The 115343-nt window shown below is 67.0% G+C and carries 113 protein-coding genes and 1 pseudogene (2 of these 114 running past the window's edge); 45 read left to right on the top strand and 69 right to left on the bottom strand.

The features are described from left to right. On the top strand, window positions 1–899 hold the 3' portion of the coding sequence (gene mshC, locus ACYVDN_RS03470) for a cysteine--1-D-myo-inosityl 2-amino-2-deoxy-alpha-D-glucopyranoside ligase (protein WP_460568479.1). It extends 346 nt beyond the left edge of the window; 899 of the gene's 1245 nt are visible here — the last part of the coding sequence; the start codon falls outside the window, past its left edge; the stop codon is at window positions 897–899. Between the two features lie 120 nt (window positions 900–1019). On the opposite strand, the gene ACYVDN_RS03465 is transcribed toward mshC, so the two are convergent. Then, window positions 1020–1961 carry a PAC2 family protein gene (locus ACYVDN_RS03465; RefSeq protein WP_460568477.1) on the bottom strand — a complete coding sequence of 314 codons (942 nt, stop codon included), beginning with the start codon at window positions 1959–1961 and terminating at the stop codon, window positions 1020–1022. A gap of 134 nt (window positions 1962–2095) precedes the next feature. On the opposite strand from ACYVDN_RS03465, the gene ACYVDN_RS03460 reads away from it, so the two are divergent. The 10 genes from ACYVDN_RS03460 (at window position 2096) to lnt (ending at window position 12394) form a co-directional block, all read left to right on the top strand. Beyond that, window positions 2096–2767, top strand: a complete 672-nt coding sequence (locus ACYVDN_RS03460) for an HAD family hydrolase (protein WP_460568475.1) — start codon at window positions 2096–2098, stop codon at window positions 2765–2767. After that, a complete protein-coding gene (locus ACYVDN_RS03455; protein ID WP_460568473.1) occupies window positions 2764–3801 on the top strand; it encodes a tRNA (adenine-N1)-methyltransferase in 1038 nt (345 codons plus the stop codon). The genes ACYVDN_RS03460 and ACYVDN_RS03455 overlap by 4 nt, the downstream gene beginning before the upstream one ends. Before the next feature lie 90 nt (window positions 3802–3891). Further along, window positions 3892–4809 carry an FKBP-type peptidyl-prolyl cis-trans isomerase gene (locus ACYVDN_RS03450; RefSeq protein WP_460568471.1) on the top strand — a complete coding sequence of 306 codons (918 nt, stop codon included), beginning with the start codon at window positions 3892–3894 and terminating at the stop codon, window positions 4807–4809. A gap of 37 nt (window positions 4810–4846) precedes the next feature. Beyond that, on the top strand, window positions 4847–5884 hold the full coding sequence (locus ACYVDN_RS03445) for a helix-turn-helix transcriptional regulator (protein ID WP_460568469.1): 1038 nt from the start codon (window positions 4847–4849) through the stop codon (window positions 5882–5884). After that, on the top strand, window positions 5877–6857 hold the full coding sequence (locus ACYVDN_RS03440; protein WP_460568467.1) for a helix-turn-helix transcriptional regulator: 981 nt from the start codon (window positions 5877–5879) through the stop codon (window positions 6855–6857). Before ACYVDN_RS03445 ends, ACYVDN_RS03440 begins: the two co-directional genes overlap by 8 nt. Then, window positions 6857–7210, top strand: coding sequence for a hypothetical protein (locus ACYVDN_RS03435; protein WP_460568465.1), 354 nt, complete (start codon window positions 6857–6859; stop codon window positions 7208–7210). Before ACYVDN_RS03440 ends, ACYVDN_RS03435 begins: the two co-directional genes overlap by 1 nt. Before the next feature lies 1 nt (window position 7211). Next, window positions 7212–7457 carry a Sec-independent protein translocase family protein gene (tatA, locus tag ACYVDN_RS03430; RefSeq protein WP_460568463.1) on the top strand — a complete coding sequence of 82 codons (246 nt, stop codon included), beginning with the start codon at window positions 7212–7214 and terminating at the stop codon, window positions 7455–7457. Between the two features lie 6 nt (window positions 7458–7463). Continuing rightward, the gene (gene tatC, locus ACYVDN_RS03425) at window positions 7464–8261 is read left to right on the top strand and encodes a twin-arginine translocase subunit TatC (protein ID WP_460568461.1); all 798 of its coding nucleotides are present in this window, start codon (window positions 7464–7466) and stop codon (window positions 8259–8261) included. 34 nt (window positions 8262–8295) lie between these two features. Then, on the top strand, window positions 8296–10755 hold the full coding sequence (locus tag ACYVDN_RS03420) for a DEAD/DEAH box helicase (protein WP_460568458.1): 2460 nt from the start codon (window positions 8296–8298) through the stop codon (window positions 10753–10755). Between the two features lie 64 nt (window positions 10756–10819). Then, window positions 10820–12394 carry an apolipoprotein N-acyltransferase gene (gene lnt / locus ACYVDN_RS03415; protein WP_460568456.1) on the top strand — a complete coding sequence of 525 codons (1575 nt, stop codon included), beginning with the start codon at window positions 10820–10822 and terminating at the stop codon, window positions 12392–12394. A gap of 128 nt (window positions 12395–12522) precedes the next feature. Here the strand turns inward: lnt and ACYVDN_RS03410 are convergent, their stop codons facing one another. From ACYVDN_RS03410 to ACYVDN_RS03395, 4 genes are all read right to left on the bottom strand, one after another. Next, the gene (locus ACYVDN_RS03410; RefSeq protein WP_460568454.1) at window positions 12523–12888 is read right to left on the bottom strand and encodes an RNA polymerase-binding protein RbpA; all 366 of its coding nucleotides are present in this window, start codon (window positions 12886–12888) and stop codon (window positions 12523–12525) included. Window positions 12889–12978: 90 nt separating this feature from the next. Next, window positions 12979–13767, bottom strand: coding sequence for a glycerophosphodiester phosphodiesterase (locus ACYVDN_RS03405; RefSeq protein WP_460568452.1), 789 nt, complete (start codon window positions 13765–13767; stop codon window positions 12979–12981). Continuing rightward, window positions 13760–14917: an SPFH domain-containing protein gene (locus ACYVDN_RS03400; RefSeq protein WP_460568450.1), complete on the bottom strand. Its 1158-nt coding sequence runs from the start codon at window positions 14915–14917 to the stop codon at window positions 13760–13762. Before ACYVDN_RS03400 ends, ACYVDN_RS03405 begins: the two co-directional genes overlap by 8 nt. Further along, window positions 14914–15381 (bottom strand): NfeD family protein, encoded by a 468-nt coding sequence (locus tag ACYVDN_RS03395; RefSeq protein WP_460568448.1) that lies wholly within the window; start codon window positions 15379–15381, stop codon window positions 14914–14916. The genes ACYVDN_RS03400 and ACYVDN_RS03395 overlap by 4 nt, the downstream gene beginning before the upstream one ends. Window positions 15382–15543: 162 nt before the next feature. On the opposite strand from ACYVDN_RS03395, the gene ACYVDN_RS03390 reads away from it, so the two are divergent. Continuing rightward, window positions 15544–16311, top strand: a complete 768-nt coding sequence (locus ACYVDN_RS03390; protein WP_460568446.1) for an SDR family oxidoreductase — start codon at window positions 15544–15546, stop codon at window positions 16309–16311. A 1-nt stretch (window position 16312) separates the two neighbouring features. Then, window positions 16313–18316: a S9 family peptidase gene (locus ACYVDN_RS03385; protein ID WP_460568444.1), complete on the top strand. Its 2004-nt coding sequence runs from the start codon at window positions 16313–16315 to the stop codon at window positions 18314–18316. A 93-nt stretch (window positions 18317–18409) separates the two neighbouring features. Here the strand turns inward: ACYVDN_RS03385 and ACYVDN_RS03380 are convergent, their stop codons facing one another. From ACYVDN_RS03380 to ACYVDN_RS03370, 3 genes are all read right to left on the bottom strand, one after another. After that, entirely contained in the window at window positions 18410–18973 is a 564-nt protein-coding gene (locus ACYVDN_RS03380) for an HdeD family acid-resistance protein (protein WP_460568442.1), read from the bottom strand. Between the two features lie 306 nt (window positions 18974–19279). Continuing rightward, window positions 19280–19915, bottom strand: coding sequence for an alpha/beta fold hydrolase (locus tag ACYVDN_RS03375; protein WP_460568440.1), 636 nt, complete (start codon window positions 19913–19915; stop codon window positions 19280–19282). Window positions 19916–19968: 53 nt separating this feature from the next. Beyond that, window positions 19969–20517, bottom strand: coding sequence for a P-loop NTPase family protein (locus ACYVDN_RS03370; RefSeq protein ID WP_460568438.1), 549 nt, complete (start codon window positions 20515–20517; stop codon window positions 19969–19971). Between the two features lie 73 nt (window positions 20518–20590). On the opposite strand from ACYVDN_RS03370, the gene ACYVDN_RS03365 reads away from it, so the two are divergent. From ACYVDN_RS03365 to ACYVDN_RS03350, 4 genes are all read left to right on the top strand, one after another. Continuing rightward, window positions 20591–21121, top strand: a complete 531-nt coding sequence (locus ACYVDN_RS03365; protein ID WP_460568436.1) for a DinB family protein — start codon at window positions 20591–20593, stop codon at window positions 21119–21121. A 120-nt stretch (window positions 21122–21241) separates the two neighbouring features. Next, a complete protein-coding gene (locus ACYVDN_RS03360) occupies window positions 21242–22432 on the top strand; it encodes a DUF4192 family protein (RefSeq protein WP_460568434.1) in 1191 nt (396 codons plus the stop codon). 75 nt (window positions 22433–22507) lie between these two features. Then, a complete protein-coding gene (gene arr / locus ACYVDN_RS03355) occupies window positions 22508–22918 on the top strand; it encodes an NAD(+)--rifampin ADP-ribosyltransferase (protein ID WP_460568432.1) in 411 nt (136 codons plus the stop codon). A gap of 48 nt (window positions 22919–22966) precedes the next feature. Further along, entirely contained in the window at window positions 22967–23947 is a 981-nt protein-coding gene (locus tag ACYVDN_RS03350; RefSeq protein WP_460572224.1) for a phosphotransferase, read from the top strand. 19 nt (window positions 23948–23966) lie between these two features. Here ACYVDN_RS03350 and ACYVDN_RS03345 read toward each other — a convergent pair whose 3' ends face one another. Further along, a complete protein-coding gene (locus ACYVDN_RS03345) occupies window positions 23967–24482 on the bottom strand; it encodes a GNAT family N-acetyltransferase (protein ID WP_460568430.1) in 516 nt (171 codons plus the stop codon). A gap of 90 nt (window positions 24483–24572) precedes the next feature. On the opposite strand from ACYVDN_RS03345, the gene ACYVDN_RS03340 reads away from it, so the two are divergent. Then, a complete protein-coding gene (locus ACYVDN_RS03340; protein ID WP_460568428.1) occupies window positions 24573–25106 on the top strand; it encodes a GNAT family N-acetyltransferase in 534 nt (177 codons plus the stop codon). Here the strand turns inward: ACYVDN_RS03340 and ACYVDN_RS03335 are convergent. After that, window positions 25066–25899, bottom strand: coding sequence for a thioesterase family protein (locus ACYVDN_RS03335; protein WP_460568426.1), 834 nt, complete (start codon window positions 25897–25899; stop codon window positions 25066–25068). The two genes, ACYVDN_RS03340 and ACYVDN_RS03335, sit on opposite strands and share 41 nt — an antisense overlap. 228 nt (window positions 25900–26127) lie before the next feature. On the opposite strand from ACYVDN_RS03335, the gene ACYVDN_RS03330 reads away from it, so the two are divergent. Beyond that, window positions 26128–26625 (top strand): FBP domain-containing protein, encoded by a 498-nt coding sequence (locus ACYVDN_RS03330; RefSeq protein WP_460568424.1) that lies wholly within the window; start codon window positions 26128–26130, stop codon window positions 26623–26625. A gap of 18 nt (window positions 26626–26643) precedes the next feature. On the opposite strand, the gene dhaM is transcribed toward ACYVDN_RS03330, so the two are convergent. From dhaM to trpD, 4 genes are read right to left on the bottom strand one after another with little or no spacing between them, the layout of a single operon-like run. Further along, a complete protein-coding gene (dhaM, locus tag ACYVDN_RS03325; protein ID WP_460568422.1) occupies window positions 26644–27357 on the bottom strand; it encodes a dihydroxyacetone kinase phosphoryl donor subunit DhaM in 714 nt (237 codons plus the stop codon). Continuing rightward, the gene (dhaL, locus tag ACYVDN_RS03320) at window positions 27354–27986 is read right to left on the bottom strand and encodes a dihydroxyacetone kinase family protein (RefSeq protein ID WP_460568420.1); all 633 of its coding nucleotides are present in this window, start codon (window positions 27984–27986) and stop codon (window positions 27354–27356) included. Before dhaL ends, dhaM begins: the two co-directional genes overlap by 4 nt. A 7-nt stretch (window positions 27987–27993) precedes the next feature. Beyond that, entirely contained in the window at window positions 27994–28992 is a 999-nt protein-coding gene (dhaK, locus tag ACYVDN_RS03315; protein WP_460568418.1) for a dihydroxyacetone kinase subunit DhaK, read from the bottom strand. Between the two features lie 31 nt (window positions 28993–29023). Beyond that, the gene (gene trpD, locus ACYVDN_RS03310) at window positions 29024–30073 is read right to left on the bottom strand and encodes an anthranilate phosphoribosyltransferase (RefSeq protein WP_460568416.1); all 1050 of its coding nucleotides are present in this window, start codon (window positions 30071–30073) and stop codon (window positions 29024–29026) included. A 301-nt stretch (window positions 30074–30374) separates the two neighbouring features. Here trpD and ctaE point away from each other — a divergent pair, with 301 nt between their 5' ends. From ctaE to ACYVDN_RS03285, 5 genes are read left to right on the top strand one after another with little or no spacing between them, the layout of a single operon-like run. Beyond that, window positions 30375–31013 (top strand): cytochrome c oxidase subunit 3, encoded by a 639-nt coding sequence (ctaE, locus tag ACYVDN_RS03305; protein ID WP_460568414.1) that lies wholly within the window; start codon window positions 30375–30377, stop codon window positions 31011–31013. 22 nt (window positions 31014–31035) lie between these two features. After that, window positions 31036–31845, top strand: coding sequence for a cytochrome bc1 complex diheme cytochrome c subunit (qcrC, locus tag ACYVDN_RS03300; protein ID WP_460568412.1), 810 nt, complete (start codon window positions 31036–31038; stop codon window positions 31843–31845). A 42-nt stretch (window positions 31846–31887) separates the two neighbouring features. Further along, window positions 31888–32958 (top strand): ubiquinol-cytochrome c reductase iron-sulfur subunit, encoded by a 1071-nt coding sequence (qcrA, locus tag ACYVDN_RS03295; RefSeq protein ID WP_460568410.1) that lies wholly within the window; start codon window positions 31888–31890, stop codon window positions 32956–32958. Next, entirely contained in the window at window positions 32955–34562 is a 1608-nt protein-coding gene (qcrB, locus tag ACYVDN_RS03290) for a cytochrome b (protein WP_460568408.1), read from the top strand. Before qcrA ends, qcrB begins: the two co-directional genes overlap by 4 nt. 25 nt (window positions 34563–34587) lie before the next feature. Then, window positions 34588–35415: a class I SAM-dependent methyltransferase gene (locus tag ACYVDN_RS03285; protein ID WP_460568406.1), complete on the top strand. Its 828-nt coding sequence runs from the start codon at window positions 34588–34590 to the stop codon at window positions 35413–35415. Between the two features lie 70 nt (window positions 35416–35485). On the opposite strand, the gene ACYVDN_RS03280 is transcribed toward ACYVDN_RS03285, so the two are convergent. From ACYVDN_RS03280 to ACYVDN_RS03260, 5 genes are all read right to left on the bottom strand, one after another. Beyond that, window positions 35486–35911: a cytochrome c oxidase subunit 4 gene (locus ACYVDN_RS03280; RefSeq protein ID WP_460568404.1), complete on the bottom strand. Its 426-nt coding sequence runs from the start codon at window positions 35909–35911 to the stop codon at window positions 35486–35488. Window position 35912: 1 nt separating this feature from the next. After that, entirely contained in the window at window positions 35913–37661 is a 1749-nt protein-coding gene (ctaD, locus tag ACYVDN_RS03275; RefSeq protein WP_460568402.1) for a cytochrome c oxidase subunit I, read from the bottom strand. Between the two features lie 12 nt (window positions 37662–37673). Further along, window positions 37674–38564 carry an aa3-type cytochrome oxidase subunit II gene (gene ctaC, locus ACYVDN_RS03270; RefSeq protein ID WP_460568400.1) on the bottom strand — a complete coding sequence of 297 codons (891 nt, stop codon included), beginning with the start codon at window positions 38562–38564 and terminating at the stop codon, window positions 37674–37676. Window positions 38565–38756: 192 nt separating this feature from the next. After that, window positions 38757–39131, bottom strand: a complete 375-nt coding sequence (gene erpA / locus ACYVDN_RS03265; protein WP_460568398.1) for a HesB/IscA family protein — start codon at window positions 39129–39131, stop codon at window positions 38757–38759. A 78-nt stretch (window positions 39132–39209) separates the two neighbouring features. Then, complete coding sequence (locus ACYVDN_RS03260; RefSeq protein WP_460568396.1) at window positions 39210–40619, bottom strand: dipeptidase; 1410 nt, start codon at window positions 40617–40619, stop codon at window positions 39210–39212. A gap of 37 nt (window positions 40620–40656) precedes the next feature. Here ACYVDN_RS03260 and ACYVDN_RS03255 point away from each other — a divergent pair, with 37 nt between their 5' ends. Further along, entirely contained in the window at window positions 40657–41223 is a 567-nt protein-coding gene (locus ACYVDN_RS03255; protein WP_460568394.1) for a DUF3043 domain-containing protein, read from the top strand. A 16-nt stretch (window positions 41224–41239) separates the two neighbouring features. Next, a complete protein-coding gene (locus ACYVDN_RS03250; protein WP_460568392.1) occupies window positions 41240–42166 on the top strand; it encodes an RNase H family protein in 927 nt (308 codons plus the stop codon). Window positions 42167–42275: 109 nt separating this feature from the next. Here the strand turns inward: ACYVDN_RS03250 and ACYVDN_RS03245 are convergent, their stop codons facing one another. The 24 genes from ACYVDN_RS03245 to ACYVDN_RS03130 all read right to left on the bottom strand — a co-directional run bounded on the left by ACYVDN_RS03245 (window position 42276) and on the right by ACYVDN_RS03130 (window position 69529). Continuing rightward, entirely contained in the window at window positions 42276–43298 is a 1023-nt protein-coding gene (locus tag ACYVDN_RS03245) for a dihydroorotate dehydrogenase (protein ID WP_460568390.1), read from the bottom strand. Window positions 43299–43311: 13 nt separating this feature from the next. Further along, window positions 43312–43782 (bottom strand): transcriptional regulator NrdR, encoded by a 471-nt coding sequence (nrdR, locus tag ACYVDN_RS03240; protein WP_460568388.1) that lies wholly within the window; start codon window positions 43780–43782, stop codon window positions 43312–43314. Between the two features lie 16 nt (window positions 43783–43798). Continuing rightward, a complete protein-coding gene (gene hisD / locus ACYVDN_RS03235; protein ID WP_460568386.1) occupies window positions 43799–45109 on the bottom strand; it encodes a histidinol dehydrogenase in 1311 nt (436 codons plus the stop codon). Between the two features lie 141 nt (window positions 45110–45250). Further along, complete coding sequence (gene dnaE, locus ACYVDN_RS03230; RefSeq protein ID WP_460572222.1) at window positions 45251–48733, bottom strand: DNA polymerase III subunit alpha; 3483 nt, start codon at window positions 48731–48733, stop codon at window positions 45251–45253. Between the two features lie 79 nt (window positions 48734–48812). After that, on the bottom strand, window positions 48813–49736 hold the full coding sequence (locus tag ACYVDN_RS03225; protein WP_460568384.1) for an RluA family pseudouridine synthase: 924 nt from the start codon (window positions 49734–49736) through the stop codon (window positions 48813–48815). Between the two features lies 1 nt (window position 49737). Further along, a complete protein-coding gene (gene lspA / locus ACYVDN_RS03220; protein ID WP_460568382.1) occupies window positions 49738–50385 on the bottom strand; it encodes a signal peptidase II in 648 nt (215 codons plus the stop codon). Beyond that, window positions 50375–51073, bottom strand: coding sequence for a DivIVA domain-containing protein (locus tag ACYVDN_RS03215; RefSeq protein WP_460568380.1), 699 nt, complete (start codon window positions 51071–51073; stop codon window positions 50375–50377). Before ACYVDN_RS03215 ends, lspA begins: the two co-directional genes overlap by 11 nt. Before the next feature lie 98 nt (window positions 51074–51171). Next, window positions 51172–51474, bottom strand: coding sequence for a YggT family protein (locus ACYVDN_RS03210; protein WP_460568378.1), 303 nt, complete (start codon window positions 51472–51474; stop codon window positions 51172–51174). 29 nt (window positions 51475–51503) lie between these two features. Then, window positions 51504–51980, bottom strand: a complete 477-nt coding sequence (locus tag ACYVDN_RS03205) for a cell division protein SepF (protein ID WP_460568376.1) — start codon at window positions 51978–51980, stop codon at window positions 51504–51506. 66 nt (window positions 51981–52046) lie between these two features. Then, a complete protein-coding gene (locus ACYVDN_RS03200) occupies window positions 52047–52736 on the bottom strand; it encodes a YggS family pyridoxal phosphate enzyme (protein WP_460568374.1) in 690 nt (229 codons plus the stop codon). Continuing rightward, window positions 52733–53908, bottom strand: a complete 1176-nt coding sequence (gene ftsZ, locus ACYVDN_RS03195; protein WP_460568372.1) for a cell division protein FtsZ — start codon at window positions 53906–53908, stop codon at window positions 52733–52735. The genes ACYVDN_RS03200 and ftsZ overlap by 4 nt, the downstream gene beginning before the upstream one ends. A 197-nt stretch (window positions 53909–54105) precedes the next feature. Continuing rightward, a complete protein-coding gene (locus tag ACYVDN_RS03190) occupies window positions 54106–55353 on the bottom strand; it encodes a cell division protein FtsQ/DivIB (protein ID WP_460568370.1) in 1248 nt (415 codons plus the stop codon). 3 nt (window positions 55354–55356) lie between these two features. Beyond that, window positions 55357–56769 carry a UDP-N-acetylmuramate--L-alanine ligase gene (gene murC, locus ACYVDN_RS03185; protein ID WP_460572220.1) on the bottom strand — a complete coding sequence of 471 codons (1413 nt, stop codon included), beginning with the start codon at window positions 56767–56769 and terminating at the stop codon, window positions 55357–55359. 184 nt (window positions 56770–56953) lie between these two features. Continuing rightward, complete coding sequence (locus ACYVDN_RS03180) at window positions 56954–58024, bottom strand: UDP-N-acetylglucosamine--N-acetylmuramyl-(pentapeptide) pyrophosphoryl-undecaprenol N-acetylglucosamine transferase (RefSeq protein ID WP_460568368.1); 1071 nt, start codon at window positions 58022–58024, stop codon at window positions 56954–56956. Beyond that, a complete protein-coding gene (gene ftsW / locus ACYVDN_RS03175) occupies window positions 58021–59220 on the bottom strand; it encodes a peptidoglycan glycosyltransferase FtsW (RefSeq protein WP_460568366.1) in 1200 nt (399 codons plus the stop codon). The genes ACYVDN_RS03180 and ftsW overlap by 4 nt, the downstream gene beginning before the upstream one ends. Before the next feature lie 63 nt (window positions 59221–59283). Then, complete coding sequence (murD, locus tag ACYVDN_RS03170; RefSeq protein ID WP_460568364.1) at window positions 59284–60798, bottom strand: Mur ligase family protein; 1515 nt, start codon at window positions 60796–60798, stop codon at window positions 59284–59286. Then, window positions 60798–61907 (bottom strand): phospho-N-acetylmuramoyl-pentapeptide-transferase, encoded by a 1110-nt coding sequence (gene mraY, locus ACYVDN_RS03165; protein ID WP_460568362.1) that lies wholly within the window; start codon window positions 61905–61907, stop codon window positions 60798–60800. The genes murD and mraY overlap by 1 nt, the downstream gene beginning before the upstream one ends. Continuing rightward, entirely contained in the window at window positions 61904–63319 is a 1416-nt protein-coding gene (locus tag ACYVDN_RS03160; RefSeq protein ID WP_460568360.1) for a UDP-N-acetylmuramoyl-tripeptide--D-alanyl-D-alanine ligase, read from the bottom strand. The genes mraY and ACYVDN_RS03160 overlap by 4 nt, the downstream gene beginning before the upstream one ends. After that, on the bottom strand, window positions 63316–64863 hold the full coding sequence (locus ACYVDN_RS03155) for a Mur ligase family protein (RefSeq protein WP_460568358.1): 1548 nt from the start codon (window positions 64861–64863) through the stop codon (window positions 63316–63318). Before ACYVDN_RS03155 ends, ACYVDN_RS03160 begins: the two co-directional genes overlap by 4 nt. An 11-nt stretch (window positions 64864–64874) precedes the next feature. Next, complete coding sequence (locus ACYVDN_RS03150; RefSeq protein ID WP_460568356.1) at window positions 64875–66656, bottom strand: peptidoglycan D,D-transpeptidase FtsI family protein; 1782 nt, start codon at window positions 66654–66656, stop codon at window positions 64875–64877. A 24-nt stretch (window positions 66657–66680) separates the two neighbouring features. Next, window positions 66681–67307: a hypothetical protein gene (locus tag ACYVDN_RS03145; RefSeq protein WP_460568354.1), complete on the bottom strand. Its 627-nt coding sequence runs from the start codon at window positions 67305–67307 to the stop codon at window positions 66681–66683. Further along, complete coding sequence (gene rsmH, locus ACYVDN_RS03140; RefSeq protein ID WP_460568352.1) at window positions 67304–68305, bottom strand: 16S rRNA (cytosine(1402)-N(4))-methyltransferase; 1002 nt, start codon at window positions 68303–68305, stop codon at window positions 67304–67306. The genes ACYVDN_RS03145 and rsmH overlap by 4 nt, the downstream gene beginning before the upstream one ends. Window positions 68306–68415: 110 nt before the next feature. Further along, window positions 68416–68847 carry a division/cell wall cluster transcriptional repressor MraZ gene (gene mraZ / locus ACYVDN_RS03135; protein ID WP_460568350.1) on the bottom strand — a complete coding sequence of 144 codons (432 nt, stop codon included), beginning with the start codon at window positions 68845–68847 and terminating at the stop codon, window positions 68416–68418. 304 nt (window positions 68848–69151) lie between these two features. Beyond that, window positions 69152–69529: a DUF3040 domain-containing protein gene (locus ACYVDN_RS03130; RefSeq protein WP_460568348.1), complete on the bottom strand. Its 378-nt coding sequence runs from the start codon at window positions 69527–69529 to the stop codon at window positions 69152–69154. Between the two features lie 81 nt (window positions 69530–69610). On the opposite strand from ACYVDN_RS03130, the gene ACYVDN_RS03125 reads away from it, so the two are divergent. Continuing rightward, entirely contained in the window at window positions 69611–70711 is a 1101-nt protein-coding gene (locus ACYVDN_RS03125; RefSeq protein WP_460568346.1) for a polyprenyl synthetase family protein, read from the top strand. Window positions 70712–70714: 3 nt separating this feature from the next. Here the strand turns inward: ACYVDN_RS03125 and ACYVDN_RS03120 are convergent, their stop codons facing one another. After that, window positions 70715–71077, bottom strand: coding sequence for an Rv2175c family DNA-binding protein (locus tag ACYVDN_RS03120; protein WP_460568344.1), 363 nt, complete (start codon window positions 71075–71077; stop codon window positions 70715–70717). 128 nt (window positions 71078–71205) lie between these two features. Here ACYVDN_RS03120 and pknB point away from each other — a divergent pair, with 128 nt between their 5' ends. Next, the gene (pknB, locus tag ACYVDN_RS03115; protein WP_460568342.1) at window positions 71206–73131 is read left to right on the top strand and encodes a Stk1 family PASTA domain-containing Ser/Thr kinase; all 1926 of its coding nucleotides are present in this window, start codon (window positions 71206–71208) and stop codon (window positions 73129–73131) included. A 473-nt stretch (window positions 73132–73604) separates the two neighbouring features. Here pknB and ACYVDN_RS03110 read toward each other — a convergent pair whose 3' ends face one another. From ACYVDN_RS03110 to ACYVDN_RS03100, 3 genes are all read right to left on the bottom strand, one after another. Further along, on the bottom strand, window positions 73605–74975 hold the full coding sequence (locus ACYVDN_RS03110) for a class II 3-deoxy-7-phosphoheptulonate synthase (RefSeq protein WP_460572218.1): 1371 nt from the start codon (window positions 74973–74975) through the stop codon (window positions 73605–73607). A 99-nt stretch (window positions 74976–75074) separates the two neighbouring features. Next, window positions 75075–75764, bottom strand: a complete 690-nt coding sequence (locus ACYVDN_RS03105; protein ID WP_460568340.1) for a lysophospholipid acyltransferase family protein — start codon at window positions 75762–75764, stop codon at window positions 75075–75077. Between the two features lie 83 nt (window positions 75765–75847). Next, window positions 75848–76792 (bottom strand): ROK family glucokinase, encoded by a 945-nt coding sequence (locus ACYVDN_RS03100; protein WP_460568338.1) that lies wholly within the window; start codon window positions 76790–76792, stop codon window positions 75848–75850. Between the two features lie 99 nt (window positions 76793–76891). Between ACYVDN_RS03100 and ACYVDN_RS03095 the strand changes: the two genes are divergently transcribed. Next, window positions 76892–78721: an AMP-dependent synthetase/ligase gene (locus ACYVDN_RS03095; protein WP_460568336.1), complete on the top strand. Its 1830-nt coding sequence runs from the start codon at window positions 76892–76894 to the stop codon at window positions 78719–78721. Between the two features lie 48 nt (window positions 78722–78769). Here ACYVDN_RS03095 and ACYVDN_RS03090 read toward each other — a convergent pair whose 3' ends face one another. Beyond that, entirely contained in the window at window positions 78770–79261 is a 492-nt protein-coding gene (locus ACYVDN_RS03090) for a peptide deformylase (RefSeq protein WP_460568334.1), read from the bottom strand. A gap of 132 nt (window positions 79262–79393) precedes the next feature. Between ACYVDN_RS03090 and ACYVDN_RS03085 the strand changes: the two genes are divergently transcribed. Beyond that, entirely contained in the window at window positions 79394–79816 is a 423-nt protein-coding gene (locus ACYVDN_RS03085; protein ID WP_460568332.1) for a MarR family winged helix-turn-helix transcriptional regulator, read from the top strand. Window positions 79817–79828: 12 nt separating this feature from the next. Next, window positions 79829–80398, top strand: coding sequence for a YbhB/YbcL family Raf kinase inhibitor-like protein (locus tag ACYVDN_RS03080; RefSeq protein ID WP_460568330.1), 570 nt, complete (start codon window positions 79829–79831; stop codon window positions 80396–80398). A 101-nt stretch (window positions 80399–80499) separates the two neighbouring features. Here the strand turns inward: ACYVDN_RS03080 and ACYVDN_RS03075 are convergent, their stop codons facing one another. Continuing rightward, entirely contained in the window at window positions 80500–83904 is a 3405-nt protein-coding gene (locus ACYVDN_RS03075) for a pyruvate carboxylase (protein ID WP_460568328.1), read from the bottom strand. Window positions 83905–83974: 70 nt separating this feature from the next. Between ACYVDN_RS03075 and ACYVDN_RS03070 the strand changes: the two genes are divergently transcribed. Then, on the top strand, window positions 83975–84787 hold the full coding sequence (locus ACYVDN_RS03070; protein ID WP_460572216.1) for a ParA family protein: 813 nt from the start codon (window positions 83975–83977) through the stop codon (window positions 84785–84787). A gap of 68 nt (window positions 84788–84855) precedes the next feature. Here the strand turns inward: ACYVDN_RS03070 and ACYVDN_RS03065 are convergent, their stop codons facing one another. The 4 genes from ACYVDN_RS03065 to ACYVDN_RS03050 all read right to left on the bottom strand — a co-directional run bounded on the left by ACYVDN_RS03065 (window position 84856) and on the right by ACYVDN_RS03050 (window position 87360). Next, window positions 84856–85404 carry a MerR family transcriptional regulator gene (locus ACYVDN_RS03065; RefSeq protein WP_460568326.1) on the bottom strand — a complete coding sequence of 183 codons (549 nt, stop codon included), beginning with the start codon at window positions 85402–85404 and terminating at the stop codon, window positions 84856–84858. 147 nt (window positions 85405–85551) lie between these two features. After that, window positions 85552–86265, bottom strand: a complete 714-nt coding sequence (ftsR, locus tag ACYVDN_RS03060) for a MerR family transcriptional regulator (RefSeq protein WP_460568324.1) — start codon at window positions 86263–86265, stop codon at window positions 85552–85554. Continuing rightward, window positions 86265–86735: an FHA domain-containing protein gene (locus ACYVDN_RS03055; RefSeq protein ID WP_460568322.1), complete on the bottom strand. Its 471-nt coding sequence runs from the start codon at window positions 86733–86735 to the stop codon at window positions 86265–86267. The genes ftsR and ACYVDN_RS03055 overlap by 1 nt, the downstream gene beginning before the upstream one ends. Continuing rightward, a complete protein-coding gene (locus ACYVDN_RS03050) occupies window positions 86728–87360 on the bottom strand; it encodes a CDP-alcohol phosphatidyltransferase family protein (RefSeq protein WP_460568320.1) in 633 nt (210 codons plus the stop codon). The genes ACYVDN_RS03055 and ACYVDN_RS03050 overlap by 8 nt, the downstream gene beginning before the upstream one ends. A 108-nt stretch (window positions 87361–87468) precedes the next feature. On the opposite strand from ACYVDN_RS03050, the gene ACYVDN_RS03045 reads away from it, so the two are divergent. Together ACYVDN_RS03045 and ACYVDN_RS03040 are read left to right on the top strand one after the other, a co-directional pair. Further along, window positions 87469–88293 (top strand): DUF1295 domain-containing protein, encoded by an 825-nt coding sequence (locus tag ACYVDN_RS03045; RefSeq protein WP_460568318.1) that lies wholly within the window; start codon window positions 87469–87471, stop codon window positions 88291–88293. A gap of 42 nt (window positions 88294–88335) precedes the next feature. After that, the gene (locus tag ACYVDN_RS03040) at window positions 88336–88788 is read left to right on the top strand and encodes a hypothetical protein (protein WP_460568316.1); all 453 of its coding nucleotides are present in this window, start codon (window positions 88336–88338) and stop codon (window positions 88786–88788) included. A gap of 13 nt (window positions 88789–88801) precedes the next feature. On the opposite strand, the gene ACYVDN_RS03035 is transcribed toward ACYVDN_RS03040, so the two are convergent. The 4 genes from ACYVDN_RS03035 to ku all read right to left on the bottom strand — a co-directional run bounded on the left by ACYVDN_RS03035 (window position 88802) and on the right by ku (window position 91326). Further along, window positions 88802–89704, bottom strand: coding sequence for an NUDIX hydrolase (locus ACYVDN_RS03035; RefSeq protein ID WP_460568314.1), 903 nt, complete (start codon window positions 89702–89704; stop codon window positions 88802–88804). A 5-nt stretch (window positions 89705–89709) separates the two neighbouring features. Then, window positions 89710–90042 carry a DUF7882 family protein gene (locus ACYVDN_RS03030; protein ID WP_460568312.1) on the bottom strand — a complete coding sequence of 111 codons (333 nt, stop codon included), beginning with the start codon at window positions 90040–90042 and terminating at the stop codon, window positions 89710–89712. A gap of 64 nt (window positions 90043–90106) precedes the next feature. After that, the gene (locus ACYVDN_RS03025; protein WP_460568310.1) at window positions 90107–90379 is read right to left on the bottom strand and encodes an SAP domain-containing protein; all 273 of its coding nucleotides are present in this window, start codon (window positions 90377–90379) and stop codon (window positions 90107–90109) included. 128 nt (window positions 90380–90507) lie between these two features. After that, entirely contained in the window at window positions 90508–91326 is an 819-nt protein-coding gene (gene ku / locus ACYVDN_RS03020; RefSeq protein ID WP_460568308.1) for a Ku protein, read from the bottom strand. 108 nt (window positions 91327–91434) lie between these two features. Between ku and ACYVDN_RS03015 the strand changes: the two genes are divergently transcribed. Then, entirely contained in the window at window positions 91435–93882 is a 2448-nt protein-coding gene (locus tag ACYVDN_RS03015; RefSeq protein ID WP_460568306.1) for a multifunctional non-homologous end joining DNA repair protein LigD, read from the top strand. A gap of 20 nt (window positions 93883–93902) precedes the next feature. On the opposite strand, the gene ACYVDN_RS03010 is transcribed toward ACYVDN_RS03015, so the two are convergent. Continuing rightward, window positions 93903–94196: a hypothetical protein gene (locus ACYVDN_RS03010; protein WP_460568304.1), complete on the bottom strand. Its 294-nt coding sequence runs from the start codon at window positions 94194–94196 to the stop codon at window positions 93903–93905. A 99-nt stretch (window positions 94197–94295) separates the two neighbouring features. Further along, a complete protein-coding gene (locus tag ACYVDN_RS03005; protein WP_460568302.1) occupies window positions 94296–95426 on the bottom strand; it encodes a YihY/virulence factor BrkB family protein in 1131 nt (376 codons plus the stop codon). Between the two features lie 89 nt (window positions 95427–95515). Between ACYVDN_RS03005 and ACYVDN_RS03000 the strand changes: the two genes are divergently transcribed. The 4 genes from ACYVDN_RS03000 (at window position 95516) to ACYVDN_RS02985 (ending at window position 98808) form a co-directional block, all read left to right on the top strand. Then, window positions 95516–96541 (top strand): LLM class flavin-dependent oxidoreductase, encoded by a 1026-nt coding sequence (locus ACYVDN_RS03000; RefSeq protein WP_460568300.1) that lies wholly within the window; start codon window positions 95516–95518, stop codon window positions 96539–96541. 91 nt (window positions 96542–96632) lie between these two features. After that, complete coding sequence (locus ACYVDN_RS02995) at window positions 96633–97124, top strand: RNA polymerase sigma factor (protein ID WP_460568298.1); 492 nt, start codon at window positions 96633–96635, stop codon at window positions 97122–97124. Next, window positions 97121–97735, top strand: a complete 615-nt coding sequence (locus ACYVDN_RS02990; protein ID WP_460568296.1) for a methylated-DNA--[protein]-cysteine S-methyltransferase — start codon at window positions 97121–97123, stop codon at window positions 97733–97735. The genes ACYVDN_RS02995 and ACYVDN_RS02990 overlap by 4 nt, the downstream gene beginning before the upstream one ends. Before the next feature lie 32 nt (window positions 97736–97767). Continuing rightward, window positions 97768–98808: an ATP-dependent DNA ligase gene (locus tag ACYVDN_RS02985; RefSeq protein WP_460568294.1), complete on the top strand. Its 1041-nt coding sequence runs from the start codon at window positions 97768–97770 to the stop codon at window positions 98806–98808. 43 nt (window positions 98809–98851) lie between these two features. Here ACYVDN_RS02985 and ligD read toward each other — a convergent pair whose 3' ends face one another. Next, entirely contained in the window at window positions 98852–99880 is a 1029-nt protein-coding gene (ligD, locus tag ACYVDN_RS02980) for a DNA polymerase domain-containing protein (protein WP_460568292.1), read from the bottom strand. A 137-nt stretch (window positions 99881–100017) separates the two neighbouring features. Here ligD and ACYVDN_RS02975 point away from each other — a divergent pair, with 137 nt between their 5' ends. Then, on the top strand, window positions 100018–100524 hold the full coding sequence (locus ACYVDN_RS02975) for a PaaI family thioesterase (RefSeq protein ID WP_460568290.1): 507 nt from the start codon (window positions 100018–100020) through the stop codon (window positions 100522–100524). Between the two features lie 42 nt (window positions 100525–100566). Here ACYVDN_RS02975 and ACYVDN_RS02970 read toward each other — a convergent pair whose 3' ends face one another. Genes ACYVDN_RS02970 through ACYVDN_RS02955 form a run of 4 tightly spaced genes read right to left on the bottom strand, consistent with a single transcriptional unit; the run spans window position 100567 to window position 102244 of the window. Next, entirely contained in the window at window positions 100567–100977 is a 411-nt protein-coding gene (locus tag ACYVDN_RS02970) for a VOC family protein (RefSeq protein WP_460568288.1), read from the bottom strand. A gap of 42 nt (window positions 100978–101019) precedes the next feature. Then, complete coding sequence (locus ACYVDN_RS02965) at window positions 101020–101358, bottom strand: thioredoxin family protein (RefSeq protein ID WP_460568286.1); 339 nt, start codon at window positions 101356–101358, stop codon at window positions 101020–101022. Next, the gene (locus ACYVDN_RS02960; RefSeq protein WP_460568284.1) at window positions 101355–101780 is read right to left on the bottom strand and encodes a MerR family transcriptional regulator; all 426 of its coding nucleotides are present in this window, start codon (window positions 101778–101780) and stop codon (window positions 101355–101357) included. The genes ACYVDN_RS02965 and ACYVDN_RS02960 overlap by 4 nt, the downstream gene beginning before the upstream one ends. A gap of 59 nt (window positions 101781–101839) precedes the next feature. Next, a complete protein-coding gene (locus ACYVDN_RS02955) occupies window positions 101840–102244 on the bottom strand; it encodes a DUF7144 family membrane protein (protein ID WP_460568282.1) in 405 nt (134 codons plus the stop codon). Window positions 102245–102442: 198 nt separating this feature from the next. Between ACYVDN_RS02955 and ACYVDN_RS02950 the strand changes: the two genes are divergently transcribed. After that, the gene (locus tag ACYVDN_RS02950; protein ID WP_460568280.1) at window positions 102443–105898 is read left to right on the top strand and encodes an esterase-like activity of phytase family protein; all 3456 of its coding nucleotides are present in this window, start codon (window positions 102443–102445) and stop codon (window positions 105896–105898) included. 111 nt (window positions 105899–106009) lie between these two features. Continuing rightward, entirely contained in the window at window positions 106010–107677 is a 1668-nt protein-coding gene (locus ACYVDN_RS02945) for a cation:proton antiporter (protein WP_460568278.1), read from the top strand. Between the two features lie 197 nt (window positions 107678–107874). Here ACYVDN_RS02945 and ACYVDN_RS02940 read toward each other — a convergent pair. Further along, window positions 107875–108378, bottom strand: a pseudogene (locus ACYVDN_RS02940) (AAA family ATPase). 310 nt (window positions 108379–108688) lie between these two features. Between ACYVDN_RS02940 and ACYVDN_RS02935 the strand changes: the two are divergent. After that, complete coding sequence (locus tag ACYVDN_RS02935) at window positions 108689–111244, top strand: ATP-dependent Clp protease ATP-binding subunit (protein ID WP_460568276.1); 2556 nt, start codon at window positions 108689–108691, stop codon at window positions 111242–111244. 183 nt (window positions 111245–111427) lie between these two features. Next, complete coding sequence (locus tag ACYVDN_RS02930; RefSeq protein ID WP_460568274.1) at window positions 111428–112027, top strand: GNAT family N-acetyltransferase; 600 nt, start codon at window positions 111428–111430, stop codon at window positions 112025–112027. Here ACYVDN_RS02930 and ACYVDN_RS02925 read toward each other — a convergent pair. The 3 genes from ACYVDN_RS02925 to ACYVDN_RS02915 all read right to left on the bottom strand — a co-directional run bounded on the left by ACYVDN_RS02925 (window position 111937) and on the right by ACYVDN_RS02915 (window position 114307). Further along, complete coding sequence (locus ACYVDN_RS02925; protein ID WP_460568272.1) at window positions 111937–113049, bottom strand: lysylphosphatidylglycerol synthase transmembrane domain-containing protein; 1113 nt, start codon at window positions 113047–113049, stop codon at window positions 111937–111939. The two genes, ACYVDN_RS02930 and ACYVDN_RS02925, sit on opposite strands and share 91 nt — an antisense overlap. Window positions 113050–113144: 95 nt before the next feature. Then, entirely contained in the window at window positions 113145–113564 is a 420-nt protein-coding gene (locus tag ACYVDN_RS02920; RefSeq protein WP_460568270.1) for a hypothetical protein, read from the bottom strand. Window positions 113565–113641: 77 nt separating this feature from the next. After that, entirely contained in the window at window positions 113642–114307 is a 666-nt protein-coding gene (locus tag ACYVDN_RS02915; RefSeq protein WP_460572214.1) for a TetR/AcrR family transcriptional regulator, read from the bottom strand. Between the two features lie 145 nt (window positions 114308–114452). Between ACYVDN_RS02915 and ACYVDN_RS02910 the strand changes: the two genes are divergently transcribed. Further along, complete coding sequence (locus tag ACYVDN_RS02910; protein WP_460568268.1) at window positions 114453–115142, top strand: DUF899 domain-containing protein; 690 nt, start codon at window positions 114453–114455, stop codon at window positions 115140–115142. Window positions 115143–115208: 66 nt separating this feature from the next. Here ACYVDN_RS02910 and ACYVDN_RS02905 read toward each other — a convergent pair whose 3' ends face one another. After that, a protein-coding gene (locus ACYVDN_RS02905) for an alkaline phosphatase family protein (protein ID WP_460568266.1) crosses the window boundary here: on the bottom strand, window positions 115209–115343 show its final stretch. Its footprint extends 1503 nt past the window's final position; only the last 135 of its 1638 coding nucleotides appear in the window; its start codon lies off the right edge, out of view; the stop codon is at window positions 115209–115211.

Here is a 115343-nt window from a genome sequence, read left to right as displayed (position 1 = left end):
ATATGACCGCGCTGCGCATCCTGCCTCCTCAGGACTACGTCGCCGTCACCGAGGTCATCGACCCCATCGCGGAGGCCGTGAACACCCTCAGGGATCGCGGCATCGCCTATCCCGTCGACACCCCCGATTCCGAAGGGGACGACCTCTACTTCGACATCGCGGCGGCCGAGCGCGTCGCACCGTGGCGCATCGGTGACGAGAGCAATCTCGATCGGGATGGGATGCTCCACCTTTCGGCGGAACGAGGCGGAGACCCCGACCGCGCGGGCAAACGCGACCCGCTCGACCCTCTGCTGTGGCGTGCCGCCCGCGACGGCGAGCCGTCGTGGGACTCGGTCGTCGGCCCAGGACGCCCCGGATGGCACATCGAGTGCTCGGTCATCGCGCTCGACCACCTCGGCCATGACTTCACGGTGCAGGGCGGGGGAGCTGACCTCTCCTTCCCGCACCACGAGATGAGCGCCGGCCACGCGGCCGCGCTGAGCGGTCATCCCCTCGCCAAGGTGTACAGCCATGCGGGCCTGCTGTCGTACCAGGGCGAGAAGATGAGCAAGTCGCTCGGCAACCTTGTTCTGGTCTCCGATCTGCTGGCGAACGGTGTGCCCGCTGCGGGCATCCGCCTCACGCTCCTCGCCCACCGTTACGGCGAGGAATGGGAGTGGACCGATGCACAGCTCGACGACGCCCTGCTACGGCTGGAGCGATGGAGGGGCATGCGGGCGGCCGACGACGGAGTGTCCGCCTCAGACGTGCTCGAGCGCGTGCGCGCCCGGCTCGCCGACAACCTCGACACTCCAGGTGCCCTCGCGGTCATTGACGAGGCCGCAGAAGCCGGCACGGATGACCCATCCCTGGTCCGCACGATCGCCGACGCTCTGCTCGGCATCGACCTGAACTGACCGAATCCGCTGGTCGAGTAGCGCCGACCGAAGGTCGACGCGTATCGAGACCCTGCAGCCGAACGGGTCTCGATACGCGTCCGCGATGCGGGCGCTACTCGACCAGCGGAAGCAGCACCGTCAGTCGCGCCGCCACGGCTCGTCAGGGCCGCGACCGTCGCCCTTGTCGCCTCGACCGTCACCGCGCTTGCGCAGGTAGCGCTCGAACTCCTGCGCGATCGCCTCGCCGCTGGCCTCCGGAGAGTCCACCGTGTCGCGGGCCTGCTCGAGCTGCTCGATGTAAGAGGCCATGTCCTCGTCGTCCGCGGCGAGCGCGTCGATGCCGCTCTCCCACGCGGCCGAGTCGGCCACCAGATCGCCGCGCGGCACTGTCACGTCGATGATCTGCTCGAGCTTCTCGATGAGCGCGAGCATCGCCTTCGGGCTGGGGGAGTTGTGAACATAGTGCGGAACCGACGCCCACAGCGACAGCGTCGGAATGCCGACCGCCTCAGCGGCCTCGGCGACGACGGAGAGGATGCCCACTGGACCCTCGTACGTCGGCCGCTCGACTCCGAGGTCGGAGCGCACCTCGGGGTTGTCGCTCGAGGCGAAGACCGAGATCGGCCGGGTGTGCGGCACGTCGGCGAGCATGGACCCGAGGAGCACGACGCCGTCGATGCCCGCCGAGAGCGCCGCGTCGATGAGCTCGGTCGTGAAGGCCTTCCAGCTGCGCGACGGCTCTGTGCCCAGCAGGAGATAGAGGTTGCCGACTCCCGAGCCGCTGGCGTGGAACTCTGCGTCTTCTTCGAGCGGTTCGACGCGGATGCCGGGGGAGACCGGTGCGTAGACGACGGCTCCGGGCCACTCCAGGCGACGACGACCCTCCTCGTCCGCGGCGAGAACCGGTCGGTTGAACTGGAAGTCGTAGTACAGCTCGGGGTCGATGCTGGCGATCGGCACCACGTCGAGGGCGTCCTTCAGGGTGCGCACGGCGCCGCTGGCTGCTTCGCCGGCGTCGTTCCACCCTTCGAACGCAACCACGAGGATGCGCCCGTCGAAGATCCCACTGTCGTTGGTCACGCTGTGGCCCGCTCCATTCCGTTTCGGCGCCCGGCAGGACGCGTCTACCAAGAATAGGCCGCACGACCGGCCGGGGCTGGCGGGCGCGTCGCCCGCAACGGGCGGTTCTCACGCGCCGCCTAGACTGAATGCTCGTGACCTCAGCCGCCCTTGCCGCCGTTCTCTTCGACATGGACGGCACCCTCGTCGACACCGAGCCGTACTGGATGCAGGCGGAGACCGAGCTCGTGCTGGCGCACGGTGGGAAGTGGACGCACGACGACGCCCTGCTCCTCGTCGGCTCCGGCCTGTGGGAGTCCGCGAAGGTCTTCCAGCAGCACGGCGTCGACCTCGATGCGGACACCATCGTCGACACGCTGACCCGCAGGGTGCAGGAGCAGCTCGACGCCAACGGCGTCCCGTGGCGCCCTGGCGCCAAGGAGTTGTTGCTCGACGTCAAGGAGCACGGGGTGAAAACGGCGCTGGTCACGATGTCGATCCGCGAGATGGCCGAACAGGTCGTCGCGCACGTCCCGTTCCCCGCCTTTGACCTGCTCGTCACGGGCGACGAGGTGGAGCGACCCAAGCCGTACGCCGACCCCTATCTCGACGCCGCTCGCGCCCTCGACGTCGACCCGGGGCACTGCATCGCCATCGAGGACTCGATGAACGGGCTCACCTCGGCGGTCGCGGCCGGCACGGTCGCGATCGGCGTGCCACACATGATCCCGCTGCCCGTGAACGACGACGAGCACACGTTGTGGCCAACTCTCGCGGGCAGGGGATACGACGATCTCGTCGCACTCTTCCAGGAGCGCGTCAAGTGACCGAGTCTGCTCTGCCTGCGTCATCCGGTCCGTTCCGCGCGGGGGACAGGGTGCAGCTCACCGGCCCTCGCGGCCACCTGCACACCATCACCCTGGAGCCCGGCAAGGTCTTCCACACCCACAAGGGCCCGCTGGAGCACGACGCCATCATCGGCCTGCCCGACGGCTCCGTCGTCACGAACGCCGCGGGTGTCGAGCATCTGGCCCTCCGCCCGCTGCTCACCGACTTCGTGATGTCGATGCCGCGCGGCGCCGCCATCGTGTACCCGAAGGATGCCGCACAGATCCTCGCCCAGGCCGACATCTTCCCCGGCGCGAGCGTCGTCGAGGCCGGCGTCGGCTCTGGCGCGTTGTCGCTGTGGCTGCTGCGCGCGATCGGCCCCGAGGGCCGCCTCGCATCGTTCGAGCGCCGCGACGAGTTCGCCGACATCGCCCGCGGCAACGTCGAGACGTTCTTCGGCAGGGTGCCGGACAACTGGTTGGTGACCGTCGGAGATCTTCAACAAGAGCTGCCGGCCAAGGCGCCGGACGGCACCGTCGACCGCATCGTGCTCGACATGCTCGCCCCGTGGGAGTGTGTGGATGTCTGTGCCACCGCTCTCAAGCCCGGCGGAGTCCTTCTCTGCTACGTGGCCACCGTCACCCAGCTCTCCCGCGTCGCCGAGGCGATCAGGGCGAGCGGGCTGTTCACTCACCCGAGCTCGTCGGAGACGATGGTGCGCGGATGGCACGTCGAGGGCCTGGCGGTGCGTCCCGACCACCGCATGATCGCGCACACCGGCTTCCTCATCACCGCCAGACGACTCGCCCCGGGCACCGTGCTTCCTGAGCTCAAGCGCAGGGCGTCGAAGAGCGAGTACAGCGAGGACGACGTCGAGGCGTGGACGCCCGGCGCCCTCGGCGAGCGGGTGGTGAGCCCGAAGAGCCTCCGCAAGCGCGTGCGTGAGGCATCTCAGTCGGCCAGGCTCGCGGCCGAGCGGGACGCCGGCAGCGACGACGCCGACCTGGCAGAGGGGCATCACGAGGTCGACTAGCATGGGATGCCGGAGCGCGGGTCCCGTCCGTCCTGTTCGGTTCTCCCGCCCGTCCGTCTCATCCCAACGTCGCTCGTCGAAAGAGGAACCGTGCGCACAGCCCCCGCACGCAGAGTGCCAGCACTCGTCGCCGCCGCTGCCCTCGTCGCTCTGGCCCTGACCGGATGCACCTCCGCGAGCTCCAGCAGCTCCTGCGTGCAGCCCGGCATCGCGTCGTCGCAGGTCAGGGTCTCGGGTGGTGTGAACTCCCCGAAGGCGACCTTCCCGACGCCGTTGGACTCCAGCACTCTGCAGAAGAGCGTCATCCACGAGGGCACGGGCGAGACGATCTCGGACGGCCAGCTGGTCATCGGTCAGGTCGCCTACTACGAGGGCAAGACGGGCACAGCGCTCGGAGCTCCCGGCGAGACGGACATCGTCGCAGGCCCCGACTCGACGGGCAACAGCACCATTCCCGGTCTGCAGAAGGCCATGGCCTGCAGCACGGTGGGCTCGCGCATCGCCGTCACGGGAACGGTCAAGGACTTCTTCTCCGACCCGACCCAGGTGGGGCTCGCCGCTGACGCCACCATGGTGTTCGTCTTCGACCTGAAGAAGGCCTACCCGAGCCGCGCCGACGGAGCACCTCGCCCCGCTCAGCCGGGCATGCCGACCGTGGTGCTCGCGCCGAACGGCCAGCCGGGCATCAAGATCCCCTCGCACGATGCTCCGACCAAGTTGGCATCCGCCGTCCTCAAGCAGGGCTCCGGCGTGACGGTGACGAAGAAGGACTCGGTGCTGGTCAACTACACGGCTGTCGCGTGGAGCAGCCCCGACACGGTCGCATCCTCGAGCTGGACCAACGGCTCGCCCGTCGTCTGGCCCGACACGACGGGGCAGAGCTACTCGCCGCCGGCATCCGTTCTGAAGGAGCTCGTCGGCAAGCAGGTGGGCAGCCAGATCATCGTGGTGACGCCGGGAAGCAGCGCGACGGCGTTCGTCATCGACATCCTTGGCATCTGGAAGTAGCCCATCGACTCCCGGTGAGTCTCCTAGGATTGGCATCGTGTCTCAACACAGGGTGCCGGTCGAGGAACGTCTGTTCTCACTCGTTCTGGCACTCGTCGCCACCGAATCGGGGCTGACGAAGAACGAGGTCCTCTCCAGCGTTCAGGGGTACAACTCCCGTTACCGCGAGGGCGGCGACAACAGCGCTCTCGAGCGGCAGTTCGAACGTGACAAAGACGACATCCGCGAGCTCGGCGTGCCGTTGGAGACGGTCGAAGACCCCGGCGACCCCGGCAACAACCAGGCGCTGCGGTACCGCATCCCCAAGACGGGCTACGACCTGCCAGCGGACATCACGTTCTCGCCCCAGGAGATGACACTGCTGCTCCTCGCCGCGCGCGTCTGGCGCGAGGGATCGCTGTCCGCCGAGTCGCGCCGCGCGATCATGAAACTGCGCACCCTCGGCGTCGAAGCGGATGACCCGGTCGTGGGCTACGCCCCTCGACTGCGCACCAGGGAGGCCGCGTTCGAGCCGTTCGAGATCGCCCTGGAGCGCAATGCCGTCGTGCAGTTCGACTACCTGAAGCCGGGCGAGCCTGCGCCCAAGAAGCGCGTCGTCGAGCCGTTGGCGCTCGTGCAGTTCCATGGCAGGTGGCTGCTGCACGGTCACGACAGGGGAGCCGACGGCCCGCGCACGTTCCTGCTCTCCCGCGTCATCGGGCAGCCGCGCGTCACCCAGGCCACGTTCACGCGCCGCGGAACGGACTTCGCCGCACACGCGATCGACCAGCTCGAGGAGATCTGGCACCGCAACGTCGCGGAGGTCGATGTCGTGCCCAACACCGATGCACGCCTGCGCCTCGGCAAGCGCGAGGACTCAGAGGTCACGGCAGACGGGCACCTGCTGGTGCACTACTCCGACCTGGCCCTCCTCGCCGACGAGCTTGCGAGCTACGGACCCGAGGTTCGGGTGATCTCGCCGCAAAGCCTCGTGGATGCCGTGCTTCAGCGCCTCCAGACCACGTTCACAGCCCACAGCACCGCGCCCGTCACCGGCCCGGGCACAGCACCTGACGGGGAGGTGCTCCGTGGCTGACGCGCCCCGCGATGCGCGCGACAAGCTCGCGCTGCTGCTCTCCCTCATCCCGTATCTGATGGACCACGACCGAGCCCCCGTGACGGATGTCGCCGCGGCGTTCGGCGTCACCCCGAAGCAGATCCGCGAGGCCGTGCACCTCATCGCGGTCGCGGGTGTTCCGGGTGAGTCGCGCGCCTACCTCGCGGATGACCTGTTCGACATCGACTGGGATGACCTCGAGCAGAACGACCTCATCTCACTCACCCACACCGTGGCCATCGATGACACCCCTCGTCTCTCCGCACGCGAGGCCGCTGCCCTCATCGCCGGACTGCAGTACCTGAGCTCCCTTCCCGAGCATGCAGACCGCGACACCATGGCTTCCCTGATGGCCAAGCTCGAGCGGGGAACCGCCTCCGGTGCAGCGCAGGTCGCCGTTGCCCCCGTCTCGCTCCGCGACACCGTCAAGACGATCAGAGATGCGATCGACGCCCGCACCCAGGTCGACTTCGACTATGTGAGCGCACGAGGCGACGGTGAGCGCCGCACGGTCGATCCGTTGCGCATCGAGTCGGTGAACGACGACTGGTACCTGCGAGGCTGGTGCCACCTGCGCGAGGCCGTCCGCACGTTCCGGCTCGACCGCATCGACCGCCTCGTCTCCACCGGGCGTCCGATCAGCGAGCACGCTGCAGGCGTCGTGCTTCCCGAGCGACTCTTCCAGGGCTCATCCGACGACCTCACGGTCGCGGTCGACGTCGCGGCCGCCGCGCTGCCGTTGATCGCGGACTACATCCCCGACGAGGCGGCGCGGGTTCGCGACGGAGACATCGTGCACACCAAGGTGCGGGTGGCGCACTATCACGGCCTCAAACGGCTGGTCGCCCGCTTCGCTGGCTCGATCACCGTCACAGGGCCCGAGGACGCCAGGGCAGCGGTCGCCGAGTGGGTCCTCGCCGGAACGGCACGCTATGAAGAGGGAGGCCGCTGATGCCCTGGTGGTCGTGGCTCCTGATCTGGCTGGTGCTCTCGCTGGCGCTTCTCGCCATGCTCGGCTACTTCGGCTACCGGCTCTTCGTCAAGGCGATGACGACCTTGCAGGCCCTTGGGGACCTCACTGACAAGACCGAACTGCTCTCTAGCCAGTTCAATGAGGATTCAGAGCCCGTCTTCCATCCCGCCGTGTTCGGGCCAGTCCGTGAATACGCGCAGAACTGGGAGCAGCGCCGTGCCCGCAATGCAACGATCAGGCATACTCGACGGGAAGCTCGAATACGACGCGGTAGACTCCTTGTGAGTGCCGATCCACGTCGGTTCTCCCATCTACTGCGAAAGCGACACTGAAATGCTTGGCGACCTGTTCAGCGGTTGGCATATCTGGATCATCCTGCTCATCATCGTGCTCCTCTTCGGAGCGACTCGTCTGCCCGCACTGGCGCGGAGCATCGGCCAGTCGACGCGCATCTTCAAGAAGGAGATCCGCGAGGGCCAGAGCGAAGACGAAGCCGCCGAGGCGGCCAAGGCTGCGAAGGCCGAGTCCGAGGCGAAGGCCGAAGCAGCGCCGGCTGACAAGCCCGCCGACAAGATCTAGCCTGCCGTGACCACCGCCGCTCGAACCAAGCGCGGCAGCAGCAATCCCGAAGGCAGGATGTCCCTTGGGGCCCACCTCAGGGAACTGAAGAACCGCTTCTTCTGGATTGCGGGCGGCATCGCGGTCGGGGCCATTGCAGGCTGGTTCCTCGAGCCGTACGTCTGGGACGCGATCAGCCTTCCGGTGCACGAGATTGCAAAGTCGCAACACGCGAGCATCAACTGGCCCAACGTCACAGCAGCGTTCGACCTGAAGCTGCAGTTGAGTGTCTACATCGGCATCATCATCAGCTCTCCGTTGTGGCTCTACCAGATCTTCGCGTTCCTCACCCCTGGGCTGACACGCAAAGAGAAGGGCTACACGTTCGGCTTCTTCTTCACAGCCGTTCCGCTCTTCCTCGCCGGATGCGCGGCGGGCTGGTGGGTCGTGCCCCACATCGTGGCCGTGCTGACGAGCTTCGTGCCGAACGGAGAGACCACGCTGCTCGTGGCGTCGGACTACTTCAACTTCGTGCTGAAGCTGATCATCGTCATCGGCATCGCGTTCGTGCTCCCGGTATTCGTGGTGCTGCTCAACTTCATGCGTGTGATCAGCGCCAAGGCCATCATCAAGGCGTGGCGCTGGGCGATCCTCACGATCATGGTGTTCACGGCGATCGCGACGCCGTCGGCAGATGTCATCTCGATGTTCCTGCTCGCGATGCCGTTGGTGGTGCTCTACGTGCTCGCATGGGTCGTCGCCTGGCTGCACGACCGTCGCATCGAGAAGCAGAGCGACGACATCGAGGCAGAACTCGCCACCTGACGTGCCCGTCGGCGCGACCTCATAGTCTGATGGCATGACCGATCAGCTCTCGCCCGCCGAACGGTTCTCGGCGTCGCGTGCCCGCACGGGACATCCGCGCCTCGAGGAGTTCCTGCGGTGGCAGCGATTCGATCTCGACCCGTTCCAGCACGAGGCCTGCGCGAGCCTTGAAGACGGGCGCAGCGTCTTGGTCGCCGCGCCGACCGGTGCAGGCAAGACGGTGGTGGCCGCGTTCGCGGTGGCCCTGGCGATGGCGCAGCCGAACGCGAAGGTGTTCTACACCACGCCGATGAAGGCGCTCTCCAACCAGAAGTACCAGGAGTTCGTCGACGAGTACGGCACGGATGACGTCGGCCTGCTCACCGGCGACACCAACGTGAACGCGGGCGCACGCGTGGTCGTGATGACGACCGAAGTGCTCCGCAACATGCTGTACGCCGAGTCCGACCTGCTGCAGGACCTGGCGTACGTGGTGATGGACGAGGTGCACTACCTCGCAGACCGCTTCCGCGGTGCTGTCTGGGAGGAGGTCATCATCCATCTGCCCAGCGAGGTGCGGCTGGTGTCGCTCAGTGCGACGGTGTCCAACGCCGAGGAGTTCGGTGACTGGCTGCAGGCGGTTCGCGGCGATACGGATGTCATCGTGTCGGAGTCGAGGCCCGTTCCGCTTGAGCAGCACGTTCTGGTGCGCCAGCGCATGGTCGACCTCTTCGAGTCGGCTTCGAGGGGAGCAGCCAATCGCGTGAACCCCGAGCTGGTTCAGATGGCGCGCGTCGGCGGGCGGCCGTCGGGGTCGCGCCAGTTCAGCGACCGCGGGCGCCGTCACTCCAGGGGAGCCCGTCCGGACGCCGGGCGGCTCGACCGACCTGACGTCATCCGTCTGCTGGATGACCGCAACCTGCTGCCCGCGATCGTGTTCGTGTTCAGCCGGGCAGGCTGCGACCAGGCCGTCTCCCAGGTGCTGCGGTCGGGCATCCGTCTCACTGAGGCGCACGAGCGCGACGAGATCAGGGCCGTGGCCGAGGAGCGCTGCCGCACGATCGCGGACGAGGACCTCGCCGTGCTCGGCTATTGGGAATGGCTCGAGGGCCTGCAGCGTGGCGTCGCCGCGCACCATGCCGGACTGCTCCCGGCCTTCAAGGAGGTCGTCGAGGAGCTGTTCCAGCGCAAGCTCGTCAAGGTCGTCTTCGCAACGGAGACGCTGGCGCTCGGCATCAACATGCCTGCACGCACCGTCGTTCTCGAGCGGCTGGAGAAGTTCAACGGCGAGGCCCGCGTGCCGATCACGCCGGGGGAGTACACCCAGCTCACCGGGCGCGCGGGGCGACGCGGCATCGATGTGGAGGGCCACTGCGTCATCCAGTGGCGCGACGGCCTCGACCCGCAGGCCGTCGCCGCGCTGGCGTCGAGGCGCAGCTATCCGCTGAACTCGAGCTTCCGGCCGACGTACAACATGGCGGTGAACCTCATCGCCCAGTTCGGCAGGGAGCGCACGAGGGAGATCCTCGAGTCGTCGTTCGCCCAGTACCAGGCCGACCGGGCGGTGGTCGACCTGGCGCGCACTGTGCGCAAGCAAGAGGAGTCCCTCGCCGGCTACGAGCAGGCCATGCAGTGCCATCTCGGGGACTTCGCGGAGTACGCCGCCCTGCGGAGGCAGCTCAGCGACCTCGAGCGCACGAACGCCAAGTTCGGCTCGTCCAAGTCCGCCGCTCCGGCCTCCGGTCCGAACAGCGCAGCGGCCAGGGAGAAGCGCTCGCGCGAGCTCGCCGAGCTGCGGCGACGCATGCGACAGCATCCGTGCCACGGCTGCGCAGAACGCGAGCAGCACGCCAGGTGGGCCGAGCGCTGGTGGCGCCTCAAGCGCGAGACTGATGCCCTCACCCGACAGATCAGGCACCGCACCGGCGCCGTCGCCACGGTGTTCGACCGCGTCACCGACGTGCTCATCGAACTGGGCTATCTGGTGGAGCGGGACGACGTGCTCGCTCCCTCGCAGCACGGGCACACCCTCGCCCGCATCTACGGCGAGCGTGACCTGCTCGTCGCCGAGTGCCTGCGACGCGACGTCTGGAGCCGACTGGACGCGCCGGGTCTCGCCGCGATGGCCTGCGCCCTGGTCTTCGAGCCGCGCCGCGACGAGCAGAACCCCTCAGAGCGCTTCCTTCCGAACGGAGCCTTCAGAGAGGCCCTGCAGAAGACGCAGGAGCTCTGGGCGCGACTCGACGAGCTCGAGCGCGAGAACAGACTGCCGGGAAGCGAGCCGCTCGCCACGGCGCTGTGCCTCGCGATGCACCAGTGGGCATCCGGCCGGCCCCTTGCCGCGGTGTTCACCGAGGCTGACCTGCCCGCCGGCGACTTCGTGCGGTGGGCGAAGCAGGTGATCGACCTGCTCGATCAGCTCTCCGGCGTGGCACGAGGTCCTCTGGCGGCCGTGGCGAGGGATGCCCTGCTGTCGGTGCGCAGAGGCATCGTGGCCTACTCCGGCGTCGCCTGAGCCCGGCTGACGTCGGCGTGCAGTGCAGCGCTGCACATAGCCGCGTCCCTTATGCTCGATCTTCGTGAATCAGCCGTCCCGTCCGCCTCTTCCCTTGTGGCTGGCGATCGTGGTCGGGGCTGGCGGGGGAGTCGTCTTCGACGGGGCATTTCCCGCCATCTCGTGGTGGCCTCTGGCGTTCGTGGGACTGGTGCTCATGCTCGTTCCGCTGATCGGCCGATCGGTCAGCGGCGCCCTGCTCGTCGGGTTCTGCTCGGGGCTCGCGTTCTACCTCACCCAGGTGGCCTGGACGGCGCTCTACCTCGGTCCCGTGCCATGGCTCGCGCTGTCGATCTTCGAATCGCTGCTGTTCGCGGTCGGGGCCGCGGTGATCACACTCGCGTACCGATGGGTTCCGCGAGCGTTCCCGAATGCACTCGGCCGGCTGGGACTGCTGCCCGTCGCCGTCGGCGGCGTCTGGACCGCCAGGGAGTGGGTCTCCGGAAACTGGCCGTACGGCGGGTTCGCGTGGGGGAGAGCCGCACTCTCGCAGTCCGAGAGCCCGTTGGCGCACCTCGTGGCGTGGTTCGGCATCGCCGGGGTGTCGTTTCTGATGGTCTGGCTGGTGGCACTCGTCATCGAGTGCGTGCGCTACCCGCGACATCCGCTCGCCTGGCTCCGTGAGAGCCGACCGGATGCCGCAGCCGAGCGTCCGTGGCCGCGCATCGCCGTCGCTCTGGGGGCCATCGCCCTCGTGCTCGCCGTTCCGCTCTGGCCCGCGACCGTATCGGGCTCGACGCGGATCGGCGCCGTGCAAGGCAACGGTCCGGCGGGATACTTCGACCCGCACCAGCCGGGCGACGTGATGAACGCGCAGATCGAGGCGACGATCCCGCTCATCGGCAAGGACGTCGACATGGTGGTGTGGCCGGAGGGCAGCGCCGACATCGATCCGACGGAGGACTACTCGTCGGCTGCCGTGCTGAACAACCTCAGCAGCCGTCTGGGCGCACCGATGATCGTCGGCACCATCACGCATCGGCACGGCAAGTACTACAACACCTCGCTGCTCTGGAAGGCCGGAAAAGGTGCGGTCGCCTACTACGACAAGAAGCACCCTGTGCCGTTCGGCGAGTATGTTCCCGACCGCTCGTTCTGGATGCCGTTCGCCCCGAGCCTGCTCAGCCTCATCGGGCGTCAGTACACTCCGGGCTCATTGCCGAACGTCTTCGACGTGAACGGCGTCAAGGCGGGCATCTCGATCTGCTTCGACATCGTCGACGACCAGCTCACCACCGACATGATGAACGGTGGAGCCCAGGTCATCCTGGCCCAGACCAACAACGCCGACTTCGGCCGCACCAAGGAGAACATGCAGCAGCTGGCGATCGCCAGGCTGCGGGCCGTCGAGACGGGCAGAAGCCTGGTGAACATCTCCACGGTGGGCACGAGCCAGATCATCGACCCGAACGGCCGCACCATCGCTCAGATCCCGGCGTACAAGCCGGGGGCGATGCTGACGGATGTCCCGCTCGGCACGACGACGACGCCGGCGACCCTGCTGAGCAGGGCCATCGAGGTGCTCGTCAGCGGCCTCGGCCTGGGCGCGGTCGTCGTGGCGGCGCTCACCGTATCGCACAGACGCTCTCGTCGTCGCTGAGCGCATCCTCAGCCAGCGCGGTCGCACCGAGCGACTGCTGGACGCCCGCGCCGACCGCCCGAGCCTGAGATGAGTACACGAAAAAACACAGCCTGCCCGACGGCAGGCTGTGTTCGAATCGTTCGGGGTCAGGCGCCGATCTTGTGCTCGCCCCTGCGGGCGCGCAGGTACGCGAGGCGCTCTTCGAGGAGCTCCTCGAGCTCGGCGCGCGTGCGGCGCTCGAGCAGCATGTCCCAGTGGCTTCGCGGCGCCTTGACGTCGGAGCGGTCGATCTCCACCGGAGCGTCGTTCACAAGCAGCGTCGCCTCGTGGCCGCAGTACTTGCACTCCCAGGTCTCGGGAGCTTCTGCGTCGGCCGCGAACACGACCTCGGTCTCTCGGTCGCACGACGCGCACTTGTAGGTGTAGTTGGTACGGGCTGAGAACGTGACGCCCTCTTCGCTCTGTAGGCTCTGGGCGCCCAGTCTCATGCCGCGCAAGCTGCGATCTGCCATTGTGTGGTCCCCTTCTCGCGATGCATCCACACTTATAAACCGTCAAGCTGGGCATTCTCTGCCCGGCGCGCGCAGGGATTCAGCCCCCTTTCAGGTGATTTTCCCGATCGCGCCCGCGCTGCGCGACCGGTTGACAACGTCGAAGAGCAGGTCGCAGCGGTCGGAGATCACGCCGTCGACGCCCAGAGCGAGCAGTTCGCGCATCTGGTCGACGTCGTTGATCGTCCACACGTGCACCTCGCGTCCTGCGGTGTGCACCGCCCTGACGAACGCGGGGGAGACCACTGTGATGCGACCGCTGCGAGGCGGCACCTGAACGGCGTCCACATCGCGCAGACCGAGCCGCACAAGTGGGCCGAGTCGCAACCAGGTTCCGAGCATCGCCACGACCACTCCAGGCGTGGACGCCGAAGTGGCGACGCCGCCGATGGCCTTCACCACAGCCCGACGGCGGCGCTGATCGAACGCGGTGACGAGAACACGCGACTCCGCGCCGGCGTCGCGAATCGCCCGAGCAGTCGGCTCGATGGCCGCTGCCGTCTTCACGTCGATGTTGAATCGGGCGTCGGGGAGCTCGGCGAGGGCTTCGGAGAGGGTCGCGAGGCGGCCTCCTCCCGTGAGGTCGAGCGCCTTGAGTTCGGCGAGCGTGAGCTGCTCGACCGCGCGAGGGTCGCCTGCGATGCGCGCAAGGTCGTCGTCGTGACAGATCACCGCGACGCCATCCGAACTGGCGTGCACATCCGTCTCGATGATGTCGGCACCGGCGTCGAGTGCCGCCCTGAATGCGGGGATGGTGTTCTCGGGCGCGTCGGAGGCGAGCCCGCGGTGGGCGATCACCCGTGGTGGCTCGCCATCGAAGAAGGCGGCCTGGTCAGACATCCTCTGGCCGCGTGTCGGTTGGCGGCGTGTCTGACGGCGGTGTGTCCGACCCCGGTGCGGTCGACGGCGGCTCGTTCGACGCCTCGCCGGTCGGATCAGCCGGCCCGGCAGGCGGCGTGTCGACGAGTTTCTCGATCGGCGTGTCGATCAGTTTGTCGACGGGGGTCTCGGCCGGAATGTCGGCGGTCTCGGCCGCGATGCGGTCGAGATCCGCGTAGGACTTCGGCTTCGACGGCGTGCCGGACGGACGCTTGCCGAGAGCCGCGAAGCCCTCCCCGATGCCGCGCAGTGCCTCATTGAGCTCACTCGGGATGAACCAGAGCTTGTTCGATGCGCCCTCGGCGATCTTCGGAAGCGTCTGCAGGTATTGGTACGCCAGCAGCAGGTTGTCCGGATTTCCCTCGTGGATCGCAGCGAACACCGTCTCGATGGCCTTCGCCTCGCCCTCTGCGACGAGCACCGCGGCGCGTGCCTCGCCCTCCGCGTTGAGGATGGCCGCCTGCCGGTTGCCCTCTGCGGTGAGGATCGCCGACTGCTTCGTGCCCTCCGCGGTGAGGATGAGCGCTCGGCGATCACGCTCGGCACGCATCTGCTTCTCCATGGAGTCCTGGATCGAGGCGGGCGGATCGATCGACTTGAGCTCGACGCGACTGACGCGGATGCCCCACTTGCCGGTCGCCTCGTCGAGGACCACACGGAGCTGGCTGTTGATGTTGTCACGGCTTGTGAGCGCCTGTTCCAGGTTGAGGCCACCGACGACGTTACGCAGCGTGGTCGTCGTCAGCTGTTCGACGGCGCCGAGATAGTTCGCGATCTCGTAGGTCGCTGCACGGGCATCCGTCACCTGGAAATACACGACGGTGTCGATCGACACCACCAGGTTGTCCTCGGTGATCACCGGTTGGGGCGGGAAGCTCACGACCTGCTCACGCATGTCGATCAGTGGCCGCAGGCGGTCGATGAACGGCACCAGCAGATTCAGCCCCGGCATGAGCGTCTTGTGGTAGCGACCGAGCCGCTCCACGATGCCGGCCGTGGCCTGAGGCACGATCCGTACCGCCCTCGCCAGCGTCACGATGACGAAGATGAGGACGACGAGCAGGATGATGCCGACGATGATCTGCACGATGAGCGTCTCGCCGTTGGTCATATCGTTGAGCCTTCCTTGGGCACGACGACCGCCGTCGCGCCCTCGATCGCGGTGACCAGCACGAGCTCACCGGGTTGCACTGCTGCAGATGCCGGGCTGCCGAGCCTGGAGGTCCAGGTCTCGCCGTTGGCCAGCTTCACGAGGCCCTTGCTGTCGCCACCGAAGGACTGCACGACCTTGCCTTCTTGCCCGAGCAGCGCTGCGACGTTGCTACGCGTCGGATCACCGCCCTTGCGAAGGGCACGCAGAAGCGGCGGGCGTATCAAGAACAGGAGCAGAACCGAGAGCACGGCGGCGACGATGATCTGTGCCCACCACGGCAAGCCGAACAGGCCGCTGAGAAGGCCGCCGAGCGAGCCGATGGCCAGCATCAGGAAGATGAAATCGAGCGTGAGCATCTCGATGATCACGAACACCAGGATCAGCACGAGCCAACCGATCCAGGCGAACGACGAGACGTCCATGTCGTGGCTCCCTCCGCGATCTCTCCGACGCTACCAGGATGCGTCCTGCACCCCGCAAGAGCGCCGCGCGATTAGGTCACGAAAGGAGCGACGGATGGCGCCTGAGATACTGTCCTGGTGCCCGTCGCCGGGCATCTCGTCACACCGAAGGAGCATTCCATCGTGAGCAACCCTCTCGCCCCGTCGTCCCTGAGCGGCAAACGCGCCCTCGTCACGGGCTCCTCCCGCGGAATCGGAGCAGACACCGTCGGGTACTTCGCCGAGGCCGGGGCACGGGTGGCGATCAACTACCGAAACAAAGAGGCGAGGGCGCGCAAGCTCGCCGACTCGATCGAAGCATCCGGCGGCTCGGCGATCGTCGTCGGAGCGGACCTCACCGATGCTGCTTCGGTCGCGAGCATGTTCGACACCGTGGCACAGGAGTGGGGCGGGCTCGACATCCTGGTCCTCAATGCCTCGGGCGGCATGGAGTCGGGCATGGCGCCCGACTACGCGATGACGCTGAACAGGGATGCCCAGGTGAACGTGCTGAAGGCCGCGTTGCCTCTGCTCGGTGAGGGCTCCCGCGTGGTCTTCGTGACGAGCCACCAGGCGCACTTCATCCGCACCACGCCGACCATGCCCGAGTACGAGCCGGTCGCGCTGAGCAAGCGAGCGGGGGAGGACGCCCTCCGCGAGCTGATCCCCGAACTGGATGCCCGTGGAATCGGCTTCGTCGTCGTGTCGGGCGACATGATCGAGGGCACCATCACCGCGACGCTCCTCGAGCGCGCGAACCCTGGCGCGATCAGCGCCCGCAAGGAGTCGGCGGGCAAGCTCTACAACGTGAGCGAGTTCGCCGCGGAGGTCGCGTCGGCCGCCGTCGAGCCGATTCCGGACGACAACACACGCCTGATCGGCGATGTGAGCGAGTTCGGCGAGGAAGCCTGACATGAAGGCCGAACACATCGTCCACCTGGTCTCGCTGTCGCGCCCGACCCTCAGCCCGGACGGCGGCACCGCCGTCGTCGCGGCCACCCACCCCGACTTGTCGGCGGATGCCTACGTCGGCCAGCTCTGGTCCGTCGCCATGAAGGGCGGAGTTCCGCCTCGCCGCATCACTCGGGGCTTCCGCGACACCTCGCCTCAGTTCTCGCCCGACGGCGGGTCGATCGCCTTCCTGCGCGCCGAGCCCGGCAAGCCGCCGCAGCTCCACGTCATGGCGACGACGGGCGGGGAACCCGTGCGGGTCACGGACAGGAAGCTCGGCGTCTCCGACTTCGTGTGGGCCCCAGATGGTGCATCCCTCGCTTTCGTCTCCCGTGACCCAGAACACGGTCGCTACGGCACCGTTGAGGGCGTCGACCCCTCGGCCGAGCCCGCCCGCCGCATCACGACCTACCGTTACAGTGCCAACGGCCTCGGCTGGCTTCGCGACAGGCGCACTCAGGTGTTCGTGGTGGACGCTCCCGACGTGACGTCGGCTCCCGTCGTGCAGCCCGTCTCGTCGGCGGACGGCGACGCCGAGAAGCTCGACGAGGTGGCCGAGCCGCGCAGGCTGACCGACGACGACGCCGAGCACGGGGGCATCGCGTTCTCGCCGGACGGGCGCAACATCGCGGTCGTCTCGGACGGGCATGACGGCGCTGACGACGATCTGCGCAGCATCCTCACGCTCGTTCCGGTCGGCGAAGGAGACACGGTCGTCGCGGTCGACGCCGGCGCGGATCTGTCGATCTCGGACGCGCCCGGTTCGGTCGCCTTCGGCGCCGATGGCGCGTTGTACTTCATCGCCCAGAACGTGGGGGAGAGGGGCCGTGATTTCGTCGCCCGCAACTCCGGGCTCTACGTCGTCTCGGAGCCGGGAGCCGCGCCGCGCCGGTTGACGGACGACGAGACCGTCGACCTCACCGGAAGCACCGTCGTGCCCGCAGCGAGCGGCGTGCTCGTGCAGAACACGTCGCGCGGCCGCGTGACGCTTCTCTCCGTCGGCGACGACGGCGAGGCATCCGTGCTGGTCGCCGACCGGGAGGTGACCGGCATCGCAGCTGCGGGGGAGAGCGTGGTGTTCGCGTTCCAGTCCGAGTCGTCGTTCGGCGATCTCGGGGTGCCTGACGGCGACGACGTGCGCGTGCTCACCGACTTCTCCGCCGACGTGCTGGCCACGGGCATCCGCACGCCGATCGAGGTCGAGATCACCGGACGCGACGGCTACCCGGTGCACGGCTGGGTGGTGCTTCCCGAGGGCGATGGACCGCACCCGGTGCTGTTGAACATCCACGGCGGCCCGTTCGCGCAGTACTCCGTCCACCTCTTCGACGAGTCCCAGGTCTACGCGGATGCCGGCTATGCGGTCGTCTACTGCAACCCGCGCGGGTCGGCCGGGTACGGCCAGGAGCACGGTCGCGCCATCAAGACCCGCATGGGGACCGTCGATCTCCATGATGTGCTCGACTTCCTCGATGCTGCCGTCGCGGAGCATCCGCAGCTCGACGGGGACCGCGTCGGAATCCTCGGCGGCTCGTACGGCGGCTACCTGACGGCGTGGACAATCGCGCACGATCACCGGTTCGCCGGCGCGATCGTAGAGCGCGGCTTCCTCGACCCCGTGTACTTCTTCGGAACGAGCGACATCGGGTCGTTCTTCGCCGAGGAGTACAACGGGCTCGACGCTGAGGAGATCGCTGCGCAGAGCCCGCAGGCGCACGTGGGCGATGTTCGCACGCCGACGCTCGTGATGCACTCGGAGAACGATCTGCGCTGCCCGCTGGGGCAGGCTGAGCGCTACTACGCATCGCTGAAGCGCGGGGGAGTGCAGACCGAGCTGGTCGTCTTCCCGGGCGAGGATCACGAGCTCAGCAGGGCTGGTCGTCCACGCCACCGCAAGCAGCGATTCGAGATCATCCTCGACTGGTGGGCGCGGACGCTGCCGTCGGCGGCCAACAACGCGGGCTGACGGGTCTGCGACGACAGGTCTGCGACAACACAGGTCACGACACGACGAAGGCGCCGGGCGGACATCCGTCCCGGCGCCTTCGTTCGTATCCGACTAGACCTGCGAGGTGTCGCCCTTCCAGGTGAACGCACGCACGATCTGCACGATGCCGAGCACCACGAGCGCGATGCCGAGCAGCCACCAGAGCGCCACGATGTATAGCGGCGAGAACAGCAGGATGATGCCGGCGACGATGCTCAGGATGGCGAAGAAGACCGTCCACCCCTTCGAGGCGGACGCGCCGAGGGTGGTCAGCGCCACGATGCCCTCGACGATCCACAAGATGCCGACCAGGATGCCGATGAACACCGCCAGCCATGCGGTCGTGTGGGTGAGGTTCGTCAGTGCGATGACACCGGCGATGATGAAGATCACGCCGAGGATGATGTGCCCGACGCGCGCCCATCCGCCCATCGACTTCGAGAAGATCCCAAGCCCGGCGTAAACCAGACCGCCCACGATGGCGTAGATCGCGATGATCGCGGTCAGCACCGTGGCGGTGTGGCCCGGCCAGACGAGGATGAGGATCCCGACGATGAGCGCAATGAGACCTCCGACTCCGAATGCGGTGCGGATACCGTTGACCGCGGTCTTCGCGGCCGGACTTTCAGCGGACATTGGGGTCCACCCTTCCTGTGAGTAACCTGGGAATTGCAGCCCAATCCTAGGGGAGAAGGCGCGCCGATGTCACCGGAAACGCCAAGTTCGCCAACATCGTCGCGAATTCGACAGATGGCGTTTCACGAGCACGCGGCAGCAATGAGCCGGTGAGGCGCCGTACGGAATCGAGCCGAATGAGCCGGTGCAGCGCCATACGGAACCAAGCCGAGCACAGCACTCCAACGCGCAACAGCTAGGGCAGCCCGGATATCCGGGCACGGTGCCACGTGATATTCAATGTCCGATAATGCACATTATGTCAGTTCATGACTGCAGATAGGACACAAGGCGTGAGGCGAGTTCGTCGGGGTAGGAGATCATCGCGAGGTGGCCTCCCGGCACGATGTCCGGCGTAACGCCGAGACGGTCTGCGATGACCGCGTTCATGAAGTCGATCGGGAAGAAACGGTCGTCGGCGAAGACGATCGCACGTGTTGGGACCGCTGGCGGCTCGGGCGACGGCCACGGCTCGGACCCCGGGGTATCGGATTGGCGGCGTTCGAAGGCGGATGCCCTTTCGCGCGGCTCGATATCGGAGTAGAACAGCGAGGCGAAGTCCTCAGACGCAGCCTGCCAGCCGGTGTGGGCGAACCAGTCGGAACCGCGCTCCCCCGGCGTAGGAATCATCGCAGAGGCGTACACCAGAAGGCGCGTCGGCATGCGTGCCGCCGCCAGAGCTGCGCTGAAGCCGCCGAAGGAATGGGCGACGATCACCGGCTCTTCGAGCCCGCGTGCGGCATCCAGAATGCAACGCGCATAGACGTCGAGGCCAGCAGCATCGTCGTCGCACGGTAGCTGCACCGGAACGCCGCGATGGCCGAGGCGTTCCAGCCGATCGACCACCAGGTGCCAATATCCGCTGTCGCATCCGGCCCCAGGGATCAGGAGGAAGTCGGTCACCACCCGACTATGTCACGCACGGCGGGAATCGCTTGGTGCATGAGGCCCTGCAGTCACGTCGACGGGCACGACTCTGGCGGCCAGCCCAGCACGGCGTCAAGGAGTTCGGCGACCGACTTCGTGCTGTCCGGACGAAGGACCGGCAGATCGAGCTGACTCAGCCAGGCTTCATGAGCAACGAGACTCCTGCCCTCGAAAGCGGGATCGTCGTATCCCCTGGCCCAGTCCTTGAACTCCGACCACGCGAGTTCGTCGAAGCCCTCACCGGCTCGTCGATGGACTTCCCGAGCTTCGAGCCGTCGCATCCGCTCGTCGGGGTCGAGCGTCAGGAAGACCACGGCATCACATCGAGCGATGACGCTTTCGCCCCAGCCGACCACGGACCCGGATAACACCCATGCCTCGCGTGGAACGAACACCTCACGCATCAGAGCCACGCGCTCCCCCGCTGACCGCTTCTCTGCGAACGGCGGGATCGTGGGCACCCAGAAGTAGTCGTCGGCATCCGCGTGCGGAACCGACCAACGGTCGGCCAACGCGCGTCCGAGTGTCGTCGTGCCACTTCCGCTTGCACCCAGCACGTGAACTCTCGAACGCCGCATCATCCGATCCTCCTGTACCGGCGCCGGCTCCGCCACGACGCCTCTGATGAACAGAGCTGAGTAGGTTCGCATTGTGAGTGAAACTGAGGACACGATCGTCTACCCGGACCTCGACGCCGATGAGCGCACCACCCTTGGGCAGTTTCTCGATCTCTACCGTCGACGAGCGCTGCGCCGATTCGTCTCATTGTCCGACGACCAGGCACGAGCAAGGAGCCTGGTCGCAACGAACCTCACAGCGGGCGGCGTCATCAAGCACCTCGCACATATGGAGGACCACTGGTTCACTGCGCGAGTCGGATCGGCGAAGCTACCCGAACCGTGGGCATCAGCACCGTTCGACGATCAACCGGACTGGGACTTCGAATCTGCCGTCGACGAAACGGTCGACGAGATCTCCGAGCTCTATCGAACGGCGTGCGAGCGCAGCCGAAACGTGTTCTCGAATCTGGCCAGTCTCGAGTCACGCGCGTTTCGCCCGTCCTTCGGCAAGAAGCCCGTGACTCTCCGGTGGGTGATGGTCCACATGCTCGAAGAGACGGCATGCCACGTCGGGCACCTGGAGATGCTCACAGACCCGTACCGACGTCGCACCTCAGCCTGAGTGCGACGATCGCAGGTACTCCCCCGCACTCAGCGTCTCCATGTCCACATCGAGTGGACTTGTCCACAGACCGGGTACTTGCGCTCAACCGTGTGAGTGCTGGCGAACACGATGGGTGGCATGTCAACCAGCACGCCACCCGTCGTCAAGCTCTCGACCACCGCATCGCTGCTCGCTCTCCTGCCGCACCTGACCGCGGTGCCTCTTCGCAACAGCCTCGTCATCGCGCCTTTCGTGGGAAAGCAGACCTGGCGGGCGATGCGGATCCCGATCGAGCCGTCACCGTCCGCGAACGCCGCGCGGTCGCTTGCGTCGGTCGCACTCGGATCACTCTCGAAGCTGAAAGACTGCGACAGCGTTGCGGTCGCACTGTTCCGGGATGAGCCGTTCCGGGACGTCGGCCCGCAGTGGCACGACGCCGTCGGCGTTGTCCTCGAACGGCTGAACCAATCTGGCTTCCACATCAAGGATGCTGCGATCGTTGCCGGCGACGGCTGGATGCCCTACTTCGACGGCGATCTCGAGGTTCCGCGTTCGCTATCGGAAATCGAAGTGGAGGCGGCCGGGATTCCTGTCGACGCGGGCGCGGACAATGTGTGGACGCTGCCCGAGACCGACCCGGAACTCGCTCGGCGCGTCGCCGACCATCTGATCGACCGGTACTTCGAGCACTCCGAGCGTGATTCGTTCGGACGGCTGAGGCGGGTGACGCCTCGTGATCCAGTGGGGTTGCTCGAGAGCGCGCTCATGGACGACCCGGCGGGGGCATCAGCACTCACCTTGGCGAGACTTGTCGCGCAAATCGATTCGGAGGGCGCCGTCGACCGGACCGTTTTGCAGATCGCGTTCGGTCGAGCCACTGGTGCCCTGTCCTGGTCGAACACGCTCGCGTTGCGTGTGGCCGCGGCCGAGGCCGGCTGCGAACCGAACGACATCCTGATGGAACAGGATGAGCGGGGAATCGTCAGTCCGCAGACCGAGCGCCTGGCGAACCTCTCGACGGGGCAGACCCGTGAGATCCCCTCGCCCGAGAGATTGCGCGCTGGAGCCATCCTGCTCGGACGCGCGATCGCGCACAGCCCACTACCCGACAGGGCTTGGATCATGTGCGCGTTCGCATGGGTGCAGTGGGCGAGCGGCCTCACGAACTCTGCACTCGAATCGATCATCGAGACCAGGCGGCTCGTTCCTGGCAACTCACTCGCCCCCGTCTATCACACTGTGTTCGCGAACATGCAACCGGAATGGGTCTTCACGACCATCCCACCGAACCGTGCAGCCCGGCGTCGAGCGAGCAAGAAGTCGAGGTGACGCCCGCATGAGTGCCGGGGCGTGCTCTCACAGCAGCGATCCTCGATGGGTCGACCGCCCGCATAGGCTGTCGCGGTGAGTGAAGCACTGGATGACGGACCGTTCTATCACGGCACGAAAGCCGATCTGCGGATCGGAGACCTCTTGACCGCGGGATTCCACTCGAACTACCGCCCCGAAGTCGTGATGAACCACATCTACTTCACCGCGCTTCGGGATGGTGCCGGGCTGGCCGCAGAACTCGCCGCCGGCGACAATGCTCCGCGCGTGTACGTCGTGCAGCCGACGGGCGCGTTCGAGAACGACCCCAACGTGACAGACAAGAAGTTCCCCGGCAATCCCACCCGCTCGTATCGCAGCAGCGAGCCTCTTCTCGTCGTCGGCGAGGTCGATGACTGGACGCGCCTGACACCAGAAGCGCTGCAGACCTGGCGCGATCGTCTGGCGACTCTCCGCCGGGACGAGCGAGGCGAGATCATCAACTGATCCAAGCGCCTCACTCATAGCCGCCCGGCATAGGCTTCGGGCGTGAGCATGGCGTCATCGCGCGAAGGCCAGGATCTCCCCCATCCGTCCGCGCTGCTGGATCACCTCGACAGTGTCCTCGACGCCGGCGTCACCAGCGTCGACGAGCTCGACAAGGGCGTCTTCCGCATCGGACGCGCCGAGCATCCCGACTGGGTGATGCGCGTGTTCCCCTCCTCGCGTACCGTCGGGGCCGTTCACGGAGACGCCACGATCCTGCGGTGGCTCGCACAAGCCGACTTCCCCGCCGAACGGCTCGCGTCTGCGTCACCGGTCTCGCACGTCGATGGATGTCCGGTGCTCGTCACCGAGTATGTCGAGGCCGTTCCACGCATACAGCGCCGCGACGCCATCCGCTCGGCGGGAGGCCTGCGAAGACTCGGCGAGCTGCTCGGCCTGTTGAGTACCCTCGGCTCACTTCCCGACGCGCCGGCACGGCCGGGCGGAGCATGGCATCACCTCGCTGAAGGGCACCCTCGGGAGGAGCTCTCGGCAGCGCAAGCCATCCTGACGGAGTTGGCTGCAGCGGCATCCGGCCCTTCGCGCATGCATCTGGACAGAGTTCGAAAAGGGTTGGATGACGCCGACGATGGCGACGGCTTGCCCGAAGGCTTCATACACGCCGACTTCGTGCTGGCCAACGTGGTGGCGACCGCCGCTCCGGAGATGGTCCTCGTCGACTGGGCGGGAGCCGGACGCGGACCGCGCGCATGGCCGCTGGCCTTCTTGCTGTGGGCGGAGACGATGAAGAAGCCAGCCAGGGCCGACCTGGTGCTCGCCGGGTATCACCGCCAGGTCGCCCTGGAGGACATCGAGCTCGACCGACTGCCAGGGTTGGTCCGCGCCCGCCCGCTGGTCTTCGCCTCATGGCGGCTTGCCGGAGGCGACATCGATCCGGCCCATGCTTCGGCACTCGTGGATGCCGCCCGTGAGCAAGGCGACGCGATAGGCGCCCGTGCCCGTGCGGCGCTCAAGCATTTGGCCGGTTGACCGCTCGTTCGGAGGAGGGCTAGCGCGCCATCCGAATCTCGACGAGTCCCGGATCCGCCGGATCGACGAACTCGACGCCGTCCGCCCAGAATCCGTTTCGCTCGTAGAACCCGATAGCCCGCTCGTTCCCGCGCAGCACCCACAACTGTGCCGGCCGATCCTCGAGAACGGCGTCGAGCATCCTCTGACCGAGCCCACTCCGCTGGGCTGCCGACAGAAGGTAGATCGAGAACAGATGCTCCGGTCGTACGGGGGTGACCCCGTGCTCCGCGTCCGGGCCGACTGCTGGCCCGGCATTCGCGAACCCCACGACCTCGCCGGCGCGCTCCGCCACGACGAGACTGCCCGTGCGCGACCGCGACGTCAGGTAACGGCTCCACATCCTCCTGCGGCGGTTGAACGCCTCCTCCGAGAAGAAGCGTTCGTCGACGATGCCGGAATACGTCTGCCGCCACGCATCCACGTGCACGCGAGCGATCCGATCCGCATCGGATGCCTCGGCATCGCGAACAAGCGATTCCTGGTTGTCTGGCATCGGCAGAGACTATCGCCACTGTGCTCAGCCCATGCCAACCGTTGGTCTGATCGTTGGAATCGGTGTTCCCAACCTGTGGGACGATGAGCTGTGCTCGAAGCCCTCGCCCTGCCAGCCGAGCTGACCGTTCGCGACGACCAGATCACGATCCGCAGGGCGGACATGAACGACCTCGGCACACTCATGCGTCTGATGGCGGATGACCCCATCAGCGCTGTCCGAGGCGATGTCAACGACGCGGCCGACACACCCGCCTACGCACGAGCCCTGGCGCGGATCTTCGATGACCCGTCCAACGACGCGATCGTCGCGATCGACAGCGACGGCGCAGTGATCGGCACGTTGCAGCTGACCTCGATTCCGGGGATGGCACGCCTCGGCAGCACGCGACTCCTACTGGAGGGCGTGCGAGTGGCCAGCGACCGACGTTCATCCGGCATCGGCAGCGCCATGATCCGCTGGGTGATGGATGTCGCCGCTCCGGCTGTAGACGCGAGTCTGGTCGAGCTCAGCTCGAGCGTCGAACGAACCGATGCGCGTCGGTTCTATCTGCGGCTCGGCTTCGCCGACTCGCACGTCGGGTTCAAGTTCCCTGTGGCCGACCCGTCACCGGCCGCACGGTAAGGATCTGCTCGGCACGGCCGATCGCGCCCTGCTCGTCGTGCAACACCGTACTGGTGAGGCCGTGACCTGCATGACCGAACGTGACAGTGGTGTCGAGGCCGACCCACTCCCCCTGCGGCTGCCGGAAGAGGTGCACAGTGAGGTCGAGGTTCGGGAACATCCACTCGGTCGGGGACTGACGCACGGCGATTCCGTTGGCGGTATCCACGAGCGCGATGAACGACGCGTGCGGACTGCTCGGCTCTCCCGCCACCACAGCCGCGTCCGTGCGGAGCCATGCCCGAGTGCGACCGGGAAGCGGCGGTCCGTCGGTTCGGATCTCGAGGGATTCCACGTACCCGCCCGGCCATCCGTCCGCCATGCGCCATGGGATGCAGGCATCCGGCTCGGACATCGGTGCCGGCTCCCCTCCCGCGACCGCGCCGGTGTCGTTGTTCGCGACGAACCACGCCCTGGCAAGCACCGCCGCGCGCCCGGCGATCGTCACGGTCGCCTCGACGAGCTCGATGGTACGCCCCGGTCTGATCGTGCGAACACTCACGTGGCAGTCCTCCGCAGCGAGGAAGCCGAGGATGTCGAACCCGACGCGCACCAGCTCCTTGCCGTCCTCTCCCCCGCTTTCTCCCGCGCCTTCGCCCGCTCGATGCCGATCGATCTCGTGAAGGATCATCCCGCCGAGCGGACTGAAGTGGATCTCACCGTCGTTCCAGGCTCCGCCTGCATGCGCGGTCGGACGCAAAAGATCAGGACCGACACGCTCGAAGTAGGCCCGCTGCGCGTCGCTCTGCTGCATCCACTCAGCCTAAAGGCGCGGTGTTCTAGGCTTGCGGGGTGAATCACTTCGGAACCACCGCGATGCCCTCGGGGCGTTCGGAGGTACTCGGCGCATTCGACGCCGAGCCGAGATAGCCACTCTTTCTCGCTGTGAACAGGCATTTTGCCTGTGTTTCAGGGCCATCCCCTGCCATCGACAAAGAACTTCGCGTGCCATGCCCGCGACACATCAGAACGGCTACGATTCATGCTTCCCTTGACCGACGCGACCATTCGCGCATCCTTCGTCAACGCTTCTCTGCGCGAACGAAAGAACCTCTCGCTTCCCACCGACTTCGACGAACTCGACTGGGACTCGCTCGACTTCCTCGGCTGGCGAGACCGCAAGTACACCAATCTCGGCTACGTCGTCGTCGACCTCGACGGCACACCTACCGGCATCCTGCTGCGCCAGGCGGATGCCGCGCATCGGGCCCGCCCGCAGTGTTCGTGGTGCGAAGACGTACACCTGCCCAACGACGTCGTCTTCTTCAGTGCACGTCGCTCGGGCGCCGCCGGACGCAACGGGGACACTGTCGGCACACTCGCCTGCGCCAAGTTCGAGTGCTCCACGAATGTGCGCCGACTCCCACCCGTCGCCTACGTCGGGTTCGACGTGGAGGCGGCCCGCATCGAACGCATCGAGGCGCTCCGCGAGCACGTGACGGCCTTCGCCAGGCGCGTGCTCGCAGGTGAAGAGCGCTGACGAACGCTCTCGACCTCTTTACCTGGGACCGGTGAAACCGGATTCCACGAGTTCGATCAGGCGGTCCACCGCCGCGTCGCCGTTCGGATCGTCCGTGGCGATCTCGACGGTGGCCCCCTGAACGAGGCCGAGTGAGAGGATGCCGAGGAGACTCCTGGCGTCCTTTCCGTTCACCGTGATCTTCACTCCGAGGCTTGTCGCGAGCTTCACGAACTCCGCGGCCGGACGGGCGTGAAGCCCATCCGGGTTCACCAGGGTCGCGGTGCGCAGGTAACCGTCCGGCGCCACAGTCGAAGCCGCAGGCGCTCCAGACGGTGCGCTGTCCGACGGTGCGGACACCCGCGCACGGGATGCCTCTGCCACCTCGTCGAGGCTTCCTCCTGTCTGCGCACGCACACCTGCCGTGACCGCACCCTCGACCAGCGGGCCGTCTGAGATCCTCACCGAGGCAGCCCAGTCTCCGCCGAGAAGCTCGAGGGCCGTCTCAGCGGAGAGCACAGCCGACCCGAGGTCGGTGAGCACGACGACACCCGCTCCCCTGCCCGCCGTCCGGATCGCTTCCATCACTCGTTCCACGTCGGTGCCGACACCGCCGAGGGTCGTGCCGCCCGCCGCCTCGATCACCACGTCGGGGCTCATCTGCTGCACGACCTCGACGACGCCTCTCGCGATGAGGTCGCTGTGCGACACCACGACGAGAGAGACCAACCTGCCTTCGGCCCCGGCGTTCACTTCGCCGCTTCCGCCGCTGCGCGCAGGATGACCGCTGTCGACACGGCTCCTGGGTCGCGGTGCCCCACCGCACGTTCGCCCAGGTAGCTCGCGCGTCCCTTGTGCGGCGTCAGCGCATCCGTCCCCTCGGCACCGGACTCGGCACCCGCGGCGGCCGCGGCGAGCACCTCCGTCCCGGAACGGCCTTCGGCCACAGCTCCTCGAGCCCCAGCAACGGCCGCGGACCAGGCATCCACCATCGTCTTGTCCCCTGGTACGGCGTGACCGCGATCTTCGAGGCCGCCCGTCGCGGCCTCGAGCAGGGCGAGCACGTGCGCAGCGTCGACCACATTCTCGCCTGCGATCGCGTCTGAGGCGCGCAGCAACGCTGTGCCGTAGAGCGGTCCCGCAGCGCCTCCCACCGACGAGATCAGTCTCATCGCCGCGACGCGAAGCACGTCGGATGGCGTCGCTTCGGCCGGCAGCTCGTGCACGGCATCCCGCACTGCGGCGAATCCGCGATTCATGTTCTCGCCGTGGTCGCCGTCACCGATGGCACGGTCGAGGTCGTTCAGCGAGGGCGCGCTGTCGGCGATCGCTTCCGCGGCCGTGTTCATCCAAGCAACAGCCCATGCGGTGTCCAGCGTCATCCGGTCCTCATTCTCCCCAGCGCAGCGTGGCGGTCCGCACCGGCGCATCCCATAGTTCGAGAAGATCGTCGTCGACGGTGAGCAGCGTCACCGAGAAGCCCGCCATGTCGAGCGCGGTCACGTACGACCCGACGAGCGAGCGCGCGATCTCCACTCCGATCGCGTCGAGCCGTTCGGCGACACGACGGTAGACGACGTAGAGCTCGCCGATCGGGGTCGCGCCCATGCCGTTGACCAACGCGATCACGCGTTCACCGGCCGTGCGCGGCAGATCGTCGAGAACAGCATCGAGAACAGCGTCGGTGAGCTCGTCCGCGGGGGCCATCGTGATCCTTGCACGTCCGCGCTCGCCGTGGATTCCGATGCCGAACTCGGCTTCGTCGTCATCCAGCTCGAAGCTCCGCATGCCGGAGTGCGGCACCGTCGGCGGGGCGATGGCCATGCCCATGGAGCGCACGGATGCCGTCAGTCGCGTCGCGAGACTCGCCAGAGCGTCGAGATCGTCCCCGCGTTCCGCCGCCGCCCCTACGATCTTCTCGATCAGCACGGTTCCCGCGACTCCCCGGCGTCCAGCGGTGAATTCGGAGTTCTGCACGGCGACGTCGTCGTCGATCACGACCGTGCGGACTCGTACGCCTTCTGCCTCCGCGAACTCCGCGGCGGTCTCGAAGTTGAGCACGTCACCGGTGTAGTTCTTCACGAGGTACAGCACACCTGCGCCTTGCTCGACCGCGCGAGTGGCCTCCAGCACGGGATCCGGCGTCGGTGAGGTGAAGATCTCGCCCGGAACGGCAGCGTCGAGCATCCCCACGCCCACGAATCCGGTGTGCAGCGGCTCGTGCCCGCTTCCGCCTCCCGAGACGATGCCGACCTTGCCATCGGTGAGCGAGCGACGCACCACGTATGCCGGAGATTCGTTCACCCGCACGATGTCGCGATGCGCTGCGCCGAAGCCCGCGAGCGATTCCGCCACGAAACGTCGCGGATCGTTGATCAGCTTCTTCACCCTCTGCCTCTCCCCCACGCAGCCAGGTGCATCATCGCGCCGCAGCGATCCATCCGTCGAGCTTCGCGATGGCCGCGCCGGAGTCGATCGTCTCTGCCGCAACGGCGATCTTGTCGGAGAACCGGTCGAGGATGCTCCGCTGTCCACTCGACGCGTCGGATGCCAGCTCGTACGAGACCAGACCTGCCGCGGCGTTCAGCAGCACGATGTCGCGCACCGGCCCCTTCTCCCCCGCGAGCACCGCCCTGACCACTGCGGCGTTGTGCGTCGCGTCGCCGCCCTTGAGGTCGTCGATGCTCGCCCGCTTGATGCCGAGGTCACGCGGATCGATGTCGTGCTCGGTCACCAGACCGTGCGAGATCTCCCAGACATGGCTGTGACCGGTCGTCGAGAGCTCGTCGAGCCCGTCGTCTCCGCGGAAGACGAGCGCCGTCGCTCCACGGGTCTGGAACACTCCGACGATCAACGGCACGCGGTCGAGCTGTGCGACACCGACCGCAGACGCCTCGGGACGAGCAGGGTTGATGAGCGGGCCCAGGATGTTGAACACCGTCGGGATGCCGAGCTCGCGACGCACCGCGGCCGCGTTCCCGTAGCCGGGGTGGAACATCGAGGCGAAGGCGAAGGTGATGCCGACGGCGCGGAACACTTCGGCGACCCGCTCGGCCGACATCGACAGGTCGAGACCCAGAGCAGAGAGCACGTCGGAGGACCCCGACCTCGAGCTCGCAGCCCGGTTGCCGTGCTTGATGACCGGCACACCCGAGGCCGCCGCGACGATCGATGCCGTGGTCGACACGTTCACGGTGCCGAAGCGGTCACCTCCGGTTCCCACGATGTCGAGCGCCATCGGGTCGAGCGGCAGCGGAAGCGCGTGCTCGAGGATCGCGTCGCGAAAACCGACGATCTCGTCGACGGTCTCGCCTTTGGTGCGAAGCGCGACCAGGAACCCGGCGAGCTGGGCGTCTGTGGCCTGGCCCGTCATCACCTGCTCCATCGCCCACGCCGCGTCGGCGACGCTGAGGTGTTCGCCCTCGAGAACGGTGGAGATGATCGTCGGCCAGGTCCGGGTTTCCGCCATACCAGCGATCCTATCGGCGACTGAGCTGAGCGCAGCGGGAGCTTGCTCACGCTGCCGAAGCGATGGAGCCGATGAGCGGCGTGCCGCGATATCGGCGACTGAGCTGAGCGCCGCGGGAGCTTGCTCACGTGGCCGAGGCGATGGAGTCGATGAGCGGCGTGCCGCGATATCGGCGACTGAGCTGAGCGCAGCGGGAGCTTGCTCACGTCGCCGAGGCAAGGACGATGTCGAGCGGCGAAAGGCACGATTTCGGCCGTGTTCGGCGAGCGAATGCGAAAACGGCTGACCGAAATCGGCCATAATGGGACACGTGACGAGCACCTCCATTTCTCCCTCGGCTGCGGCCCCGACAATCAACCGCCCCAACGTGGTGGCCGTAGGAACGATTGTCTGGCTGGGCAGCGAGGTGATGTTCTTCGCGGGGCTGTTCGCGATCTACTTCACGCTCCGCTCCACTTCGCCCGCACTGTGGGCGGCAGAGACCGCGAAGCTCAACGTTCCTTACGCTCTGACGAACACCCTCATCCTGGTCGCGAGCTCCTTCACCTGCCAGTTCGGCGTGTTCGCCGCCGAGCGCATGCAGGCTCGCTCGACCGGTTGGAGCCCCCGCCAGTGGGGCATGGTCGAATGGTTCACGCTGAGCTATGCGCTGGGCGCCATCTTCGTCGCCGGCCAGGTCGTCGAGTACGCCAGCCTCGTGAGCGAGGGCCTGTCGATCGACGCCAACGCCTACGGATCGGCGTTCTACCTCACCACTGGGTTCCACGCACTCCACGTCACCGGCGGACTCATCGCGATGCTCTTCGTGATCGGTCGCGCCTTCGCCGTGAAGAGGTTCGGAGACAAGGAGGCGACCAGCGCCATCGTCGTCTCCTACTACTGGCACTTCGTCGACGTCGTCTGGATCGGGCTCTTCCTGGTCATCTACGTCCTCAAATAGAAATCAGGAGCAGAGCACCTCAATGCGCGAGACAAAGCAGAAGAACGCTCGCAAGCGCAAGGCCGGGCGCAGGCATCCGCTCGCCACGGTCGCGCTGATCGCGATCGGGCTGGGGCTTACCGGTGGCGCCTACGCCGCGTTCAACGCGACGGGTTCGACGGCTGATGCAACGACATCCAGCGCGAGCGACATCAACGCCGGCAAGAGGCTGTTCCAGGCCAACTGCGCCAGCTGCCACGGCATCGAGGCGCAGGGAACGACCGTTGCCCCGAGCCTGATCGGTGTCGGCGCCGCGGCGGTCGACTTCCAGGTCGGAACCGGTCGCATGCCGATGGCGATGCAGGGACCGCAGGCCGAGCAGAAGCCGGCGCAGTTCGATCAGCACGAGATCGATCAGATGGCCGCTTTCGTCGGCTCGCTCGCTCCGGGGCCCAACATCCCGTTGAGCGACATCACCAATGGTGGTGGCGACGCTGCCAAGGGTGCAGAGCTCTTCCGTGTGAACTGCGCGATGTGCCACAACGTTGCGGGAGCCGGAGGCGCTCTCACCGAGGGCAAGTTCGCTCCTCCACTGACGGGTGTGACCGGCCGGCACATCTATGAGGCCATGGTCACCGGTCCTCAGAACATGCCGATCTTCAACAACCGGAACATCCCCGATGAGGGCAAGCGCGACATCATCACGTATCTGCAGTACATCCAGAACAACCCGTCGCCCGGCGGATTCGAGCTCGGCTCGCTCGGTCCGGTGTCGGAGGGTCTGTTCATCTGGATCTTCGGTCTTGGCTCGATCGTCGCACTGACGGTCTGGATCACGGCGAAGTCGAACTGATGCGCACCGTGCGAGAGGCACACGGACGCGAGAAGGAGAGCAATGGCACAGGACGATAACGGCGGCACGGAGATCACGCCCGCCGCCTCGTCGGCCGTCGACCACCGTCCCGGCGACGCCGGCATCGCAGTGGTCGTGCATGACGCGGTGGAGAACCCCGGTTTTCCGCCGCACCGGGCGCGCATCACCGACAAGGACCCGCGCAAGCAGCGTCGTGCGGAGCGCACGATCTACACGCTGTTCTACCTCTCGATCGTCGGAAGCATCTGGGCGATCGCCGCATACGTGGCCTTCCCGATCGAGTCGGGCAGCATCGCCTCTCTGCGCATCAGCACCCTGGCGATCGGCCTCGGCATCGCGCTCGCCCTGCTGGCCATCGGCTTCGGCGCAGTGCACTGGGCCAAGGCGATCATGGTGGACAAGGAGGGCATCGACCTCCGCCATCCCGTGCAGGGAACGGACGAGACCCGCGATCGTGCCGTCGAGATCTTCAAGGAAGCCGACCAAGAGTCGGGCTTCGGCCGTCGCACGCTGATCCGCAACTCGCTGATCGGTGCCCTCGTCGCCTTCCCGCTTCCCGCCATCGTGCTCTTCCGCGGACTCGCTCCGCAGAACGAGGACCCGGTGGAGATGCTCTCCTTCACCATGTGGAAGAAGGGTCTGCGCCTCACGCGTGACCCGTCGGGCACGCCGATCAAGGCATCCGATGTCACCATCGGCTCCGTGTTCCACGTGATGCCAGAGGGAATCAACGACACGCCAGACCCGCTCGACGCCAAGGCGAAGGCCGCCGTGCTGCTGATGCGCCTCAACCCGCAGGACCTGCACCCGACTGCAGGCAGGGCCCATTGGGCATACAACGGCATCGTCGCGTACTCAAAGATCTGCACCCACGTCGGATGCCCGGTGGCGCTGTACGAACAGCAGACTCACCACCTGCTGTGCCCGTGCCACCAGTCGCAGTTCGACATCACTCACCAGGCCGCGGTCATCTTCGGCCCGGCCGCCCGGCCGCTTCCGCAGCTGCCGATCACGGTGGATGCCGACGGCTATCTCATCGCGCAGAGTGATTTCCACGAGCCCGTTGGGCCGAGTTTCTGGGAGCGTCATTGACCGCCACCACCGCCGCCCCTACAGCGGCCAAGAAGCGCAGCTTCACTGCAGCTGCATCGAACTACATCGACGAACGCACGAGCATCTCCGGTGTCGTCAAGGAGTTCGGCCGCAAGATCTTCCCCGATCACTGGTCGTTCCTGCTCGGTGAGGTCGCTCTCTACAGCTTCATCGTCATCCTGATCACCGGAACGTTCTTGACGTTCTTCTTCCAGGCCTCCCAGGCCGACGTGATCTATCACGGCTCCTGGGTGCCGCTCAAGGGCATTCAGATGTCGGCCGCGATGGACTCGACGCTGAACATCTCGTTCAACGTTCGCGGCGGTCTGCTGGTGCGCCAGATCCACCACTGGGCGGCTCTGCTGTTCGTGGCCTCGATCGGCCTGCACATGCTGCGCATCTTCTTCACGGGTGCGTTCCGCAAACCGCGCGAGCTCAACTGGCTGATCGGCTTCACCCTGTTCGTGCTCGCAATGGCAGAAGGCTTCACCGGCTACTCGCTCCCGGACGACCTGCTCTCCGGCAACGGTCTTCGCATCATCGACGGCCTCATCCTGGGTCTTCCCGTCGTCGGCACGTGGATCTCGTTCCTGCTCTTCGGCGGCGAATTCCCGGGCTCAGAGATCGTCGGCCGACTATATACGTTGCATATCCTGCTGCTACCGGCCTTAGTCGTGGCGTTCATCGCCCTCCACCTGGTGTTCGTCGTCGTGCACAAGCACACCCAGTACGCGGGCCCCGGCCGCACCCAGCAGAACGTCTCCGGATTCCCGATCCTCCCCGTCTACGCGGCGAAGGCCGGCGGATTCTTCTTCATCGTGTTCGGTGTGGTCGCGCTCATCGCCTCGCTGTTCACGATCAACCCGATCTGGCTGTACGGTCCATACGACCCGTCACCCGTGTCTGCGGGTACTCAGCCGGACTGGTACATCGGGTTCGCCGACGGCATGCTCAGGCTCATACCGTCAGGCTGGGAGACGTACTGGCTGGATCGCACCTGGTCGTGGAACATCATCGTCCCGGTCGTCATCCTGGTGGTCTTCCTCGTGCTGGTGGCGATCTACCCCTTCGTCGAGGCGTGGGTCACCGGTGACAAGCGCGAGCACCACATTCTCGATCGTCCGCGCAACCAGGCCACTCGCACCGCGATCGGCGCCGCCGGCGTCACGTTCTACGGGGTCATGTGGGCCGCTGCGAGCTCCGACTTGATCGCGACCCACTTCAAGCTGACGATGGAAGGCGTGATCCACACCCTTCAGATCCTGCTGATCCTGGGTCCGATCATCGCCTACTTCGTCACGAAGCGAATCTGCATCGCTCTGCAGAAGAAGGACCGCTCGATCGCCCTTCACGGCTACGAGTCCGGCCGCATCGTGAAGCTGCCAGGTGGCGAGTTCATCGAGGTACATGAGCAGCTCGATGAGTACCAGCGGTGGCGCCTGGTGAGCTACGACACCTATCAGCCGATGATGCTCCGCCCGAACTCGCGCGGAAAGATCACCTTCGGCAGCCGGCTTCGCGCCGGGATGTCCCGCTGGTTCTTCGAGGACCGCCTCGAGCCCGTCTCGAAGGGCGAGCTCGAGTCCGGGCACGGACACCACTGACACACGGCTCCACGATCGGGCATCGATGTCGCTCACGACCTTGTCGGAGTGGCTTCGGTGCCCGATCTGTTTCCATCCGCTGACCGGTGACCCGCCGCACGTTCTCGGTTGCGACGAGGGCCACCGGTTCGACGCCAACAAGCACGGGTATGTGAGCCTGCTCTCCTCGCAGCCGCGCATCGCCGGCGATACCCCTGAGATGCTCGACGCCCGCGCGGAGCTCCTCGACTCGGGCGCGTACGACGCAGTCGCCCGAGTGGTGGCCGAGAACGCGGCCCTCACCCGTCCTGAGCGCGTCATAGATGCCGGATGCGGCACAGGACACTACTCCGCCGCACTCCTCTCGATGCTCTCCCCCACCGCCCGCGTGCTGGCTGCAGACGTCGCGCCCGATGCCGTGCGCCGCAGTGTGCGCAGGATCGGCAGGGATCGCTCTGACGGGCTCGTTGCGGACACCTGGCGACCTCTCCCGGTGAGGGACAAGTCCGCGGATGTCGTGATCAATGTCTTCGCGCCTCGCAACCCGCGCGAGTTCCACCGTGTGCTCGCCGACGGTGGCCACCTTGTGGTCGCGACGCCGCAGGCCGACCACCTGATCGAGCTACGCCGCGCGCTCCCCATGCTCGACGTGCCCGCCGGAAAATCGCAGCGGCTCACTGATGAGGTGTCCGAGCACTTCCGCCTCGATCACGCGAGCACCGTGCGATACCGGTTGTCGGTCTCCCACGACACCGCCACAGCTCTGCGAGCCATGGGACCGTCTGCCCATCACTCGCACGCGACGACAGCGCCGCCGAGTCTGCCCCGCGAGGTCACGGTGGCGGTCGACGTGCTGCGCTTCGCTCGTCGCTAGCCAATGGTCGCTCGTGAAACGACGAAGGGACCCCTCGCGGGATCCCTTCGTTGCGGCTGTCAGCGCCGAATCAACGTGCGAAGAAGCCTCGGTAGTACTCGTACACCCAACCGACCAGGCTGACCGCCGCAACGGCGCCACCGATCGGAACGATCCACCATCCGACGGCGATGCCGAGAGCGATCAGCGCCACAGACACGCCCAGCATGAAGGGCCACCAGCTCCACGGGCTGAAGTTGCCGAGTTCCGGGTCTCCGTCGTCGATGTTCGCGTCAAGGCGGTCCTCAGGCAGCTCGACGCCGTTCTGGGTGGCGTGGGTGCGCGCCAAGAAGAAGGCGATGAAGGCACCCAGGATGCCGGTCAGCGTCAGTGCGACGGTGCCCACCGGCTCGAGCTGGTGGTGCGGGTAGTAGAACCACGACCAGACCGTGTACACGATCGCCATCAGGAAGAAGAAGATCGTGATGATCCAGAAGACTGTTGCGCTAGTGCGCATGTCACTTCACCTCTGCAGAGTCAGCGTCGAGAACGGGCATCTGTTGGGCATCCTTCATGGGGCCGACACCGATCGGAACTCCCACCTCTGGGTGGTTGAGGTCGAAGGCAGGCGACTCGCTTCGGATGCGCGGGATCGACGTGAAGTTGTGACGCGGCGGCGGGCAGCTGGTGGCCCACTCGAGTGAGCGTCCATAGCCCCACGGGTCGTTCACGGTGACCTTCGCGCCTGAACGCGCGGTGATGTACACATTCAGGAAGAACGGGATCATCGAGACCGCGAGGATGCCGGCGCCGATCGTCGACAGCTGGTTCATCCAGGTGAAGCCGTCCTGCGGCAGGTACGTGTAGTACCTGCGCGGCATGCCGATGACACCGAGCCAGTGCTGGATCAGGAACGTCGTGTGGAAGCCGATGAACAACAACCAGAAGTGCCACTTGCCCAGCCGGTCGTTCAGCATTTTGCCCGTCCACTTCGGCCACCAGAAGTAGAAGCCGGAGAACATGGCGAACACGACCGTGCCGAACACCACGTAGTGGAAGTGCGCCACCACGAAGTAGGAGTCGGAGACGTGGAAGTCGAGCGGCGGCGAGGCCAGGATCACGCCGGTGAGACCACCGAACGTGAACGTGACCAGGAAGCCGATCGCCCAGAGCATCGGTGATTCGAAGGTGATGGACCCTCGCCACATCGTGCCGATCCAGTTGAAGATCTTCACGCCCGTCGGAACGGCGATGAGCATCGTCATCAGTGAGAAGAACGGCAGCAGCACCATGCCCGTGACGTACATGTGGTGCGCCCACACCGTGACGGACAGCGCGGCGATGGAGATGGTCGCGTAGATCAGCGTCTTGTACCCGAAGATCGGTTTTCGACTGAAGACGGGGAACACCTCTGACACGATGCCGAAGAACGGCAAGGCGATGATGTAGACCTCCGGGTGTCCGAAGAACCAGAACAGGTGCTGCCAGAGGATGGCGCCGCCGTTCGCTGCATCGAAGACGTGAGCACCGAGGATGCGGTCGGCCGATGCTGCGAAGATCGCGGCCGCAAGAACCGGGAACGCCATCAGCACCAGGATCGACGTGACGAGCGCGTTCCACGTGAAGATCGGCATGCGGAACATCGTCATGCCGGGCGCGCGCAGCGTGATGATCGTCGTGATGAAGTTCACGGCACCGAGGATGGTTCCGAAGCCGGAGATACCGAGGCCGAGCATCCACATGTTCCCGCCGAGTCCCGGGGAGAACGTGGTCGACGCGAGCGGCTGATAGGCGAACCATCCGAACGAGGCGGCGCCCTGCGGAGTCAGGAAGCCGGCCACCGCGATCAGCGAACCGAAGTTGTAGAGCCAGTACGCGAACGCGTTGAGTCGCGGGAACGCCACGTCGGGTGCACCGATCTGCAGCGGCATGATCACGTTCACGAACCCTGCGAACAGCGGCGTCGCGAACATCAGCAACATGATCGTGCCGTGCATCGTGAACAGCTGGTTGTACTGCTCAGCGGTCTGCACGACGTCGAGGCCGGGCTCGAAGAGTTGGGCGCGGATGATCAGCGCCATCACACCGCCGACGCAGAAGTACACAAACGACGTGATCAGGTACATGTACCCGATCGTCTTGTGGTCGGTCGAGGTGATCCAGTTGACCAGGACGTTGCCCTTGCGGTGGATCTTGGTCGCGCCGAGAACCTGAACGGTCGGCGAGGGCGTGATCGTCGAGGGGGCCGGTGCTGTAGTCGTACTCATTCTCCGGATGCCTTACTCGTTGTTCTTCTTCGGTGCGCCGGTACCAGGCAGGTTGTTGTTGCGATCGTCGTTCGCACCCAACTTGCCCGTGTACCCGCGATCCTTCAGATCTTGCATGTGCAGCTGGTAGTCCTCTTCTGAGACGACCCGCACATTGAAGAGCATGGCCGAGTGGTACTGGCCGCAGAGCTCTGCGCACTTGCCCGCATAGAGGCCCTTACGCGTCGGCTCCAGGTACATGTAGTTCGTGTGTCCGGGAAAGACGTCCTTCTTGTACAAGAACGCCGGAACCCAGAACGAGTGGATGACGTCGCGCGAGTCGAGCTTGATCGTCACCTTCTTGTCGACGGGGAGGTAGAGCGTGGGGATCTGACTCTCGACAACGGCGCCGGCGGCTGCACCCGTCTCATCGTTGGGCTGAGCCTGCACACCCGGGTCGTAGACGCCGTCGGACAGGTAGTTGAAGTCCCACGACCACTGCTTGCCGTAGACCTGGATGGTCAGATCGGGGTGCGCGTAGGGCTTCTCGATGGCGTCCTGGTCCTTCGTCGTGAAGGCGAAGAAGCCGATGATCAGCACGAGCGGGACGAGCGTGTAGAAGATCTCGATCGGCATGTTGTAGCGCAACTGCGCCGGAAGTCCGGTCTGTCCCTTGCGGCGGCGGTACACGATGATGCACCAGATGATCAGGCCCCAGACGACGAGACCGACCAGCAGCAACACGATCCACGAGTTCACCCAGAGGGCGGAGACCATGTCCGTGTGGTTGGTGACCGGTGTCCCACTGTTGTTGAATCCCGGAAGGAATCCGTGAAGCTGGGACTCCGTGCAACCTGCCAGCGCCAGCACAACTGCTGCTGCAAGAGGCACTGCAGCCCATCGGAAACGGCGATTGTGACGCACCGGTGACCTTTCGAGTGAATCGTGGGCAGAGCGCAAGACGCTACTGCGATTGACCTTCGCCTAGCCTATCGCCATCCGAGAGGCCTTCGTACGCCCGACACCGTGCTATGGCCCGTGTGTCGCCCCGCTGGAGACGCGAAAAGGACCAGCTCATCAGCCGGTCCTTTTCGTCAGGTTCTGGTCGCGCGAACCTCAGTGGAAGCTGTCGCCGCAGGCGCAGCTTCCCGTCGCGTTGGGGTTGTCGATGGTGAACCCCTGCTTCTGGATCGTGTCTTCGAAGTCGATCGTCGCGCCATCGAGATAAGGGGAGCTCATCTTGTCGACGATGACCTCGACACCGTCGAAGTCGACAGTGGCGTCGCCGTCCATGTACCGCTCGTCGAAGTAGAGCTGGTAGATCAGTCCGGAGCATCCGCCGGGCTGCACGGCGAGGCGCAGGCGCAGGTCGTCACGGCCCTCTTGGGTGAGGAGGCTGCGCACTTTGTCGGCTGCGGCGTCGGTGAGGAGAACACCGTGGCCCTTGGGCTCGGTGGTCGCTGCCGTCGAAGTGAGAGTCGCGTCACTCATGGGTGCCTCGTTCCTGCGCTGAAGTTCACGTCGTGACCAGTGTAATTCAGCCGACCTGAATCTTCAGGAGGCCGGTGGTCAGGAGCCGGGGCGGTCGCGGTTCAGTCGGCTCAGGAGCAACGCCTCGGTCAGGATGGCGCGTCGGAAGACGCCGAGGTGCAAGGACTCGTTCGGGCTGTGGGCCCTGGTGTCCGGGTCCTCGACGCCTGTCACGAGGATCTGCGCAGCAGGGAACTCCCGAACGAGGTCGGCGATGAACGGGATGCTGCCGCCGATACCCGCCTCGACGGGTTCGGCTCCCCAGGCATCCTTCATCGCCTTCTTCGCCTCGATGGCGGCCCACCCGGAGGTGTCGACCAGGAACGGGTCGCCCACGTCGATCTCGTCGATCGCGATGTGTGCGCCGAACGGGGCGTGCGATCGCAGGTGCCGCTCGATGGCGGCGAAGGCGTCCTTCGCGCTCTGCCCAGGCGCCACGCGGGCGCTGAGCCGCACAGCGACGGACGGCAGCAGGGTATTGGAAGCGTTGGCGACGCTCGGCGCGTCGATGCCGGTGATGGTGATCGTCGGCTGGTTCCACAGCCGGGAGAGAACTGGTCCCCTGCCGATCGGCGTCACGCCGTCGAGCAGGGCCGCCTCCTCGTGCAACTGCTCTTCGGAGAACTCGGGCACCTCTGCTTCGTGCGACGTCATCCCCTCCACCGCAACGGAGCCGTTGTCCTCGTGCAGCGTCGCCAGGAGTTTCGCGAGTGCGAGCATCGCGTCGGGCGCCGCTCCCCCGTACATGCCGGAGTGCGAGGCGTGTTCCAGGGTCGAGACCGTGAGGCGGAAGGTGACGTTGCCTCGAAGTCCGACGGTGAGTGAAGGGATGTCGACACTCCAGTTGTCGGAGTCGGCGACGACGATCGCGTCGGCGGCCAGGGTCTTCTTGTTGTCGCGAAGGAAGTTCGCGAACGATCGCGACCCGAATTCCTCCTCGCCCTCGATGAACACAGCGAGCCCGAGATCGAGGTCGGTGCCGATCACCTCGGTGAGAGCCCTGATCGCTGCGACGTGGGTCATCACGCCCGCCTTGTCGTCGGCAGCACCACGGGCGTAGAGGCGATCGCCGCGCACCGTCGGCTCGAAGGGCGCCGTCTGCCAGTCCTCGTCCTTGCCAGGCGGCTGCACGTCGTGATGCGCGTAGAGCAGCACGGTCGGTGCACCGTTCCTCGCCTCGCGGCGCGCGATCACCGCGGGCTGGCCGAGCTGTTCACCTTCGCCGATCGCCGCCTGGGCGACGTCAACGGAGTCGAAGACCTCCAGGCCGCGCAAGAGAGCGGCCACGGCATCCGCGCTACGAGCGACGTTCGCGGGGTCGAACGCCGACCACGACACCGAGGGGATGCGTACGAGGTCGGTGAGATCGGAGATGGCGAGAGGCATTCCGCCCTGCACGGCATCCCTGAGTTCTGCGAGGTGGTCGGAGGGCTGGTCGGCTTCCGTCATGCGGGTAATCTTAATCGGAAGAGATCGAGGACTTTCCGTGGCCAAACGAGCAGACACCACCGCGACCCCCGCCGACGAGGCCGAGAGGCCCACGTCGGGCAAGGGGCATGCGACCCCTTCACGAGCACAGCGCGAGGCGGCTCGCAAGCGTCCCCTCGTGCCGGCGGACCGCAAGGCGGCGGCCCGCGACGCACGCAGCAAGAACGCCGACGCCAGGGAGCGTGCCAGGGTCGGCATGGCTGCAGGTGACGAGCGTTACCTCACCCAGCGCGACAGGGGTCCGCAGCGACGTTTCGTGCGCGACTACGTCGACGCGCGCTTCACGGTGGCCGAGTTCCTCATGCCCGTGATGCTGATCGTCGTCATCTTCTCGTTCGTGCAGGTCACGGCGCTGCAGTACTACGCCATCATCGTGCTGTGGGTGTTCTTCGCGATCGCGATCATCGACTCCGTGGTCATGGTGACGATGATGAAGCGGCGCATGCGGGCCAAGTTCGGCACGATCGAACGCGGCCTCAACTGGTACGCCGTGATGCGAGCCCTGCAGTTCCGCATGATCCGCATGCCGAAGCCGCAGGTCAAGCGCGGACAGTACCCGGCGTAACCCCGGGCATCAGATCATGACGATCGTCGCCGCGGCGGACGGCTCTGCGCTCGGCAACCCCGGTCCGGCAGGCTGGGCCTGGTTCGTCGACGAGAACACCTGGGCCGCCGGTGGCTGGCCGCACGGCACAAACAACCAGGGTGAGCTGATGGCGGTCATCGATCTGCTGGAGTCCACCGCCGGAGTGCCGGACGACCTGCGCATCCTGTGCGACAGCCAATACGTCATCAACGCCGTCACCAAGTGGATGCCCGGGTGGAAGCGCAAAGGATGGCGCAAGGCCGACGGCGCTCCCGTGCAGAACCTCGAGCTGCTCAAGCGGTTGGATTCCGCCCTCACCGGGCGGGACTACAGCTTCGAGTGGGTGCGCGGTCACGCGGGACACGAGCTCAACGAGGCGGCGGACGAACGAGCCCGCGGCGCAGCGACCTCCTACCAGCGCGGCACGCCGGTGAACAGCGGACCGGGATGGCGCGGGGTCGTCGCCCGACCTGCGGAGCGTGTTCCCGTCGAGCAACCACCAGCGGTCACTCCCCTGGCTGCTGCGGTCGAACAGCCCGGCCTCTTCGACGACGCTCTCGTCGGCGAGGAATCCGAACTCGACATCGTGGTGCGCCTGGAGCGCGAGCTACTCGACCCGGCCGTGCGATCGGACCCCGCGAGCGTCGCTGCTCTTCTGCACCCGGACTTCGAGGAGATCGGACGATCGGGGCGACTCTGGGGCAGAGACACCCTGATCGAGGAGCTTTCCGTCGAGCAGGGATTCGCCGCCGACCTGGAGGTGCTCGGCGCCGAGCGGGTCGGCACCGACGCGGTGCTGCTCACCATGCGTGCGACGGATGCCGGCGGAGCGACGCTGCGCAGCTCGCTCTGGGTGCGCGAGAAGGTGGGCAGCGGAGCGCGGTGGCGGCTGCGCTTCCACCAGGGCACGCCTGAGCAGTGAGGCCTCCGCTGGTCGAGCAACGACGGCGAAGCGGGCGTGTATCGAGATCGCGCTTGCGGACGGGTCTCGATACCCGAGCCTCTGGCGCGCTAGTCGATCCGCGGGTTCGTCAGAGACGATCAAGTCCGCGGTTGATCGCCCGAGCCCAGAACGGGCCACGGTAGATGAACGCCGAGTAGCCCTGTACGAGTGTGGCGCCGGCATCCAGGCGGTCACGCACATCCTGAGCCGTCTCGATGCCTCCGACTGAGATCACGCAGAGCTCGGGTGGAACGTGCCGCCTCACCAGGCGAAGCACCTCCAGCGAGCGTGCCGCGAGCGGGGCTCCGGAGAGTCCGCCTGCACCTGCCGCCTCGACGACAGCAGGATCGGTCGTGAGACCCGAACGCTCGATCGTGGTGTTGGTCGCGATGATGCCGTCGAGCCCTAGCTCACCCACCAGCGCGGCGATCTTCGCGACGTCGTCGTCGGCGAGGTCGGGCGCGATCTTCACCAGGAGCGGCGTGCCTCCGGCTTCCTCTTTGACCGCGGTCAGAAGCGGGCGCAGCGAGTCGAGCTCCTGGAGGCCCCGAAGACCCGGAGTGTTCGGCGAGCTCACGTTGACGACGAGGTAGTCGGCGACGGCGGCAGCGGCGCGGGCGGAGACGCGATAATCGGCGACGGCGTCGGCGACTTCGACCACCCGTGACTTGCCGATGTTCACGCCGACGACGGGCCGACCGCGCACCGGTCGAACCTTCGCGACCCTTGCGGCTGCGGCATCCGCTCCCTCGTTGTTGAAGCCCATGCGATTGACGATCGCCCTGTCGGGGATGAGCCGGAACAGGCGCGGCTTCGGGTTGCCGGGCTGAGGGATGGCCGTGACGGTTCCGACCTCGACGTGCCCGAACCCGAGGGCTCCGAGTCCGAGGATGGCTGTCGCGTTCTTGTCGAACCCGGCCGCGACTCCGAAGGGGGTGGGGAACCTCAGCCCGAGGGCGGTGACCGACTGGTCGGTACGAGGGCGGGTCATCCTGCTGACCAGACTGCGTAGTCCGAGCGCCGGGATTGTTCGGATCGCGGTGAAGGCCAGATGGTGGGCGCGCTCCGGATCCATGTGCCGGAAGACGAGCGAGAAGAGGATGCGATACATGCCGGTGCGCGGTTCAGTCCGCGATCGCCGGATGTTCGTGGTGCTCTTTGCGCAGGGCCGAGATGGCGTCGTCGAAGTCGTCGAGCGAGTCGAACGCCTGGTAGACGCTTGCGAACCTCAGATAGGCGACCTCGTCGAGCTCGCGCAGCGACGGGAGCACGGCGAGGCCGATCTCGTTCGCATCGATCTGCGAGACACCTGTCGCCCGCACCGTCTCCTCGACCTTCTGCGCCAGCACGGCGAGGTCGGAGTCGGTCACGGGTCGCCCCTGGCAGGCCTTGCGCACGCCGGACATGATCTTCTCGCGGCTGAACGGCTCGACCACCCCGCTGCGCTTGATCACGTTGAGGCTGGCCGTCTCGATGGTGGAGAACCGGCGCCCGCACTCCGGGCACTGCCTGCGTCTGCGGATGGAGAGGCCGTCGTCTGACGTGCGCGAGTCGACGACGCGGGAGTCCGGATGACGGCAGAAGGGGCAGAACATGGTGCCTCCAGGCTAGTCAGTCACGTGCGTCGGTGCGTGCGAGGACCGCTTCGCCGTGTGCCGGAAGGTCTTCGGCATCGGCGAGGGCGACGACGTCCGAGGCGACAGCGGCAAGTGCCGCCTCGTCGTAGCGGATCACCTGCTGCGGGCGGAGGAACGTGAAGGCACCCAGCCCGGACGAATACCGAGCCGAGCCGCCGGTGGGCAGAACGTGGTTCGATCCGGCCAGGTAGTCGCCGAGGCTCACGGGGCTCTGCGCACCGAGGAAGATCGCGCCCGCGTTCGTGACACGGGCGAGCGTGCTCGTCGGGTCGGCCGTGTGCAGCTCGAGGTGTTCCGGCGCGTAGGCGTCGCTGAAGCGTGCGGCCGTCGGCTCGTCGTCCACGAGCACGATCGCGGACTGCTGGCCGTTCAGGGCAACCGTCGCCCGCTCGCCGTTGGCGGTGGCGGGGACGATCCGCTCCAGCTCTGCCGAAACCGCTGCGGCGAACTCGGCAGAATCCGTGACCAGCAGGGCGGCGGCGGCTTCGTCATGCTCGGCCTGGCTGAGCAGATCGGCCGCGATGAGACGAGGGTCGGCAGAGGCATCCGCGATCACGAGGATCTCTGTCGTTCCCGCCTCGGCGTCGATGGCGACCACGCCGCGCACGAGACGTTTGGCGGCGGCCACGTAGATGTTGCCTGGGCCGGTGACGACGTCGACCGGTCGCAGGCCGAGCTCGGGCACACCGTACGCGAGCGCGCCGATGGCTCCCGCTCCCCCGATCGCGTAGACCTCGTCGATGCCGACGAGACCGGCCGCCCCGAGGATGACCGGGTGCACCGATCCCCCGTGCTGGCGCTGCGGCGGGCTCGCCAGCGCGACGGAGCCGACTCCGGCGACCAATGCGGGAACGGCGTTCATCACGACGCTCGAGGACAGTGGCGCCTTGCCGCCTGGAACATAGAGGCCTGCCCGCGAGACCGCCTGCCAGCGCTGCTCCACGACGGCGCCGTCACCGAGCACGGTCGTGGCCGGTGACGGAACCTGCGCGCCACTCGCTCGTCGTACCCGGTCGATCGAGTGCTCGAGCGCTGTGCGAACGGCGCTCGGCAGTTCGTCGACGGCTCGTGCGATCTCGGATGACGGCACTCGGAGCTGCGCGGGTCGCACGCCGTCGAATCGCTCGGCCTGGCTCAGGATCGCCTCGACGCCGTGTTCGCGCACGTCCGCGATCAGCTCGGCGGCCGCATGCGATGCGGCCGCGATGTCGAGAACCGGGCGGGGAACGGAACGGCGCAGCTCGTCGTCGTCGAGCGTGCGCCCTCTCAGGTCGATCGTGTGCACCCGGCAAGCCTACCGACGGCCCGTGGGGCGAACGTTCAGCACGTAACACGCTCCACGTCGCGGCGGCGTGTACGCCGCGACAAACGCGACCAGCTCAGCGAACCAACTGCGGCGCGCCGGACAGGGACCGGCCCGCAAGACCTACACGAGGCACGCCGGTCCCAACAGGCTCTTGAGCTCGCCGTAGAGGTCGGCCGACACGTTGACCCGGTACGGCAGCTCGAAGACCCGCGCGGTCGTGCCTTTGACGAGTCTCAGTCGCACCTCTCCGTCGCCGGAGTGGCGGATCAGCATGTCGCCCAGGCTCTGCACCACGTCGGTGGTAGCTCGCTGGTCGGGCATCGTGATGGTCAGAGGTCCGGAGGGGCCGGAGGCCGCGGCCCCCAGGTCGGGGCTGAAGAGGTTGTAGGCGTGAAGGTTCATGCCGTCGTCCCGGAGGCTCACCCTGCCGCGGACCACCACGATGGAGTCGCCGACGAGTGCTGGCCCGAACTCCTGGTAGGCCTTGCCCATGAACATCACGGTGATCTCGCCGCCGAAGTCCTCGACCGTGATCATGCCGTACTGGTTGCCGGATTGCTTCGCCACCCTGTGCTGCACACCCGTGACTAGGCCCGCGATCGTCACCGTGTCGCCGTCCTGCGTCGACTCCGACCCGGTCAGATCGGCTATGGACGTGCTGGCCTGCTTCGCGAGCTCGAGCTCGAGCCCTGCCAGCGGATGGTCGGAGACGTACAGCCCGAGCATCTCCCGCTCGAACGCGAGCTTCTCGCGCTTCTCCCACTCGGGCCGAGGCGGAACGTGCGAGACGGGAGCGGCATCCGGGGCTTCGGCGAGGAGCAGATCGAAGTCGAAGCCTGCCTGTCCGGTGGCCTCCACCCGCTTCTCGTTCACCACCGACTCCACGGCGCCCTCGTGCACCTCGAGAAGCGCCCTGCGGGAGTTGCCGAACGAGTCGAATGCGCCGGCCTTGATCAGGGACTCGATGGTGCGCTTGTTCGCGACGTGCAGCGGGACCTTCTTCAGGAAGTCGTGGAATGACTCGAAGCGGCCCTTCTGGTCGCGCGCCTCCCTGATGCCGTCCACGACGTTCGAGCCGACGTTGCGCACGGCACCGAGGCCGAACCGGACATCCACACCGACAGCGGCGAAGAACCCGATCGACTCGTTCACGTCGGGCGGGAGCACCTTGATGCCCATGCGACGGCACTCGTTCAGGTAGACCGCCATCTTGTCCTTGGAGTCGCCGACGCTGGTCAGGAGGGCGGCCATGTACTCGGCCGGGTAGTGGGCCTTCAGGTAGGCCGTCCAGTACGAGACCACGCCATAGGCGGCAGAGTGCGCCTTGTTGAACGCGTAGTCGGAGAACGGAAGCAGGATCTCCCAGAGCTTGTCGATCGCGGCCTGCGAGTATCCGCGTTCCTGCATGCCTCCGAAGAAGCCGGCCTGCTGCTTGTCGAGCTCCGACTTCTTCTTCTTGCCCATCGCGCGACGCAGAATGTCGGCCTGTCCGAGCGAGAAGCCCGCAACCTTCTGCGCGATCGCCATCACCTGCTCCTGATAGATGATCAGGCCGTAGCTGGTGTCGAGGATGTCGTGCAGGGGTTCGGCGAGCTCGGGGTGGATCGGTGTGATCGGCTGCAGGCCGTTCTTGCGCAACGCGTAGTTGATGTGCGAGTTCGCACCCATCGGGCCTGGCCGGTACAGGGCGATGAGTGCGGAGATGTCCTCGAAGTTGTCCGGCTTCATCTGGCGGAGCAGGGCGCGCATCGGTCCGCCGTCGAGCTGGAACACGCCGAGCGTGTCGCCCCTGGTCAGCAGGTCGTAGGCGTCGCGGTCATCCAGCGGCAGTGCCTCGAGGTCGAGGTCGAAGCCCTGGTTCGCCTTGATGTTGTCGAGCGCGTCGCTGATGATCGTCAGGTTGCGCAGGCCGAGGAAGTCCATCTTGATCAGGCCGAGCGATTCGGCGGCCGGATAGTCGAACTGCGTGACGATCTGGCCGTCCTGCTCCCGCTTCATGATCGGGATGACGTCGATGATCGGATCGGACGACATGATGACGCCCGCGGCGTGCACGCCCCACTGCCGCTTCAGTCCCTCGAGTCCGAGCGCGGTGTCGAAGACCGTCTTCGCCTCAGGGTCGCTGTCGACGACGGCGCGCAGCTCGACCGCTTCTTTGTACCGAGGGCTGTCCTTGTCGAAGACCTGGTAGAGCGGGATGTCCTTGCCCATCACCGCCGGCGGCATCGCCTTGGTGAGCTTCTCCCCCATCGAGAACGGGAAACCGAGCACACGCCCGGCATCCTTCAGCGCCTGCTTCGCCTTGATCGTGCCGTAGGTGACGATCTGCGAGACGCGCTCTGCGCCGTACTTCTCCGTGACGTACTTCACGGCCTCCAGTCGCCGACGGTCGTCGAAGTCGACATCGAAGTCGGGCATGGAGACGCGGTCGGGGTTGAGGAATCGCTCGAAGATGAGCCCGTGCTCCAGAGGATCGAGGTCGGTGATGCGCATCGCGTACGCGGCCATCGATCCTGCGCCCGAGCCACGGCCGGGACCGACTCGGATGCCGTTGTTCTTCGACCAGTTGATGAAGTCCGCGACCACGAGGAAGTAGCCGGGGAACCCCATCTGCAGGATGATGCCGATCTCGTAGTCGGCCTGCGCGTGCACCTTCTCGGGGACGCCCTCCGGGTACCGCTGCTCGAGACCGCTGTTGACCTCCTTGACGAACCAGCTCTCCTCGGTCTCGCCCTCCGGCACCGGGAACTTCGGCATGTACTTGCCGGTCGAGAGCTCGAAGTCGACCTCGCAGCGTTCCGCGATCTCCAGCGTGTTGTCGCACGCCTCTGGCAGCTCGCGGAACATGTCGCGCATCTGCTGCGGCGACTTGAGGTAGTACTCGCCTTCCGGCTCCAGCTGGAAACGCTTCGGGTCGTTCAACGTCGAGCCCGACTGCACGCAGAGCAACGCGGCGTGCGACTTCGCGTCTTCTGCGTGGGTGTAGTGCAGGTCGTTCGTCGCGACCAGGCGCAGGTCCAGCTCTTTGGCGAGCCTGAGCAGGTCTTGCCGCACCCGCTTCTCGAGCCCGAGACCGTGCTCCATCAGCTCGACGAAGAAGTTGTCCTTGCCGAAGATGTCGCGGTACTCCGCTGCGGCTTTCACCGCCTCGTCGTACTGTCCGAGGCGCAGCCTGGTCTGCACCTCGCCGCTCGGGCATCCCGTGGTGGCGATGATGCCCTTCGAATACTTCTCGAGCAGCTCGCGGTCCATGCGCGGCTTGAAGTAATAGCCCTCGATCGACGCCAGCGAGGACATCCGGAACAGGTTGTGCATGCCCTCCGTGGTCTCGGCGAGCATGGTCATGTGCGTGTACGCGCCGCTGCCCGAGACGTCGTCTTCGCCGCCGTTGCCCCACCGCACCCTCGTACGGTCGCTGCGGTGCGTTCCCGGCGTGAGGTAAGCCTCGGTGCCGATGATCGGCTTGATCCCTGCGGCGGTCGCGGCCTTCCAGAACTCGAACGCGGCGAACATGTTGCCGTGGTCGGTGACGGCGATCGCCGGCATCCCGTAGCCGGCCGCGGCCTCCATCAGCGAACCGATCTTGGCCGCCCCGTCGAGCATGGAGTACTCGCTGTGAACGTGCAGATGAACGAAGCTGTCGGATGCCACGGATCGAGTCTACGGACCCTGCCGGAAGCTCTCAGTCGCCCTCACGGAGGGTCTCGAGAGCGTCGGCGAGATCGCGCGGATAGGGCGACTCGAACGTCACCCACTCCCCCGTCGCGGGGTGCTCGAAAGCGAGCCGGTGGGCGTGCAGCCACTGCCGCGTGAGCCCCAGTCGTGCAGACAGCGTCGGGTCGGCGCCGTACATCGTGTCGCCGACGCACGGATGACGCTGCGCGGCCATGTGCACGCGGATCTGGTGCGTGCGCCCGGTCTCGAGGTGGATCTCGAGCAGGCTGGCCGCTCGGAACGCCTCGACCGTCTCGTAGTGGGTGACGGACGGCTTGCCTGCCGCTGTGACGGCGAACTTCCAGTCGGCCTTCGGATGGCGGCCGATCGGCGCGTCGATGGTTCCTGCCAGCGGATCGGGATGGCCCTGCACGACGGCGTGGTAGATCTTCTCGACCTCGCGATCGTGGAATGCGCGCTTCAGCGCCGTGTAGGCGCGCTCGCTCTTGGCGACGACCATCAGTCCGCTGGTGCCCGCATCGAGGCGATGCACGATGCCTGCACGCTCGGCGGCTCCCGATGTGGAGATGCGGTAGCCGGCGCCGGCGAGAGCTCCGAGCACGGTCGGGCCTTCCCATCCGATGGAGGGATGCGCCGCAACGCCGGCCGGCTTGTCGACGACCACGATGTCATCGTCGTCGTAGACGACCCCGAGCTCCGGAACCGCGACAGGCACGATCTCCACGGCCGCTTTGGGCATCCAGCTGACCTCGAGCCACCCGCCGGCCACGAGCCGATCGGACTTGCCGAGTGGCGAGCCGTCGAGCGTCACACCGCCCGACTCGGCGATCTCCGCCGCGAAGCTCCGCGAGAAGCCGAGCATCTTCGCCATGCCGGCGTCGACGCGCGAGCCTTCGAGGCCTTCGGGCACCGGCAGAGCACGGTGCTCCACCTCAGCGGCCTCCGTCGACGGGATGCCCCGTGTCGTCGGTCTTCTTCGCGGGCGAATCGCCGGAAGGTGCCGACCCGTCTTCGACGGAGGTCTCCGACTCGTCGCCTGCAGACTCCTGCTCCTGAGCGGCACGCTTCGAGCTCGCCCGCTTGCCGTCGAGTCCGACTCCCATCGCGGTCAGCACCAAGAAGAGGATCATGGCGCCGACGATGGCACTGTCTGCGAGGTTGAAGATCGCAGGCAGAAGCGGGATGCGAATGAAGTCGACGACCTCGCCGACGCCGAACCCCGGGGCGCGGAACAGCCTGTCGGAAAGATTGCCGAGCAGGCCGCCGAGCAGCAACCCGAACACGATCGCCCACGCGACCGACCTGATGCGCCTGGCGTACCAGATGATGAACACGAGTACGGCCACAGCGATGATCGAGAAGATCCAGGTCGACCCTGTGCCGATGGAGAAGGCTGCGCCCGAATTGCGGTGCAGCTGGAAGATCAGCAGGTCGCCGATGACGTGCACAGGCACGTCGACCTGAAGGTTCTTGACGACCTGCCATTTCGCGAGCTGGTCGAGAGTCAGAACTATGAGTGCGACGACGGCAAGAAGGACGATCGCACCGACGCTGACCTTCTTGGTGGCCTTAGCCTCCAAAGCTCTGGAACGTCGGAGGCGCCTGCCTGTCGCCATCACCCGCCGAGACGGCGGCGAACTGACCGCTCACGGCCGGCGAGCCAGGCTGCTTGATGCCGTTGGTGCCGACTCCCGCGCTGTCGAGATCGCGCAGCTGACCCTCGATGTAGCTCTTGAGCTTGGCGCGGTAGTCGCGCTCGAAGCTGCGGAGCTCCTCGATCTGGCGCTCGATGGTGCTGCGCTCGCTCTCGAGAGCGGTGATCTGCGTACGCTGCTTGGCCTCGGCCTCTGCAACGACACGCGCAGCGGTGGCGTGGCCTTCTGCGATGAGCGCGTCGCGCTTCTCGACACCCTCGCGCACGTGCTCCTCGTGCAGGCGACGGGCGAGCTGGAGCAGGTTGTTGGTGCTCTCCGTCTCGTCGGCGACCGGCGCGACGGGCTGGGGAGCAACGGGCGCCACGACGACCGGTGCCGGGGCAGGAGCCGGGATGGCCTGCGTCTGCTCGGAGGCGGAGTTGCGCTGCAACTCTGCGATGCGCGAGTCGGACGCCACGAGTCGCTGCTTCAGCTCGTCGTTCTCCTGGCCGAGACGCCGGAGCTCGACGACGACCTCGTCGAGGAAGTCATCGACCTCGTCCTGGTCGTAGCCCTCACGGAATTTGGTCGGTTGGAACCGCTTGTTGACGACATCTTCCGGAGTTAGCGCCATGGCCTACCACCCTTAGAGCTTGTGTTTTCGAACAGTGGATAACGTTCAGCTAACGCTAGCAAAGTCGCCTGTGTGCATGCCATCCGCGATGATGCGGGTCATGCCATGAACGACGTCGCTATGTACATGCCGATGATGCACACGAACATGGTCAAAGTCCAGCCGAAGTCCAATGCGACCGGGCCGAGTGACAACGGCGGCAGCAGCCGCCTGAAAAACTTGATCGGCGGGTCGGTCACGGTGAAAGCGGCTTCGGCGAGGACCAGACCGAAGCCACGTGGGCGCCATCCGCGTGCGAACGTCCGTACGAGGTCGAGCACGAAACGCACCCAAAGAACCACGAAAAAGAGCAGGAAGACGTAGTACGCGACGGTCGCGATGATCGAGACGGCGATTCCCACAGATCAAGTATGGGGGACGCCGACTGTGCTCACGCTCCGGCGAAGAACGAGGCCTCTACGTCGCCGGCGACGGTCGTCGTGCCACCGGAGACCATCACGTGCTCGGGCGAGAGCAGGAAGACCTTGCTCGTCACCTTCTCGATCTTGCCGCGCAGGCCCTGGGTCAGACCGCTGGAGAAGTCGATCATGCGCTGGGCCTCGGACTCGCTCATCTGAGACAGGTTCAGGATGACCGGGATGCCGTCGCGGAAGGATTCCGCGACCATCTTGGCGTCGCTGTACTGCCTGGGGTGAACCGTGAGGATCTCGTTCATTTCTTGCACCGTCGCATTCCGGGCCGGGGTCGGCTTACGCAGAGGTGTGACGGGCGCCTTGGCGGGCGCAGCGTGCTGCTGCACCGGCGCGACAGGTGCCGGATGCGCAGTGGCGACCGGTTCTTCGTCGTACTCGAGCTCGTCCTCGACGAGGCCGAGGTAGGCCATCGTCTTCTTGAGCGGGTTAGCCATGAGATCCTCCGTGAACAACTCGGGGTCGTGCGGCCGTGCCGGTCGACGGCGCATTTCCCTGCCAGGCTAAGCATGGTCGGGCCTCTTTCCCGTGATTGCCGTGCCGAGCCGAAGGTGTGTCGCTCCTTCGGCGATGGCATCCTCGAAGTCCCCAGACATGCCGGCCGAGATCTGGTCGGCATCGCGGGCGATGGTGCGCAAGGCATCGGATGCTTCACGCACTCTGGCAAACGCGCGACGCGGCTCCTCCCCCAGAGGCGCGACGGCCATGACGCCGCGCAGTCGGAGACCTCGTGTTCCGAGCACGTGCTCTGCGAGGGGCTCGAGCTCGGTGCGTGCCACGCCGCCTCTCGCCGGGTCATCCGTGAGGTTCAGCTGCACGAAGCAGTCCAGCTCACGGTCATCCCCGCCGAGCGCGTCCGCGAGGGCCGGTCGATCGATCGAGTGCACCGCGGACGCGAAGCCGCGCACGAGCTTGGCCTTGTTCGTCTGCAGCTGCCCGATGAAATGCCAGCGCAACGGCAGGTCCGACGTCTCCGATGCCTTCGCCGCTGCCTCCTGCGCCCGGTTCTCCCCGAAGTCGCGTACCTCTAGCTCCGAGAGCTCACGCACCATCGAGGCGGGGTGGAACTTCGTCACCACGATGGTCGTCAGCTGCTGCGGGTCTCTGCCTGCGGAGCGCGCGGCCTCCGCGACGCGCTCCTGCACTCGCCGCAGTCTCTCGGCGAGCGAGTCGACGTCGAACGCCTCACTCACTTGAGGAAATCGGGCACGTCCAAGACGTCGTCATCGTCGAATGCGGGGTCGTTCACCGCAGCCTCGACGAGCTTGGAGTCGTCGTCGGACCAACTGCCCTGCGTCGGAACGTCTTCGTCGTCGAGCGCCTGGGTGTCGCCCAGCTCGGCGCCGGAACCGTCGGATGACGAGGAACCCGCCGTCACGAACGTCGACCTACGCGTCTCGACCTGCTTGACCTGAGGCTCTCCGCCGTCGAAACCGGCCGCGATCACAGTCACGCGCACCTCGTCGCCGAGAGTGTCGTCGATGACGGCACCGAAGATGATGTTCGCCTCGGGATGCACGGCCTCCTGCACGAGCCTGGCCGCGTCGTTGATCTCGAAGATGCCGAGGTTCGAGCCACCCTGGATCGAGAGCAGCACTCCGCGCGCGCCCTCGATGCTCGCCTCGAGGAGCGGTGAGGCGACGGCGAGCTCTGCGGCTTTGATCGCGCGGTCGGCGCCGCGCGACGAACCGATGCCCATGAGCGCGGATCCCGCACCGTGCATGACCGACTTGACGTCGGCGAAGTCGAGGTTGATGAGACCCGGCGTGGTGATCAGATCGGTGATGCCCTGAACACCGGCGAGGAGCACCTGGTCGGCGGTCGCGAACGCCTCGAGCATGCTGATGCCGCGATCGCTGATCTCGAGAAGCCGGTCGTTCGGCACGACGATGAGGGTGTCGACCTCTTCTTTCAAGCGCGCGACACCGGCCTCGGCCTGATCCTGGCGACGCTTGCCCTCGAAGCCGAACGGCTTGGTCACGACACCGATGGTGAGGGCGCCGATGGACTTCGCGATGCGCGCGACCACCGGAGCACCGCCTGTGCCGGTTCCGCCGCCCTCGCCCGCCGTGACGAAGACCATGTCGGCGCCGGTGAGCGCCTCCTCGATCTCCTCGGCGTGGTCCTCTGCTGCACGGCGACCGACCTCGGGGTCGGCACCTGCGCCGAGCCCTCGGGTGATCTCACGGCCGACGTCGAGTTTGACGTCGGCGTCGCTCATCAGCAGGGCCTGGGCATCCGTGTTGATCGCGATGAACTCGACGCCCCGCAGCCCGAGTTCGATCATGCGGTTGACGGCGTTGACTCCGCCGCCGCCGATGCCGACGACCTTGATCACGGCAAGGTAGTTCTGGTTCATTGTCACGAGTGGCCTCCGCTGGCGAACTGCAGTGCTGGCAACCTTCAACCTCAAGTCGAAGCTTAAAGTTATGCTCGGTATGCATTTACTACACCCGAAGTTAAGCGCGCACCCCTCCCCTGGCTCGCAGATCCTTCGCGTGTCGCTCGACCCGCCGCCGATCTCACAGGAGTGACGCTCCCCCGAGGTCTCGTCGCGACCGCTCAGCGGGTGACGGGGCTGTTCGGCGCCGACACGTCGTAGACGGATGCTCCAGGTGCCTTCTTGAGCAGAATCGACAGCACCGCCGACTTCAGGTCCGGCTGATCGGGACCGCCCCAGACGACCGTGACACCCGAGGCGAGCTTGAGGGTGACATCCTGTGCCCCCGTCGCACTCACCGACCCGACCTGCGACAGCATGCCGGCGGGGAGTGCGGAGAGCACCGCGGCAGACGCGGCGAACTCCTTCTGCCTCGACGAGCTCGACGCGTCTTCAGGCAGGGCGATCACGGGGTATCCGCCTGGTCTTTCGGCGGTGCTCTGGATGATCACGCCCGCCTGGTCGACCAGTTGGTAGCCGGTCGGTACCTGGAGGAGCGCGAGCGGTGTGCGCTCGACGACGTGCACTACCAGGGTGCCGGGCGGCTCGGCCTGGATGCTGTAGCTGCGGATGAGCGGGAACTTCGCGAGCGCCGTGTTGATCTCGCCGCTGTTGAGCAGCGGCAACGGCGTTCCCATCTGTCCTCCGAGGGCGTGCTTCACGTCCGCGGCGTTCACGCGCTCGGTGCCGACAACGTCGATCGCGCGAAGCGCCATCGCCGGCGAGATCGACACCAGCGCGGCGCCCGCCAGCACAACGACGGCGGAGCCGATGCCGATGAACCAGGCCAGCCTTCGCCTGCGGGCGCCGCGCGTGAAGCGCTTCACCTCGGCGCGTTCATACCGCCTGCGCCTCCGGGCGGCAGCACGCACGCTGGGCGAATCCGCCTGTGTCGGAGCATCCTCCACCGGCTCGGTGCGGGACTCCGTCTCGGTCTCCGCGCTCGATGCGAGGGAGCGCCACCACGCCGGTCTGTCGTGCGTCGCCGCACTCTCGCCGACCCGGTCGGCCTTACCGACCCGCTCCGTCTTTCCGACGCGCTCGGACTTACCTACTCGCTCGGACTTACCGACTCGCTCGGATGTTCCGGCGCCGGTCGTTCGCTCCTGCGAGGCCTTCGAGGTCGGGATGACGCGGATCGGCTCTGTCGTCGCGTCGGGCTCCCCCGCTGTGGCATCCAGCACCCCCGTCGACGTGCTCGGAGTCGCACCGGACGCTGCGCCCTTGGCCGAGCTCGCGGATGCGGCATCCTTCGAGCCAGGGCGAGGCTTGCGTCCCGCGCCCGCCGCGGGATCGGCGGGCGGCACGCGTGGCTCCGCCCGCGCCGCGAGCCGCGACGCGGAGTTCTCGAAACCCTGCGGACGCTTCACGTCTCAGTCGTCCGCCCTGCGAAGCGTCTTGGCCTGCAGCGAGGCCAGCAGCTGCGGAACGATGCGGTTGACGTCACCACAGCCCAGGGTGATGACGAAGTCTCCCGGGTGGGCGATCTGCGCCGTGTGGTCGGCCGCCTCCTGCCAGTCGGCGATGAACGCCACCTTCGACGGGTCGTCGAACCGTTCGGAGACCAACGCGCCGGTGACGCCGGGGACCGGATCTTCGCGGGCGCCGAAGACGTCGAGCACGACGGTCTCGTCGGCGTACTCCTCGAGCGTGTCTGCGAACTCCTCGGCGAGGCGCTGGGTACGACTGTAGGTGTGCGGCTGGTGAACGGCGATGATGTGCCCGTTGCCGACGACGGTGCGCGCAGCCTCGAGCACGGCCCGTACCTCCGCCGGATGGTGGGCGTAGTCGTCGTACACGCTCACACCGCCGATCGTGCCGTGCAGCTCGAAGCGACGGTGCGTGCCGCCGTACTCCCCGAGCGCGGACACGGCGACCTCGGGGTCGACGCCGAGGTGGGTCAGCACGGCGAAGGCGCCGGCGGCGTTGTGAGCCTGATGGCGGCCGGGGATCCTCAGGCGCACCCTGTGGTCGTGGCCGTTCCACCGGAGGGTGAAGGAGACGGGGCCCTCCGTCGTGATGTCGAAGACCCGGACATCCGCCTGCTCCGACTCGCCGAAGGTGACGACGTTCCGGTGGGAGATGCGTGGCCTGACGACGCGCGCTCCGTCGTCGTCCGCCGAGATCACGACGAGCTCGCGTGCCGCGTCGGCGAAGGTGACGAAGGCGTCTTCGACCGCCTCGTACGAGCCGTAGTGGTCGAGGTGGTCGTCGTCGATGTTGAGGATCAGCGCGACCGCCGCGTCGTAGAGCAGGAACGATCCGTCTGACTCGTCGGCCTCGATGACGAACAGCCCGGACTCGCCGTGCCTGGCGTTCGTCTCCAGACCCTCGATGACCGCCCCGTTCACGAAGCTCGGGTCGGCTCCAGCGCCGAGAAGCGCCGTCGCGATCATCCCCGTCGTGCCCGACTTGCCGTGCGCCCCCGCGACCGCGACCAATCGGCTCCCGCGGGTGAGCCACGCGAGCGCCTGCGAGCGGTGCAGAACGGGAATGCCATGCTCGAGCGCGTACTGATACTCAGGATTGTCCTGCCAGAGCGCTCCGGTCACCACCAGGGTGTCCGCGTCGCCGACGTTGGTCGCATCATGACCGATGTGGATGTCTGCGCCGAGCTCGCTCAGAGTGCGGGTGTACTCGCTCTCGACCCGGTCTGAGCCGGAGACGGGTATGCCGGCCTGTAGGAAGAGGCGCGCGATTCCGCTCATGCCGGAGCCGCCGATCCCGACGAAGTGCACCCTCGTGATGGTCTCGGGGAGCGTCATGGTCAGATCGGGCTTGATCACGTGTGCCGGTGTCCTGTCTTTCGTCATCCGGAGCCTCGGGAGACGTGCTTCGAGGCCCGACCGCGGGTCTTCTCAAGTATGCCGTCAGCGCACTGGCAACCCGCCGCGACCGGCCAGCACCCAGCGAACTGTACTCATCGCCGCGCCGCCATGAGACGGCGCTCATGAAACACGTGAAGCCGGCTCAGCGGAACCGGGCTTTGCGGATCAGAGCGACCATGCGCTCGGCCCCGTCGCGCACGCCGACGTGCTTCGCCGCATCGGCCATGTGCGAGAGCCTGGCCTCATCGGCCAGCAGCGGAAGTAGCGACGTCTGCACCCATTCGGGCGTGAACTCGGCATCGTCGACGAGCACGGCGCCCCCTGCCGATACGACACCGGCCGCGTTGAACCTCTGCTCGCCGTTGCCGACCGGGTACGGGATGTACACGGCGGGGATGCCGAGGGCGGTCAGCTCGCTCACGGTGGCGGCCCCGGCGCGCGACACCGCGACATCCGCGATCGCCATCGCGAGGTCCATGCGGTCGCAGTAGTCGATCAGTCGGTAGCCGACGACCCCGGGATCGGTGAACTCGCCGGCGCCGCCCTGGATGTGCAGCACCTGGTACCCCGAGCCGACGAGGGCATGGGCCGACTCGGACACCGTTGTGTTGATGCGTCGCGCCCCGAGGGAGCCGCCGGTCACGAGAACCGTCGGGTGGTCGTCGAGGTCGAAGTATGCCAGCGCCTCCGCGCGGAGCGCGTCCCGATCGAGATCCTCGATCTCGCGTCGCAACGGCATGCCGACGAAGCGGGCGTTCTTGATGGGGGTGTTCTCGAACGCCACGCCCACGAATTCCGTGTACCGAGCGCCCAGCCGATTCGCCAGTCCGGGCTTCGCGTTCGCCTCGTGCAGCACGAGGGGCACGCTCTCGCGGTGCGCCGCGCTGTAGGCAGGGGCCGACGCGTACCCGCCGAATCCGGCGACGACGTCGATGCCGCGCTCCGAGATGAGCTTTCGCACGGTCGCGACGCTCGATCGGAATCGCGAAGGGAAGCGCAGGGCGGCGGCATCCGGTCGCCGTGGGAACGGCAGCTTCGGAATGGTGACGAGCTCGTAGCCCCTCGCGGGGACGAGGCGGGACTCCAGCCCCTCCGCGGTGCCGAGAACGATGACCTCGGCGTCGGGCTCAGCTGCACGAACCGCATCGGAAACGGCGAGCAGGGGGTTCACGTGGCCGGCGGTGCCACCGCCCGCCATCAGGTACGTCGTCATCGCAGAGAGATCCCGCGCTTCAGCGGGGAGGGCGACCTCGTGAACGAGAGCACGAGACCGATCGCGAACAGTGAGCTGAGCAGGGCGGTTCCTCCGTGGGAGATGAACGGTAATGGCACGCCGAGAGGGGGCAGCAACCCGATCACGACTCCGATGTTCACCAACGCCTGGCCGACCAGCCAGACCATGATGGCCGCCGTGGTCACCCTGACGAAGGGATCATCGCTCGACCTGATGATACGGATGAAGATGAAGGCGAGTGCGACGAAGAGGGCAAGCACCACGATTCCGCCGATGAGCCCGAGCTCTTCGCCGATCACTCCGAAGATGAAGTCCGAGTCCGCCTCGGGCAGCCAGTTCCACTTCGACCTCGAATTGCCGAGCCCCACTCCGAAGACGCCGCCCGATGCCAGCGCCCACGTACCCTGAAGGGTCTGGTAGCCGTTGCTGTTCGGGTCGGTGGACTGCGGGTGCAGGAAGGCCGTCACACGCTCGAGCCTGCTGGGGTTGGTCGCGACGAAGACGTACGCGACGCCGCTGATGATGACGATGACGGTGATGAGTTGCCGCAGTGGGATTCCTGCGATGAAGAGCGCCCCCAGCACGATCACCGCCATGATCATGACGGTTCCGAGGTCCTGACCGGCGAGGACGAGCGCGATGGCCGTTCCCGTCACGATCATGATCGGCAGCAGCATGTAGCGCCACTGACCGACACGATCCCACTTCATCGAGATGAACATGCCCAGCCAGATGATCATCGCGAGCTTGATGGCCTCGGAGGGCTGGAACTGCAGGCCTCCGATGCTCAGCCAGTTCTTGTTCTGCGAGTTGCCGTCGCCGAGCGGGGTCGCGACGACCAGCAGCTGGAGAAAGCACGCGACGATCAGAGCGGGCCACGCCACCCTGCGCCACAGCGACCGTGGCATGCGAGAGACGAGCAGCATCATCGGGATGCCGATGGCCGCGTAGATGCCCTGCGTCACCGCGTCCGGTCCGATGCCGTCGACGGAAGAGGCCGACAGCACCATGACGAATCCGAAGGCGACCAGGAACAGTGTCACGCCGAGCAGCAGGAAGTAGTTCGAGGACTCCGATGCGAAGACTCGGCCCAACGAGATGCGTGCCGAGAACGCGCCGCGGGTCGATGAGGCGCCATCGACGCCACGACCGGCCGCCTGGCTTGGAGCGGTCATCGCACCCCTCCTCCCCGCCTGCTGGTCAGCGCGTGTGTCTCAGTGCCTGCTTCTCGGTGCTCGTCAGTCGCCTGTGTCCCACCGGCCGGAGAGGTGGTCGCGCACCGCTCCCGCGAATCGCCTGCCGCGATCCTGGTAGTCGGTGAACTGGTCCATCGACGCAGCGGCAGGCGCGAGAAGGACGGTGTCGCCCTCGTGCGCGAGCCGCGACGCCAAGCGGACCGCCTCCGGCATCACCTGATCAGTTTCGCCGGGGTCGACGGCGAGCACGGCGAGCCCGGGCGCGTGTCGCCGGAATGCCGACAGCAGCGCCTCCTGGTCGACGCCGATCACGATCGCGCCCGCGAGCCGTGGCACGTTACGGCGCACCAGATCGTCGATGTCGACACCCTTGAGAAGCCCTCCGACCACCCACACCACGGAGTCATAGGAACGCAGGGAGGCCTCGGCAGCATGCGGGTTGGTGGCCTTCGAATCGTCCACCCACACGATGCCGCCGCCCTCGCCCACCCGCTCGATGCGGTGCGGGTCGAGTCGGAAGGTGCGCAGCGCATCGCGGACGGCCTCGGGCGAAACACCGAACGACCTCGCAAGCGCGCTCGCGGCGAGCACGTTGGCGACCACGTGGGGGGCGTCGAGTCCGTTGTCGCGCAGCTCGTCGATCGTCGTGAGCTCCAGGGCCGCGGTCGCCCTGTCATCGAGGAACGCGCGGTCGCAGAGGATGCCGTCGACGATGCCGAAGTCGCTCGGCCCTGGCGAGTCGAGGCCGAAGCCGATGGCCCTCGCCCCCTCGACGACGTCGGCGTCCTCGACCATCTTCAGGGTCGCCTCGTCTGCACGGTTGTAGAGGCAGGCGACCTTCGTGTTCGTGTACACCTTCGCCTTCGCGTCCGCGTACTCCTGCATCGATCCGTGGAAATCGAGGTGATCCTCGGCGACGTTGAGGCAGGTACTGGAGAACGGCGACAGCTCTCCACCTGCGTTCCGGTTCACCCAGTGCAGCTGGTAGCTGGAGAGCTCGACGACGAGCACGTCGAAGCCCTGTGGGTCTCGTACCGCGTCGAGAACCGGAATTCCGATGTTTCCGCAGGGAGCAGCACGAAGGCCGGCTTCGACGAGCATCGACGCGGTCATCCGCACCGTTGTCGTCTTGCCGTTCGTGCCGGTGACGCAGATCCACTCGGCCGCGGGCTCCACCTTGTCCCGTACCCGCCAGGCCAGCTCGACGTCGCCCCAGACGGCGATTCCGTTCTGCTCCGCCCAGACCAGCAGCGCGTGATCGGGGTGGTGTCTGCCCGACGTGACGACGACGACCTCCGGGTCGAAGTCGGTGACGGCATCCGGAATGGTCTTCAGATCGTGGATGACCAGCCTGGCGCCGATCACGTCGAGGAGTCTTGCGCGCTCCTCGTGCCGGCTCTCTGCCGCGACGAGCACATCGGCCCCGAGCTCAACAAGGGTGTCGGCTGAGGAGAACGCTGCGACGCCGAGCCCGAGCACGAGCACACGGAGACCGCGCCAGTCGGACCGCCAGCTGGTCAATGCGGCGAGCCTGCCCGCCGGTTCGTCCTGGGCCATCACTTGGTTCGCGACAACCACTCGAGGTAGAACGTGCCCACCCCGGCTGCCACAAGGAGGCCGCCGATGATCCAGAACCTGACGACGACCGTCACCTCTGCCCAGCCTTTGAGCTCGAAGTGATGATGGATCGGGCTCATGCGGAAGATGCGTCTGCCCCCGGTGATCTTGAAGTATGCGCGCTGCACGATCACCGATCCGCTCTCGATCACGAACAGGCCGCCGATCAGCACCAGAAGGAGTTCGGTGTGGCTGAGGATCGCGAAGGCGGCAAGCGCGCCACCGAGGGCGAGCGACCCGGTGTCGCCGAGGAAGATCTGCGCCGGCGAAGTGTTCCACCAGAGGAAACCGACCAGCGCGCCGACGATCGCTGCCGCTACCACCGCCAGGTCGAGGGGGTCGCGCACCGTGTAGCACTTGAACAGATTGTCGGTGTCGATGGTCTCGCTGAAGCAGGATTGGTTGAACTGCCAGAAGCCGATGATGATGTAGGACCCGATCGCGAGGATCGACGCCCCCGTCGCCAGCCCGTCGAGGCCATCGGTCACGTTCACGCTGTTCGAGGCGGCGATCGTGATGAGGTTCGTCCAGATCAGGTAGAGGATGATGCCGATCGCCGGAATGCCACCGATCACCATGAGGTCGAGCGGCAGATCTCGGATGAACGAGATCTGCGTCGACGCCGGGGTCACCCCCTCATCGCTGGGGAAGTTGATGGCGAGGATGCCGAACACCGTCGCCACGATCAGCTGGCCCGCGACCTTCGACCATCCGCCGAGTCCGAGGCTGCGCTGCTTTCGCGTCTTCAGGAAGTCGTCGACGAAGCCGACGAGTCCAAGACCGACCATCATCAGGAGCACGAGCAAGGGCGACACCGAAAGCCCGTCGCCACCGTTGATGAGCACGGCGGCGAAGTAGCCGACCAGGGTGGCCAGGATGATCACGATCCCGCCCATGGTCGCGGTGCCGCGCTTGGCGTGGTGCGACTGCGGTCCGTCGTCGCGGATGAACTGGCCCCAGTTGAGCCGATGGAAAAGCTTCACGAACACCGGCGTCAGGAAGAGCGAGAAAGCCAGAGACAAAGCCCCCGCCGTCAGTAGTGCCCTCACGAGAACAAGTCTCCCAGCCGATCGCCCAGGAGGCGAAGCCCTGCGGAGTTCGACGACTTCACCAAGACGGTGTCTCCCTCCTTCAGAAGGGACTTCAGCAGGTCGTAAGCCTCGTCCTGGGTCTCGACGAAGACGGACTCGCCGTCCCATGAGCCCTCGTTGATCGTCGAGATGTGCATGCGCCTGGCGCCGGCACCGACCACGACGACCTGGTCGATTCCGAGACGCACTGCGAGCAGGCCGATCCGGTCGTGCTCGGGGCCCGACGAGTCGCCGAGCTCGCTCATCTCGCCGAGGACGGCGACCGCGCGTCCGTTCGGCTCGCGCAGCTGCACCAGAGTCTTGAGCGCCGCCGCCATCGAATCGGGGCTGGCGTTGTATGCGTCGTTGATCACCGTGACGCCGCCGGCGCCGCCCATGACCTCCATGCGCCACCGCTCGGCTCGCGTCACGGATTCGAGTCCGGCGACGATGTCGTCGATGCCGGCGCCGAGCGCGAATGCCGAGGCCGCAGCGGCCAGCGCGTTCGCAACGTGGTGCTCGCCGAGCACCCTGAAGCGCACCTCGCGGCTGTCGCCGTTCGGAAGACTGAGCGTGAAGGTGGTTCCTGCCCTACTGGCCCGCACAGAGGTCGCGCGCACGCGGTCCGACGCCGCGACGCCGTCGTGGCCGAACCACAGCACGTTCGCGTCCGTGAGGGTAGCCATGGCGGACACGCGAGGATCATCGGCGTTCAGCACGGCCGTGTCGCCGGCATCCAGATCGGTGACCATCTCGGACTTGGCCCTCTGCGTCGCCTCGATGCCGCCGAACTCGCCCGCGTGCGCGAGGCCGACCTTGAGCACCACTCCGACGTCGGGCTTTGCCATGCGGATGAGCCGCGCGATGTCTCCTTCACGGCTCGCGCCCATCTCGGCGACCAGAAATCGGCTGTGCTCCGTCACCTCGAGCATCGTCAGCGGCGCGCCGACCTCGTTGTTGAAAGAAGCCCGCGCAGCGACGGTCTCCCCCACCCTGCCGAGGATGGCTGCGAGCAGGTTCTTCGTCGTCGTCTTGCCGTTGGAGCCGGTGATGCCGACGATGCGCAGGATGCCGTCCTCGCGAACTAGCTCGATCACGCGCTTCGCGAGGGCGCCGAGGGCCTCGACGACATCGGCGACCACGATCTGCGGAACATCGAGCTCGAGCTCATGGTCGACGACCAGGAGCGCGGCACCGCGCTCGACTGCCTGCGGAGCGAACAGGTGCCCGTCGGTGAACTCGCCCGGCTTGGCGAAGAACACCCCGCCGTCGACGACCTCTCGAGAGTCGGTGTACGAGAGTCCGTCGATGACGCGGCTCGAGGCGTCGTCATGACCGACGACACGTCCATCGACAGCGACGGCGATCTCTCCGATCCTCATGGCGATCATGCCGACCACCCCGCTTCGCGCAGCGCCAGCCTGGTCTCGTCGCGCGCCGAGTAGGGCACGTGCACTCCGGCGACCTCCTGATAGTCCTCGTGTCCTGGACCGGCGTAGAAGACGACATCGCCCTCACCCGCGTGAGCGATCGCCGTGCGGATCGCGATCCGCTGATCGGCGATCTCCTCGACCTGCGCACCGGGCACGGCCGCCAGCGCGCCCGCGACGAGCGCGGCACGGATGACCGCAGGATCCTCGTATCGCGGGTGGAAGTCGGTGATGATCACCTCGTCGGCGCCACGAGCGGCGATCGCCCCCATGTCGGCACGCTTCGTGGCGTCACGGTCGCCGTCTGCGCCGAACACCATGATGATGCGGCCGGTCGTGACCTCGCGCAGAGAAGCGAGAGCGCGCTCGAAGGCATTCGGGGTGTGTGCGTAGTCGACGAAGACCACGGGACCGGATTCACCCGACACCCGTTCGGCCCGTCCGGGAATGTATGCGTCGATGCCGTCGTCGCGCTCGAGCACATGACCGATCGCCCCGAGATCGAACCCGGACTCGACAAGCATCACGATCGCGAGCGCGGCGTTGGCCGCCATGAACGAGCCGAGCATCGGGATGCTCGTGGTGAGAGAACGTCCGTCGGGCCCCGAGAGCGTGAACTCGGTTCGATCGATCGTCAGCTCGCCGAGCTCGAGTCGCCAGTCGGCCTGCACGCCGGGCACCGTCGTGAGCGTGGCGACCGGGATGCGGGAGTCGTCTGCGAGCCTCGCGCCCCATTCGGTGTCGACGGTGACGACACCGCGAGTCGCGCGCTCCGGGTCGAACAGCGCGAGCTTCGCCAGGTAGTACTGCTCCATCGACGTGTAGTCGTCGAGGTGGTCGTGACTCAGGTTGGTGAAGCCGACGACGTCGAACACGATGCCGTCCACCCGGTGCCTGCTGAGCGCCTGGGCAGAGACCTCGACAGCTGCGGCACGCACCTCTGCCTCGCGCATGCGAGCGAGCAGACCGTGCAGCTCGCTGGCCTCCGGCGTGGTCAGAGAACTCGTCACTGCGACGTCGCCGATGCGTCGCTCGGCCGTCGAGCTCAGGCCGGAGCGCACTCCGATCTGGGTCAGGATCGCCGCGATCAGGTACACGACGCTGGTCTTGCCGTTGGTGCCCGTCACCGCGAACAGGGTCGCAGGGTTCTCGGCCGTGCGATACACCCAGGCGGCCACGTCTCCGAGTGCTGCTCGTGGGTCATCCGTCACGAGCACCGGGATGCCCGCCTCGGCTGCGAGAGCGGCGCCGGCTGCATCCGTGAGGACCGCCGCTGCTCCGGCTCGCGCCGCGTCAACGGCGAAGGATGCGCCGTGCACGTGCACGCCTGGAAGTCCGACGTACAGGTCCCCAGGCTCGACGGATCTCGAGTCGACGGTGACCCCGCTCACCTCGGTCGAGTCGACGCGTTCCGATGTCTCGAACCCGAAGTCTGTCGCGAGTTGCGACAACGACCGGAGGACGGGATGTTCGGGGCGCAACATCGCTGTGCCCGCTACGGTCACGTGGCTCACTTTCAGTAGGTGTCCGGGTAGTTCGCCGGTGCGGCGGTGGACGGCTGCACCCGGAAGTCCTTGAGCACCTGGCTCATCATCGTCTTGAACAACGGCCCGGCCGCCCGGGACTTTGTAATCGTAGTCGGGAAGCCGATGTTGACCGAAACCACGTACTGCGGATTGTCGACGGGAGCGATGCCCATCACCGACACGTAGTAATAGGGCAGGTAGCCGCCCTGACCGTCGGGCTCCTGCGCGGTTCCGGTCTTCGCGGCCACGATGTAGCCGGGGATCTGCAGGTCGGGCAGCGTCGACATCGGGCCGCCCTTGAGCACGTTCTCGAGCATGTTCAGCACGTTGGTGGACGCCTTCGCCGAGACGACGCGCGTTCCCTTCGTCGACGGCACGTCGGTCATCGTGCCGTCGGCCTGCTTGCAGCCGTCGATCAGGGTGAGCGGAACCCGTACGCCGCCGTTCGCGAGCGTCTGGTAGGCGCTCAGCATCTGCGCCGGCGTCGTCGTGACGCCCTGTCCGAACGTCGTCGCGTACCTGGTCTGCTCGTCCCAGCTCGAAGGGGCTGACAGGTCCCCCGTCACCTCGCCGGGGAAGTCCGCGCCCGTCGGGCTGCCGATTCCGAACTTCCTCAGGTAGTCGTAGCGCTGCTGATCGGGCATCGAGGTGCCGAGCAGCGACATGCCGACGTTCGACGACTCGGTGAGCACGCCCGTCATCGTCAGGTTCTGAACATCGTGGTACTCGTCGTCGTGCACGACAACGCCGTTTCCGGGTTCGAGCACGTCGGGAGTCGCGACATGGGTGTCAGGGTTTGCATGCCCGCTGTCGATCAGCGCGGCCGCGGTGAGCGGCTTGAAGATGGAGCCCGGTTCGTACTGGTTCTGGAACGCCATGGCCTTCCAGTACTCCGTCGGCGTGCCGTCGAGATTGTTCGGGTCTGCGGAGGGGTACTGAGCCGCGACCCTGATCTTGCCGTCCTTGACGCTCGCAACGGTGACCATGCCGAACTGCGCACCAAGTGCGGGCACGGTCTGCGCGAGCTGCTGTTGAGCGAACCACTGCAGGTCGGGATTGATCGTCGTGATCAGCTGTCCGCCGTTCTTCGCGGCCTTCTGCACGACAGTGCTGCCAGGGAGTGTGACGCCGTCCTCACCGGTCTGGTAGCTCTCCTCGCCGTTGTGCGCCGTGAGGCACTTGTTCGCCTCCATCTCCAGCCCCGCCTGGGCGACGCCCTCGCCGTTGAGGAAGCCGAGGATGTTTCCCGCGACCGCTCCGTCCGGATAGATGCGCGACTGGTGACTTGTCGAGTTCAGCCAGCTGATGTTCAGCGCGGAGATCTTCTGGTACTGCTCGGCATCCACGCCGCTGACGATCGGCGCGTACTCGGAGTCCGGGTTGGTCTTGAGCGCCGCCTCGATGGGTCCCGTGATGTCGCTGGGCTTCTGCCCCGTGATCGCGGCGATCTTGTCGGCGGCCCACTGCATGGTGATCGTCTGCTTCTTGCCGTTGATCGTCTCCTGGTATGGCGTCTTCGCGTACTTCGGCGTCGCGATGAAGTCGTACAGGGTCACGCTCCTGGCCAGCACGGTTCCGTCCGAAGCCACGATCGAGCCGCGCGTCCCAGGGATGACCGAGGTGGTGCCGCGCCGCTCCGCCGCCTGGCGCTCGAGGGTGCTCGCGTGCACGACCTGGATGTCGACGAGTCGCACGACGAACACGGCGACAAGTGCAACGATCACGAAGATCGCCAGTGCGGTGCGTCGGCGATGGGACTTCGCGGTCGTCATTCGGGCCACCTCAGCGTCGAAGGATCAGTGTGTCGACGGCGCGGGCAGCGCCCCCGTCCACGGTACGGGCGTGCTGTTCGAGTTCGCCTGATTCGGCGCCGGTGTTGCCGAATCGCCGGCCTTCGAGCCGGTCGCCCCGGTCTGCTTCGACGTCGAGGAACCGGTCTTCGACGACGAGGAACCGCCAGCGGAGGGCACCTCGGAGTTCAGGGCGTTGGGAACCAGGATCTTGCTGCTCGCCGGCGCGCCGGGGGCGGGAGCAGGCGACCCGATCACCGCGCCGTCGGAGAGACGCAGGTATACCGGCGTGCTGTTGTTCACCATGCCGAGTGCTGCGGCCTTCGACGCGAGGTTCTGCGGAGACGACAGCACCTGCACATTCTGAGAAACCTGCTGGTAGTCGCGGGCCAGCCGTGCCTTCGTCGACTGCAGTGATTCGATCTGGTAGGCACCCTGCGAGACGCCGATCGAGAGCAGAAGCTGTGTGACGACCACCACCATGACGGTGAGCACGGCGAGCGTCGCATAGAAAAGCTTCGGGCGGGCACGCCGCGAGACTCGGGGCAATGCCTCGAGGTGCGGTGCACGCCTCTCCGACGGCGACCTCCGCGCTGGAAGCGCGGAGGTGATCGGTGCTGTCGCCTGACTCATCTGATCCCCCTGATGCGTTCCGCCGCGCGAAGCCGCACGGGAATCGCGCGCGGGTTGCGCGCGCGTTCCTCGTCATCGGCCAGCTCGGCCCCCCTGGTCAGCAACTTCAGTTCCGGCCTGTGCTCCGGCAGCTCTACCGGCAGACCGGCCGGTGCGGTCGAGGTCGCCTTGGCGTGAAGCGCGCGCTTCACGATCCGGTCCTCGAGCGACTGGAACGACATCACCGCGATGCGTCCGCCGACCCTCAACAGGTCGACGGCACGCGGGATCGCCCGCTCCAGAACGTCGAGCTCGTGATTGACCTCGATGCGCAGCGCCTGAAAGACGCGCTTCGCCGGATGCCCAGCTCTCGAGACCGCCGCCGGTGTCGCATCCTGGATGATCGCCACCAGCTGCGCCGAGCGCGTGATCGGTTGGGCGCTTCGTGCTCGCACGATCGCCCGCGCGTATCGTGCGGCCAGCTTCTCCTCGCCGTAGTCGAGGAAGATGCGTCGTAGGTCATCCTCGCTGTACTGAGCGACGACGGTCTCAGCGGTGAGCTCCGACGTGGCATCCATGCGCATGTCGAGCGGTGCGTCCTTGGAATACGAGAACCCGCGCTCCACCCGATCGAGCTGCAGAGATGACACGCCGAGGTCGAACAGGACGGCATCCACCGTCGGGTACCCGAGTGAGGCCACTGCATCGGTGATGCCGTCGTAGACGGTGTGCACGACGCGCAGGCGGTCGCCGAACCGGGCCAGCCGCTGCGACGCGAGTGCGATCGCCTCGGTGTCGCGGTCGAGCGCGACGACGGTGAGTCGTGGGAATCGCGTGAGGAACGCCTCGGTGTGTCCGCCGAGACCGAGCGTGGCGTCCACAAGCACGGGCGAGGAGACATCGAGTGCAGGCGCGAGAAGCTCGACGTTTCGCTCGAGCATCACCGGGATGTGAATCCCGCTAGGGTCTGGCGACGTGGAGTCCCTCGAATCGGGATCCGTCGAATTGGAATCGACCATGGCTGCTTCGGGGCTTCGCCCCTGGCGCCGGATCCCCATCCACACGCCACCTGACACCGGGGAAGTGCATCAGGGTGCGTTCTGTGTGGCTGGGAGTCCGGCGCCAGGCGCTAGAACAGCCCCGGGATCACCTCCTCGGCCGTGTCCGCGAACGATGCCTCGTTCTCGGCGAGGTAGGCATCCCACGCGGCGGAGTCCCAGATCTCCGCGCGATTGCCTGCGCCGATCACGGTGAGATCCCTCTGCAGGCCCGCGTACGACCGCAGAAGCGGTGGGACCGTCACGCGGTGCTGCTTGTCAGGGATCTCGTCGCTCGCACCCGAGAGGAAAACGCGCAGGTAGTCACGGGCCTGCTTGCTCGTGACGGGCGCCTGCCGGATCTTCTCGTTCAGCGACTCGAACTCGCGACGAGAGAAGACATAGACGCAACGTTCCTGGCCTCGGGTCATGACGAGTCCTGACTCGAACTCGTCACGGAACTTGGCCGGGAGGATGATGCGCCCCTTCTCGTCGAGCTTCGGGGCGTAGGTGCCAAGGAACATCGGCTCCTCCCCCGTCGATCTGCGTCGCGAGCAGCGACATCCTCCACTTTACTCCACCTTCATCCACTGACGACTGAAAGATGGCGAAGTCACAGCATAGCCCCGCCCCGAATGCCTTGAAAACACTGGTCACTCGGTAGTGGAGGACTGTGGAGGGCGGTGATCGTCAGTGGAGCGCGACGGCGTGTCGGGAGATATGAAAAGGGCCCGCCGATTCAGCGGGCCCTGAGAAAGAAAAAGCCCGCCGATTCGGCGGGCTTGATCCGAGGTGGTGGGGAGTGGAGGGTGGAGGAACGTCGCCCGATCAGCGGTCGCCGTCTTGGCGCTTGTCCCATCGCTCGTTGAGTTTGTCCATGAAGCCCGGCTGAGTCGGCTTGGCCTGCGGCTTCGGCTCCTCGGGAGCGGCGGCTGCTGCTCGCTTCATGCGGCTGGGCGTGATCGCCAGCAGTACGCCGGCGAGCATGATGACGAAACCGAGAACGCCGACGAGGATCACCTGCAGGAAGACGCCGGTCAGCAGAACGCCGACACCGACGACGGCCAGCAGGATGCCCAGAACGACGGCGCGGTAGCTCGGGCGAACCCGCGCCCCACCGACCTTCGCAACGAAGTCGGCATCATTCTGGTAGAGACTGCGCTCCATCTCGTCGAGGAGACGCTGCTCGTGCTCCGAAAGCGGCATCCTTGTCCCCCCTCAGGCTTACGAGAACGACTGGTATGTAACTACGGATTCTAGTCTTGCTGCCGCAGCTAGGCTAGGCGGGTGGCCGAAAGCAACCGACTGATCGATCTTGTGGATGACCGGCTCGGACGCTTTCTCGAAACGCGCGAATCCATTCTGATCTCCGTCGCCCAGGAGACGGGGCCGTTGTCCGCCTTCTCCCGGCAGTTTCTCAGTGGGGGCAAGCGATTCAGGGCCTTGTTCTGCTACTGGGGTTTCAAGGCGGCGCACGACGCGCGCCCGGTGCTCGAGACCGACCGCCTGGACCCCGTGATCGGCACGGCTGCGGCCCTCGAGCTCTTCCACGCCGCGGCACTCGTGCACGACGACATCATCGATCGGTCCGACACCAGAAGAGGCGCGCCGTCGGCCCATCGCAGGTTCGAGACGCTGCACCGCGAGAGCGGATGGGACGGCTCGTCGGCCGAGTTCGGAACCGGCGCGGCCGTGCTGCTTGGCGACCTCTTGCTCGGGTTCAGCGATGACCTGCTCGCCGAGGCCCTCGCCGATGATGTGCCGTCCGACCGCGCACGCGGGGTGCGCCGCGAGTTCGGGAGGATGCGCGCCGAGGTGATCGCAGGCCAATACCTGGACATCCTCGAGGAGCGTTCGTGGCGAACCGGCGCGGAAGAAGAGCTGCTGCCGCGTGCCGAGCGGGTGATCGTCTACAAGTCGGCGAAATACAGCGTGCAGGCGCCCCTCGTGATGGGTGCTCTTCTCGCCGGCGCGAACCTCGGCCAGCTGGATGCCCTGCGCGACTTCGGCCTTCCGCTCGGCATCGCGTTCCAGCTGCGTGACGACCTGCTCGGGGTCTACGGCGACGCCGCCGTGACGGGCAAGCCGAGCGGAGACGACCTCCGCGAGGGCAAGCGCACCGTGCTCGTCGCGCTGGCGCGACACGCTCTTCCCTCCTCGGCCAGACGGGTGCTCGACGATCTGCTCGGCGACCCGGAGCTCGACGACGATCAGGTGCGCATGTTGCAGAGCACCATCGCGGCGTCGGGCGCGACGGCGGAGGTGGAGCGGATGATCGCCCTCAACGTCGACCGAGCGCTCAGGGCCCTCGAGGGCGTCGATCTCGCCGACGTCGCCATCGACCACCTGCGAAGCCTGACACGTTCGGTCACCGACCGCGTGAGCTAGCTGTCAGCCGAGAGCTTGCGCCACGCGGCGCACCTCGGCCTTACGGCCGGCGCGGAGCGCGTCGATCGGAGCAGCGCCGAGGCTGTCCTCCGGCTCGAGCAGCCAGTCCATCGCCTCGTCGTCGCTGAACCCGTCGTCGGCGAGCAGGATCAGCGTGCCCCGGAGCTCGCTGAGAGGCTCGCTACCGGCGATGAACTCCTCGGGGACCTTCAGCACTCCATCGATGCGAACGGCAAGCAGATGCTTGTCTTCCAGCAGTCGATGGATGCGGCCGACACCCACGCCGAGCACGTCGACGAGCTCGGGCACGGTGAGCCAGGTTCTTTCTTCTCGAGGGTTCGCAGATGTTGGACCGGGATTCGCCACCCACCTAGAGTGCCACGCTCTGCACCGAATGCGCACACGTGTGAAAGCCCATGTCGAAAGGGTGGGAGTCCCCCATTCGTTACCGTGTTCTACCAGGGCCCCCAGCGAGTGATCCGTAGACTCGTCGGGTGAACGCGAGCCAGCCAGATCCGATGCTCGGCCGTCTCATCGACGGCCGGTATCAGGTGCGCTCGCGGATCGCCAGAGGCGGCATGGCGACCGTCTATCTCGCGACAGATCTGCGGCTGGAGCGCCGGGTCGCGATCAAGGTGATGCACGGCCACCTCGCCGACGACGCGCAGTTCAAGAACCGCTTCGTGCAGGAGGCGAGGTCGGCGGCGCGCCTCGCTCATCCGAATGTGGTCAGCGTCTTCGACCAGGGACAGGACGCCGACATGGCGTACCTCGTCATGGAGTATCTGCCCGGCATCACCCTGCGCGACCTACTGCGGGACTACGGACGGCTGACCGCTGAGCAGACGATCGACATCTCCGACGCAGTGCTCTCCGGTCTCGCCGCCGCTCATCGAGCCGGCATCGTGCACCGCGACCTCAAACCTGAGAACGTGCTGCTCGCCGACGACGGGCGCATCAAGATCGGAGACTTCGGGCTCGCACGTGCCGTCACCAACAGCACGGGTACCGGCCAGGCGCTGCTCGGAACGATCGCCTACCTCTCCCCCGAGCTCGTCACCCGTGGCGTGGCCGATGCGAGGAGCGACATCTACGCCCTCGGCATCATGATGTTCGAGATGCTCACCGGCGAGCAGCCCTTCAAGGGCGAACAGCCGATGCAGATCGCCTACCAACATGCGAACGACGCCGTGCCTGCACCGAGCTCGATCAACGCCGAAGTTCCCAAGCAACTGGATGACCTGGTTCTGTGGGCGACAGCGAAGGACCCGGCAGACCGTCCGGCCGACGCGAGCGTGATGCTGGAGCGTCTGCTGCAGGTGGAGCGCGAGCTTCGTGCGGGTGAGGGCGAGACCACGGCTCAGCCGACCCTTGTGCTGCCGGATGTCGGCATGCAGCCATCCGACTCCGACACCCAGCTCATCGCCTCCGCAGCCCAGGTGCGGCCAGAGGCCTCGGCCACCGACGCCGTCGCAGCGTTGGCGACGATGAGCCGAAAGCGTTCCGCACGCGGGTGGTGGCTGCTCGCGCTCGTCCTCGTGCTCGCTGCCGTCGCGGGCGGCACGGGCTGGTACTTCGGTGCTGGGCCCGGCTCGCAGATGGTCGTCCCCACGGTGAACGGAGCGACCCTCGCGAATGCGACGTCGACCCTGACGGACGCGGGATTCAAGGCGACGTCGGACAAGGTGTACTCGACGACGGTGACAACAGGAACCGTCGTCTCGTCGACGCCCGGTCAGGGCGCCACCGTCACCAAGGGCTCGACGGTGACGCTCCATGTGTCCCAGGGCCCGCAGCCGATCACCATCCCGACGCTCGCCGGACTCAGTCAGGCGCAGGCGCAGAAGGCCATCACCGACGCGGGAGCCGTCGTCGGCACAGTCGACAAGCAGTTCAACGCCGACGTGGCCAAGGACGTCGTCATCTCGGCCGCGGAAGCCGAAGGTGCGAAGGCAGACGTTTCCAAGGGCGGCTCCTACTTCATGGGCATGAAGGTGAATCTCGTCGTCTCGCTCGGCGCGATCCCCGACGTGGCGGGCAAATCGCTCTCCGACGCCCAGGCCGCACTCACCGCGGTCGGGCTGAAGAGCGTGACGGGCTCGGAGGACTACAGCGACTCCGTCGATAAGGGCAGCGTGATCAGCGCGGCCCCGCAGAACCAGGGCCCGACCCGTGCCGGCGACACCGTCGTGCTCGATGTGTCGAAGGGGCCGCAGCTCTTCCCCGTTCCGAACGTCGTCGGCATGACGCGTGACGAGGCGAAGAAGGCGCTCACCGATGCGGGATTCACGCCGACGTACAACGCCATCTGGGACGGCTTCCCCAACAGCCTCACCAAGGTGACGGCATCCGACCCCGACGCCAACACTCAGGAGCCCAAGGGCACCAAGGTGACCTTGGTCATCAGCAGCGCACTGTGACATGTGCGCGCCCGTCCCCGCCGGGCGCGCCGCAGTCGGGCGGGTGCATGGTTGCCTCCGGCGCCGGCGGAGCCGCCGCCTCGCAGAGCGGGTCACGTTGCAGAAAGCGCCCGTCCCCGCCGAGCGCGCCGCAGTCGGGCGGGTGCATGGTTGCCTCTGGCGCCGGCGGAGCCGCCGCCTTGTAGAGCGGGTCACGTTGCGCTGACCGTAGGTCGACACGTATCGAGACCCTGGTGCCGACAACGCTGCACGGGTCTCGATACGCGTGCCTACGGCGCGCTACTCGACCAGCGGGGTGCGGCCTACGGCGCGCTACTCGACCAGCGGGATGCGGCCTACGGCGCGCTACTCGACCAGCGGGATGCGGCCTACGGCGCACTACTCGACCAGCGGGGTGCGACCTACGGCGCGCTACTCGACCAGCGGAAGGGTGCGCCTGCGGCGGAACTCGACCAGCGGCGTCGCGAAGCAGCTCAGCTCTGGGCGAGCTCCTCGGCCACCAGGAAGGCGAGCTCCAGGGACTGCATGTGGTTGAGCCTGGGGTCGCAGAGCGACTCGTAGCGGGTCGCCAGGGTCGCCTCGTCGATGTGCTCCGACCCGCCGAGGCACTCCGTGACGTCGTCACCCGTCAGTTCGACATGGATGCCGCCCGGATTCGTTCCCGCCGCTCGGTGCGAGTCGAAGAATCCCTTGACCTCGTCGACGACATCCTCGAATCGGCGGGTCTTGTAGCCCGTCGGAGTCGTCAGCCCGTTGCCGTGCATCGGGTCGGTCACCCACAGCGGCGTCGCACCGTGATCCTTGATCGCCTCGAGTAGCGGAGGAAGGGCATCCCTGATCCTGCCTGCACCCATACGCGTGATGAACGTGAGCCTTCCCGGCTCGCGGTGCGGGTCGATCTTGTCGATGAGGCGGAACATGTCGTCGGGGTTGGTCGAAGGACCGAGCTTCACGCCGATCGGATTGCGTACCCTGCTCAGGAAGTCCACGTGGGCACCGTCGATCTGACGGGTGCGCTCGCCGATCCACACGAAGTGGGCCGACGTGTCGTACGGGGTGCCCGTTCGGGAGTCGATGCGCGTCATCGGACGCTCGTAGTCCATCAGCAGTGCCTCGTGGCTGGAGTAGAACTCCACGCGCTTGAGCTCGTCGAAGTCGGCGCCCGCCGCTTCCATGAACTTGATGGCACGGTCGAGCTCTCGTGCGAGACCCTCGTAGCGCTGGTTCGCCGGGTTGGCCGCGAAGCCCCTGTTCCAGCTGTGAACCTGGCGAAGGTCGGCGAACCCACCCTGGGTGAAGGCGCGGATCAGGTTCAGCGTCGAGGCGGCGGTGTGATACCCGTGAACGAGCCGACGTGGGTCGGCCGTGCGGGACTGCTCGGTGAAGTCGTAGCCGTTGACCATGTCGCCGCGATACGCGGGAAGCGTGATGCCGCCGCGTGTCTCGGTGTCGCTGGAGCGTGGCTTGGCGAACTGACCGGCCATGCGCCCCATCTTCACGACGGGCACCGAGGCACCGTAGGTGAGTACGACGGCCATCTGCAGCACCGTCTTCACCCGGTTGCGGATCTGGTCGGCCGTCGCGCCCGCGAACGTCTCAGCGCAGTCCCCTCCCTGAAGCAGGAACGCGCGGCCCTCTGCGGCGGCCGCGAGACGCTCCCGCAGCTGGTCGACCTCGCCGGCGAACACCAGCGGGGGGAGCGTGGAGAGTTCTTCAGATGCCGCACGCGCGGCATCCTTGTCTGGCCAGGTCGGCTGCTGCTTGGCCTCGAGGGTGCGCCAGTGGTCGAGACCGGCGATCACGGACTCATCGGCGGGAACGACGGGGTCGGAGTGGTCGAGCAGCACGGGGTTCCACTTCTACGGGCTTCGTAAGGACGCTTCGCCGGTACACGGCGCGATCATTCAGCCTACCGGGCGTGCAGGGTTACCGACCGTGCCGCACTACTTCGCTGCGCTGGTGCGGCGTTCTTTGACCGTCGAGGCATAGACATCCTCATAGACCTGGCCACCGAGTCCGTGCAGCGAGTAGATGATCTCGTCGGTGATCGACCGCAAGATGAACCTGTCGCTCTCGAGTCCCTCGAACCGTGAGAAGTCGAGCGGATCGCCGAAGACGACTCCGACGCGGCGGATGCGCGGGAGCTTCTTGCCGATCGGCATGATCTGCTGCGTGCCGACCATGACGACGGGAACGACGGGAACGTGGCCCTCGAGGATCATGCGCGCCACCCCGGTGCGACCACGGTAGAGCTTGCCGTCGGGGCTGCGCGTGCCCTCCGGATAGATGCCGAGGATCTCACCGCGGGCGAGCACACCGAGGCCGGTGTTCAGCGAGGCCTCGGACGCGGGGCCGCCCCCACGATCGATGGGCAGCTGGCCGGTCGCCTTCATGAACGTCTTCGTGAGCCATCCCATCAGGCCTCGACGCGTGAAGTAGTCGCTCTTGGCGAGGAACGACACGTGCCTGCCGACGACGAGCGGAAGGAAGATCGAGTCGATGAACGACAGGTGGTTGCTCGCCAGAATGACGGCGCCGTCCTTCGGGACGTTCTCGAGGGCGACGACCCACGGGCGGAAGATCGCACGAAGCGCGGGACCCGCGATCACGAACTTCAGCAGCCAGTAGAACACCGTCGACGCGCCCCTTCGTTAGCGTGCACGTGGAGAGCTTAGTGGCGATTGAGGGTATGACGAGGGAGCTTGCCCACTCGCCATCACCGATTGCTTGCGTGCAAGCGGGCGAGGTCGGCGGCACCGACCATGCCGGCGTTGTTCACGAGCTCGGCGATGCGGAACTCCGGCTCGGGGTGGTAGCCACGGGCGGGAAGACTCTCGAGATACGCGTGACGGATCGGCTCGAGCAGAAGGTCGCCGGCCTGCGCGACTCCCCCGCCGAAGACGAACATCTGAGGGTCGAGAACTGCACCGAGACTCGCACTCGCCTGTCCGAGCCAGTCACCGAGCTGTCGAAGCGCCGCAAGTGCCCCAGGGTCGCCCTGCTGGATGAGCTCGCCGATGTCGCCGCCGCTGAGCGTGCCCTTGCGTTCACGAACCTCGGACAGCGCCAAACCGATCCCGCCCTGGTCGGCCAGCTCGTTGGCGTAGCGCTGCAGTGCCCTTCCAGAGCCGTACTGCTCGATGCAGCCGCGGGCACCACACCCGCACAGCAGCCCCCCGGGCACGACCCGCATGTGCCCGACCTCCGCTCCGGCGCCGAAGCCGCCGCGGAACAGCCGGTCCTCGCTCACGATCGCGCCACCGACGCCGGTGCCGATGGTGAGGATGACCATGTCGCTCACCAGCCGGCCGGCACCGAACCTGAACTCGGCCCAACCCGCGGCGTTCGCGTCGTTCTCGACGACGATCGGGATGTCCACGCGCTTCTCGAGCTTCTCTCGAAGCGGCTCCTCGCGCCAGGCGATGTTCGGCGTGTAGTACACCGTGGACTGCGCGGCATCGATGAAGCCGGGGGCCGCGACTCCGGCACCGACCGGATCGGCGTCAACGCTCAGCTGGTTGATCATCTCGACGACGGCGTCTTCGATGCGATCAGCCTCGCTCGGCGTCTCGATGCGGTGCTCGCGCACGATGGCGCCCAGTTCATCGACGAGCGCTCCCGCGATCTTCGTGCCACCGATGTCGATTCCGATCGCGTGCACGGATGACTCGCCTTTCGTCGGGCTGCAGAGGGACCGTCAGGGCAGGCGGCCGATGCAGCATAGAGTGTACTGGTTGTGTCGGTACCGAAGGAGCGACCAGTGAATCACGCCGAGACGCCTGCAGCGGTCCCCGCCGACCCGAGCGCCAACGCGGCAGATCTGCTCGTTGCCCGGGCCGCCGAGACTCCCGATCGGGTGATCTTCGCCAAGCCGGTGGACAGCGGCTGGGTCGACGTCACTGCTGCGCAGTTCGAGTCCGAGGTCGTCGCGCTCGCTAAGGGGCTCGTCGCGTCTGGGGTCCAGCCCGGCGACAAGCTGGGCATCATGTGCCGCACGCGGTACGAGTGGTCGTTGATCGACTTCGCCACCTGGTACGCGGGAGCCGTGCTCGTACCGGTCTACGACACCAGTTCTCCGCTGCAGGTGCAGTGGAATCTGAGCGACTCCGGCGCCAGCGCCGTGTTCCTCGAGACCGCGGACCACTTCGCCCGGTTCGACGAGATCGCCGCGGACCTTCCCGCGATCCGCAACGTGTGGCAGATCGACCTCGGCGACCTCGACAAGGTCATCGCCGCTGGAACCGAGGTTCCCGACGAGGAGATCGTGCGGCGTCGGGGACTCGCCAACGCGGCCGACCTCGCGACGATCATCTACACGTCCGGGTCGATGGGCCGGCCGAAGGGTTGCGTGATCACGCATGCGAACTTCGTGGAGCTGTCGCGCAACTCCGCAGTGGCGCTGCACGAGCTCGTCGAGGACCCGCGTGGGGCATCCACTCTGCTCTTCATCCCGCTCGCCCACGTCTTCGCCCGGTTCATCTCCGTGCTGTCCGTGCACGGCGGCGTTCGGGTCGGCCACCAGCCGGACACCCGCCACCTGCTGCCGTCGCTTGGCACGTTCAAGCCGAGCTTCCTGCTCGCCGTCCCGCGTGTGTTCGAGAAGGTCTACAACTCGGCAGAGCAGAACGCCGAGAGCTCCGGCAGGGGAAACATCTTCCGCAAGGCTGCCGCCGTCGCCATCGACTACTCCAAGGCGCAGGAGGACGGCGGCAAGATCCCCGTCGGGCTCAAGCTGCAGTACGCGCTCTACAATCGGCTGGTCTTCTCCAGGCTGCGCGCCGCCATGGGCGGCAACGTGCGCTTCGCCGTTTCGGGCTCGGCTCCCCTCGGCGCTCGGCTGGGCCACTTCTTCCACAGCATGGGCATCAACGTGCTCGAGGGCTATGGCCTCACCGAGACCACGGCGCCCGCGACCGTGAACCTGCCGCAGCACTCCAAGATCGGGACTGTCGGCGTGCCGCTTCCCGGCGTCGCGATCCGTATAGAGGATGACGGCGAGATTCTCGTCAAGGGCGTCGACGTCTTCAAGGAGTACTGGAACAACCCGCAGCAGACGGCAGAGGCATTCGACGGCGAGTGGTTCAAGACCGGTGACCTTGGAAGCCTGGATGACGAGGGATTCCTCACCATCACAGGCCGCAAGAAGGAGATCATCGTCACGGCGGGCGGCAAGAATGTCGCGCCTGCGGTGCTCGAAGACCCGATCCGCGCGAACCCGCTGGTCGGCCAGGTCGTCGTGGTCGGCGACCAGAAGCCCTTCATCGGCTGCCTGATCACCCTCGACACCGAGATGCTCCCGACTTGGCTCGCCAACAACGGGCTGGACGCCTCGATGCCGCTGGCGGTCGCCGCGAAGCACCCTGCCGTGCTCGCCGAACTTCAGAAGGCCGTCGACACTGCGAACGCGCAGGTGTCGCGGGCGGAGTCGATCCGCAAGTTCATCGTGCTCCCCACGGAATTCACCGAGGAAAGCGGCCACCTCACGCCGAAGCTGAGCATCAAGCGCAACGTCATCTTGAAGGACTTCGCTCCCCAGGTGGAAAGCCTCTACGCGAACGCCCCGGCGACAGAAGGCTTCTCGCTGCGCTAGCCAATTCACGCTCGTCTCCGCAGGCAGGGACGGGCGCGCAAAACAAGCTCAGAACCAGGTCGACTCTCGCACCTGGCGCATCGCCTCGCGGCGGTGCTCGGGGAGCAGGCGCTTCAGGTAGACGATGCCGTCGAGGTGGTCCGTCTCGTGCTGCAGTGCCTGCGCGAGGGTTCCGGTTCCCTCGACGACGACCTCGTTGCCGTCGAGGTCGATGCCGCGCGCCTTCGCGAACGGATGCCGCGGGGTCGGGAACCAGAGACCCGGCACCGAGAGGCATCCCTCGTCGATTTCGACGGCCTCTCCCCCGAGCTCGACGATCTCCGGGTTGAGCAGGTATCCGAGGACACCGTCGACGTTGTAACTGAAGGCACGGAGTCCGACGCCGATCTGGCATGCGGCGACGCCCGCCCTGCCCTCCACCTTGACGCTGTCGATCAGATCGGCGACGAGCGAGCGGACGCCGTCGTCGATGAGGTCGATCGGGTCGGAGACGGTGCTGAGCACGGGGTCCCCGTACAGGCGGATGGGTCGGTCTGGCATCCGTCGATCCTATCGACCGTCCACTGGCCCCGGCGCTCCGCGGCGCTGCCGGCGTGGGCGGGAACCTGGTTGCAGTCCCTTAGTATTACTAAGCTATATTGGTTAGTATTACTCAGCGATTGAGGATGTGCGATGGACGACGATGAAGAGATCGGTGCCGAGCTGAGACGCGGTGTGACACGGCTCTACAGTCGGTTCCGATCGGAGCGGCTCGAGGGCGAAGTCCCTGACTCCGCGCTCCTCGTACTGCTCGCACTCGACAAGCAGGGCGCCATGAGCCTCACCGCCCTCGCCGAGGCCGCCCACGTCACGCTCGGCTCGATGAGCCAGACGGTGCGCCGTGTGGAAGAAATCGGCTACATCGCCAAGTCCCGTGACACAGCAGATCGTCGACGCGTCCTGTTCTCGCTGACAGACCTGGGGCGCGAAGCCGTCTCCGCGTCCCGACGACACCGCCGTGACTGGCTCAACAGCCGCGTCGCCGAGCTCACCGCCGACGAACGTGACGCGATAGCCGCCGCAGCACCGATACTGATCCGCCTCGCCGATTCCTGAAACCGGAGCACCATGCACCCCGTCGAAGCACTCCTCACACCCGTGGGCAGGCTCTTCCGTCACCGTCACGCAGAGGAATCCCTCAGCGTCTCGCATCGCCCAGAACTCGCGACTTCCCGGCGAATCGCGTTCGCCTCGCCCCGCTTCGTCGACGGGCAGGAGCTCCCTGGCGTGTACTGCGGGCGCTTCATCGGCGAGAACCTCTCACCGGCCGTCACCTGGCGGGATCTGCCGCCCGAAACGACGGAGATGCTTCTCGTCATGGAAGATCTCGACAGCCCCGGCAAGTCCCCGCGACTGCACGCCGTCGCGACGTTCCCCCCGGAACCGGGCACGCTCAGCGACGGAGAGTTGAACAGCGGCTCGTCGCGCGCTCGCTTTCTGCACGGCAGCCGCGGTCCTCTGGCCTATTCCGGCCCCCGCCCGCTGCCCGGCCACGGCCCGCACCACTACCGGCTCCATCTGTACGCGCTCGACCAGACAATCGACATCGACAGGTTGACCGAGGTCGAAGAACTCGCCGCCGAAGTCGACGGACACGTCCTCGCCTCGGCGACCCTGACCACCACGCACGAATCCTGACACGCCCCGCGAGACGGCGGCGTGTGCGTCGCGGGGCACAACCACATGGCCCGCCGACCGCGGTGCGCAGGGCAGTGACCGGCGCACCGAACAGCACGACTTCAGTCCGGGGTGACTACCGCCAGCAGGTCACCGGCGTCGACCTGCTGGGTCTTCGGGACGGCGAGACGGGTGACGACTCCGGTCACCGGTGAAGCGATAGCGGCCTCCATCTTCATCGCCTCGATAGACGCCACAGGGGTTCCGGCGCTCACCCGGTCGCCCACCTGGACCTGCAGCGTGATCACGCCCGAGAACGGAGCCGCGACGTGCCCGGGAATGGAGGCATCCGCCTTCTCCGCCGCCTTCGCCTCGACCGTGACGGAACGGTCACGCACGAAGACCGGACGGAGCTGGCCGTTGAGCGTCGTCATCACGGTGCGGATGCCCTTGTCATCCGCTTCACCGATCGCTTCGAGCCCTGCATAGAGGCGAACGCCGCGGCCGAGCCGGATGACGTGCTCCTTTCCCGGGGTGAGGCCGTAGAGGTAGTCGCCGGTGTCGAGCACGGAGACATCGCCGAAGAGCTCGCGCACCTGCTCGAACTGGCGAGCGGGCGCCGGGAAGAGCAGGCGGTTCAGCGTCGACCTACGGCTTGCTGAATCGCCGGCGAGGCCGTCGCGCTCCTCGGCGGTCAGCTCGGTGACACCGATGCGCACGGTCTTGCCCTCGAGCACCTTGCCGCGGAACGGCTCTGGCCATCCGCCTGGCAGGTCACCCAGCTCCCCCGCCATGAATCCGACGACCGAGTCGGGAACGTCGTACTTCTGCGGGTTGGCTTCGAAGTCGGCGGGGTCCGCGTGCACCGCAGCGAGGTGCAGCGCGAGGTCGCCGACCACCTTCGACGACGGAGTCACCTTGGGGATGCGCCCTAGGATTCGATCTGCTGCCGCATACATGTCCTCGATGAGCTCGAAGTCCTCGGCCAGTCCGAGCGCCTTGGCCTGCTGCCTGAGGTTCGACAGCTGGCCGCCGGGGATCTCGTGCGTGTACACGCGTCCTGTCGGCCCCGGAAGGCCGGACTCGAACGGAGCATAAAGGCCGCGCACTGCAGCCCAGTAGGGCTCGAGGTCGGTCACGTTGCTCAGCGGAATGCGGGTGTCGCGCTCCGAGTGCGCAAGCGCGGCGACGAGAGCGGATGCCGACGGCTGACTCGTCGTGCCCGCCATCGGTGCGCTCGCCACGTCGACGGCGTCTGCGCCTGCAGCGCTCGCGGCGAGCAGCGTCGCCAGCTGTCCGCCTGCGGTGTCGTGCGTGTGCACGTGGACGGGAACATCGAACCGCTCGCGGAACGAACGGACGAGAAGCTCGGCCGCGCCGGGTCGCAACAGTCCCGCCATGTCTTTGATCGCGAGCACGTGAGCGCCGGAGGAGACGATGCTGTCGGCGAGCCGGAGGTAGTAGTCGAGGTTGTAGAGGTCCTCTGCCGGGTCGAGCACGTCGCCCGTGTAGCAGACGGCCACCTCGGCGACGGCCGTTCCGGTCGCCAGCACGGACTCGATCGCAGGCCGCATCTGGCTCACGTCGTTGAGGGCATCGAAGATGCGGAAGATGTCCACTCCGGTCGCTGCGGCCTCGCGCACGAAGGCATCCGTGACCTCGGTCGGATACGGCGTGTACCCGACGGTGTTGCGCCCGCGCAGCAGCATCTGGATGTTCAGGTTCGGCAGCGCCTCGCGAAGCGACGCCAGGCGCTCCCACGGGTCCTCTCCGAGGAATCGGAGCGCGACGTCGTACGTGGCGCCACCCCACGCCTCCACCGACAGCAGCTGCGGAGTCAGCCGTGAGACGTACGGCGCGACGGCCAGCAGGTCCTTGGTGCGCACGCGGGTCGCCAACAGCGACTGGTGGGCGTCGCGGAACGTCGTCTCGGTCACGGCGAGTGCCTTCTGGGCCCGCAGCTCGCGCGCGAACCCTGCCGGGCCGAGCGCGAGAAGCCGCTGCCGCGACCCGTCCGGCGCGGGAGTCTGAAGGTCGATCGCCGGCAGCTTCGTCACGGGATCCGCGACCTGCGGACGTGGTCCGTTCGGCTGGTTGACCGTCACGTCGACGAGCCAGTTCAGCAGCTTCGTTCCGCGGTCCTTCGAGACCCGACCTCGCAGCAGCTGCGGCCTCTCCTCGATGAACGCCGTGCTGAGGTCGCCCGCTACGAAGGAGGAGTCGTCGAGCACCGCCTGAAGGAACGGGATGTTCGTGGCGACGCCGCGGATGCGGAACTCCGCCAGCGCGCGCCTCGCGCGTTGCACAGCCGCACCGAAGTCGCGACCGCGGCACGTGAGCTTGGCGAGCATGGAGTCGAAGTGCGGGCTGATCTGCGCTCCCGCCGCCACGGTGCCGCCGTCCAGGCGGATACCGCCACCACCAGGCGACCGATACGTGGTGATCGTGCCGGTGTCGGGGCGGAACCCCTGGGTCGGGTCTTCCGTGGTGATGCGGCACTGGATGGCTGCCCCGTGCAACTGGATGGTCTCCTGCCGCAGCCCGAGGTCCGCCAGGGTCTCCCCAGCGGCGATGCGCAGTTGCGACTGCACCAGGTCGACGTCGGTCACCTCTTCGGTAACGGTGTGCTCGACCTGGATGCGCGGGTTCATCTCGATGAACACGTGCTGTCCAGCGCGCTCCCCCGCCGTGTCGAGCAGGAACTCCACGGTGCCCGCGTTGACGTACCCGATGGACTCCGCGAAGGCGATCGCGTCACGATAGAGGGCCTGACGAACGTCATCCGGCAGGTTCGGGGCCGGGGCGATCTCGAGCACCTTCTGGTGACGACGCTGCACGGAGCAATCGCGTTCGAAGAGGTGCACGGTGTGGCCCGTGGCGTCGGCGAGCACCTGCACCTCGATGTGCCTGGGCCGCAGAACCGCCTGCTCGAGGAACATCGTCGGGTCGCCGAAGGCGCTGTCCGCCTCCCGCATGGCCTCCTGGAGGGCCGACCGGAGGTCCGCCATGGTGTCGACCCTGCGCATCCCTCGTCCGCCGCCGCCCGCCACAGCCTTCGCGAAGATCGGGAATCCGATCGATTCGGCGCCCGCGATCAGTTCGTCGAGGTCGCGCGACGGCGGTGTGGATGCCAGCACGGGCACTCCTGCGGCAATGGCGTGCTCTTTCGCGGTGACCTTGTTGCCGGCCATCCGAAGCACGTCTGCGCTCGGGCCGATGAACGTGATGCCGGCTGCAGCAGCAGCTTCAGCCAGTTCGGGGTTCTCGGAGAGGAACCCGTATCCGGGGTAGATGGCGTCGGCACCGGCCTCTTTCGCCACCCTCACGATCTCTTCGACATCGAGGTATGCGCGCACCGGATGCCCGGGCTCGCCGATCTCGTAGGCCTCGTCTGCCTTGAGCCTGTGCATGGAGTTGCGGTCTTCGTACGGGAACACCGCCACCGTCTGAGCACCGAGCTCATACGCCGCACGGAAGGCGCGGATGGCGATCTCCCCGCGGTTCGCGACCAGGATCTTCTTGAACATTCAGGCCTCTCCGGCGGGGCACGTGCCGCTCAGGGAACGGTTAGGTTCTCTAAGACTAGTGACGGTAACGTTGCTGCTTGTGCATGTGCTCAGCGTCAGCTCCCTCAAAGGCGGTGTCGGAAAAACGACCGTGACGCTCGGGCTCGCCTCAGCGGCATTCGCCAAGGGCCTGCGCACACTGGTCGTCGATCTCGACCCTCAGTCGGACGTCTCGACCGGCATGGACATCACCATCGCGGGCCACCTCAACGTGGCGGACGTGCTGGCCTCTCCCAAGGAGAAGGTCGTGCGAGCTGCGATCGCGCCCAGCGGTTGGACCCGTGGTCGCACCGGCAAGGTCGACGTGATGATCGGCAGCCCGTCGGCGATCAACTTCGACGGACCGCACCCGTCGATCCGCGACATCTGGAAGCTCGAAGAGGCTCTCGCCAACGTCGAGCACGACTACGACCTGGTGCTGATCGACTGCGCACCGTCCCTCAACGCGCTCACCCGCACCGCGTGGGCCGCGAGCGACCGCGTGACCGTTGTCACCGAGCCCGGCCTGTTCTCCGTCGCTGCTGCTGACAGGGCACTCCGGGCGATCGAGGAGATCAGACGAGGGCTGTCGCCGCGTCTTCAGCCCCTCGGCATCATCGTCAACAGGGCAAGGGTGCAGTCGTTGGAGCACCAGTTCCGCATCAAGGAGCTGCGCGACATGTTCGGGCCGCTAGTGCTCTCACCCCAGCTCCCGGAGCGCACGTCGCTGCAGCAGGCTCAGGGTGCGGCGAAGCCGCTGCACGTGTGGCCTGGCGAGAGCGCCCAGGAGATGGCCCACAACTTCGACCTGCTGCTGGAGCGCGTGCTGCGCACCGCACGTATGGGCGAGTACGCCGAGAACTGATCCGGCAGGGTCTACGACCGGGTTTCGAGACGCGCGGCTTCGCCGCACTCCTCAACCCGCGGAATGCGTCAGCTTATTTTCTTCGCGGCCCGGCGGACGGCGAGTTCGTCCATCGGGTCCGAGGTCTGCACGTTGAGCTCGACCAGGCTCGTCTCGACCTCGCGGAGCACCTTGCCGACCGCGATACCGAACACGCCCTGACCCCTGCCGACGAGGTCGATGACCTCGTCATCCGAGGTGCAGAGGTAGACGCTGGCACCGTCGCTCATCAGCGTGGTCTGGGCAAGATCGTTGACGCCTTCTTTGCGCAGCTGCTCGACCGCCGTACGGATCTGCTGCAGCGAGATGCCGGTGTCGAGGAGTCGCTTCACGAGCTTCAGAACGAGGATGTCGCGGAAGCCGTAGAGGCGCTGCGATCCGCTGCCCGCCGCGCCGCGGACGGTCGGCTCGACCAGTCCGGTGCGGGCCCAGTAGTCGAGCTGGCGGTAGCTGATGCCGGCCGCGCGTGCTGCGACCGCGCCGCGGTAACCGGAGACGTCGTCCATCTCCGGCAGGCCGTCGGTGAACAGGAACTCGAGGTCGTAGCGAGCGTCGTCGTTGCGATGGACTTCACTCATTCGCTTCCCTCTCACCCCAGGTGGCACACACAGAACCGGTGCCTTGCGCAGAACGTGGCGCACTCTCAACGGTAACCGTGCCGGAGGAGGCGATCAACGACATCGGCTCGAACGATGCGGCGTGTCGCACGGGGCGTGCCGATCGCATCACGGCGCGAGCCTTGCGATGGCGGCGCGAACGATGCTGGAGCGCACCGTCTCGAGGTCGTCGGCGAGTTCGCGACCGGTTTCGGCCGCCCGTGCGCGGGCGCTGGCATCCCTGCGGCGCAACACTGGTGCAAGGGCCGTCTCGATGAGTCCGATGTCGCGTTCGGCGGAAGCGCGAAGGGCGCGCAGGTGCCGCGGCTCAATGCCCCGTCTGTGCAGGTCGACGAGCGCTTCGAGCACAGCGAGCTGATCTTCGCCGTAGACGTCGGCAGGCACGATGAGCGAGGTAGAGACCGCCTCCTGGAGCAACGCAGCGGATGCGCCGGCCTCCTTCAGCAGCTCGTCGCGGCTGAACCTGCGCCCCGTTGACAGCATCGTCGGCCTGGCGGGGCCGGAGTTTCCGGGGAGGATCGGCGTGCGCCCGGCATCCTGGTCGGCAAGGTAGGAGCGGATGACCTTGAGCGGCAGATAGTGCTCGCGCTGCAGGGTGAGGATGGTGCGCAGCCGTTCGACGTCTTCAGCGCAGAACTTGCGATAGCCCGACGCCGTGCGGGCGGGAGTGACGAGCCCCTGCTCTTCGAGGAAGCGGAGCTTCGACGGTGCGAGGTCGGGGAACTCCGGGGTGAGCTGGGAGAGGACCTGGCCGATGCTGAGCAGCACCTGCCCAGGACGGACGAGTGCCGATTCGCGCGCCTGTGACGACTCGCGGGGCATCAGGCCGGCGCCGACGCGTCCAGATCGAGACGGGCGGCGTAGAAGGTGAGGCGGAACTTGCCCACCTGCACCTCTGCACCATCGGTGAGCATCGCGCTCTCGACGCGCACACCGTCGAAGTAGGTTCCGTTCAACGAACCGAGGTCTTTCACCTCGAAGACGGTTCCGTGTCGGATGAACTCCGCATGCCGTCTCGAGACCGTCACGTCGTCGAGGAAGATGTCGGCATCGGGATGCCTGCCGGCGGTCGTCACATCGGCGTCGAGGAGGAACCGCGCACCGGAGTTGGGCCCGCGCCGCACGATCAGCAGAGCGGAGCCGCTCGGAAGCGCGCCGATCGCCTCTTGTTCCTCCGCAGTGACGCCCGCCGCAGCAGCGTTCATCGCCGCGGCGAAGTCCTCGCCGAAACCTGCCGTCGTGTCGTCGCCCGCAGCATGTGCTTCGCGGTTCGGGTCGTGCTGCTCAGCCACCGTCGACCTCCTCACCGTTCAGCGTATCGGATGCCGCTGCCTCGGTCACAGACGAACGTCGCACCACACGCGTCGTCTCGCGCACGTAGAGGATGCCGGCCCACCAGTAGAGGAACGCGCCCCAGAGCGCCACGGCCCACCCGATCGGCTCTGACGCCCACGACAGAACGGGGAACGCCTCGCCCAGCATGAGCACCGGGAGTGCGACGAGCAGCGCGAACGTCGCTACCTTGCCGAGGTGATGCACGGGCAGCGGGCCGTGCCCGTGGTTGGCCAGCACGATGCCGAGGATGAGCAGCATCACGTCTCGGGCGATGATGATGCCGACCAGCCACCACGGCAGCAGGTCCCGCCAGGCGAGACCGATCAGAGCGGCGAAGATGTACAGCCGGTCCGCCGCCGGGTCGAGAAGCTGTCCGAGTCGCGATACCTGATGGAGACGCCTGGCGAGGAAGCCGTCGAGGAAGTCGGTGATGCTCGCGACGATGAGCACGACGAGGGCCCAGGCATCCCACCCGACGATGACGAGCCAGAGGAAGACCGGCACGAGTGCGAGGCGGAAGAAGCTCAGGCAATTGGGGATGGTGAAGACCCGGGTGGAGACCGAGCCGGATGCCTGTGCCACGCCACGCAATCCTAGGCCGCATCCGGCTCGATGTCAGAACGCGGGCGCGCCCGTCGTGTGCTCATCCGCGCGCCATGACCGACGGTGGCGCACCCTAGACTTCGGAGCATGTCCCCCGTGATCGTCGCACTGCTGATCCTCGCCGCCATCTGCGTCGTCACGTGGGTGCTGTCGGTGATCACGCACGAGTACTCGTGGGTCGACCGCATCTGGTCGCTCGTTCCCGTCGCCTACGTGTGGGTGTACACGATCGCAGCGGGGATGGCGGACGTGCGGCTGGATGTCATGGCGGCGCTCGTCACGCTGTGGGGTGCGAGGCTGACCTTCAACTTCGCGCGCAAGGGCGGATACGCTCCGGGCGGCGAGGACTACCGGTGGGCGTTCCTGCGCTCCAGGATCGCCGGCTGGAAGTGGTTCCTCTTCAATCTCCTGTTCATCGTGATCTACCAGAACATCCTGCTGTTCCTGATCACGCTTCCGGCATGGACCGCGTATCAGCACCAGACGCCGTTCGGCCTGCTCGACGTGGTGGCGGTCGTCGTGTTCCTCGTGTTCTTGATCGGGGAGACGGTCGCCGACCAGCAGCAGTGGGACTTCCATCGATGGAAGGCAGCAGAGGTCGCTGCGGGTCGCGAGCCGAGGCCGCGCTTCTTGCAGTCCGGGCTGTTCCGCTTCTCACGGCATCCGAACTTCTTCTTCGAACAGGCCCAGTGGTGGGTCGTGTTCTTCTTCGGTGCGATCGCTGCGGCATCCGTGCTGCAGTGGACCGTGATCGGCGCGGTGCTGCTCACCGTGCTGTTCATCGGCTCGACGGTTTTCACCGAGAGCATTTCGCGCAAGCGCTACCCGGAGTACGCCGAGTACCAGGCAACGACATCGCCCATCGTGCCGTGGTTCCCCCGCCGGGAAGGACGCGAAGCCGTCGCTCGGTGAGCCGGTCCGCCCGGTGACGGAGGTCGCGGCTAGCCTGGGTGGATGTCGTGCATCCGTTTCAACACCCCGGCGCAGCGCGCGGCGATGCGCCGCGCAGCACCCTCGATGCTGACACCGGAAGAGGTGGCCGCTCTGCATCCGATGCCGCCGGTCACCGAGAGCAAGATCCATCGCCTCAGGGTGCTCGCCGCGAGCGAGAACCCGAAGATCAGGGAGAGCGTCGCGAGCAGCTACAACACCCCTGCCGATCTGTTCGTGACCCTGGCGCACGATCCCGACGAGGGTGTTCGGGGATGCGTCGCACGCAACGAGGCGACCCCCTGCGATGTGTTGCGCGAGCTAGCGGCCGACCGCTCGGAGACGGTGCGCGGGTGGGTCGCCGTGAACTACTTCGTGCCGGATGACGCGATGGCCGCGCTCGCGAACGACGCCAGCTCGACCGTGCGCGCGCTCGTCACATGGAAGGCGTCGTTCACGGACCACGCTTCGGCCTGAGCGCGCGGCGGGCTCAGCCGAGTCGGTCGAGCGCGCTCAGCAGTGACGACGGTGCAACGACCGTCGCGCCGAGCGCGCGGACTCGGTCGCCCAGCTCCCGATCGGCGGTGACCACGACGGCTTGCGCCGGGTCGGACAAGGACGCCGTGTGGGCGACGATGGCGGAGTCGCCGTCGGATGCAGCACGCACGACCGTGAGGTCGCTGCGCTCACTCTCGCCACCCGAGTCGGCGGGGTCGGTCATCCGCTTCGCCTCACCCTCGAGCACGACGCTCACCCGCGGCCACCAACGGTCGTGCGGCAACCCGAGCAGGTCGGCCGGCCAGCCGTCGCGGCCGAGCGAGATCAGGCCGTCGACGAGCCGACCCGCGGCGGCCGGGCGGTCCTTCCACCAACCGTCCGGCCTCGACCCGACGACGTTCGCCGCGTCGACCACCACCACCGGGTCCGCGAACAGGTCACGTCGAAGACTGGGCCAGCGCTCGGCGAATCCGGGGTGCAGAGGTCGAGAGTCCACCTCGTCGACCGGCACCCAGCGCACCTCGATGCTCTCGGCGTCGCCGATCACGGGCTCGAACGCCTGCTCTGCGCTCGCCACCACCGTCGAGTACGACCACCATCCGAGATCGAGAAGGGACAGATAGCGGGCGCGAACGGACTCCGCGGGCACGCCGGCCTCTTCCGACGCCTCGCGGATCGCACCCTGACGGGCGCTCTCCCCTTCGTGGCGGGCACCACCCGGCAGACCCCAGGTGCCCCCGAAATGGCTCCACTCAGCGCGATGCTGCAGAAGGATGCCCACTTCGGGATGAGCGACCAGCAGGCCTGCTGCACCGAACGTTCCCCAGAAACGACGACCGTCCGGCCCGTTCACCCAGGCATCGCCGCTGCCGAACGGCCGGCGCTGAGGCTCCACCTGCGCTAGCCCGCCGCTCGGGACGTCGCGAGGAAGCCCTCAGCCTCACTTTCCGGCATCACGACCATTCCACGCGTGCCGTGCGACGAGAGCGCGAGCGCCTCGAGCCAGACGCGGTTCAACTCCGGCGGCTTGCTGCCGGAGAACCTGAATTGCAGCGGAACGGCGGGCGAGAGCCACAGGCTCACTCGCCCGGACCCCTCCTCGGGCGGCACCGTCCAGTTGATCAGAAAGCTCTCCTGGAGACGCAGCTTTGCGACGATCGCGATCTTCAGATGCGAGAGGGTGCGATCGTCGATCTCGTATTCGGCGCCCGAGCCGTAGATGAGGAAGCCCATCCGTCCATCTTCGCAGGAATGGCCACCTGAATCGGTCGAGGAGAAAGAAGGCACTGGCTTCGGATCAGTGGTTCCGTAGCGCGCTGATCAGCTCGGCCTTGTTCTTCTTGGAGTATCCGGACAGCCCGAGCTCTTTGGCGCGGCCTTTCAGCTCCGGAACGGTCCAGTCGGTGTAGGACCCGGACTCGCCGCCCTTGCGGCCGACGGACGAGCGGCCGCCCTTGCGCGACCCCGCCGCGTTCGAGATGCGAGCGGCCTTCTCCTCGGAGGCGCCGTCTTTGCGCAGCTCTTCGTACAGCTCCGGATCCTTCAGTCGCGAGTTCGCTCCGCGCGGCATGATGTCTCCTCTCGAAGGGTGTGGCGGCGGCGAATGCTGCCTCCCTGAACACGCACGTTAGGAACGTGCCTGCTGCACCTCAAGGGGGTTGACAGAACGCGACGGGCTCTGACGACCGACCACCGGGCTCAACCCGCCTTCTTGCGCGAACCCTTTTTCGCGGTGCTCGAGCGGTTGTTCTCGACGCTGCGCCGGAGTGCCTCCATCAGGTCGAGGACCTCGCCCTTCTCGCCGCTCTCCTCGCCGAACGTCGCCTCCGTGTCGATGGTGTCGCCCTGTTCGAGCTTGGCGTCGATGAGCTTCTTGAGCTGGATCTGGTAGTCGTCGTCGAACTTCTCGGGGGTGAAGTCGCTCTCGTAGGCCGCGACGAGCTTGGCGGACATGTCGAGCTCTTTCTCGGAGATGGACACCTTCGTGTCGAGGCTGGGGAACTCGGCGGTGCGAACCTCGTCTGCCCAGAGGAGGCCCTGGAGCACGAGCACGCCGTCACGCACCCGCAGAGCGCCCAGCCGGGTCTTCTGCCGCAGGGCGAACTTCACGATCGCCGTGCGGTTCGTCGCCTCGAGCGTTCTGCGCAGCAGCATGTACGCCTTCACCGACCCCGAGTCGGGCTCGAGGAAGTAGCTGCGCTCGAACATCATCGGGTCGACCTGATCGGCTGGGACGAACTCCACGATCTCGATCTCGTTGCTGCGCTCCTCAGGAAGCGATGCGAGGTCCTCGTCTGTCAGGACGACGGTGCGGTCACCGGCGTCGTACGCCTTGTCGATGTGCTCGTACGGCACGATCTTGCCGTCGATCTCGCACCGACGCTGATATCGGATGCGCCCGCCATCCTTGTCGTGCACCTGGTGCAACGAGATGTCGTGGTCCTCTGTTGCGCTGTAGATCTTGACCGGCACGTTGACCAGCCCGAAGGCGATCGCCCGTTTGCCTATGGCTCGCATAACGTCTATTGCACAGCCCCTGCACGGTTACGACAAGCCTTGAACCACCCGGAGTGCGTCGAACCCACCCCTGGGATGGCACCTGCGTCCGGCGTAACGTCGATTCGTATGGCGGGGAAGACGAAGGCGGCGACCGGCGCAGGCGGCTTTGGATCGGATGGTTCGCAGACGGTCGAGATCGACGGGCAGCGTCTGAGGCTCACCAATCTCGACAAGGTGCTGTACCCGGAGACCGGAACCACGAAGGGCGATGTCATCGCGTACTACGCGACGATCGCGCCGCACCTGATCGAGCACGCTCACGGCAGACCCGCCACCCGCAAGAGGTGGGTCAACGGGGTGGGGACGCCCGAGCATCCCGGCCAGCCGTTCTTCCAGAAGAACCTCGACGAGGGCACGCCGGACTGGGTTCCGAGGGTCAGGATCGAGCACCGCGACCACGCGAACGTCTATCCGCTGGTGGACTCCACGGCTGTGCTCGTGTGGCTGGCGCAGATCGCGTCGCTCGAGATCCACATTCCGCAGTGGCGTGCCGAGCCGGACGGTCGCCGGGGCAATCCCGATCGTCTCGTGCTCGACCTCGACCCCGGCGAGGGCGTCGGGCTGGCGGAATGTGCGCACGTCGCCGGGCTGGCCAGGGACATCCTCTCCGGCATGGGCCTGGACCCCGTGCCCGTGACGAGCGGGAGCAAGGGCATCCACCTGTACGCGCGACTGGATGGCTCCCAGACCTCCGACCAGGCGTCTCAGGTCGCTCACGAGCTGGCGAAGGCGCTGGAGGCCGATCATCGGGACCTGATCATCAGCACCATGAAGCGTGCAGACCGAGCAGGCAAGGTATTCATCGACTGGAGCCAGAACAATGCGAACAAGACGACCGTTGCGCCATACTCGCTGCGCGGAAGGTGGCATCCCACCGTGGCGACCCCGCGCACCTGGCGCGAGCTGGCGTCGCCGAAGCTGCGTCAGCTGTCGTACGAAGAGGTGCTGAAGCGCGTGGAAGAAAAGGGCGACCCGCTTGCGGACGCGACCCCGCACCGGCCTCATGGCGGCTCCGGTGTTTCCGCAGACGGCGACTCAGCCGAGGGCACGAGCGAACCGCAGCGCGATCGTCTCACCGTCTACCGCGGCAAACGGGATGCCGCCAAGACGCCGGAGCCGGTACCGGCGAGTGCACCGAAGACGACGAACGGGCGCTCGTTCGTCATCCAGAAGCATGACGCCCGACGGTTGCACTACGACTTCCGGCTCGAGCACGACGGCGTGCTGGTCAGTTGGGCGCTTCCCAAAGGCGTGCCGACCGACCCGAAACAGAACCATCTCGCGGTGCAGACCGAGGATCACCCGCTGGACTACGGAGGGTTCGAAGGAGACATTCCGCACGGGGAATACGGGGCGGGGCACGTGGACATCTGGGATTCCGGCGTCTACGACCTGCACAAGTGGCGGGACGGCGAAGAGGTCATCGTGACGCTGCACCCGTCGGAGCACGGCGGCCTCGGTGGTCCCGTGAAGGTCGCGCTGCTCCACACTCGCGGTTCGGGCGACGAGAAGAACTGGCTCATCCACCGGATGACGCTGGAAGCGCCGAAGCGGGACTACTCCCCCATGCTCGCCACGCTCGGCACCGTAGCGGAGCTCGACGGGGACGAGGACGACCGATGGGTGTTCGAGGACAAATGGGACGGCATCCGTGCCCTTGCATACGTGGCGGACGGCGCTGTGCGGTTGGTCACGAGGAACGGCCACGATGTGACGGCGCAGTACCCGGAGCTCACCGAGATCGCCGCATCGCTGCGCTCCCCCGCCGTGATCGACGGTGAGATCGTCGCCCTGAACGACGGACGGCCCGATTTCGGACTGCTGCAGCAGCGGATGAACCTGCAGAACGAGACCGAGATCTCACGAGCGGCCGCGAGGGTTCCCGTTCGGTACTTCGCGTTCGACATCCTCGAGCTCGACGGTCAGGACATCACGGACGACGAGTACGAGGTGCGGAGGGCCGCGCTGGCGCACGTCGTGACGGACAGGCACAGGGGTGTGCTGCAGGTGCCGGATGACGTACCCGGCCCGATCGCGGACGCCATGGAGCGCAGCCGTTCCGCCGGTCTCGAGGGCATCGTGGCCAAGGACCGCGAGTCGACGTACGCGTCGGGCAAGCGCTCGACCGCATGGGTCAAGGTGAAACACCATCGCACTCAGGAGATCGTCGTCGGCGGGTGGAGGCCGGGCGAAGGACGACGCGCGAACGGCATCGGGTCGCTGCTGGTCGGCATCCCCCACGGCCGCAAGCTCGACTACGTCGGTCGGGTGGGAACCGGGTTCCGCGACGCCGATCTCGACGAGATCGCCGACCGGCTCGTTGGCATCTCCAGCTCGACGAACCCCTTCGCCGATGTTCCCGCGACGGATGCCCGCGGCGTGCACTGGGTGAAGCCGACGCTCGTCGCCGAGGTGGAGTTCGGGGAGTGGACAAGGGGCGGACGGCTCAGACAGCCGTCATGGCGCGGGTGGCGCACCGACAAAGACCCGAAGGACGTCGAGCGCGAGAGCTGACCGTCGTCAGCCATCCGAGCTCAGACGCCCGAAGCGGTCTCCTGCGACTCGGGGTTGAGCGCTTCGTTGACCAGTCCGCGCACGATGGACTCCCAGTCGGAGCCCTCGTAGTCCGTCTCGGTCTCGCCTGCGATGATGCCGCCGTACACCGGCTCGTGCTCTTCGCCCTCTTCGGAGACGATCGTGAGCGAGCCGATCGCGCGGCCGTCATCGCTGCGCACCGACCACTCCTCCTGCGCGATTCGGTGGATGACGTACCCGACACCTCTGTGTTCGAAGTGCACGTTGTCGTTGTCGAGGATCGACGCGATCATCGCTGTCTCCCTGTCTGGTCTCCTGGGGAACGCTGTACGGCGCGAACAGAAGTCAGACTAACGGCGGCGCGGGCCGTCGCAACAGGGACCCGCCAGCAGTCAGCCCTCCGCGTTGGCCGTCGCCGTGCGGATCGCCGCTCCTACACGTTCGTCCGCCCGCAGCCCGGCGAGGGCCTTCTGGCGTGCCTTGTCGCCCTGGACCTCGATCTGCACCCGTCGTTCTGCCGGCATGCCGATCGAGAGCTCGTGGCCTCGCTCCAGCTCCGACCCGAACTCGACTCCGACGACGAGAGCGAGGTTGGCGAGCCAGATCCAGAGCAATGCGACGAGGAGGCCTCCGACCGTTCCGTAGACCCGGTTGTAGCTGCCGAACGCAGAGACGTAGAAGCTGAAGAGGAGCGAGCCAACCACCATGATCACGACGGCCAGCGCCGCGCCGGATGCCACGTAGCGCACGCGTCGACGCTTGAGGTTGGGCGTTCCGAAGTACAGCACGACAACGGCAGCGACCACCGCAACGGCGATGAGCGGCCACTTGACGACCTCCCACGTGTTGAAGACCGCGTCGCCGACGCTGAGCGCCTGCCCGATGCTGCGGGCGAGCGGGCCACTGAGCACAAGGGCGAGGACCACGACGACCATCAACACCAGCGTCACGATCGTGATCAGCACCTGACGTGCTCTGAGCACCAGCGCCGTTCGCCCTTCGTACACGCCGTAGATGCGGTTCACGGCTCGTCCGAACGCGCCGACGTACCCGGACGCGGACCACACGGCGCCGACGATGCCGATGACCAGACCGATGCCCGCTGCCGACGACGAGCTGAGCTGCGCCACCAGACCGGCCAGCACCGGCTGCACCTGCTGGGGAGCCACGGCGTCGATGACCTCCAGCAGCGTCTTCGATCCCTCCTGCCCAGCTCCCAGCAGACCCAGCACTGACACGAGTGCGAGCATGGCAGGCAAGGCCGACAGCACCGAGAAGTAGGTGAGACCGGCGGCGAGGTCCGAGCATCCGTCTCTGCCGTATTCGCGAAGGGTTCGCCCGAGCACATAGCGCCACGGCATGCGGTCGTATCGAGCTGAGGCCGCAGCCTTCGCTTCCCGATCGCGCACAGCTGCTTCGGCACGCGACACCTGCTCGTCGACAGGTCTGCGCTTCTTCAGCAACCTGTCACTGCGACGTCGACTGCGTTTGAGGTTCTTCGTTGCGAGCTGGACGGGGTCCATGAGCCAACGCTACGCGCGTACGGGAATGATGGGGTGGACCACCGTGTTCGATATACATGCATTTGCATACATGACGAGAGGGGCCTCGAGTGGCCGTGCAGTTCGGTTTGGACACGTTCGGAGACGTTCCGTTGCGTGAGGACGGGGCGCAGGGACCCGCAGCGGAGACCATCAGGAACGTGGTCGAGGAGGCCGTGCTCGCGGACGAGCTGGGCATCGACGCGTTCGGCATCGGAGAGCACCACCGCGCAGACTTCGCCGTGAGCGCGCCCGACATCGTGCTCGCGACCATCGCGGGCCGCACCAAGAACATCACCCTCGGGACTGCCGTCACGGTGCTCAGCTCGGAGGAGCCCGTTCGCGTGTACGAGCGGTTCGCCACCCTCGACGCCATCTCGAACGGCAGGGCGGAGATCACGCTCGGGCGCGGCTCGTTCACGGAGTCGTTCCCACTCTTCGGCTACGACCTCACCCAGTACGAGACGCTGTTCGAGGAGAAACTCGACCTGTTCAGCAGACTGCGCGACGAGGGTCCGGTCACCTGGAGCGGCACGGTGCGCGCACCGCTCACCGACCAGGAGGTGTACCCGAAGACCGAGTCGGGCGGGCTGAAGGCCTGGGTCGGTGTGGGCGGCAGCCCGGAGAGCGTGATCCGCTCGGTGAAATACGGCATCCCGATGGCGCTGGCGATCATCGGCGGCAACGCCAGCCGGTTCGCACCCTACGTCGACTTGTACAAGCGGGCGCAAGAGCAGCTCGGGCGCGAGCCGATGCCGCTCGCGATGCACTCGCCCGGCTTCGTCGCCGATACCGACGAGCTCGCGATGGAACAGCTCTACCCGTACCAGAAGGCAACGATGGACCGCATCGGCGCCGAGCGCGGCTGGGGCCCGCAGAGCAAGGAGCAGTACATCAGCGAGGTGCGCCACGGCTCGCTGTACGTCGGGTCGCCAGAGACCGTCGCGCGTCGCGTCGCCGAAGCGATCAAGGTGCTCGGGGTCGACAGGTTCGATCTCAAGTACGCGAACGGACCGATGCCGCACGACCTTCTCCTCCGCTCGATCGAGCTGTACGCGACGAAGGTCATCCCGATGGTCAAGGACATGCTGGGCTAGGTGCCCCGCCCCCGCCGGTCGGGTAGCGCCGATCGACCAGCGGAGCGCGACACCTCACGTTTTCGTCGTCGGCAGCGTCTACGTTGTGATGATGCTGCTGCCCTTCGAGACGCTGGTGCGCACGCACGGAACGACCGTGCTGCGAGTGTGCCTGTCCGTCGCGGGCGCGGACGACGCCGACGACGCCTGGTCCGAGACGTTCCTGTCTGCGTTGGATGCCTACCCGCGGCTCCCCGCGGACGCCAACGTCGAGGCGTGGCTGGTCACGATCGCTCGCCGCAAGGCGATCGACGTGGTGAGGGCGCGCGGGCGCAGGCCCGTCACGGTGGAACGACTGCCGGAGGAGCCGAGCACGCTCGGCATCCCCGGCCAGCTCGACGACGCCCACGCAACGGCCGACGAGGTGGCTCGAGCCGTCTCCACCCTGCCCGACCGGCAGCGGAGAGCGGTGACCTACCACTACCTCGGCGGGCTTCCCTACCAGGAGGTCGCAGGCATCATCGGCGGAACGACCGACGCCGCACGGCGGGCGGCGGCCGACGGCATCCGTTCCCTGCGCCGCACGATGGGAGCACGACCATGACAAACGACACCACAGGGCTCATCGACCAGGGCCGCCTGGACAGGCTGCACGCCAGACTCGAACGAGCCGCTCACAATGCCGGACTGCTCGATGTCGCATACCGAACCGTCGACTCCCCCGTCGGCGAGTTGCTGCTCGCGACCACCGAACGGGGCGTCGTTCGCGTCGCGTACGAGCGCGAGGGGTTCGACGACGTGCTGCAGACGATCTCCACCAAGGTCAGCCCCAGGGTTCTGCGTTCCCCGGCCAGGCTGGATGTCGTGGCACGAGAGCTCGACGAGTACTTCGCGGGAGACCGACGCGGGTTCGACGTTCCGCTGGACTTCGCGCTCTCGCACGGGTTCCGACGCGTCGTGCAGGGCATCCTGCCCACCATCGCGTACGGCAGCACGGCCAGCTACGCCGAGGTGGCCGCGGCGGCAGGCAGCCCCCGCGCGATGCGAGCGGTCGGGTCGGCCTGCGCGACCAACCCGCTGCCGCTGCTCGTGCCGTGTCACCGCGTGGTGCGCACCGACGGATCGCTCGGCGGCTACGCGGGCGGGGTCGAGGCGAAGACGACCCTGCTGCGGCTGGAGACCGCAACGCTGCCATCCCGTCGGGTTCATCCGTAGGCCGCAGAGACGGAACGCGGCATGATCGAGGCATGACCGCTTCCATCCCAGCACCGATGCTCGCCCGCGCCGTCGACACCGTGCCGGAGCCCGACCGCGTCGAAGGCGGCCTGTCGTACGAGCCCAAGTGGGACGGCTTCCGCGGCATCGTCGCCGTCGGCGATGACGGCGTCGAGATCGGCAGCCGCGGGTCCAAGCCGCTGACGAGGTATTTTCCCGAGCTGGTCGCCGAGTTCGAACGACAGCTTCCGCGCTGCATGGTGGACGGGGAGATCGTCGTGCGCAGTGGCGAGCCTGGATCGGAGCGACTCGACTGGGAGGCGCTGTCGCAGCGCATCCATCCTGCCGCGAGCCGGGTGAAGATGCTCTCTGAGACGACGCCGGCGATGTTCGTGGCGTTCGACCTGCTGGCGCTCGGCGATGACGACCTGACGGGCGAGCCGTTCGCCGAACGCCGCCGCGCACTGGAGGACCTGGCCGCCATGTGGGAGTCGCCCCTGCAGCTGTGCCAGACGACGACGGATGTCGAGCTCGCCCGCCGCTGGCTGGTGGAGTTCGAGGGCGCGGGCCTCGACGGAGTGGTGGCGAAGCCGCTGAACGCTCCGTACACGCCGAACAAGCGCACGATGCTCAAGGTGAAGCACCACCGCACGGCCGACGTCGTGCTGCTCGGCTATCGGGTGCACGCCAGCGGTTCGGGGGTCGGATCGCTGCTGCTCGGGCTCTATGACAGCGACGGCGTGCTGCGGAGCGTCGGCGGGGCATCCGCGTTCAGCAACGTGCGCAGGCAGGAGCTCATCGAGGAACTCGCCCCCCTCGTGGAGCGCGACGACTCCGGCGAGATCGTGACAGGTGAGACGGATCGCAGCAGGTTCTCCGGCAGCAAGGATGTCTCGTTCGTGCGCCTGCGGCCGGAGCGGGTGCTCGAGGTGCGCTACGACCAGCTCGAGGGCATGCGTTTCAGGCACACCGTGCAGTTCGACCGGTGGCGTGACGACCGCGACCCGCGCTCGTGCACGTTCGACCAGATCGAGCGTCCCGTCGCGTACGACCTGTCGGACGTGCTCGCCTAGGCGCGCATCAGGGTCTCGATAACGCGTCGACCTGCGGTCGGCGCTACTCGACGGACGGTTTCGGCTTGGCCCTGCTCGGCTGCACGCGCGGCGGCTCGCCCGGCATCTTCGGGTAGTCGGGAGGGAAGGGCAGTTCGCCCAGGCCGTTGTCGAGGTCGCGTTGCCACCACTCGAGAAGCGTGTCGATGGTGCCTGGCCGCTCCCCCAAGTCCGACCACGGGTCGCCGACGTCGGCCAACCTGTCGGGAACCGTGAGCACCGTGAAGTCCTGAGGACGCGCCGTCTCCACCTCGTCCCAGGTGATGGGGCACGACACGGACGCGTGCGGCAGCGGCCTGGGGCTGTAGGCACCCGCCATGGTGCGATCACGGTTGGCCTGGTTGAAGTCGACGAAGATCTTCTCGCCGCGCTCCTCCTTCCACCAGGCTGTGGTGACCTGCTCGGGCATGCGGCGCTCCAACTCGCGGGCCGCGGCGATGACGGCGTGCCGAACGTCGAGGAACTCGCGCTCCGGCCGGATCGGCGCGAACACGTGCAGGCCACGGTTGCCCGACGTCTTCACGTATGCCTCGAGACCCGCCTCGGCGAGAACCTTGCGCAGCTCGATCGCGGCGGGCACGGCATCAGAGAAATCCGTCCCTGGCTGCGGGTCGAGGTCGATGCGGAGCTGGTCGGGGTTGTCGGAGTCCTCAGCCCGTGACGGCCACGGGTGGAACACCAGGGTGCCCATCTGCACGGCCCACACCGCCGACGCCGGCTCGTCCAGCACGAGCTGCGGGTGCGAGCGCGCGCTGGGATAGACGACCTTCACGCTTCGGATGTAGTCAGGAGCGCCGCGCGGCGGGTTCTTCGAGAAGAACTGCTCGCCGTCGATCGTGTCGCGGAACCGCTGCAGCGACACCGGGCGATCGCCGTTGGCCTTCAGGAACGGCTCGGCGACGGCGAGGATGTACCGCGCGAGGTCGAGCTTCGTGATGCCCGGCTCCGGGTACACCACGCGTTCCGGATGACTGATACGCACCGACCGGGAGCCGTTCGGCCCGTCGACCTCCAGCGTGACGTCGTCGGCCATGGCATCCCCCGTGTCGTCGTGGTCTGCGGGGCACCGGCGGCCCCGTCTCGCGGCCAGACTACCGACGACCGCTGTCTCGGGCGAGGCCGGTAGCCTCTGACGAGTGCGCGCAGGGTCGCGCGGAAAGGCTGGAGGCGATGTCATCCGACACCCGGACCCGCACCATCGAATGGGAAGACCCGCACTCTCTCGCACGCGCCGGCCGTGAATTGCGCGGCGCGGACTTTCTTCGCGCGATGGCCGCGGGCGAGCTGCCTGCTCCCCCGATCTGCGCCACCATGAACATGGCGATCGTCGAGGTCGCCGAGGGAACCGTCGAATTCCAGTGCCTGCCGGACGAGTCGCACTACAACCCGATCGGAGTCGTGCACGGCGGACTGGTCTGCACCCTGCTCGACACGGTGCTGGGGTGCGCGGCGCACAGCACGCTGGAGGCGGGGTACGGCTACACGTCGATCGACATCTCCGTCGACTACCTGCGACCGGTCACGCTGGACTCCGGCCCCCTTCGCGCCGTCGGAACGGTGACGAAGCCGGGTCGTCGGGTCATCTTCGCGACGGGCGAAGTGACGGATGCCAAGGGTGCGCTCGTCGCGACGGCACGCTCCAGCCTGCTCGTCATGGAGCTGACCCGCCTGGTCTGATCTGCTCGTGTTCGAGGCGGGATCCGGTCAGTAGAGTCCCGTTCAGGACGCCGAGATGTTGACCAGCCAGTTCACGCCGAAACGGTCGACGAGCATGCCGAAAGAATCGCCCCACGGCGCCTGGACCAGCGGCTCGACGATGGTGGCGCCCTGCGAGAGCCCATCCCAGTAGCCACGCAGCGACGGCTCGTCGTCACCGCTCAGCGACACGCTGATCGAGGCGCCCGGCGTGTACTCCATGCGCTTCGGGGTGTCGGACGCCATCAGGGTGATCCCATTCGCGGCGACCAGCTGGGAGTGCATCACCTTGTCGAGGTCGCTCTCGTCCTCGTCGGAGTGGAGGTCGCGGAACGTGCTCACCGTGAGGTCACCGCCGAAGACGGTCTGGTAGAACTCCATCGCCTCGCGCGCACCGTCGCGGAAGCTGAGGTAGGGGTTGAGGGTGACGGCCATGATCGGCTCCTTCGTCTGATGATGCCGCCAACGCTAGTTGCCTCAGGCGCGCGCGTCTGCCCCCCGGGTCAGGACGGAAGCCAGCTCGAGCTCCAGTGCCGCGCGCGGTTTGGAGCCGACGATGGTGCGCTCCGTGCGGCCGTCGACGAGCAGCTTCATCGTCGGCACAGCCATCACGCGGAACTCTGCAGCGAGGCGCGGGCTGTCGTCAGCGTTGACCTTCACCACGGTGAAGGCCCCTGCTGCGTCATCCTCGATCGATTCCAGCGTCGGTCCGAGCACCCGGCACGGCCCGCACCAGGTCGCCCAGAAGTACACGAGAACGGGGGTCTTGGCCGAGTCGACCACCGACTGGAAGTTCGACTCGTCGGCGGTGATCATCGGGTGCCTCCCAGCGCTGCGGATGACACAGGCACTGCGGTCGACGCGGCGAACTGGCATCCGGCCTCGGTTCGGGCTTCCGCGCTCTCGAGCAGCTCTTCGAGCGCCGTACGGCGATGCTGCAGCTCGTCGATACGCGAGGTGAGCTCCGCGATCGCCTCGCGGTATGCGGGCCGGGTGGCCGGGCAGTCGTCGGCGTGCTCGCCCCCAGCGGCGAGGCAGTCGAGGAACGGCCTCGTCCTCTCCAGCGGGATGCCCGCCCTGCCGAGCGCATTCGCCTCGGCCACCAGTCTGACCGACTCGTCGTCGTAGTCCCGATAGCCGTTCAGCAGCCGCGACGAAACGATCAGGCCGAGGGACTCGTAGTGGCGAACGGTCTTCACCGTCACGCCGGCGCGTTCTGCCACCTCGCCGATTCTCATGATGTGCCTCCCTGGTAGGCCACCACGGTAAACCTTGACCTCATGGTCAAGGTCAAGGCTCAGTGAGAGCGGAAGAAGTCGTTCGCCCGCCCGGTCCAGAGCAGGATGATGATGATCAGCGAAATGAGTGCGCTGATCGCGGCCCACGCGAACTGGCTCGGTGAGGCGAATGCGGTGAACGCGTCTGCGACGATCGCGAGCAGCTGAATCACCGTGACGATGATGCGGGCACCGCGGGATCCGCGGAGCAGGCCACCCGCTATCAGCACGACGATGAGGCCGAAGAGGATGGCCAGGATCGCCGAGGTGATGAGGGCGGTGGGCCCGTACCAGGCGGCCTTGACGCTCGGCTGGTTCTGGAACACCAGCAGAAGCACACCGGCGATGATGTTGAGGGCACCCTCGATCCAGGCGAGCACGGCGATCAGGGTCACACCGGCTGGGCGGCGCGCGGTCTGGCTCATGTGTCTTCTCCTCGGCGGTGTCGATGCCTTCGTCGGCGGCACGTTGCGCCCACAGTATCGGCACCGCGTGCTCGGACGCGAGACCGACCCGGATAGCTGAGTGCTCGGATGAGCAACACCGGCGAAAAGCTTTCGCGCAGCCGTCACTCAGGGTTCACTGTCACCTGCTTGGGTGACACGCGTCGAAGGGGAACAGGCATGCGCACACACATCAGACGAACCTCGAGAGGTGCCGCCGTCGCGGTCGCCGTTCTCGGGGTGATCTCGGGATCTCTCGCCGTCGCGACGGCGGCCCAGGCACAGCCGTCGAGCTCTGTCGTGGTGAACGAGGTCTATGGAGGCGGCGGCAACTCCGGCTCCACATACACGAACGACTTCGTCGAGCTGACCAACCGCGGCACATCGGCGGTCGACCTCAGCGGATGGTCGGTGCAGTACCACGCCAAGGCCGCAACCGGCACCTGGCAGGTCACGCAGCTCACAGGCAGCATCGCGCCTGGCGCGTTCTACGTCGTCGCCGAGGCCAAGGGCACGGGCGGCACCACGCCGCTTCCCCAGGCCGACGCCAGCGGCTCCATCGCGATGTCGGCCACAGACGGCACCATCGCACTGGTCTCCGGTACGACTGCTCTGACGTGCGCCGACTCGGCCTCCTGCGAGGCGGCATCCGTCGACCTCGTCGGCTTCGGCACAGCGGCGCTCGCCGAAGGCTCCCCGGCGACGGGTGCCTCGAACACGCAGTCCGTTCAGCGCACCGACGCCGCCGACACCGACGTCAACGCGACCGACTTCACGGCGGCCGCCCCGACCCCGGGAGCCGCCACCGCCGACCAGGGTGGCGGAGGAGACCAGACGCCGCCCACGCCGGGGACGACGCGCATCCACGATATCCAGGGCGACAGCTTCGTCTCGCCGCTCAACAACCAGAACGTCAGCAACGTGCCCGGCATCGTGACCGGAGTGCGCACCTCCGGCAGCAGCCGCGGCTTCTGGATGCAGGACCCCCAGCCCGACACGAATCCCGCGACGAGCGAGGGCGTCTTCGTCTACACCGGGAGCGCTCCGAGTGTGAAGGCCGGCGACTCCGTTCTCGTCAGCGGTGGAGTGAAGGACTACTACCCGCTCGCCAGCGGGGACTCGCTCGCGCAGACATCCAATCTCTCCATCACCGAGATCGAGAACCCGCAGGTGTACGTCGTCTCGCATGGCAACCCCCTGCCCGCCCCGATCGTGATCACGCCGACCACGGTGCCGAACACGTACGCGCCCGACCTCAACGGCGGCAACATCGAGAGCACCCCGATCACGCCGACGCGGTCGGCGCTCGACTACTACGAGTCGATCGAAGGGATGCTCGTGCAGGTGAACGACGCGCGTGTCGTCGGCCCGAGCGACGCATACGGCGAGCAGTACATCACCACCAAGCCCGACCAGAACGTCAGCTACCGCGGCGGGACCCTCCTGACCGGCGAGAACCAGACGCCCTCCGGACGCCTCGAGGTCGTGCCTGCCGACGGGTCGAACCCCGAGGTCACCGTCGGCGATGTCTTCACGGGAGCAACCGTGGGCCCGATCGACTACTCGCTGTACGGCGGATGCTTGATCGCAGCGACCACGCTCGGCCAGGTGAAGGCCGGCGGTCTCGCTCCCATTGTGGCCAAGAAGGCCGGGGCAGACCAGCTCTCCGTCGCGACGTACAACGTCGAGAACCTCGCGCCGTCAGACCCGGCCTCCAAGTACACGGCACTCGCTCAGGGCGTCGTGACCAACCTCGCCTCGCCCGACGTCGTGGCGCTCGAAGAGGTGCAGGACAACGACGGTGCGACCGACTCCGGAACCGTGGCAGCCGACCAGACCCTCGCGAAGCTGACCGCCGCGATCCACGCGGCGGGCGGTCCGTTGTACGACTGGCGTGAGATCGACCCGGTGAACGACCAGGACGGCGGGCAGCCCGGCGGCAACATCCGCGTCGCGTTCCTGTTCGACCCGACGCGCGTCTCGTTCGTCGACCGTGGCGGCTCGAGCGTCGACCGCTCAACGACGGCGACCGCTGTCGTGAAGTCGCACGGCGAACCGCAGCTCACCCTCTCCCCCGGTCGCATCGACCCGACCAGCGACGCCTGGACCTCCAGCCGCAAGCCCCTGGTGGGCGAGTTCGACTTCCGCGGACAGGACGTCTTCGTCATCGGCAACCACTTCGACGCGAAGCTCGGCGACCAGAACGCAGACGGACGCTACCAGTACCCCGACCAGTCGTCGGCGGTGCAGCGCCAACAGCAGGCGACCGAGGTGCACGACTTCGTCGCATCGCTGCTGAAGGCGGACAAGAAGGCGAAGGTGATCGTCGCCGGCGACCTCAACGACTACCAGTTCAGCCCGGCGCTCAAGACGCTCACCGGCGCTGCCACCGGCAAGCCCATCCTGACCGACCTGATCACGACGCTGCCGAAGAACCAGCAGTACACGTACGACTACGACGGCATCTCCGAGGTGCTCGACCACATTCTGGTCACCTCTGGTGTCGGCACGCCGACGTACCAGGTCGTGCACATCAACTCCGAGTTCGCCAACCAGACGAGTGACCACGACCCGCAGGAGGTCGCGATCACCGTCGGCAAGAAGAACTCCGCGCCGCCGATCGGACCCGCCTCTCGGGCGTGCCCGCCCGACGCCACGGCGTTGAACTATTCGGATGCCCTCGACAAGCTCGTCTACAACGGTGTCGAGATCGGCGGCCTGTCGTCGCTCGCGCGCGACGCCAAGTCGCACGGGTACGTCTCCGCTGTCGACAACCACGCCAGCGACCCCGCTCGCATCTGGTTCCTCTCCGGCACCACGAACCCGAAGGTCACCCGCGACCCGCTGGTGCTGAAGCGCCCGGACGGCACGCCGTACAACGGGATCGACAGCGACAACGAGGGCCTCGCTGTGCTGCCGAGCGGCGACTTCGTGGTGAGCAGCGAGACCGAACCGTCGATCCGCATCTTCGGGCGTGACGGCGTGCAGAAGGCATCGCTCGACATCCCCGCGCGGTTCGCGGTGACAGGCACGACCCCGGCCGGTCAGGCCACGTCGAACGCCACGCTCGAGGGCCTGACCATCACACCGGATGGCAAGACCATCGTCGCCTCGATGGAGGGCGCGCTCTCCGGCGACGTCTCCGCCGACGGTGACGCGACGGCGCATCGTCTGCTGGTGTACACGCAGGGCAAGAAGAACAGCGGCTGGACGCTCGAGAAGCAGATCGAGTACCGCACGGAGCCCGGCATGCGCATTCCGGAGATCGCCGCCTACGACAACGACTCGATCGTGGTCGAGGAGGCCGCCTTCAGCACGACGGTCGGCAACTCGGTCGACCTCTACGCCGTGAAGGGCCTGCACAAGGCTGCAGACGTCAGCAAGATCGGCAACCTTTCAGAGGCGAAGGACTCGCTCGCGGTGGACAAGACCCTGGTGGCGAACCTCGTTCAGTGCCCGACACTCGGCGCACAGGCCAAGGAGACGCAGGCGAACCCGCTGCTGGACAACTTCGAGGGGATGGCGGTCGGGCCGGTCATCCACGGCCACACCGCCGAGATCTCCCTGATCAGCGACGACAACTTCAGCGCGACGCAGACCACGCGGGTGCTGAACCTCGCCGCCAGGCTGCCCTAACGGAGTCACCGCCTCGCGGCATCGGCCGATAGCGAACCGCGCGCACCGGGCTTACCGCCTCGGTGCGCGCGGTTCGCGTGTTAAACCCCTGGCTGCTGCCAGTCTTGACACGTGACTGAAGTGCTCGTCGTCATCGTGACCGCGTTGCTGGTCATCGCCGCCTCCGCACTGATCGGCCCGCGCCTGGGGATCGCCTCCCCCCTCGTGCTCGTGGCGGTGGGCGTCGCGGTGAGCTTCCTTCCGATGTTCGGGTCGGTGGAGATCGAACCGGAATGGATTCTCGAGGGCGTGCTTCCTCCGCTGCTGTACTCGTCTGCGGTGTCGATGCCGTCGATGAACTTCCGCCGCGAGTTCGGGGCGATCAGCGGGTTGTCGGTGGTGCTCGTCGTCGCCAGCTCACTGCTGCTCGGGGTGTTCTTCGCGCTGGTCATCCCTGGCCTCGGGTTCGCGTGGGGAGTCGCGCTCGGCGCCGTGATCAGCCCGACGGATGCGGTCGCGACGTCGATCATCAAGAAGACCGGTACCTCGAAGCGCGTGGTCGCGATTCTCGACGGAGAGAGCCTGCTGAACGATGCGACGGCCCTCGTGCTTCTGCGCACAGCGATCGTCGCGGTCGCGGCGACGTTCTCGTTCTGGGGCACCGTCGGCACGTTCGCGTACTCCGTCGTGGTGGCTGTGCTCGTCGGCGGGGCCGTTGGATGGCTGAACCTCATCGTGCGCAAACACGTCACGGACCCAACGGTGAACACCGTCATCTCGTTCACCGTGCCGTTCGTGGCGGCGGTGCCTGCCGAGCTGTTCGGGGCATCCGGGCTGGTGGCGGCGGTCGTCGCCGGCATCGTCACGGGCATCCGTGCGCCCCGCGATCTCTCGCCGCAGAACCGCCTGTCGGACTCGCAGAACTGGCGCACCGTCGAGCTCGTGCTCGAGGGCGCCGTGTTCCTGACGATGGGGCTGCAGCTCAAGTCGATCGTGGAGAGCGTCGAGAAGGACCACGCGGGGGTGTGGACGGCGGTGCTCATCGCGGTCGCCGCACTGGTGCTGACGATTCTGATCAGAGCGGCCTTCGTGGCGCCCTTGCTGGGCATCCTTTCGCGCCGGGTGCGCCGAGGCAGGAAGATGCAGCCACGCCTCGAGGGACTGCAGGAACAGATGACCACGCCGGTCGGTCAGCAGGAGGCGATCGAGCAGATGAGTGCGCGCGGTCGTTCGGCGACGATCCGCGACCTCGACCGATTCGCCCGTCGGGTGACGAAGGTGCTGGCCGACATCGACTACTTCCGCCGGGAGCGCCTCGGCTGGCGGGAGGGCCTCACCGTGGTGTGGGCGGGGATGCGCGGTGCCGTGACCGTCGCGGCCGTGCAGACGCTCCCGGCCAGCACGCCCCAGCGATCGGTTCTGGTGCTCATCGCGTTCGCCGTCGCCGCCCTGTCGCTGCTGGTGCAGGGCGGCACGATCGGCCCCCTCGTTCGCATGATCACGCCGAAGGTCGACCAGACGGCGGTGGACAAGCAGAACGAGGAGGAGCGCGCCAAGATCATGCAGCTTCTCCGATCGAGCGCCGAGGCCGTCCCCGAGCCGCCGCGCCCCGACGGCGAGCCCACGCTCGCGAACTTCGAGGAACAGCGGAAGTACCGGCTCGCGGTGCTCGAGGCGCAACGCTCCGAGCTGCTGGATGCCCGCGACAACGGCATCTTCGACGCCGACGTGCTCGAGAGCCTGCTCGCGAACCTCGACGCGTCGCAGATCGCGATCGAGCTGCGCGGCACCCTGGGCTGACGCGTCCATCCGAAGTCGTCGCCACTTCGCGCCGGATCTCCGCCGCATCCCCCCGCCCGCACCCGCCATCCCGCCATCCCGCCATCCCGCCGAAGTCGTCGCCACTTTGCGCGGAATCCCCGCCGCCGAACCCGCACAAAGTGGCGACGACTTGGGGATGGGTGGTGTGTGGCGGGTGGGATGGCCGGAGCTAGATGTCAGGTGCGGGTGCGAATCGCGGTCACCACGTGGGCCAGCTCGAGGGGATTCCTGGTGTCGTTGGCATCAATGACGATCGGATCCTCATGGATCGGCTCCTCGAAGCTCGCCACGTGATCATCGAGGACCTCGTCGATGACGTCATGGCGTGATCCGTCGGCACGATTGGCGAGCACTCGCTCGCGCTGCAACTCTGGAGAGATCCGCACCCAGACCACCGCGCATGACGCGTCGTGTTCTGCGGCGAGCTCACGGAGCTCGTCACGGAGGAATCGGGGCGATCCCGTGTCATCCACGACCACGGAGTGCCCGGAGTCAAGCGAATCCGCGGCGCGCTCGTGCCCTATCGCCTTCGTCTTCACCCACTCCTAAATGGGTATGCCGTCGCCACCGTTCAGCCCACGCTCCTCGTTGATCGCGTCGAAACTCACGATGTCGGCGTCGAGCTCCTTCGCGAGAGCGCGCGCGAACGTGCTCTTTCCCGAGAAGGACAGACCGCACATCGCCACCAACACGCGGTGTCTCGCCACAGCGGTGCTCCCTTCGTCCCGACGAGATTATCGGGACGAGCGACGTCGTCAACGCCGCGGGTCGTCGCCACTTCGCGCGGAATCCCCGCCGCCGAACCCGCAACAAGTGGCGATTACTTGGGATGGGTGGTGGCGCGTGGCGACGACTTGGGGATGGTGGTGGCGCGGCGGGAATACCTTGGGAGGCTGGGCGTTGAAGCTGATAAGCCTCGACTCAAGTTCGGGGCGAGCATCGACAGGAGTCCCGGGAATCCGGGGCACAAGACGCGAAACAGGAGAATCAGTGCCTGAGAACTTCATCCCCGAAGAGGCCGGCGAGGGCAACTCGTTCGACGACTTCCTCGCGCGATACCTCGCGGGCGAGCGGGCGAGGACGTCCCGCTCGATCGACATCAGCCGCTTCCTCAGCCGACGCACCCAGGAGGTGCTGCAGGCCTCTGGCCGCTACGCGCTCGAGCACGGCAACAACGAGCTGGACGCCCTGCACATCCTGCGCGTGATGGCGGGCGAGGACCCGGCGGCCGAGGCCATGCGCCGCATCGGCGTCGACCCGGCACGCATCGTGCGCGCCGCAGAGCAGCGGCTCCCGCAGACCGGCGAGGCGACGACCGACGCACCCGCGCTCACGCCATCCGCGCAGCGCACGCTGTTCCATGCCTTCCAGGTGGCCCGTTCGTCCGGCTCGACCTACATCGATCCCGAGCACCTCTTCTACGCACTCGTGATCGCGCAGGACTCCCCCGCCGGCCAGGTGCTGCAGTCAGCGGGCGTGACGCCCGAGGCTCTCGCCGGCGCCATGCGCGAGGCCACAACGGTCGACGCTGGTCAGCCCACCGGCGGGCCGGATGTCGAGGGACAGGCATCCGAGACGCCGATGCTCGACCGCTTCGGTACCGACCTCACTCAGCTGGCCCGCGATGGCAAGCTCGACCCGGTGATCGGTCGCGTCGACGAGATCGAGCAGGCGGTGGAGATTCTCTCGCGCCGCACCAAGAACAACCCGGTGCTGGTCGGTGAGGCGGGTGTCGGCAAGACCGCCATCGTCGAGGGACTCGCGCAGGCGATCGTCGACGGCGGCGTACCCGAGCAGCTGCGCGACAAGCGGGTGATCTCGCTCGACCTGCCCGGCATGCTCGCAGGGACCCGCTACCGCGGTGACTTCGAAGAGCGCCTCACGAAGCTGATGGACGAGATCGCCCAGCGCAAGGGCGAGCTCATCGTCTTCATCGACGAGGTGCACACCGTGATGGGCGCCGGCGGCGCAGGTGACGGCGGTATGGATGCCGGCAACATCCTCAAGCCCCGCCTCGCCAAGGGCGACCTGCACCTGGTCGGAGCGACCACCCTGAAGGAGTACCGGCAGATCGAGAAGGACCCGGCGCTGGAGCGTCGCTTCCAGCCGGTGACCGTCGCGGAGCCCTCCATCGAAGACGCCGTCACGATCCTCTCCGGACTGCGTCACGCGTACGAGGAGCACCACGGTGTGACCTACACCGACGACGCCGTACGCGCGGCCGTCGAGCTGTCGGCTCGCTACGTGTCCGACCGCTTCCTGCCCGACAAGGCGATCGACCTGATCGACCAGGCGGGCGCGCGGCTTCGGTTGCGTCTTGGAAAGCAGGTCGACACGTCAGCGCTGATGCAGCAGCTCGCTGACCTGGAGGCGGACAAGAACGCCGCCGTGTCGGGTGAGCACTACGAGGAGGCCTCGCGCATCCGCGACGAGATCGCCGCCGTGCAGGAGAAGCTTGCACAGGCATCCGCCGCCGGCGCATCGACTCGCCAGGAGAGCGCGGTCGTCGACGAGGCGCAGATCGCAGGCGTCGTGTCGCGTGCGACGGGCATCCCGGTCGCACGCGTCGGTGAGGCCGACCGCGAGCGTCTGGCGAAGCTCGAGAGCGAGCTGCACGAGCGTGTCATCGGTCAGGACGACGCGGTGACCTCTGTGGCGAAGGCCGTTCGACGCAACCGAACGGGCATGGGCGACGAGCACCGTCCCGTCGGCAGTTTCCTGTTCCTCGGACCGACCGGCGTCGGAAAGACCGAGCTGGCGAAGGCCCTGGCGTCTTCGCTGTTCGGCTCGGAGCGTTCGATGATCCGGTTCGACATGAGCGAGTTCGGTGAGCGCCACACGGCCGCACGGCTGATCGGCGCCCCTCCCGGATACGTCGGCTACGACGAGGCCGGCCAGCTGACCGAGCGCGTTCGCCGCAACCCGTATTCCGTGCTCCTCTTCGACGAGATCGAGAAGGCGCACCCCGACATCTTCAACCTGCTGCTGCAGGTGCTGGATGACGGACGCCTGACCGACGGCCAGGGTCGCACGGTCGACTTCCGCAACACCGTCGTGATCATGACCTCGAACCTCGGTTCGGAGTTCCTCGCGTCCAAGAGCGGCGCACTCGGATTCGTCGCCCCTGGGGCCGACGGGTTCGGGGACGAGAAGGCGCTGCGCGACCGCGTCATGGGCAAGCTGCGCGAGAACATGCGGCCGGAGTTCCTGAACCGCATCGACGAGATCGTGCTGTTCCGCAAGCTCGACCGCGAGCAGCTGCGCGACATCGTTCGCCTGCTGCTGCACGCGACGGAGGCACGCCTCGCCCAGCGCGAGATCACGCTGACGGTGACGGACGCCGCTGTGCAGTGGATCGCCGACCACGGCTACGAGCCCGAGTTCGGCGCCCGTCCGTTGCGCAGGCTGATCCAGCGTGAGGTCGACGACCGCATCGCCGACCTGCTGGTGGACGGATCCGTCGATGACGGATCCGTCGTACGAGTGGACGTCGTCGGAGACGAGCTGCTCGTCACCTCGGGCGAGCGGATGCCTGCAGCCGCCTGACCCCCGCAAACCCAGAGCGCCCCGGTGCGACCCCCACGTGCCGGGGCGCCTCTGTGTCTGCGGCACTGTATCTGCGGCGCAGGGTCTGCGGCACTGTGTCTGCGGCGCAGGGTCTGCGGCACTGTGTCTGCGGCACTGGCTTTGTGGCACTGGGTCTGCGGTGCGCTGCCTACACTGCAAGCCATGGACGTGGTCATCCGCGCCGCAACCCTCGCGGACGCGGCTGCCATCGCGGAGATGATGTCGAGAGCCTTCCACGACGACCCGGTGATGCGCTGGGTCGTGCCTCACGCCGCCGGTCGACCACGTCGGCTGCGCAGGCTGTACGAGGCGATCGTGCGCCACGAGGGCATCCCGATGGGCGCGACGGACGTCGCGGTGCGTGAAGGCGTTGTGGTCGGCGCCGCGGTCTGGCGTCCGCCGAGGCGCAGGATGACCCCGTGGCGGGCAGTGCCGTTCGCGTTGTCCTGCGGGTGGACGCTCGGCACGGACATCCCTCGCATGACGGCGATGGGGCGCAGCGTGTTCCGCGAGCACCCCCGCGAGCCGCACTGGTACCTGCAGTTGCTGGCGGTCGATCCCGAGGCCCAAGGGTCGGGTGCCGGTACGGAGCTGGTGCGCCGTGGACTGGAGCGTGTCGACCGCGACGGCACCGTCGCCTACCTGGAGACCACGCAGGGCAACCTGGCGTTCTACGAGCGGCTCGGCTTCCCCGCCGTCGGCGAGATCGCCATGCCTCGCGGGTGCGCCAGCCAGTTTCGGCTCCTGCGCAGTGCTCGCTGAGTGAATCCGGGCCTCGCGAGAACGCTGCCGGCGGCGAACGCACCCAACGGCATCGGCGCCCAGTACTGAACCAGCCGCCACGCCGTGACACCCAGCACCGCGACGCCGTGGGTCGCGCCCACAGCGGCGAAGGCCGGAACCATGACGCCCTCGACGATGCCGACGCCGCCCGGGGTGACAGGCAGGAGGGCGAGGATGCCCGCCAGCGCGTAGATCAGAAGCAGGGGCGCCGGTGGCGCGATCATGCCGAAGGCGGCGAACATGATCCACAGCGCCGCGGCGTCGAGCCCCCAGTTCGCGACGGCCCAGAAGACCGCGATGGCGAACCTGCGCCGGTTCCCGGCCAGCCCGCGTACGGCCCGGATGGTGTGCGCGAACGATCGCGTCACCCGATCGGCGCGATCCCCCGGCAGTCGCGCGACGACGGCGTGGACGAGACGCAGAGCCCTCGCGGGACGCACCATGGCGAGAACCATGACCGCGGCGACCGTTCCGAAGACGCCGACCATGAACACCCCGATCACCCGGTAGTACATGGGCGTCGGAAGCGCGGCGATCGAGCTCAGCAGACCGATGCCGAACAACGCTCCGAGCGCCAGGTTCGAGAGAACGACCTCTGCGGCGATGCCGCCGACCGCCGCGCCGCCCGGAGTGCCGGAACGGGTGAACAGGTGATACCTCAGCGCGAGGGATGCCGGTCCCCCGCCCGGCATCGAGTTGCCGACCCCGATGCCCGCGATGTCCACGCGAGCCACCCGCCAGAAGCCGGGCCTGGTCACCGGGTCGAGCGTCGTCGAGGTCAGACGGGCGAGCGCTGCCCACGAGAGCACCTCGACAGCGAGCCCGGCGAGGAGTAGGGGCACCGAGACGTGCGACACGACGGAGACCGCGTGTGCGGCATCCTTCCACTGCGGAACGACGACGAACACGATGAGCGCCGCCGCAACGGCGACCGCAAGACTCAGTCGGATGACACGCGACCGGTTCGCACGCGCGAGTGCTCGGCCCTCCCGTTCCGCCACAGCGACAGGAGTCCCTCGCCGAGCGGTGCGCCACGGGACCACGACGACGAGTCAACCACTCCCGCCTCGGGGCGCGCTGGATCAGCGCGACCGGATCAGGCTCGCGCGGGTTCGCTCGACGACGCGCGCCGCTGGGTGCGGAACACGACCGCCGTCGTGATGGCGAGCACGACGATGCCGATGGCCTCGACGATGATCGTCTCCGGCACGAGCGTGAAGGTCCAGGTCTCGGTGATGCCGAAGAGTCCGACGGTCAGCGCGAGGAACAGCGAGAGCAGCGAAACGACGAGGTACAGCAGGCTCAGAACCGTCGTGAGCCTGAGGAGCCAGCCGCGCGTGACGAGCATGCCGACGCCCAGCACCAGACTGCCGATGGCGTGCAGGACGAAGAGAACCCCGAGTATTCCGCCGACGCCGTCGAAGACCAGGAACCCGTGGAACCCGCCCGCCGTGAGAAGGATGATCGCGCTGAGGATCCGCATGACCCAGAGGAGACCTTGGTTGGTGCCTGCCATTCCCGTTCACCTGCCTTCCGAAGCGGTCTCCCGTGCGGAGACCCTCATGGAGAACACGAACGAACGGCCGGGAACGTTCAGCCGTTCGGGCGATCCGGCGGATTCGGCGACCGAACCGCCTCGGGCGGCCCGATCACGCCGGCGACGATGGCGTCGACGGTGCGCTCGGCCAGCCTGTCGACCTCGTCGGCTGGAGCACCACGCAGAGGTCCGCGCAGCGCGAGCTCGGCGAATCCGTGCACGGCGGCCCAGCAGAGCCACTGCGCGCCGTCGCGTCGCTCCGCGTTCAGAACACCCGCGGAGACCAGACCGTCGAGGGCATCCCTGAGCGCGAGGTACGGGGGTGGCGGGGCCGCGGCAAGGTCCCTCGGCGTTGCGCCGCCGAAGAACACCACGGAGAACCAGCCGGGCTCGCTTCGCGCGAAGTCGATGTAGCCGCGGCCGACGGCGCGGAGTCGTTCGACGGCGGCAGCCGGTGAGGCGGAGCTGGTGGCAACTGCAGGCGCGACGCTCATCTCGCGGCCGATCCGGTCGAAGATCTCCGAGCCGACGGCATCCATGAGCGCTTGCCGGTCGGCGAAGTGTCGATAGGCCGCGTTGGCCGAGACACCGACCCGGCGGGTGACGTCCCTGAGGCTGAGGGCTGAGGGGCCGCCGGCTCGAGTCACCTCCAGCGCGGCATCCACGAGGGCTGCACGAAGGTCGCCGTGGTGGTAGGGCCTGGTCGCTGTCTCCTCGTGCATCGTCACCTCGTGCATCCTCACCTCTTGATCGCCGCCGACGTCGCTGGTAGCGTCGAAACGTCGATGTTCACACTGTATACATACGTCTCGACTCCCCTGCAAGTCACGCGCTGCAGTCGTAGTCGATCTCACTGAGGAGCCACGGATGACCACAGCATTGCCTCCCGTCGTCGACGTCGAGACCTGGCAGCAGGAGCTGGCGGAATTGCGCGTTCGCGAGAAGGCCGCCACCCGCGAGCTGGACGCCATCGCTGCCCAGCGTCGCAGGATGCCCATGGTGAAGATGCCCGACTACACGCTGGAGGGCGAGAACGGTCCTGTTCGCCTGGTCGACGTGTTCGAGGGCGCGTCGCAACTCATCGTCTACAACCACATGTGGTTCGACGATGAGGAGTGGCAGTGCCCCGGCTGCACCGGCTATACAGCGCAGTTCACGCGGCTGGAGTTCCTGCAACCCTACGACGCACGGTTCGTGATCGTGACGCAGGGGCCGATCGATCAGGCGCTGGCGTACAAGCGCAAGGTCGGCAACCGCATGACCTGGTACTCGACGGCGAACAGCCCCTTCGGAGCCGACGTGGATGCCCCGCACGGCGGCGGCTTCGGCGTCAACGTGTTCCTGCGCGACGGCGACACCGTGTACCGCACGTGGCACACGAACGGCCGTGGAACCGAGCAGCTGAGCCACACGTTCCCGCTGATCGACCTGCTGCCGTACGGCAGGCGCGAGGACTGGCAGGACTCGCCAGAGGGCTGGCCGACGGGCGAGGCTCCAGGCACGCGGTGGGGGTCGTCGCAGGATGTCGCCGCTGCGTACGGTCCCGACGCCGACTGAGCTCAGGGACAGAGCGGGCCTCGATACGCTGCTACCCCGCGGCGCGCTACTCGACCGGCGATTGCATCACTTGCGGTCGTATGCGGTCAGAAAACGATCGCGGAAGGCATCCATGCGCCAGACCGGAGCGCTCGGCGACGGGAAGACGCCAGGCTGCCAATGCCACGAGTCGATGTCCGAGATCACCGACGTGTCCTTGGA

The sequence above is a fragment of the Humibacter soli genome (assembly GCF_054779035.1).
This window is presented reverse-complemented; position numbering and strand designations above follow the sequence as displayed.

Coding starts and splice junctions, on each gene's coding strand:
- ACYVDN_RS03435 (WP_460568465.1), top strand. CDS start 6,857: ATGCCCTGGTGGTCGTGGCTCCTGATCTGGCTGGTGCTCTCGCTGGCG.
- tatA (WP_460568463.1), top strand. CDS start 7,212: ATGCTTGGCGACCTGTTCAGCGGTTGGCATATCTGGATCATCCTGCTC.
- ACYVDN_RS03420 (WP_460568458.1), top strand. CDS start 8,296: ATGACCGATCAGCTCTCGCCCGCCGAACGGTTCTCGGCGTCGCGTGCC.
- ACYVDN_RS03410 (WP_460568454.1), bottom strand. CDS start 12,888: ATGGCAGATCGCAGCTTGCGCGGCATGAGACTGGGCGCCCAGAGCCTA.
- ACYVDN_RS03405 (WP_460568452.1), bottom strand. CDS start 13,767: ATGTCTGACCAGGCCGCCTTCTTCGATGGCGAGCCACCACGGGTGATC.
- ACYVDN_RS03400 (WP_460568450.1), bottom strand. CDS start 14,917: ATGACCAACGGCGAGACGCTCATCGTGCAGATCATCGTCGGCATCATC.
- ACYVDN_RS03395 (WP_460568448.1), bottom strand. CDS start 15,381: ATGGACGTCTCGTCGTTCGCCTGGATCGGTTGGCTCGTGCTGATCCTG.
- ACYVDN_RS03385 (WP_460568444.1), top strand. CDS start 16,313: ATGAAGGCCGAACACATCGTCCACCTGGTCTCGCTGTCGCGCCCGACC.
- ACYVDN_RS03380 (WP_460568442.1), bottom strand. CDS start 18,973: ATGTCCGCTGAAAGTCCGGCCGCGAAGACCGCGGTCAACGGTATCCGC.
- ACYVDN_RS03370 (WP_460568438.1), bottom strand. CDS start 20,517: ATGCGGCGTTCGAGAGTTCACGTGCTGGGTGCAAGCGGAAGTGGCACG.
- ACYVDN_RS03360 (WP_460568434.1), top strand. CDS start 21,242: ATGTCAACCAGCACGCCACCCGTCGTCAAGCTCTCGACCACCGCATCG.
- ACYVDN_RS03350 (WP_460572224.1), top strand. CDS start 22,967: ATGGCGTCATCGCGCGAAGGCCAGGATCTCCCCCATCCGTCCGCGCTG.
- ACYVDN_RS03345 (WP_460568430.1), bottom strand. CDS start 24,482: ATGCCAGACAACCAGGAATCGCTTGTTCGCGATGCCGAGGCATCCGAT.
- ACYVDN_RS03335 (WP_460568426.1), bottom strand. CDS start 25,899: ATGCAGCAGAGCGACGCGCAGCGGGCCTACTTCGAGCGTGTCGGTCCT.
- ACYVDN_RS03330 (WP_460568424.1), top strand. CDS start 26,128: ATGCTTCCCTTGACCGACGCGACCATTCGCGCATCCTTCGTCAACGCT.
- dhaL (WP_460568420.1), bottom strand. CDS start 27,986: ATGACGCTGGACACCGCATGGGCTGTTGCTTGGATGAACACGGCCGCG.
- trpD (WP_460568416.1), bottom strand. CDS start 30,073: ATGGCGGAAACCCGGACCTGGCCGACGATCATCTCCACCGTTCTCGAG.
- ctaE (WP_460568414.1), top strand. CDS start 30,375: ATGGGACACGTGACGAGCACCTCCATTTCTCCCTCGGCTGCGGCCCCG.
- qcrC (WP_460568412.1), top strand. CDS start 31,036: ATGCGCGAGACAAAGCAGAAGAACGCTCGCAAGCGCAAGGCCGGGCGC.
- qcrA (WP_460568410.1), top strand. CDS start 31,888: ATGGCACAGGACGATAACGGCGGCACGGAGATCACGCCCGCCGCCTCG.
- ACYVDN_RS03285 (WP_460568406.1), top strand. CDS start 34,588: ATGTCGCTCACGACCTTGTCGGAGTGGCTTCGGTGCCCGATCTGTTTC.
- ACYVDN_RS03280 (WP_460568404.1), bottom strand. CDS start 35,911: ATGCGCACTAGCGCAACAGTCTTCTGGATCATCACGATCTTCTTCTTC.
- ctaD (WP_460568402.1), bottom strand. CDS start 37,661: ATGAGTACGACTACAGCACCGGCCCCCTCGACGATCACGCCCTCGCCG.
- erpA (WP_460568398.1), bottom strand. CDS start 39,131: ATGAGTGACGCGACTCTCACTTCGACGGCAGCGACCACCGAGCCCAAG.
- ACYVDN_RS03260 (WP_460568396.1), bottom strand. CDS start 40,619: ATGACGGAAGCCGACCAGCCCTCCGACCACCTCGCAGAACTCAGGGAT.
- ACYVDN_RS03250 (WP_460568392.1), top strand. CDS start 41,240: ATGACGATCGTCGCCGCGGCGGACGGCTCTGCGCTCGGCAACCCCGGT.
- ACYVDN_RS03245 (WP_460568390.1), bottom strand. CDS start 43,298: ATGTATCGCATCCTCTTCTCGCTCGTCTTCCGGCACATGGATCCGGAG.
- nrdR (WP_460568388.1), bottom strand. CDS start 43,782: ATGTTCTGCCCCTTCTGCCGTCATCCGGACTCCCGCGTCGTCGACTCG.
- dnaE (WP_460572222.1), bottom strand. CDS start 48,733: ATGCTCGACGGGGCGGCCAAGATCGGTTCGCTGATGGAGGCCGCGGCC.
- ACYVDN_RS03215 (WP_460568380.1), bottom strand. CDS start 51,073: ATGGCGCTAACTCCGGAAGATGTCGTCAACAAGCGGTTCCAACCGACC.
- ACYVDN_RS03205 (WP_460568376.1), bottom strand. CDS start 51,980: ATGGCTAACCCGCTCAAGAAGACGATGGCCTACCTCGGCCTCGTCGAG.
- ACYVDN_RS03180 (WP_460568368.1), bottom strand. CDS start 58,024: ATGACGACGTACCTGATGGCGGGCGGTGGCACCGCCGGCCACGTGAAC.
- ftsW (WP_460568366.1), bottom strand. CDS start 59,220: ATGACCGCTCCAAGCCAGGCGGCCGGTCGTGGCGTCGATGGCGCCTCA.
- murD (WP_460568364.1), bottom strand. CDS start 60,798: ATGGCCCAGGACGAACCGGCGGGCAGGCTCGCCGCATTGACCAGCTGG.
- ACYVDN_RS03160 (WP_460568360.1), bottom strand. CDS start 63,319: ATGATCGCCATGAGGATCGGAGAGATCGCCGTCGCTGTCGATGGACGT.
- ACYVDN_RS03150 (WP_460568356.1), bottom strand. CDS start 66,656: ATGACGACCGCGAAGTCCCATCGCCGACGCACCGCACTGGCGATCTTC.
- ACYVDN_RS03145 (WP_460568354.1), bottom strand. CDS start 67,307: ATGAGTCAGGCGACAGCACCGATCACCTCCGCGCTTCCAGCGCGGAGG.
- rsmH (WP_460568352.1), bottom strand. CDS start 68,305: ATGGTCGATTCCAATTCGACGGATCCCGATTCGAGGGACTCCACGTCG.
- mraZ (WP_460568350.1), bottom strand. CDS start 68,847: ATGTTCCTTGGCACCTACGCCCCGAAGCTCGACGAGAAGGGGCGCATC.
- ACYVDN_RS03130 (WP_460568348.1), bottom strand. CDS start 69,529: ATGCCGCTTTCGGAGCACGAGCAGCGTCTCCTCGACGAGATGGAGCGC.
- ACYVDN_RS03090 (WP_460568334.1), bottom strand. CDS start 79,261: ATGCCAGACCGACCCATCCGCCTGTACGGGGACCCCGTGCTCAGCACC.
- ACYVDN_RS03085 (WP_460568332.1), top strand. CDS start 79,394: ATGGACGACGATGAAGAGATCGGTGCCGAGCTGAGACGCGGTGTGACA.
- ACYVDN_RS03080 (WP_460568330.1), top strand. CDS start 79,829: ATGCACCCCGTCGAAGCACTCCTCACACCCGTGGGCAGGCTCTTCCGT.
- ACYVDN_RS03075 (WP_460568328.1), bottom strand. CDS start 83,904: ATGTTCAAGAAGATCCTGGTCGCGAACCGCGGGGAGATCGCCATCCGC.
- ACYVDN_RS03065 (WP_460568326.1), bottom strand. CDS start 85,404: ATGAGTGAAGTCCATCGCAACGACGACGCTCGCTACGACCTCGAGTTC.
- ftsR (WP_460568324.1), bottom strand. CDS start 86,265: ATGCCCCGCGAGTCGTCACAGGCGCGCGAATCGGCACTCGTCCGTCCT.
- ACYVDN_RS03045 (WP_460568318.1), top strand. CDS start 87,469: ATGTCCCCCGTGATCGTCGCACTGCTGATCCTCGCCGCCATCTGCGTC.
- ACYVDN_RS03040 (WP_460568316.1), top strand. CDS start 88,336: ATGTCGTGCATCCGTTTCAACACCCCGGCGCAGCGCGCGGCGATGCGC.
- ACYVDN_RS03030 (WP_460568312.1), bottom strand. CDS start 90,042: ATGGGCTTCCTCATCTACGGCTCGGGCGCCGAATACGAGATCGACGAT.
- ACYVDN_RS03025 (WP_460568310.1), bottom strand. CDS start 90,379: ATGCCGCGCGGAGCGAACTCGCGACTGAAGGATCCGGAGCTGTACGAA.
- ku (WP_460568308.1), bottom strand. CDS start 91,326: ATGCGAGCCATAGGCAAACGGGCGATCGCCTTCGGGCTGGTCAACGTG.
- ACYVDN_RS03015 (WP_460568306.1), top strand. CDS start 91,435: ATGGCGGGGAAGACGAAGGCGGCGACCGGCGCAGGCGGCTTTGGATCG.
- ACYVDN_RS03010 (WP_460568304.1), bottom strand. CDS start 94,196: ATGATCGCGTCGATCCTCGACAACGACAACGTGCACTTCGAACACAGA.
- ACYVDN_RS03005 (WP_460568302.1), bottom strand. CDS start 95,426: ATGGACCCCGTCCAGCTCGCAACGAAGAACCTCAAACGCAGTCGACGT.
- ACYVDN_RS02995 (WP_460568298.1), top strand. CDS start 96,633: ATGCTGCTGCCCTTCGAGACGCTGGTGCGCACGCACGGAACGACCGTG.
- ACYVDN_RS02990 (WP_460568296.1), top strand. CDS start 97,121: ATGACAAACGACACCACAGGGCTCATCGACCAGGGCCGCCTGGACAGG.
- ACYVDN_RS02985 (WP_460568294.1), top strand. CDS start 97,768: ATGACCGCTTCCATCCCAGCACCGATGCTCGCCCGCGCCGTCGACACC.
- ligD (WP_460568292.1), bottom strand. CDS start 99,880: ATGGCCGACGACGTCACGCTGGAGGTCGACGGGCCGAACGGCTCCCGG.
- ACYVDN_RS02975 (WP_460568290.1), top strand. CDS start 100,018: ATGTCATCCGACACCCGGACCCGCACCATCGAATGGGAAGACCCGCAC.
- ACYVDN_RS02970 (WP_460568288.1), bottom strand. CDS start 100,977: ATGGCCGTCACCCTCAACCCCTACCTCAGCTTCCGCGACGGTGCGCGC.
- ACYVDN_RS02965 (WP_460568286.1), bottom strand. CDS start 101,358: ATGATCACCGCCGACGAGTCGAACTTCCAGTCGGTGGTCGACTCGGCC.
- ACYVDN_RS02960 (WP_460568284.1), bottom strand. CDS start 101,780: ATGAGAATCGGCGAGGTGGCAGAACGCGCCGGCGTGACGGTGAAGACC.
- ACYVDN_RS02955 (WP_460568282.1), bottom strand. CDS start 102,244: ATGAGCCAGACCGCGCGCCGCCCAGCCGGTGTGACCCTGATCGCCGTG.
- ACYVDN_RS02950 (WP_460568280.1), top strand. CDS start 102,443: ATGCGCACACACATCAGACGAACCTCGAGAGGTGCCGCCGTCGCGGTC.
- ACYVDN_RS02930 (WP_460568274.1), top strand. CDS start 111,428: ATGGACGTGGTCATCCGCGCCGCAACCCTCGCGGACGCGGCTGCCATC.
- ACYVDN_RS02920 (WP_460568270.1), bottom strand. CDS start 113,564: ATGGCAGGCACCAACCAAGGTCTCCTCTGGGTCATGCGGATCCTCAGC.
- ACYVDN_RS02915 (WP_460572214.1), bottom strand. CDS start 114,307: ATGCACGAGGAGACAGCGACCAGGCCCTACCACCACGGCGACCTTCGT.
- ACYVDN_RS02910 (WP_460568268.1), top strand. CDS start 114,453: ATGACCACAGCATTGCCTCCCGTCGTCGACGTCGAGACCTGGCAGCAG.